Source organism: Enterococcus caccae ATCC BAA-1240, from assembly GCF_000407145.1.
Taxonomy (GTDB): Bacteria; Bacillota; Bacilli; order Lactobacillales; family Enterococcaceae; genus Enterococcus_L; species Enterococcus_L caccae.
Map to the genome: position 1 here is coordinate 894,431 of NZ_KE136473.1, position 115,343 is coordinate 1,009,773.

Sequence of the window (115,343 nt, forward strand, 5' to 3'; positions counted from 1 at the left end):
TAAAACGTCGCTTTACCGAAAAGAAAGTTTCTGACATGATCATCGTAGATGATTATGCACATCATCCAACTGAAATCATTGCAACGATTGATGGTGCTCGCCAAAAATACCCAGATAAAGAAATTATTGCTGTTTTCCAACCGCACACATTTACACGGACGATTGCATTGATGGATGAGTTTGCGGAAGCATTGGATCTTGCTGACGCTGTTTATCTTTGTGATATTTTCGGTTCAGCAAGAGAACAACAAGGCGATGTCAAAATTGAGGATTTAGGCAATAAAATCAAAAAAGGCGGACAAGTGATAAAAGAAGACAATGTATCGCCTTTATTAGATCATGAGAATGCTGTGATGGTCTTTATGGGGGCAGGCGATGTTCAAAAATTCGAACAGGCATATGAAACCCTATTAAGTAACACAACAAGGAATGTTTTATAAAAACTTTAACACTTACACTTTAAAAAAGTGACGACAACAATTCATTGCTTTGATTTGTTGTCGTCACTTCTTTTTAACTTGCCTTTTGTCGTCATTTTGGTACAATTATCTTATCATTAGTGGAGGTGTACTAATTTGAATATCGGAAAACCGAGAAAATTAGGCAAAACCATCGAAGATATTGAGGAAGGCGATTCGCTGTCTTTAACCGAATCCATCGAAGATAAAGAGTTGCTTCTTTATTTGGGCTTAACCAACGATGCCAATCCTTTATATATCCAACATGATTATGCCCAAAAAACAGAATATGGCAAACCAATTGTTCCATCCATCATGTTGATGGGAATCATTACCAGTGCAATTTCAAAACATTTACCAGGACCAGGTTCTCATGTGGTTAACTTTTCCGTGAACTTTGTGGAACCAGTATTTCATTATGAGACATTGACGTTTCAATTTGAAGTAATCAAGGTAGATAAGATGAAAGATGTTGTAACGATTTCGATTGAAGCTGTTAACGAAGAAGAAGATCGAGTACTTGATGCGGTCGTAATGGTACAACCCCCTCAAGTAACAATAGCTGATTTAGAGGAGAAAGAAGGAGATATAGATGAATAATGGAGCAGTAGTCAATGCTGGGATAAACAAGTTTTATTCAAAAATATATGCATTTTTAGCGATGGGAATCGGTGTTAGTGCATTGGTATCTTATCTGATTTTAAATGTTTTTCCAATAGTTTTAGTAACATTATTAAGTTCTACAGTGTTATTTTTCGGATTATGGTTGTTGCAGATTGGCTTAGTTATATTCCTAGGTGTTAGAGCACAAAAAAATCCGACTTTAGCAATCAGTGGATTTTTAGTTTACTCTATTTTAAATGGTGTGACAATCTCGGCAACATTGTTATTATACGCCCAAGCAACTGTAGTAAGTGCTTTTGTGAGTGCTGCAGCGACATTTGGTGCGATGGCATTAGTTGGAATGTTTACAAAGAAAGATTTATCTGCAGTGGGACATGCAGCATATAGTGCCTTGATCGGGATTATTATTGCGATGGTCATCAATTTCTTTTTCTTACGTAGTAGTGCTGTGTCATTTTTCATTTCTGTCTTGATGGTGTTGATTTTTGCAGGAATTACAGCTTATGATAATCAAAAAATCCGTCAAGTTTATAATGAAACAGGTGGACAGGCAGGCACTGGGATTGCAGTTTTCTTTGCTTTACAATTATATCTTGATTTCATCAATTTATTCTTAGCATTTTTACGCATCTTTGGTAAAAATAATTAATGAACGAATTGAACGTAGAACATCCAGTATTTGCTGGGTGTTTTTTTTGTGGGGAACATCTTTTTCGTTACATTAATATACGCAAACGGCTTTATTGTTTGTATAAAAATTCTTTTTAAAGGTGTTTTTTGATAAAAAATCCATTGACTATCCTCTGTCTTTGCTTTATACTTTTATAAAATTAGAGAAATTCGACTCTTTATAGAAGAATTAAAGATCATGTACAGGAAGGTGTTATTGATGAGAAAGTATGAAAAGGTGCCTAAGGGATTTAAATTTTACGGAACTCATGTTGGGATCAAGAAAAAAAGAAAAGATTTTGGTTTGATTGTAGCAGATGATATTTGTCATGCTGCTGCTGTATTTACAAAAAATACATTTTGCGGTGAATGTATTCCAATTGGGAGAGCACATGTCGAAAATGCAGAACTGCAAGCTGTTGTAGTAACAAGTGGTATCGCCAATGTTGCAACAGGCAAAATAGGCCGGGAAAATGAATATAAAATTTTAGAGTGTTTGTCTAATAAATTGACAATTGAAGAAGAAAATATTCTACCTTCTTCTACAGGAGTGATTGGACCGCAATTACCAATTGATAGTATCAAGGGCTTTTTAGAAACAGAATCAATTATTCTAAAAGAGGACTACCAAGATTTTGCTCATGCCATTTTAACCACAGATAAACGCATCAAAGTTCGTAGTTTAAAGATAGGAGAGGCAACGATTTTAGGTATCGTCAAGGGTTCTGGTATGATTGAGCCGAATATGGCAACAATGTTGGCTTACATTTTAACTGATGCAAAAATAGAAAAAGATCAGATTTATTCTGCGTTGAAAACAGCCGTTGATCAATCATTTAATACGATCAGCATCGATACAGATACAAGCACGAGCGACACTGTAGCACTTTTAGCTAGTGGGTACTATGATGTTGAACCGTCAGCATTACAAGTTGGTCTGAGTCAAATCTGTAAAGAATTAGCGCTGGATGTGGTAAAAGATGCAGAAGGTGCGACAAAAACAATGTTTGTAACCGTCAAAAACGCAGCAAGCCAAGAACAAGCTAAAAATGCAGGGAAATCAATCATCAATTCACCATTAGTTAAAACGGCGTTATTCGGAAATGATCCAAATTGGGGTAGAATTGCGATGGCACTTGGAAAAACAGAAGGACTGCTTTTTGACTTAAATAAGGTAGAAATTTATTATGGTACATTTCCGATTTTTTCAAATAGTAATGAAGAAAAACAAAACCTTAAGCAAATTGCAGATTACATTGAACAAAACGAAGATATCTATTTAACAGTAGATTTACATCAAGGATCAGAAAGTTTTGAAGTGATAGGCTGTGATTTAAGTTATGAGTATGTCAAAATAAATAGTGATTATTCGACATAATAGTTGATTTAAGGGAATAAGTATTTATGGATGGTAAAAGTGGAATGAGGGAAAAAAGGAACACATTCCACTTTTAATTTGCGAATGTATGTTCTATAATGGAGGAACGACAGGTGGGAAAAACATGCAGAACATACAAAGAATTGCAGTTCGTAGACTAGTGGAGTTTATTTTACGTAAGGGCAGTATTGATGCAAGGCATACAAGTGAACATACCGCTTTAGAAGGAGCTAAGATTCATCGGAAACTGCAAAAAAAAGCCGGTGATGATTATCAAAAAGAAGTCAAATTGGCGATCGACATAGAAATGAACCAACAAACATACATAATTGAGGGACGCGCAGACGGTATTTTTAGTGATGCTAAAAACAGGACTGTGATTGATGAAATCAAAACCTCAGAACCGGCTTTTTCAGAATTGCGAAAAGAACAAGTTGACATGTATTGGTACCAAGTAATGTGTTATGGACACATTTACTGCCAACAAGAAGACATAGAGACTATCGTTTTACAATTGACTTACTATCAAACAACGACAAAAGACATCACACGACAAGAAAGAGAGTTTACAAAAGCAGAATTAAAAGAATTTTTTGATAGTCTAACGCAAAAATATGAACAATGGCTGATTTTTAAAGCAAATTGGCGCAAGATTCGTAATCAATCATTAAAACAATTACCCTTCCCATATGGGGACTATCGATCTGGTCAAAGAGAGTTGGCTGTGGCAGTTTATAAAACAATTTTAAGTGATCAAAAGCTTTTTGTTGAGGCACCGACAGGAACAGGAAAAACGATTTCGACGTTGTTTCCATCATTAAAGGCAATTGGAGAAGAACAAGCGGAAAGAGCGTTTTATTTAACAGCTAAAACTATTACACGGCAAGTTGCAGAAGATGCAGTTGAAGCGATGAAGCAAAAAGACATGCAGCTTAAAAGTGTAACTTTAACCGCAAAGGATAAAATCTGTTTTTTAGCAGAAAGAAACTGTACGCCAGAAGCCTGTCCATTTGCTAACGGGTATTATGATCGTTTAAATGAAGGGTTATGGGATTTATTAAATAATGAAAATCAGTTTACTCGTGAGGTAATCGAAATTTACGCACGTAAGCACACTTTATGTCCTTTTGAGTTATCATTGGATGTGAGTTTGTGGTGTGATTTAGTGATATGTGACTATAATTATTTGTTTGATCCAGTTGTTTATTTAAGACGTTTTTTTGAAGAACAGGCAGAAGTGAAAGAAACCATTTTTTTAGTTGATGAAGTTCATAATTTAGTCAATCGTTCGCGGGAAATGTATTCAGCTGTTTTGTCCAAAAGTAAGGTATCTGCTTTAAAAGAAACGCTTGGTAAAAAACAAACAAAACTGATTCGAGCGCTTAACAAAATTGAAAATGAATTCGAGAAAATCAAACTAGTTTGTGATGAGGAAGACAAAGAGTTTATTCATCAAAAAGCACCAATTGATTCATTGGTCAAAGTAGCCTATTCGTTGGTTGAAAAAATCAAAGAGTGGCTTCCAGAAAATCAAGATCATACTGAAATAAATCAAATCTTGGCTGTTTACTTTGATGTGCTGAATTACACGAAAATCAGTGAAGGATACGATGATCATTACTGTACGTATGTGAATTGTCAGAATCATGATATTATAGTGAAACAATTTTGTATTGATCCAAACTATCTTTTACAGCAAAAATTAGATAAAGCAAAGGCGAGTATTTTATTTTCAGCAAGTTTGACACCACTGGATTATTATCAAGACATTTTAGGTGGTGGAGAAGATAGTTTACGCTATCGAATTCCGAGTCCCTTTCCTAAAGAAAATCAATTATTAATAAACGAAACGTACATTCAGACAACGTATAAAGAACGTGAAAATAGTTATGAAAAGATTAGTGAAAGTCTGGCCAATATGATTCAGCAAAAAGCGGGGAATTATTTCGTGTTTTTCCCATCTTATTCTTATATGGATATGATTTATGACCTGTTTCGTCAAAAGAATCCTCATGTCAAAACAAAGCTCCAGGCAAGTATGATGGATGAAACAGAGCGAGAGGCTTTTTTAGCTGATTTTGTTTTAAATCCTACAGAGACACTTGTTGGTTTTTGTGTCTTGGGAGGTATTTTTTCTGAAGGAATCGATCTGAAGGGGAGTCGCTTGATTGGTACTGCAATTGTAGGAGTTGGATTACCGCAAATCAACCATGAGCAAGAATTGATTAAAGGTTACTATGACCAGGAAAAAAATCAAGGATTTCAATTTGCTTACCAAATTCCTGGGATGAATAAAGTGTTACAAGCAGCAGGTAGAGTTATTAGAGATACGACTGATAAGGGGATTGTTTTACTTTTGGATCAGCGTTTTTCAACGAGAGCTGTACAACGCTTTTTTCCGCCTCACTGGAATCAGATTCAGACATCGTATTCGCCTGAACGAACAAAACAGTTATTACAGCAATTTTGGCAGGGAAATGGAACAGAATGATAGTAGGAAAAAAGGGCCTATACTGGTATACTAAAACAAGCAGTGTTGCATCTAATTTTAAGTGAATAACAAGATTGTAAAAAGCCGAAGTTTTAGATATCGGCTCTTTTTGAGCGAAAATAGTGACGGAACTACCTAAATATAAAAAGATAGGGAGAGTAAAAATGAAAACAATCCTAGTATTACATACAGGCGGTACCATTTCGATGTCAAAAGAAGTAGATGGAAATGTAACGACAAACAGTATGAACCCATTGCTTGATCAAGAAGAATTATTAGCAGGAAAAGTCAATTTAATCGTGGAACCGATTTTCAACATTCCTTCCCCTCATATGACATTAGAGCGGATGTTAGAATTAAAGCAGCGTATCCAAAAAGCGTATTCAGAAAATATTGATGGAGTAGTGATTACTCATGGCACAGACACCTTGGAAGAAACTGCCTACTTTTTAGATATTACACTAGAAAATAAGATTCCTGTTGTTTTGACTGGAGCAATGCGTTCAAGTAATGAGATTGGAACAGATGGGCTTTATAATTTTATCAGTGCGGTTTGGACAGCATGTTCTGACGAATCATACGGCAAAGGGGTTCTCGTTGTGATGAATGATGAGATCCATACTGCTCGTTATGTGACAAAAACACATACGACAAACGTTGCAACGTTCCGAACACCGACATTTGGTCCAATTGGTATGATCGCTAAAGAACGAACTTTTTTTGCAAGTGAAGTTGCTCCACAAGAAGTGTGCGATATTCAAAAAGTAACAGGTGAGGTTTATGTGATTAAAGCATACGCTGGTATGGACGGTAGTCTATTTGATTTAGTTGATAATGATCAGACAGATGGTATCGTAATTGAAGCGTTGGGAGCTGGAAATCTTCCGCCAGAAACCTTGCCTGCGTTAGAAAAGTTGTTAACTCGAAACATCCCGATCGTTTTAGTTTCACGTTGCTCTAATGGCATCGCTGAAGATATTTATGACTATGAAGGCGGTGGAGTTAATTTAAAGAAAATGGGGATTATATTTTCTAGAGGATTGAATGGACCAAAAGCTCGAATTCGTTTGATTGTAGGGCTAAATAGTGGCAAAAATTCCCAAGAGCTTTCTGATTTTTTGAGTGAATAGAGTATAGTAAGTTAGTTCAGTTTTTTCTCAATGAGGAAACTGAGCTATTTTTGCTGAAAACAGCTGTTTTGTTTAGAATAAACTTGATATAATTAGAGAAGAGTTCGACTTTCACTCTGAAATTTAATGTTTCTTGAGATAATAAGCGAGAAAGTTTTAACCTAAGTAATGAAAAAAAGGAAGGTTGTGTTGGTATGAGTTTTAAAGAAGAATTAATGCAAAGGCTAAATGAAAAAGAAGAACGAATGATCGAAATTAGAAGGTACTTGCATCAATATCCCGAGCTATCTTTTTGCGAAGAGAAAACGGCTAAGTATATTGCGGATTTTTACGAAGGTAAACATTGTACAGTTCGAACAGGAGTAGGAGGAAATGGGATTGTTGTGACGATCGATAGTGGAAAACCAGGTCGTACATTAGCGTTGCGTGCTGACTTTGATGCCTTGCCGATCCAAGAAGAGACTGGCTTAGCTTTTTCATCGAAAACTCCTGGAGTAATGCATGCTTGCGGTCATGACGCACACACTGCTTATATGTTGATATTAGCGGAAACCTTGAGCGAATTACAGGAATATTGGCAGGGAAAAATTGTGATTTTGCATCAGCATGCTGAAGAATTGCCGCCAGGCGGTGCTAAAGCAATGATTGCAGATGGTTGTTTGGATGGTGTGGATAATGTATTAGGTTTACATGTCATCAGTAGTTTGAAAAACAGTACGGTATACTATCATGCAGGACCGATCCATACAGGTCAATCAGGTTTTAAGGTTGTGATTCATGGACGTGCTGGTCATGGATCAATGCCTCATGAAACACACGATGCTATTTTAGCTGCGTCAGATTTGGTGGTTAGCTTACAATCAATCGTTAGTCGTCGGGTCAATCCATTTGAAATGACTACACTGACAGTTGGTCGTTTTGAAGCATCAGGTGCATCCAATGCAGTCAATGGTCAGGTCGTTTTAGAAGGAGATGTGCGAACGTTATCTAGTGAGGTACAAAGCCTTGTCGAAATTGAGTTTAAACGTATTTTGGATGGGATCGCATTGATGTATAATGTGACGTATGAATTAGATTATCGGCATAATTATCCAGTAACAGTCAATGATGAAAAATTAACTAATTTTGTTGCAGATAGTTTGAAAAAAAGTTCTATTCCTGAAGTGATGGAAGTCCTCGATTCGGGCTCACAAGGACCTTCAGAAGATTTTGCCTATTACGCAGAGGTAAAACCTAGCTGTTATTTTCATGTCGGTGCTGCACCTAAAGATGGTCAGTTCTATCCTCATCATAATGGGAAATTTACAATCGATGAAAATGCTTTGTTGATTTCCGCTAAAGCGATGGGAGCAGTAGTAGCTGATTATTTAGAAAAATATCAATAAAAAATAGTGGCTAGGATAGAACTCTTTAAGTTCTATTCTAGCCACACTTGGTTCTAAGAGCTAAGCGCTTTTCTCCCAACCACCTATTTTTTAGCGGAAGTTAGTGAACTGTAGTTCCACAGGTAAATCTAGATTTCTAAGCAAAGTAATCACTTTTTGCAAGTCATCTCGGCTTTTTCCAGTGACTCTGATTTGGTCTTCTTGAATTTGTGACTTAACTTTGAGACCAGAGTTTTTGATTGCAACATTGATTTTTTTTGCATTATCTTTATCGATTCCGCTAATTAAATCTCCGTATTGACGGGCAGAACCACCAAGTGCTTTTTCACTTGATGAGAAGTGAATGTTTTTAATCGGGACAGCCCGTTTGACTAATTTACTGAACAAGACGTCTTTTACTTGTTCAACCTTATAGTCATCTTCGGCAATTACCACTAATTTATTATTTTCCAGTTTTATATCTGCAATGGATCCTTTAAAGTCAAAGCGGTTTTTGATTTCTTTCAATGCAATCTGAATCGAATTTTTGACTTCTTCCATATTCATTTCAGATGTTACATCAAAACTTGCTTCTTTTGCTGCCATATGTCCAGCTCCTCTCATTATTTCTTACTTTTATAGTACCATTAAATGGGGAAGAAACAAGTACAAATACTATTTTTAAACAAAATATAGCTAAGTAACGAAGAATGATGGAAATAGAAATGTATAAGAATAAAAGAATCCTCATTTTCTGCTTTTTTTCTTTTCTTTTTTAGAGCGACCTGTTATTCTAATTCGAGGGATTTTATGTAGGAAATAAAAAAATAAAGCTTAGGGAAATGCGAATGGCTTTTTATATAATGGGGGAGAATTTAGATGAGTAATTGGGTTATCACATATAAACGAAGCGAGACGCTGAAAAAAATTGCTGTTATTTTTGTTACAGGTATTGTAGTAGCAATCAGTTTGAATTTCTTTTTAATTCCCGCAAAAGTCTTTTCGGCAGGGATGAACGGGGTTGCTCAAGTTATCGCAACATTATTGCATACACATTTGGGGATTACGATAGACACGGGTCTTTTTATTTTATTATTAAACCTTCCGATTTTTGTTTTAGGCTTTATGAAATTAGGAAAAGAATCAACAATTTATAGTTTTTTAAATGTGGCATGGATTTCCTTGACCACGATTTTGATTCCAGTCGAAGTGATCACAACGAATCCTTTGATGAATGCGATTGCTGGAGGTGTATTGATTGGAATTGGTGCTGGATTGTCGCTTAAGATGGGGTTCACTACTGGTGGAATGGATGTTATTTCATTGGTTCTATCGAAAACAACAGGCAAGACAGTTGGCAATTATATGTTTATGCTCAATGGAATCATTGTAGCAATTGCAGGTTTTGTGTTCGATTGGGAGAGTGCATTGTATACGATTATTTCGATTTATTGCATGACTCAAGTTGTGGACACGATTCATACAAGTCATCAAAAAATTACAGCAATGATCGTAACAGTTCAACCAGAAGTTGTAACACAAGCCATTTCAAAGCAGATGATTCGTGGTATGACATTGTTGCCATCAATGGGCGGATATTCTGGTGTTGAAGGGCGGATGATTATGATGGTGATCACACGGTATGAGTTGTATGATTTAGAGCAAATTGTTTATGAAGTCGATGAGAATGCGTTTATGAATATCATTCCTACACATTCCGTTTTAGGGCGATTTGCCAATGAAGATGAACAGCGGATATTTAAAAGCACAGGGAGCTTTCCAGAAGTGAAAAAGCATAAGAAAAAATAAAAGCATCTAAAAAACAAACGCCTTTTAAGTATAGGTTGTTTGTTTTTTTTTGATGCTTGGAGAAATAATTAGGTTAAATGATTGTTTTTGGTTGATTGTTCTAATTCTTTAAACGCCTCTTGTAACTTCTGAATCCTAAGTTCAACTTTTTCTGCAGATTTATCCAAAGTATATCCTTCATCTAAAAGCTCTTTAATCAAAATAATTTTTTTTATTTCATAGTAGTCAAATTTACGAGTTTTATTGAGTCCTTCATCTACACTATGAATAATATTTTTGCTTTCCCAATATCTTAACTTTCTTACAGAAATTCCTGTGATATTAGAGGCTTCACCAATCGTTACAGACATTTTTTTAAGTAAATCTATATCAATTATATCCATAATTTCCTCCTGTAAATTGTTTAATCAATTATACAATAAAAAGAACATATTGACAACTTGTGTAGATATTGTATAATGATTGTAGATTATCTACAAAGGAGGTTGGTTTTATAAATTATTTGAAGAATTGGAAAGCGACTGTCAGCATAGTTTTTTTAGTTGTTATTGTCATCTCTGTTTTTTATGGAACACAAAGTAAAGGAATCGATCAGTCGAAGAGTAAAAAAAAACAGTCGGACAGAATTGAAACAAAACAATCCGTTGAAGGAGAGAAAGAAATGTTAAATAAAGGCAAGGAACTTAGTGTTGAGCAAGAATTAAAAAGTAAGTACAAGGATTACCTAAAAGTAATAGAAGAAAAATTATCTGTCCCTATTGAATTTGTGTTAAAGGATGTGACAGAAAATCTTAAGCAAAATGAACAAGATGTTCTTTTAGTTCGATATGCATCAGAGGGTGTAAATAATGAATTATTTGGAGAACATTTTTCAGTCACTATTGAAAAAGAGTCAAAAGAAATACTTGGTTTTACGAATATGAGTCAAAAATATGTTTTAAGTGAAACAAATCAATTATTAAGCAAAGCAGAAACTGCAAAAATTGCTAAACGATTTTTAGATCAGTTTGCACCAGGATATTTTGAAACGTTGAATAATTTATGGATCGATCAACATGATGAAACTATTCAATTAGAAGGCTATGAAATGAAGGTTTCGGGAATGAAGTACAAATGTTATCGTCCGATTACAGATGACTACGCATGGTTGATTATTGGCGGAGACGGTGAAGTAATCACTTTTGAGAGAGGAATTATTTGGATAGAGGGTAGAGTAACCGAAAAATGGTTACATGATTCATACTTAAACGAGATGTTATAAGTAGGAACATGCCTGAAAGTGAGGATAGGACAGAGATTTACGCTTAAGCATAAAGAAGGATGATACATGGCCTCATAATAGGTGGCAGTACTTGTTAACGTACCACTAGATTCCAAGTGACAAAGGTATATAACTCTAGGAGTTATATACCTTTGTCACTTTTTTTCTTTCTTGGTAATTTTCCCAAGTGTTGACACTTTTTCTCTGCTTGAAAACTGACTTCCCAGAAGCGTACTAAAGGATTGATAGCGCATTCATTGGGTGGTATAACTAAATTGTAAAACAACTAAATAGAAGGAGGGTGTTTCACTAGTGATGGAGAAAGTACAACGGTTTGGAGGAGCGATGTTTACCCCGGTATTATTATTTTCTTTTTCGGGAATTATGGTAGCGCTTGCGATTATATTCAAAAACCCGATGATCGTTGGGAGTATTGCAAATGAAGGAACTGTTTGGTATGGCATTTGGTCTGTTTTAGAAAGTGGTGCTTGGACTGTTTTCAATCAAATGGAATTGTTATTTGTGATTGGACTACCAATCGGGTTAGCAAAAAAAGCCAATGCTCGTGCAGCAATGGAAGCATTTGTAATTTATCTAACCTGCAATTATTTTATTAGCAGTATGTTGGAGTATTTTGGTTCATTCTTCGGTGTTGATTTTACCCAAGAAGTTGGGGGCGATAGCGGAATGAAGTTGATTGCAGGGATCAAAACTTTGGATACAGGTATTATTGGAGCCATTTTTATTTCAGCAATCGTGGTTTGGCTACATAATCGTTATTTTGATACGAAGTTGCCAGACTTCTTAGGAATATTCCAAGGATCGTCACTGATTGCAATTTTAGGTTTTTTCACGATGTTGCCGATTGCTTTTCTGATTTGTCTAATTTGGCCGAAAATTCAAATGGGTATTGGCTCAATGCAAACGTTCTTGGCGAGTGCTGGAACGTTGGGTGTTTGGTTGTACACATTTTTAGAGAGAATTTTGATTCCAACAGGGTTACATCATTTTATTTATACGCCGTTTGTCTTTGGGCCAGCAGTCGTTGAAAATGGTATTACTAAATATTGGATGGCGCATCTAAATGAATATGCACAAACAACAACTTCAATCAAGCAGTTATTTCCGCAAGGTGGTTTTGCATTGCATGGAAATTCAAAAATCTTTGCATCGCCAGGAATCGCGGCTGCCTTTTATTTTACAGCGAAACCTGATAAACGAAAAAAAGTGTTGGCCATTTTGATTCCTGTTACATTAACGGCTGTTTTAGCTGGTATCACAGAACCATTAGAGTTTACGTTCTTGTTTGTAGCACCGCCATTATTTGTTCTACATGCTGTATTGGCTGCTTCAATGGCTGCTACGATGTATTTCTTTGGTGTTGTAGGAGATATGGGTGGAGGTTTTATTGATTTATTAGCGAAAAACTGGATTCCATTGTTTGCGAATCATAAAGGAATGATTTTCACTCAGTTGATTATTGGTTTATCGTTTACATTAATCTACTTCGTCGTATTTAGGTCGTTAATTTTGAAGTTTAACTTTGCTACGCCTGGAAGAGAAGAAGAGAATCAAGAAGTCAAGTTGTATAGTAAAAAAGAATATAAAGAGGCGAAAAAAGCTGGATCATTAGGCGATGTTGCGATTGCAGGAGCAAATCAATATACAGAACAAGCAGCAGTTTACCTAGAAGCTTTTGGTGGCAGTGATAATATTGAAAAAGTAACCAATTGTGCAACACGTTTAAGAATCACGGTTAAAGATGAAGGTGTCGTTTTACCAGATGGGGCTTTTAAAGACGGAGGGGCACATGGAGTTGTTAGAAATGGGACAGCATTTCAAGTAATTGTCGGTCTAGATGTTCCTCAAGTAAGAGAACAATTTGAAAATTTGATAGCAATAGGAAATGAAAATAAATTAAATGAATAAAAATGAAGGAGCTGGATCAGAAATGAAGAAATTTTCAATCGTAATTGCAGGTGGAGGAAGCACGTTTACACCAGGAATCGTTTTAATGTTATTGGACAATTTAGAAAAATTACCAATCAGACAAATTAAATTTTATGATAATAATCCTGAAAGACAAAAACAAATTGCGGATGCCTGTGAAATCATTATTAAAGAGCAAGCACCAGAGATTAAATTTTTAGCCACGACCGATCCTCAAACCGCTTTTACCGACGTTGATTTTGTAATGGCTCATATTCGTGTTGGATTGTATGCAATGCGCGAAAAAGATGAGAAAATTCCGTTGAAATATGGTGTAATCGGACAAGAAACTTGTGGACCAGGAGGTATTGCTTATGGGATGCGTTCAATCGGTGGAGTTTTAGAATTAATCGATTACATGGAAAAATATTCACCAGATGCGTGGATGTTGAATTATTCTAATCCAGCAGCGATCGTCGCTGAAGCAACTCGAACGTTACGTCCAGAAAGTAAAATCATCAATATTTGTGATATGCCAGTAGGTATTGAAGAACGAATGGCTAAAGCAGTTGGGTTAAGCTCTAGAAAAGACATGGTTGTTCGTTATTACGGCTTGAATCACTTTGGCTGGTGGACAGACATCAGGGATAAAGAGGGTCATGATTTAATGCCGAAAATCAAAGAGCATGTGAAAGGATACGGCTATTCACTGAAAGAAGAGATGGAAGAATCTCAACATACAGATGCCAGCTGGATGCACACATTCGCCAAAGCGAAAGAAGTGTACGCAGTCGATCCTGAAACCTTACCGAATACGTATTTAAAATATTATTTTTATCCTCAAGATGAAGTAGCTCATGCGAATCCGGAATATACAAGAGCCAATGAAGTGATGGCTGGACGCGAAAAACATGTATTTGGAGAATGCAATCGGATTACAAAGGCTGGCACAGCCAAAGGTATGACCTTAGAAGTAGATGAACATGCTTCTTACATCGTTGATCTAGCAAGAGCCATTGCCTATAACACACATGAAAGAATGTTATTGATCGTTGAAAATCAAGGAGCAGTTGTTAACTTTGATGAAACTGCTATGGTAGAAGTACCATGTATTGTGGGAAGTAATGGACCAGAACCAATCGTTCAAGGAAAGATCCCTCGTTTCCAAAAAGGACTGATGGAACAACAAGTAGCAGTTGAAAAATTGGTTGTTGAGGCATGGACAGAAGGGTCTTATCAAAAACTCTGGCAAGCGTTGATGCTATCAAGAATTGTTCCAAATGCTCGGATCGCACAAGAAATTCTAGATGATTTGGTGGAAGCTAATAAAACGTTTTGGCCAAAATTATCATAAGACAGTTCAGTTAAATTCCTTAGTTGATTCCCTTAGTATCGTTTTATTTTGTCATCCTTTATACTAAGGGAAGAAAACAAAGGAAAAGAGGGATCGAATATGAACTTAGAAACACTAATGCAAAAACACCAAAGAAATTTAAGTGAGATGGATTGGGCCATTTTAGGGTATATTTTAGAAAATGAACAAGACGTTATGAGACTTAGCATTGTTGAATTAGGCGAAAAGGTCCATAGCTCAAAATCATCTATTTTACGTTTGACTAAAAAGTTAGGATTTTCTGGTTATTCAGAATTTAAGTATTTCATGCGTCAGCTGAAGCAAAACAATATTGGTACAACTGAAATGGATTTAATTGATTTACAAACAAAGGATATTGAAAATACGGTTAAATTGGCACAGCAGACAGATTTCACTGCTTTAAGTAAAGCAATTCAAAAAGCGAATACTGTTTATTGCTATGCAACAGGCTATTCCCAACGGAAAGTAATCGAAGAATTCTCCAAGATGCTGATGATATGTGACAAACGTTCTATTATTATTCCTGTTAAAACAGAACTGGATATTAGCATGTCAATGATTACAAAAGAAGATATTGTTTTGTTTGTCTCTTTAAGTGGGGAAACGGATGATGTCAAAGAAAATATTCTTTCTTTAAATGCCCGAAAAATTCCAGTTGCAGCGATTACTGCTTTTTCGCATAATTTTTTTGCAGAGCATGCTCAATATGCTTATTTTTATTATTCCACTCCGTTTACCGTTTCTGGGAAAGAGCATATTGCACAATCTTTAGTTGGTCTGAGTGTATTGGTTGACTTGATTTACCGAAAATATGTGACATATTTAAATCAACAATTTGAGGAGGAAAGGTGATGGCAGTACTTTTACATCCCACGAAAATCAAACGAGTCCTTTTTGGCTATTGGTTAGGTGTTCCGCTATTATTTGGTTTGTATATTTTCATTTTAGCAGCAGTAAGAAATGTATCAGCAGTTACTATTTTTACTCGTATTCCTAGTTTGACTCTAGCAAGTATTATCGTTTTTTTATTATTTTTTCAGCTTTTTGGTTTAGCGGTGATAGGTCATTCTAGTGACTGCCGTCACTCTTTACTCGGTTTATATGTAAGATTCAATATGTTTCAGCAATTGTGTACCTTCAATATTCCAGGATTTTTTCTATGTGTATTATTCTATCGAAGTCTACTGGATGGGAAAGAAGAGGTTGCCTTAACCAAACAAGCCCAATTGGTGATGTATGTGTTGATGGGATTTGTTGGTTTGATGACTATTTTGACGGTTTGGCTCCGTTTATCATTATAATGTTACAAAGGGTGATGCTGCTGTGTTACTCTTTTTTGGACAAAAAGGAGTATGTGTCTACAGTTTTGTGAAAGTCTGGACAAAAGTTTTCTGAAAAAGTCAATTTTAGTAGAAAAGTACTAAAAAGTCTGCTAAAATATAACTGTTGGTTAAGGATAGCCTTAACAAATAAAGTTTTTTTAAAACTTAGGAGGAATTTTATTATGCCATTAGTATCAGGAACAGAATTTCTTAAAGCAGCTCGTAAAGGCGGCTACGGTGTCGGAGGATTCAACACAAACAACCTAGAATGGACAAAAGCGATTCTTGAAGCTGCAGAAGCTAAAAAAGCGCCAGTTTTGATCCAAACTTCTATGGGTGCGGCTAAATACATGGGCGGATACCAAGTATGTTACGATTTAGTAAAAGACTTGATCGATTCAATGGGCATCACTGTACCAGTAGCTCTTCACTTAGATCATGGTGAATACGAAGATGCATTAGAATGTATCGAAATCGGCTACACTTCAGTTATGTTTGACGGATCTCACTTACCATTTGAAGAAAACATCGAAAAAGCAAAAGATGTTGTTGCAAAAGCTCACGCTAAAGGCGTTTCTGTAGAATGTGAAGTTGGTTCAATCGGCGGAGAAGAAGATGGAATCATCGGTTCTGGCGAATTAGCTGACGTTCAAGAATGTGTACAAATGGTTGCTACAGGTATTGATTACCTAGCATGTGGAATTGGTAACATTCACGGTTCATATCCAGATAACTGGACTGGTTTAGCATTTGACCATTTACAAGAAATCGCTGACGCTGTTGGTGACATTCCATTAGTATTACACGGTGGATCAGGTATTCCTTTAGAACAAGTTCAAAAAGCAATCTCAATGGGCGTTTCTAAAATCAACGTGAACACTGAGTGTCAAGAAGTATTTGCAGCAGCAACTCGTAAATACATCGAAGAAGGCAAAGATCTTGAAGGTAAAGGATTTGACCCTCGTAAATTATTAGCACCAGGAACAAAAGCTGTTACTGAATTAGTAGAACAACGTATCGAATGGTTCGGTTCTGCTAATAAAGCATAATTAATTTCTAGACTATCAAAAAAGCTGAAACAACACATTGGCTGTTGTTTCGGTTTTTTTTTAATAAAATAGCGTACTTTAATATTTAAAATCTATGTTCAGTTCTAAGATTCATCTACTGAATTTCTTTCGATTTAATATGAAAAGGGGATAAAAAATAAATAAAGAATGAAAAACAATTAGAAGTGAATGACTGTTGGCTTTTTTATTGTTCCTGAATGTGTTAGAATAGTCTGGGTATATTACAAAAAAATAAAACTATTTGTTTTACATAGATAGGTGAGAATAATAAATGAAAAAAATCATAATCAATGGCAATCGTCCATTAACAGGAGAAGTATCGATCAGCGGAGCAAAAAATAGTGCAGTCGCATTGATTCCAGCCGCTATCTTAGCTGATTCACCAGTAACATTAGATGGTGTACCTGATATTCAAGATGTTCATTCATTAATAGAAATTTTAGAAATCATGGGTGCTAAAACAACCTTTACTGAAAATACGTTAGTTATCGATCCAACAGAAATTGTTTCTGTTCCGATGCCTAAAGGAAAGATCAACAGTTTGCGTGCATCCTATTACTTCATGGGTTCATTATTAGGAAAATTTGGCGAAGGTGTAGTTGGACTTCCTGGTGGTTGTTATTTAGGACCTCGTCCAATCGATCTTCACATCAAAGGGTTTGAGGCACTGGGAGCTAAAGTAACCAACGAACATGGCGCGATGTATTTAAGAACAGAAGATGGTCTGCATGGGACAAGAATTTTCATGGATATGGTTTCTATTGGTGCGACAATCAATGTGATGTTAGCGGCTGTAAAAGCAAAAGGTAAAACAATCATTGAGAATGCTGCCCGTGAACCAGAAATCATTGACGTAGCTACTTTATTGAATAATATGGGTGCAAACATCCGTGGAGCTGGGACAGATATTATCCGTATTGAAGGCGTTGAAAGCTTACATGGCTGCCGCCATTCCATCATTCCTGACCGTATCGAAGCTGGAACTTATTTAGCATTGGCAGCTGCAATGGGTGAAGGTGTAAAGGTTCGCAATGTGATTTATGAACATCTAGAAAGTTTCATTGCTAAACTCCAAGAAATGGGCGTTAAAATGACGATCGAAGAAGATATGATCGAAGTTCACCCGTCTCATGATTTGAAAATGACTACTATTAAAACCTATCCTTATCCAGGGTTTGCGACAGATTTACAGCAACCAATTACACCATTGATGCTAAAAGCTAAAGGAACAGGTGAAGTGATTGACAGTATCTACGCGCAACGAACGAAACATATTCCAGAACTCGTGCGAATGGGTGCGGATGCCTCAATAGAAGGCAATATGATCGTCATTAATGGTCCAACACAATTACACGGGGCAGAAGTTGTTGCTTCAGATCTGCGAGCAGGTGCTTGTTTAGTTATAGCTGGATTGATGGCAACTGGCACAACGACTATTTATAATGTCGAATACATTTTACGTGGCTATGATCATATCATTGAAAAGTTAACTGCACTAGGTGCTGATATCCAAATGATCGAAACAGAAGAAGAAATCGAGGTGGCTAAATGAGTGACTATTTAACGATGGCAGAACTTGAAAACAGTACGTTAAAAGACATTTATTCTTATGCTAAAGAGTTCAAGATCCCTTATTATAGTCAAATGAATAAAAAAGAATTATCTTTGGCTGTTATTCGAGCACAAGCTGAGAAACAAGGATTTTTCTTTATGGAGGGAATCCTTGATATTGTTTCTCAAGATGGCTATGGTTTTTTACGTCCAATCAATTACGGACCGAGCGCAGAGGATATCTATATCTCATCTTCTCAAATTCGTCGATTTGGTTTACGTAATGGCGACAAAGTTGCTGGAAAAGCTAGACCCCCAAAAGAATCAGAACGTTATTATGGCTTGATGCATGTTGAAAGTGTCAATGGGAAAGATCCAGAAGAGGCAAAAGAACGTCCTCATTTCCCAGCCTTAACACCGCTTTACCCCGAAAAACAAATCAAACTAGAAACAACTCCTGGTAGATTATCTACACGTATGATCGATATTTTTTCTCCTGTTGGTTTTGGGCAGCGTGGTTTAATTGTTGCACCACCTAAAGCAGGTAAGACAAGTGTGTTAAAAGAAATTGCCAACGGTATTTCAGAAAATTATCCTGATGTAGAATTGATTCTTCTTTTGATCGATGAACGACCAGAAGAAGTGACAGATTTAGAACGCAGCGTCAAAGGCGATGTGGTTTCTTCAACCTTTGATCAGCAACCACAAAATCATACACGAGTTTCCGAATTGGTTTTAGAACGTGCTATGCGTTTAGTTGAAGATAAACGCGATGTGGTTATCCTAATGGACAGCATTACTCGTTTAGCTCGTGCGTATAATTTAGTGATTCCAGCAAGTGGACGTACACTTAGCGGTGGGATCGATCCAGCTGCTTTTTATAAACCAAAACGTTTCTTTGGTGCTGCTAGAAATATCGAAGAAGGTGGAAGTTTAACGATTCTTGCTACTGCTTTGGTAGATACAGGAAGTCGAATGGATGATGTTATCTTTGAAGAATTCAAAGGAACAGGGAATATGGAACTTCATTTATCTCGCGATTTAGCAGATCGCCGTATTTTCCCAGCAATTGATATTAAGAAATCTGGAACACGTAAAGAAGATCTATTAATGTCAGCTGAACAATTAGAAGAAACATGGAAACTGCGAAACCATATGTCAGGTGATTCTTTAGAATATACAGAACAATTTGTCAAATTTTTACGTAAAACGAAAAATAACGAGAAATTTTTTGAAGAATTCCATGATGTTTCCTTTGGCAGACAAGCGAAAAAAAATACTAAAAGATAATTGCAACAATAAACGAATCATGCTATTATAGTACTGTTGTATATCGACAAATAAACTCTGATACAGCAAATGGATCAGGGCAAAGGAGCGAAAAGACTATGAAACAAGATATCCATCCAGAATATCACCCAGTAATTTTTATGGACTCAACTACAGGCTTTAAGTTTTTATCAGGTTCTACTAAGCACTCTGAGGAAACAGCTGAGTGGGAAGACGGAAACACGTATCCAGTAATCCGTGTCGAAGTTACATCTGACTCTCATCCATTCTATACTGGACGTCAAAAATTTACACAAGCAGACGGACGTGTGGACCGTTTCAACAAAAAGTATGGTATCAAAGATGCCAACGCCAACCCAGAAGCTTAATTCAACTAGCAATGGTTACAATAAGACCCAACTCATTTATGAGTTGGGTCTTATTTTTTATAGATGTCGAAAATGAAATAGGGTTGACGCTTAAAAAATCAATTTTTTAATTAGCATGCTTTTTGTTATGAATTATTCCTCTAGTTTTGTACACTTTAATAAACTATGAAGTAACTATTGAGGAGGAGTCGCTATGAAGTGGTACAAGATGACAACAGAACAAGTGCTAACAGCATTACAATCGGACCTGAACGGACTCGACAGAACTCTAAGAAAACGGAAACAAGACGACGGTAGTAATGTTCTTTCTAAAGAAAAAGAGGCAAGTAAGCTGCAAAAGTTTTTTCATCATTTTCATGATTTACTGATTTATGTATTGCTTGTATCAGCTGTATTAAAAGGTGTCAGTGGTCATTTTATTGATATGGCGATCATTTTATTGGTAGTTATTATCAATGCAATTATCGGCTATGTGCAAGAAGCAAAAGCAACAGACTCTTTGGAAAGTCTCGCATCTATGATGAGTACGGAAGCAGTAATTTTAGTAGAAGGTGAAAAAGAAACCGTCGGAGCAGAATCTTTAGTTACAGGTGATATCGTTTATTTAAGCCCTGGTGATATCATTCCAGCGGATCTTCGAGTGATTGAAGCATATAATTTAGTGATTGATGAGGCTATTTTAACCGGCGAATCAACTCCTGTTGAGAAAAGTAATCATACACTTGAAGGGGATGCAGACCTGGGGGACCATATAAATATGGCTTATTCTGGCACCTTGGTCAATAGTGGGACTGGAAAAGGAATCGTTGTTCAAATCGGTGATCAAACAGAAATTGGAAAGATCAATCAACACTTGAAAAACGTAGGCAGTAATGAAACACCATTGATCAAAAAGATGAAACAATTAAATAAACAGATTTTTCTGTTTTTAATGGGTTTGATCCTTTTCCTTGTCCTGTTTAGTGTGTTTTTCCGAGAATTGTCAGCAAGTGAATTACTTTCTTCCATGATTGCGTTAGCTGTTTCAGCGGTGCCGGAAGGATTGCCAGCAGTTTTATCTATTATTTTATCTGTTGGTGTCACACGAATGGCACGTCAACAGGCTATCATCAAGAAAATGCCAGCTGTTGAAACGTTAGGGAGTATGGGGGTGATTTGTTCTGATAAAACAGGAACACTGACCAAAAATGAAATGGAAGTTGTGGCAATCATTACATCGAAAGAAACAATCGACACGACAACAAAAGAAGCAGAATCAGAAACGATCCGCCAAGTTGAACAAGATGGCACGTTAAGAAAAATGGCAGAAATCGCTTCTTATTGTAATGATACCAAGATTACTTATAAAAATGGTGTAAGAGAAGTGATTGGGAATCCAACTGAAGGAGCGTTACTGGATTGGGCCAATCACACCGTCCTTGTGGAAGAAGAACATGATATTAGTAAAATACCTTTTGATTCAGCGTATAAATATATGGCTACACTAGTTGATATTCGAGATAAGCGTTATATTTATTTAAAAGGTGCGCCAGATGTGTTATTAAATATGGTTGACTATCAGTTCACTAACGAAAAAGCAGAATCCTTTGATGAAGCTTATTGGCAACAAAAAATCAGCCAACAAGCTACTAAAGGACAAAGGATTTTGGCCGCTGCTTTTAAAGAAGTAACGAAAGCTCAGACAACGCTGGCTCATGAAGATCTAGAAAGTGAGATGACCCTCGCTGGTTTATTCGGGATTATCGATCCACCAAAAAAAGAAGCAATAGAAGCAGTTCGAATCAGCCGCAAAGCAGGTATCTCAGTAAAAATGATTACAGGGGATCACAAAGATACTGCGGTGGCAATCGCAAAGGAAATTGGTCTTGAAAATTATAAAAATGCCTTGGTAGGAAAAGACATTGAACAACTTAGCGATGATGAATTGGCGAATGTTGTCTTAACGAATGATGTATACGCAAGAACAACACCTGAGCATAAACTACGTTTAGTGAATGCAATTCAAAAGAATGGACAAATCGTTGGTATGACAGGTGATGGTGTCAATGATGCTCCTGCGCTGAAACAAGCAGACATTGGAATTGCAATGGGGATAAAAGGGACTGAAGTGACTAAAGATGCAGCAGATATGGTCTTAGCAGACGATAATTTTGCCACTATCACGGTTGCAATTAAAGAAGGTAGAAGAGTTTATGAGAACTTGAAAAAAACGATTTACTTTTCTTTACCGACGGCTTTTGCACAAGGATTATTAGTAGTAGTTTCCTTATTGTTGGACAGACCATTACCGTTGACTTCTGTTCAAATTTTATGGCTGAATATGGTTACCACGATTACGTTGTCCTTTGCCTTAGGCTTTGAGCCGTTAGCGAAAAACGGAATGGATCAGTCTCCTCGAGATCCAAAAGAAACTATTTTAGATCGATATGCTGTTTTCCGGATCGTTTATGTTTCTCTCTTATTAGCTGCTTTAGGCTTTTTAGTTAATGGATTTTTAGCGGATCGTAATGCATCCGAAGCTGTGATGCAGACGACGTTGATTACGACCATCGTGTTTGGACAAGTTTTTTATATGATCAATTGTCGAGAAATTTATCAGTTTTCAATCAATAAAAGCATACTAGCAAACAAAGTTCTTTGGTTGTCTTTATTGATTCTATTGCTTTTACAAGCATTGTTGATTTTTACGCCAATCATGCATCTTGCTTTAGGAACAGCAGTTATCGGTTGGTCTTATCTAAAACTGGCGTTACTTTCAGGAATTGTTGTCTTTGTAGTTGTAGAGATTGAAAAACTAATCACACGAAAACTGAAAAAATTATAGTAATCGAAAAAAAATTAACGAGGTGTTCTGTTTAGTCAAAACGGAACACCCTTTTTTTATTTAACCAAAAAACGGTTACATTACCAATAGAGAATAGCTTTTTTAGGAAGTGCAACCTGACAAAAAAATTGTAAATATAAACAAAAGTAGTTTAAAATGAAGTTTGAAGAAAAAAATGCTGTGAAAGATGATAAAATAGTTTTAGTTCACTCAGTTGAAAAAATCGATTTCAAATGGAAGAGAGATGGAAGTATTGAAAATCAATAAACAAGAATTTGGAGAAACAGCTATTTTGTATTCGCTTACAAATGATAATGGTTTGACAATGAATGTTACAAATTTAGGAGCTAGAATCGTTGATTTGATCGTACCTGTTAATGGAGAAGAGCGAAATATTGTTTTAGGATTTGAATCTGCAGAAGAATATCTAACAAAAGATATCTATTTTGGTGCAACAATTGGACGTGTTGCGGGAAGAATTAAACATGGATCATTTTCACTAGATGGTAAGAGCTATCAATTACCAGTTAATCCTGAAAATGGACATACCTTGCATGGGGGAACGGAAAGTTTTGAGACAAAACTTTGGGATGCTGAAATAGAAGAAACAACCAACCAAGTTTCTGTGACCTTTTCTTATGTGAGTCCTAATGGCGAAAATGGTTTTCCAGGAGAATTAAAAGCTTATGTCAGATATTCGTTAACAAATGAAAACGAATGGATCATTGATTATCAAGCTGAAACAGATCAACCAACGTTGTACAATCCAACAAATCATGTTTATTTTAATTTGACAGGAGATATGACACAATCAGTTGGGGAGCATGAGTTATTTGTATATGCTGACCGATTTGCTGTGGTTGATGAAGATACGACAGTTACAGGTGAGTTGCGCTCAGTTGAGGAGACACCTTTCGATTTCAGGAAAACAAAGAGCGTGGAGCAGGTGTTTCAGACAACTTATGAGCAAAATAGTTTAGTCGATGGATTGGATCATCCCTTTATGCTGAATCAAACAGGTTTTGAAGCTCCTCAAGCAATTATTACAGCGCCAGAAAAGGATCTTACAGTTGAGATGTATACTGATCGACCAGCAGTTGTCATTTTTACAGCACAGTTTGGCAACGAAGGTCCAGAAGTTCGGGGACAAAAATTAGCCAATCATGGAGGGATTACGTTAGAAACTCAAGTTAGTCCTGGAGCGGTTGAATTTGAAGGTTTTGGCAATATTGAATTATATCCAGATGCGCCATACCAAAGTCGAACAATTTTTAAAATCAAGTAAATAAATTATAAACATATTTTTGGTAGTATTGATACAGGCAAAATAAATCTTGTATATGGTATTGTTAATGTGAGACTTGAAAGCGTTGAGCATATCAGTCTGTCTAGGACAATACTAGAGGGAACGAAGGCTTTGGCGACGAAGGATTTAAGCGCATGACGAATCCATTTTCATAAAAATTCAACTATCTCTGCAGTTTAATGGATACGATGAAACAAAAATATGCTAACAGAGCTCATTGTGAATTTGAGAAACTGATCAATGGTTATATCAAAATACCACCATTGGAACAATAGATTGTGACAACAACAAGAGCTGACGATTCAAAGAAAAAACTTGTTTAGTATTAGCCAAAAAAGAAGCAATTAGGAGATGAAAATAGTCCTGATCGCTTCTTTTTAATTAAGTTCTATTTAATTCATATAGCTATTTTTGCTTAGCGGATACGAATTATTATGAACTAATTTAAACGTGGATCATGCATCAACTGAATGTGCACCCCAAAAGGATCCTCTACAATCCCGTAAGCACCACTGAAACTATTTTGGTTTAACGGTACAATGATTTTGACACGATCATCTGATGTTAGATTAGAATAAAAAGTTTCAATCTCGACTAAATCGGCACTTTGAATACACAAAGAAAAGTTATTACCTACTTTAAATGATTGGGTTGGATCCATTGAATCTTCTGCAATCATTAGTTTCGTTTGACCAATTTGTAAAACTGAATGGGAAATAAACTGTTTATTTTCTTCTGTCACTTGGAAATGTTCATCTCTTTTAGCCATGTCTTCGTAGGTCACTACGAGTAATTCTTCAGCAGCTAAATGTTTCTTATAAAAAGCTAAAGCTTCCCCAGCTTGTCCATTCATGGATAAAAATAGGGCGATTTCTAAAGTCATATAAATTCCTCATTTCTTTTATTCTTTTAACAAGTTTAGTATACTGCTTAAAGGTGTCAAAACATGATACTTTTAGGAGGGGTTATGAAAAAAGCAGAACGCATTAATGATATGATTCTTTTTTTAGCCGATAAAAGTAGCTTTAATTTAAAAGAATTGATGGAACGATACAATATTTCAAAAAGCACAGCGTTGCGGGATATACAGTCCCTTGAAGAGATTGGTTTACCGCTTTATTCGGAACTTGGAAGATATGGAAAATATCAATTATTGGATACACGGATAGTGGCTCCTGGTTTATTTACTGAAGGTGAAATTTATGCTCTTTATTTTGCGTTGTTAACACTTAAAGGCTATCGGTCTACGCCTTTTAACATGGAAAGTAGTACCCTAGAATTAAAATACAGTCACGTATTGCCCGAGAAGTTGCGGCAACAGCTGTTATTAATGAGGAAAATCATTACACTTGAAGAAGTCAACCATAGCAATGTTAGTCTGCATTTAAAAGAAATCGTTCAAGGTATTCTTCTGGAAAAAGTCTTTACTATTGACTATATAAAAAATCAAGAACAAGTGTCAATCAAAGCTCAATTTGTGCAACTTTCGTCTAAATTTGGACAATGGTATGCTAGAATTTGGAACGTTGAAACTAAAAAGATTCGAGTGATTCGTTGTGATAAAATCAAAGCTTTAGAAGAAGAAAACGATGAAGAATCTCTGTCTCTGGAACTGTTACTGAAAAAAACAGAAACCTTTTATCAAAGGGAGGAGTTGATTTCATTTTCTATCAAAGTGACTGAAAAAGGCAAAGATCTATTTTTTAAGGAGAACTATCCATCAATGAAGATTGAAGCAAGTGGAAAAGATTATGTTATTACGGGGAGCTATCATTTTAATGAAGAAGAATTTATTGCCAATTACTTACTTCGTTTCGGGCAATCGATTTTGAAGATAGAACCGATTCAGCTAAAAGAATATGTGACAAAAAAAGTGTATAAACTTGCCGATTATTGGGATCGATTATAAAGTCTTGAGAAGGTGACAAATAAAAGGGGAAATGTTAGAATGAATAAAACTTACTAAAAGTAAGTTCTGATAGGTGGTTCATTATCCTAAAAAAAATGAAAGGTTGTGCTGGAATATGCATTACATATTTGAAAAAGGGAATCCACAGGGAAAAAAATTACTATTACTGCATGGTACTGGTGGGGATGAAACTTCATTACTTGAGATTGCTCAGTTCTTGGACGAAGATGCTACAATACTTTCTTTTCGGGGAACAGTTCAAGAATCTGGTATGAATCGCTTTTTTAAGCGAAATGGGTTGAATCAATTTGATCTAGTTAGTCTAGAAGAAGAAAGTGACCGCCTGCTCCAATCGATCACATCGGTTAGTGAAGAAAAAGGTATCCCCTTAGAAGAATGGGTCGTTGTTGGGTATTCGAATGGTGCGAATATTGCGGCGCACATGTTGTTGGAACGTAAGACCGTTATCAAGCATGCTATTTTGTTGCACCCAATGTCTTTAGGTGTCGATACCCAAGATTTCCCACTTTCTGATAAGGCACTCTGGCTATCAGTGAGTGAAAATGATCCCATCGTGTCTAAAGAAGCAGCTGATCAACTTGTTCAACAATTAAAAAATCGTCAAGCCGCAGTTACAATTGCAAAAACTTATTCAGGGCATCAAATCACCATGGATGAAATCAATCAGGCCAAACAATGGTTAAATGATGTAGAATAACCTTCTTATAAAAATCAATGCGAATCGTTTGTAGCAAGTTAAAAAGGGTGCTATGCTAGTTATGTATTATAAATTAACTAGGAGGGATTTTCACATGGCAGATTTAAATGGACGCATAAATGATGCAAAAGACAAAGTTGAAGGAACAGCTAAAGAAGTTCAAGGTAAAGTAACAGATGATAAAGGCAAAGAACTTGAAGGCAAAGCGCAATCAGCTTTTGGCGATGTAAAAGATAAAGCTCGTGATGCCGGTGATGATATCAAAGAAGGCGCTGAAAAATTAGGCGACAAAATCAAAGAAGGCTTTGAAGATATCAAAGAAAAATTCCATAAACATGATGATAAATAAATAAAATATGAAAACAGCAGCTGCGCAAAAAACGCAGCTGCTGTTTTTTTAATGTTTCAATAGCTCTTTCAAAACAGGCATATCATGAACTTCATATTTTTCTTTAAAGGCATTGATTTCATCTTCACTAAATTTTTCAGGATCTAAAACCAATTCCTCAACAGGCAGCGGCCGTGTATTTCTAATTTTTACATCGATCACTACAGGACGTTCACTATGCTTAGCTGCTTCAAAAGCAGGTTCTAACTGACTATATTCTGTAATTGTAAACCCTTTGGCACCAAGAGCTTCACCAACTTTTCCGAAATCAGCTCCTTCTAAAAAGACACCGAATTTCTTTTGTTCACTGTCTTCTTGTTCAGCTTCGATGAACCCAAAAGAGTCGTTTGAAAAGACAACATTGATGATTGGTAATTTGTATTTCACTTGGGTAATGATATCTTGCATGACCATAGCAAAAGCACCATCGCCACTCAAGGTAAATACTTGTCGATCAGGATAACTTAGCTGAGCTGCGATGCCACCAGGTACGCCATTACCCATGGTAGCAAACCAACCCGAAGTTGTGAATTTTTGTTTGCCGTTCATATCCAAAAGACGAATGGCATGAATAGTCGTATTTCCAACATCTGTGACAAAAACGGCTTCCTTATCAGCGATTCGGCGGATTTCTTTAAAAACAGGCTCGACACGAAGAGGTTTATCTGACTTATCATCGAAGCTTCTTAACCAAGCAACCCAGTTTTCTTTGTTTTTTTGATTGGCTTTTAGCCAGCGATCTTCTGGGCGTGCCTCACCTAATTCAACCATTCGTTTTAAGGCTTCTCTAGCATCTCCTAAAATCGCAACATCTGTTTTGTGTCGTCGTCCAAATTTTGTTGAATCAATGTCAATTTGAATAAATTTAGCATCAGGGTTAAAGAAATAAGCAGCAAAAGGGAAATCACTTCCGGCAAATACAATCAAATCCGTTTCAGCTAACGCTTCATTTGCAGGTTTAGTCGCTACCCGAGCAGCAAAACCGAGGAAGTTTTCATACGCATCTGGAACAATGCCTTTACCTAACACAGCCGAAATGATCGGCATAGAAAAGTGTTCAGAAAAAGCGCTGATTTCAGGCCAAGCACCACGAGTTCCTTGTCCAATATAGAGAACGGGCCTTTCCGCAGTTTCAATCAAAGAAACGGCCTTTTTTAAGTCATTATAGTGTGGCATAACTAAAGCTGTTCGATGATTTTTTGCGGTCGAAACCTCCTGAACAGGAATTTCTTTTGTGCCAAAATCAACAGGAATCGTTACGACGGCAACGCCCTTATGCTTATATGCGGCTTTAATGGCTTCATCCACAACATGAGGCAAACTTTCTGGGGTCATAACAGTTCGATTGTACACACTGACGTCCGCAAACATAGGATTTTCATTTAATTCTTGGAAGGAATTATAGTTCATAGAGCTTGAAGCAACTTGACCTAAGAGCGCTAAAACAGGAACGTGGTCCATCTGCGCATCGTATAACCCATTGATCAAATGAGTAGCACCAGGTCCAGCAGAACCAAAAGCCACTCCAATTTTTCCAGTCAATTTAGCATCTGTGGCTGCAGCTAATGCACCGACTTCTTCATGGCGAACTTGAATGTAATGGATTTTATCTTTTTCTTGGTATAAGGCATCCATTGTGGAGTTGAAGGAACCACCGGGGATTCCGTAGATATGATCGATGTCCCAACTTTCCAAGACCTTGACCATTGCAACAGCAGCATTGATTGTTTCAGTCATTTTGCTCACTCCATTTCTCAATTTTATTTCTATCTAAAGTATACTCGTTCTAGATTTTTGTACCAAATGAAAGCATTTTTTACTTTAGGCGTGGTCATAAAATCGTGGGTGTGATAAAGTGAAGGAAAGAATAGAACGTGAGAAAGATGGGGTGTTTCTGATCGTTGATTGGGTATTATCTTTGGAAGCTTGGCAGCAAGCGTTAGTGGGGACAAGTTTTACCTATTTTATGACAGCTTTAGGAGCAGGATTGGTTTTCTTTTTTAAAGATATCAAAAAAGAAGTTTTAAATATGATGCTAGGTTTTGCTTCTGGTGTAATGATTGCGGCAAGTTTTTGGTCTTTGTTAGATCCAGCAATCAAGCAAGCGGAAGAAAATGGCAGTATTGCTTGGCTTGTGGTAAGTTTTGGCTTTGGCTTGGGTGGGTTATTTTTATATGTCGCAGATAAAACGTTGCCTCATATGCATTTTGGTCCAAATCATGAAAAAGAAGGGTTTCCTAGTCATTTAAAGCGGACGATTTTATTGGTATTTTCGATTACATTGCATAATATTCCAGAAGGATTGGCTGTAGGTGTGGCATTTGGGGCAGCTAATTCGGCAGATGATCCTAAAAAAGCGGTGTTAGCAGCAATTTCAGTGGCATTGGGAATCGGTATTCAAAACTTTCCAGAAGGTGCAGCGGTTTCGATACCGTTGAGACAAGAAAATTTGAGTCGTAAGAAAGCGTTTATTTATGGTCAAGCTTCAGGAATTGTGGAACCAATTGCAGGAATCATTGGCGCGGTTTTAGTAACGAAAGTTACCTTATTATTGCCATACGCATTAGCATTTGCAGCTGGTGCAATGATCTATGTAGTTGTTGAAGAATTAATTCCAGAAGCGCAGCAAACGGTGACGAGTAAGCGTCATTTTGCAGTATTCGGTGTGATGCTAGGTTTTATTATTATGATGATTTTAGATGTAGCTTTAGGATAAAGAAAAAGGTCAAACCTGAATGATACGGCTTTGACCTTTTTAATATTTTATAAAACGCGCTCAAAAGGATCTAAACTGATTCCTTTTTCTAAAACAATCTTCGCATATTCTTGTGCAGAAAATAAAGAATGGTCTTTATAGTTTCCACACTCTTTAGCAGAAACAGCAGGAACGAAATCTGTCTCAGCGATAAAGTTCAATACTTTAACCAACGCATCGCGAATTTCTTTTGGTGAGTGTTCATTCCACATGATCATGTAAAAACCAGTTCGACAACCCATTGGAGAGATATCGATGATGCCTTCTAAATGATCGCGCAAATTCACTGCTAATAAATGTTCCAATGTATGAACTGCTGCTGTTGGTAATTCGTCTTCATTTGGTTGTAAAAAACGTAAATCGTATTTTTCGATTAGGGCCTCACCATTTTTTTCAGTACCCGCTAAACGAACATAAGGGGCTTTAACTGTATTGTGATCTAATTCAAAACTTTCAACACGTGCCATATTATTCACTCCTTCAAATTAAGTAAATGTCGCTTTTAACTATAACAAAATAGTATAGAAAGTCAATAGATTCCGTCTTATCAACGGTTGTTCTAAGAATTTTGTTTTGCAAAAATTTTCGCTAGTTTTTTCAATAACTCAGGTGCATCATCTTGAGCCATTACAACTTCGATCCATTGTAATCGTTTTGTATCTTTTCTAGCGGTCTTCATGACTTCATCTAACTCGATTGCTGTAGTGACTTTATAGGTTGCAACTGTTTGGTTATTTCCACCAAATACTAACGGTAAGTTTTGATAATCCCACATAGGAATATCATTGTATTGTTCTGTTGCACCATGGATTTCTCGTTCCACTGTATAACCATTATTGTTGATAACAAAAACAATTGGTGTCAGTTTTTCTCTCAAAGCAGTCCCTAATTCTTGCACAGTCAGTTGCAGTGAGCCATCTCCAATAAACAAAAGATGTCGACTCTCTTTATTGGCAATCTGACTCCCTAATGCAGAAGGAAATGTGTACCCAATCGAGCCCCATAAAGGCTGGCCGATAAAATGCATATTCCTTTTTAACGCAACATTTGTTAAGCCAAAGAAAGAGGTGCCTTGTTCGCCGATGACAGTATCGCCTGGAATAAGGAAGGTTTCAACCATCTCCCAAAATTGTTTCTGTGATAGTTTTTCATCTTTGATTGCTTGATTAGAGATTCGAGTTACTGGCTGTATTTCATCTTCATATCTTGAAAAAGAAAGAGTTGTCAAAGCCGAAACAAAACGATCTAACTGAACGGCTTTAAACGTTTCGCCATAAAACAAAACTTCAGTGCTGCCAATCGAAATAATTTGTTGATCTGTAAAGCCAAAACTAAAGCCAGACGTAGCAGAATCTGTCAACTTAGCACCTAATAGTAAAACTAAATCTGCTGTATCAACACGAGTTTTCAGTGGTTCTTCGGTTGTGGAACCTGAGTAAGTGCCTAAATAATGTGGGTCTTCTTCATTAAATGCCCTCTTTCCAAGTGGTAAAGTTGTGATTGGCAGATTAAATTTTTGGATAAATTCGTCCAATTGATGTTCGATATGGTAACTTAAAATCTCATGACCAGCAATCACAACTGGATTTTTTGCTTGAGATAATGCTTTTTCGACTTTATCTAAAATAGCTATTTCAACATCCGTCAGTTTTTCCGCTGATCGACTCAATGGGCTTAGCGGAGGAGTTGCTTTGAATTCTGCAATATCAATTGGTAAATTAATATAAACAGGGCGTTTTTCAATCATAGCAATAATGAGTACACGATCGATTTCAGTTAAAGCATTTTCTGCTGTTAGATGAGCAATAGCCGCCGTTACTTCTTCATGCATTTTTTCAAAGTGTAGAAAGTTGCCGTCACCTAATGTATGGTGGACAAGTTTTTTATCATTTTGAACGGTCGTTGTTGGTGAACCCACAATTTCAACAACAGGCACATTTTCTGCAAAGCTTCCTGCTAAACCATTGATAGCACTTAATTCGCCAACGCCAAATGTCGTGACAAACGCTGAGATTCCTTTTGTTCTAGCATAGCCATCTGCCATATAAGCAGCATTCAACTCATTCGCATTGCCAATCCATTCAAGGTCTTGTCTTGCGGTTATGTGGTCTAAAAATTGTAAGTTATAGTCTCCAGGAACGCCGAATAGTTCATCGATCCCTAATTCTTTTAAACGGTCGAGCAAATAATCCGCTACAGTGTACATCTGATCATCCTCTTCTTAAAATTGTATTGCTTAGTCAGTATAAATCTGCAAAAAAAATTAGTCGACTATGTTGCATGGATCATAAGAAAGGCATTAAAGAATGATTTGAAATGTATTATCCCTTTTTTTCTGAAAATAAAACAAAATCCTTTTACTTCCTATGTAGTATAAGTCAATAGTATGGTAAAATAGAAAAAGCAACTTTCTTCAGGAAATTGAGAGGAGACGAATGAGTATGAAAAAAATGTATAATGTTGCCGTGGTAGGTGCAACGGGTGCTGTTGGCACAAAAATGCTTGAGATGTTGGAAGAGACAACATTACCCTTAGGACAAGTAAAGCTTTTAGCTTCAAAACGTTCTGCAGGAAAACAAGTCACATTTAAGGGAGAGTCTCTTACAATTGAAGAATTAGTCCCTGAATCCTTTACAGATGTAGATATTGCGTTATTCAGTGCTGGTGGGAATATTTCAAAACAATTTGCACCGGAAGCTGTTAAACGTGGTGCGGTGGTTATCGACAATACTAGTCATTACAGAATGGATCCAGCTGTACCATTAGTTGTTCCAGAGGTCAATCCAGATGCATTAAAACAACATAAAGGAATTATAGCAAACCCTAACTGTTCAACGATTCAAATGATGGTGGCGCTTGAACCGATTCGTCGAGCATATGGATTGGATCGTTTAATTGTTTCAACCTATCAGGCAGTTAGTGGGGCAGGAATCAATGCGATGGAGGAGCTAAAATCACAAGCGTTAGCTTACATCAACGGCACGCCTGCTGAACGATTGCAAGCAAATATTTTACCTAGTGGTGGCGACAAGAAGCATTATCCAATTGCTTTCAATGCTTTACCTCAGATAGATGTTTTTGCAGATGCTGACTATACGTACGAAGAGTGGAAAATGATCAATGAAACGAAAAAAATCATGAATGATGACAGTATTAAAGTTGTGGCAACTTGTGTACGGATTCCTGTTTTATCTGGTCATTCTGAATCGATTTACATTGAAGTCAAAGAAGACGGTTCTGATGTAAGGAAAATCAAAGAATTGATTGCAAACGCTCCTGGTGCTGTTTTACAAGATGACCCAAGTCAGCAGCTTTATCCGCAAGCTTTAACAAGTATTGGTCGTAAAGAAACCTTTGTTGGAAGAATTCGTCAAGATATTGATATTGAGAAAGGCTACCATATGTGGGTTGTTTCGGATAATCTATTAAAAGGTGCTGCCTGGAATTCAGTTCAGATTGCAGAAACGCTGCATGAGATGGATTTGGTGAGAGTATAAAGGGATAAGTATAGAAAAAACTTTCAAGTCTGAATAAGGCGTTGTGCGATATGTTATCTAGTTATGCAGGCTAGCTCTTCGGGAAAAAGAGAAAGGATGAATGAGGCAAAAAGCACCTCAGGTATCATTTCCTATTTTTCATTCGAGCTTGAACGAGCCTGCTACGCTTTTAAATTAGGAGGTAGTTAAGTATGAATTTAAAAAATGCAACGATCATTACAGCAATGGTTACACCTTTTGACGAGAGTGGGGCAATTGATTTTGCTAAGCTGCCCCAATTAGTGAATCACTTGCTTGATCACCATACAGAAGGGATTATTTTAGCAGGAACAACAGGAGAATCACCAACGTTAACACATGATGAAGAAATCGATTTGTTTAATGAGGTGATTCGTTTGGTTGATGGTCGAGTTCCAATCATTTGTGGTGTGGGAACCAATGATACGCGAGACTCTGTTGAATTTGTGCAAGAAATTTCGGCTATTAGAGGAATTGATGCTGGATTGGCTGTAGTTCCTTATTATAATAAACCAAATCAAGAAGGATTATATCAACATTTTAAAGCGATTGCTGAAGCAAGTGATTTGCCGATTATTTTATATAATGTTCCTGGAAGAACAGTGGCAAGTCTTGATGTATCAACAACTTTACGCTTAGCAGAACTGGATAATATTATTGCAATCAAAGAGTGTTTTGGTCTAGATGCATTGACTGAGTTGGTAGAAAAGGCGCCAAAAGACTTTTTAGTGTATACTGGAGAAGACTCCTTAGCTTTTTCAATAAAAGCAATAGGCGGACAAGGGGTGATTTCGGTTGCCAGCCATGTGTTTGGTACTGAAATGTATGATATGTTCCAGGCATTAGATCATGGAGAAATCAAAACGGCTGCAACTATTCAGCGTCAGCTATTACCTAAGATGAATGCCTTATTCTCGGTTCCTTCACCAGCGCCTGTAAAGGCAGTGTTGAACCATATGGGCATTTCTGTTGGTGATTTACGTTTACCTCTTGTATCATGTACTTCTGAAGAAAAGGCGAAAATTTTAAGCATACTGGATCTTTGATTCCGTATGAGAATATAGAGAGGTGAAATAAGTGAGTACAATAAAAATCGTTCCATTAGGCGGCGTTCGTGAAAATGGTAAAAATATGTACATCGCAGAAGTGGAAGATGAAATTTTTGTACTGGATTGTGGATTAAAATATCCAGAAAATGAGCTATTAGGGATTGATGTAGTGATTCCCGATTTTACGTATTTGGTGGAAAATATCGACCGTGTGGCAGGGATCTTCTTAACGCATGGTCACGCCGATGCAATCGGAGCATTACCATATCTTTTATCGAAAGTTCATGTACCAGTATTTGGTACGGCATTAACAATCGAGTTAGCAAAATTAAATGTTGGAGATCATGCAGATTCAAAAGATTTCAATGACTTCCACGTGGTCGATGCCCATACAGAAATCGACTTTGAACATGCGACGATCAGTTTTTTCCGTACAACGCACACGATTCCGGATTCTATCGGAGTCAATTTGAAAACGAAAGAAGGCAATATTGTTTATACTGGAGATTTCAAGTTTGATCAAAGTGCGATCCCAATGTATGAAACAGATTTCGGTCGTTTGGCAGAAATTGGTAAGGAAGGCGTTTTAGCCTTATTAAGTGACTCTTCTAATGCTGAAAATCCTGCTCAAGTTGTTTCTGAACTGCAGATTGCAGACGAAGTCTTTGATACGATTCGCTATTGGGAAGGACGCATCATCGTAGCGTGTGTCGCGAGCAATCTCCAACGTGTGCAGCAAGTTTTAGATGCAGCACATCGTTCAAATCGTAAAATTGTTTTGACAGGACAGGACTTCCAACGAATTATCAATACAGCGATCAAACTAGATAAATTAAAATTGCCTAGTGAAGAGTTGATTATTAGTGTGAAGGATATGAAAAAATACCAGGCGGATCAGTTAGTGATTTTAGAAACGGGCACGATGGGTGAACCAATCAAGTCATTACAAAAAATGGCAAACGGGACACATCGAGTGGTTAAAATCAAAGAAGGCGATTTGGTCTACATTACGACAACACCGACAACTGCGATGGAAACAGCTGTTGCTAAAACAGAAGACATCGTTTATCGTGCTGGTGGTGTAGTAAAACAAATCTCTGATAATATGCGGGTTTCAGGACACGCTAATCCAAATGATTTGCAGTTGATGTTAAATTTGATGAAGCCAAAATACTTTGTTCCAATTCAAGGTGAGTATCGACAATTGGCAGCACACGCTGATTTAGCTCATGAGTTAGGTATTCCATACAAAAATATCTTTATTACCGGTCGAGGAGATATCCTTGAATACAGCAAACAGAAAATGAATGTTGCTGGTAGTACGACGGCAGAAAATATCATGATTGATGGTATCGGTGTTGGTGATATTGGAAATATCGTACTTCGCGATCGTAGAATTCTTTCTGAAGATGGAATTTTTGTGGCAGTCGTTACAATCAATCGCCGTGAAAAACGGATTGTTTCACCTGCTAAAATCACATCAAGAGGTTTTGTTTATGTTAAAACGAGCAAAGACTTGATGAAAGAAGCTAGCGTTATCGTAACTGAGATCGTTGAAAAACATCTTGAAAGTAACGATTTTGAATGGAGTAAATTGAAGCAAGATATCCGTGAGCAATTAAGCCGTTACTTGTTTGAACAAACCAAACGTCGTCCTGTGATCCTTCCAGTCATTATGGAAGCAACACAACGAAAAGGACGTAAAGCAGCAAATTAACAAATAAAATCGCTCAGCCAATTTTAAAAATGGTTGAGTGATTTTTTGCTTAAAGAATTAAGGAATGAAAGGATTCTTTTTTTACAGATATTGTTTTTTTCGTTACAATAAGATAGTAAAGTAATTTAATTTTACGGGTGGATGCTATGCCGCGATTCGACCTCCTTCATTAAGGTGGAAAGGAAAATGGAGAAGCTGACTTAATCAAATGTTCAGGCGATCCTGCGTAAGCCCGTTAGACTTTCGAAGTAAGGAGGATAAGGATGGAGAAGAAACAAGAAACACGTTGGATCAAATTTCTTGGTGGAAAAAATTTATTGTTCACTTTGGTTGCGCTGTTATTGCTTGGCGCAGTGATCTTTATTTTTCATCAAGTTGGTTTTATTTTTGGCCCAATAGGAGTTGTATTTAAAACAATCATTGGACCGACGATTTTGGCATTGATTTTGTATTATTTATTCAATCCAGTAGTTCATTGGCTGGAAAAACATAAAGTAAAACGTGTGTATGGCGTTTCAGCTATTTTTGTTGTATTGATCACATTGATTGTTGTGGGCATTATTCTAGTTGTTCCAATTTTACAAAAACAAGTGGATGGCTTGGTCAGAAGTTTTCCACAGTATATGAATGATTTAAATAAGATGGTCACTGATTTTTTCCATAATTCAGCATTAGAAAAACCTTTGGCGAATGCGTTGGCTGGCATTCAAAAATGGTTTGACAATGTATCAGATGGAATCGGTAGTTATTTTAGTAAGGCAGTGGAAGGAGCTTCTACGGTATTTTCTACTTTAACGGGGTTTGCTTTGGTGATGGTGACAGCACCTATTATTACTTTTTTCTTATTAAAAGACGATCAAAAATTTTTCGCGTTTGTACTGAAAATCATACCACCACGCTTTAGAAGTGATGCTAAAGAAATCGGCGCAACCATGAGTAGTCAAGTGGGGGCTTATTTAAAAGGACAAATTTTAGTTTCGATTTCGATTGGAATTTTAACATTTATAGGTTTTTGGTTAGTCAAGGTTCCTTACTCGGGTACGTTATCGATCATTGTTGGTGTGACAGCAGTGATTCCCTACATTGGACCAGTGATTGCTTTTATTCCAGCAGCAATCGTTGCTTTGATGGTTTCCTTTGGAATGTTTATTAAAATGTCGATCGTTTGGATGATCGTTCAAATGCTGAACGGCCATTTGATTTCCCCGCAAGTAATGGGGAAAAAACTTGTGGTTCATCCATTGACGATTGTGATCGTATTATTAGTGATGGGAGACTTATTAGGGATGTTTGGCCTAATTTTTGGAATTCCGATCTATGCGATTGTAAAAGTTTTAGTCACGTATATCTTCCGTAAATTTAAACAACGTTATAATCAATTTTATGGTGATAGTGGTGAATATGAGGATACTGAATTTTCAAAAGAAGAATATCTCGATGAGTAGTTAAAATAATACAAGTGGGTGCATACGATTCAGCAAATAGTTGTTGAGATGGTATGCACCCACTTGTGTTATTTCTGTCTGAAAAAAATCGTATCTTTTGTAATACTTTTTTTTAGGCGTTACAATTTAATCAACAGGAAAATAAAGAGTACATAAGGAGGGAAGTATATGAAACGATTACTTAAACTTATTTTGGCACTGATTATCGTTCTATTATTTAGTGGGACATTAGGTGTGCTCAGCCAATTGATTCCGATTCCTTGGTTGACGAACGAAGTGGATTGGCTTTTATACAGGTATCCTTTTGGGTTCTCACTTTTGGAATGGATTTTGCTCATTTTAGGTGGGGTATTGATTCTCAGTCTGATCATTGTTCTTTCTGTTTCAGGACGAAGAAAACACTTAGTAGTGAAATCTGGGGGAAATCGAATTGATATCCCAAAAAGTACAGTAGAACAAATTGTACAGGAATCATATAGTAAAATCGTTCACCCAGATAAAACAAAGATGACAGTTAAAATAAAAGGAAAAGAAAAAGTTGCTGTAAAAGTAAGGGTAGACGTTAGAAATAAAGAGCGCTTTCGTCCACTTGCAGATGAAATCAAAGAACAATTACAAGAATCCTTGTCTACAGCACTCGAATCGATAGACTGTCGTGTAGCTGTCCAATTAAGGGAAAAAGAACTTACAGAATCGTCAGCATTCGGTAAAAAACAATCACGAGTGATTTAGGAGGGGGAAGCTATGGATCAAGAGAAAAAAGACTATTGGATGAAAGAGCTAAAACCTTATCGTTTCCGTATTATTTGGACAACGTTGTTTTTTCTACTCGCATTATTGTTACTGTGGATCGGTTTTGGTAAAACACTTGTCTTGCTGATTTTTGCTACAGTAGGATATATGATCGGAAAAATGCGAGACGAAGATTTGGATATTTATTCCTTAATAGATTCAGTCAGGTCTATGATCGGAATTTAAACATTATTTTACAAGGAGTGAAGGCAAATGACAGAAGCAGTACAAAATAATTTAGGTGCTTTAAAAGCAAAGCTAACGTTTGATGATGTAGTCATCAAAAAGATTGTAGGTGTTGTGATATCTGATATTGATGGGATCTTAGGGTTAAGCGGTAATCTTTTTACCGATCTAGCTGATCGTTTTAGAGACAACGAAGATATTACAAAAGGAATTGCTGTTGAAGTTGGTACAAAACAAGTCGCAGTCGATGTATCCGTGATTTGTAAATATGATGTAGCTATCTCTGAAGTATTTGATCGAACTGTAGAAAAGGTGAAAGAAGCAATCCACTATATGACCGGACTAGAACTTGTGGAGTTTAACATGAATGTGGATGATGTAATGACAAAAGAACAATATTTAGAAAAATACCGTGGCAAAGATAGTGAGGACAACAAGGATAATAACTAATTATTTTTTAGAACGACAATTCATTCTATTTAAACAACATTAAAATCAACGGAAGACCAATGTTACTTCTCTGGTCTCCCGTTGATTTTTTTAAATTGAAACGTTTTCTACATGAAGTAGAAATTTTTTTATAGCAAGTCCTGCTTGTTCTGTGCTTCCAGAGTAACCTGTTAATTTACCATTTTTACCAATAACTCTATGGCATGGAACGATGATTGGAATTGGATTTTTACTATTTGCCTGTCCAATTGCTCGAACAGCTTTAGGAGAATCAATAGCTTGAGCGATCTCTAGATAGCTGCGAGTCTCACCATAAGGAATCTGGTCAAGGGCCTTCCAAACGTTTCGTTGAAATTCAGTACCGCTATGAACAGATAATGGGACTGTAAAACAAATGCGTTTACCGGCAAAATATTCAGTCAGTTCTTGAGCTGCTTGTTCTGTATATTGGTTTGTTTGGTGCTGTGCTAGCTCAGAAAAAGAGACGGTAGTAAGTCCTTTGTCATCAGCATCTAACCAGATCGAGCCAAAAGGGACATTAAGTTTCATTTTTTTCTCCTTTATGATGTAGTTACTTTATTATACTTCATCTGGATGGAAGTATGGTACTATAATTTTATATACAGAAATCGGGGGCGATAAAATGGAAGAAATCGTCATCTTTCACACGAATGATTTACATTCACATTTAGAGAATTGGCCAAAAATTAGAAGATACTTGATCAGTCAAAAAACAAAATATAAAATGGCAGGGAAAACAGTTTTGACATTGGATTTAGGCGATTTTGTCGATCGGTGGCACCCCTTGACAGAAGCAAATGATGGTCAAGCAAATGTGGAACTGATGAATCAAGTAGGGTACGATGCTGCTACGATTGGTAATAATGAAGGCGTGGGGAATTCTAAAGAGCAGTTGAATCATTTGTACGATCACCGGAATTTTGATCTGTTAATAGGGAACTTGTTTGATTTAAAAACAGGTCAAGCACCTGACTGGGCATGTCCTTATAAAATTATAGAAACCAATAGCCATACCAAAATTGGTTTGATTGCCTTAACCGCTCCATTTCCTTTGACCTATCGTCCTAATGGTTGGGATATTCGTTCTACCAAAGAAAGTTTGCCCACATTAATCAGAGAAGTTCAGTCAAAATGTGATGTGTTGGTTTTAATGAGTCATTTGGGGATTGATGAAGATATTAAAATTGCAAATGACTTTCCAGAAATCAATGTTTTATTAGGCTCTCATACCCATCATTTGTTTAAACAAGGAGAAAAAATTAATGGCACCCAGCTTTCAGCAGCGGGAAAATTTGGTTACTATGTTGGAGAGGTTCATTTAACAATCGATCAAGGCAAGATTATTCATAGCGAAGCGAAAGCGATTGCGACAGCTGAGCTACCTGATTTATTAGAAGATCAAAATGAAAGTGATCAATACTTGGCATTAGGGCATCAACTATTGAAAGCAAAGAAAATCGCTGAGATCCCAACGCCATTGTTGGTTGACTTAAATGCTGAACATCCATTGATCGTAACGACACTAGCTGCGTTAAAAGAAAAAGGAGAAACCGAAGTTGCGATAATAAATAATGGCTTATTTTTATCTGATATACCCAAAGGAATCGTTGATGCAGATCAACTGCATCAAACATTGCCACATCCGATGCATTTAATTCGTGTCACGCTAATGGGGGTGGATTTAATTCGCATGGTCAAAGAAATGGAAAAAAATCGTCACTATTTACGAAAGTTTCCAATTACAGGTATGGGCTTTCGGGGCAAAGTTTTTGGAGAGCTTTACTATGATGGGTTAACGTATGATAAGCAAAAGCAACAAGTATTGTGGAAAAATCGTCAGATTGAGCCAATGGGCAAGTACTCATTTACTACCGTTGATCATTTTATGTTTATACCATTTTTCCCAACGATCGAATTGGCTGGTGAAGTCAACTTTATTTTTCCCGAATTCCTCCGAACTGTTTTAGGTCGCTACTTGAATGTACACTACCCAATCCAATAAAAACAAGGTATAATAAACTTTAGGCGGTGAAGAAATGACAGAAAAAGTAAAAAAACCATATAAATCAGCGAAACCAGCTAAACATAAAGAAGAATCGACAGCGACGTTAACTGAAGAAATCACAGCTGTCCTTGAAGAAATAAAAGAAGAACCTGTTAAAGAAAAGAAAAAAGGGGAAATCGTCACTCTTGTAGACGAGGTCCATGTGACGATCGGTGAAAGGCAATATCTTTTGGTGAAGAATCATCGTGAAGCGTTTGATGGTGAACGATTAGGCGAACGTTTTAGTGATGTTCTTTCCAGATACGATTATATTGTCGGAGATTGGGGCTATGATCAGCTTCGTTTAAAAGGTTTTTTTAAGGAATCCAATCGAAAAGCAGCACCGGAGCAAAGAATCGACACACTGGAAGATTATTTATATGAGTATTGTAATTTCGGGTGTGCTTATTTCGTAATCGAACGAGTTGGCGGAAAACGTGAAAAACAACAAATGCGCCGCAAAAAACCAAATAAAAAACCAGTGCATCAAAACCAAGCTCATACAGATGAAAAACGTGTTCCAATGAACAACAAAACAAAACCGGTGATTAAAAACCGTAAAGAAAATGAACCCCAAAAAGCAGTTGTTGGAAAATCTAAGAATAATACTGCTAAAGGGCGCTCGTTTACTATTCGTCAACGTGAGGAGTAATCATTTGTGGAAAAACATTATCAAGGATATTTAATTGATTTAGATGGTACGATTTATTTAGGGAAAGAAGTGATCCCAGCAGGTAAACGATTTATTGAGCGTTTGCAGGAACTGGAACTGCCTTTTCTTTTCGTGACCAATAATACGACTAAAACACCCGAGGCAGTTGCTGACCGATTAGCAAAAGAATTTGATATTCATGTTGGAGCAAATACTGTTTATACTGCCAGTCTTGCAACCATCGATTATATGAAAGAGCAAGACAAAGGCAACCGCGTTTATGTGATTGGTGAATCTGGACTTGTAGACTTGATTTTATCTGCTGGTTTTGTTTGGGATGAAGAAGCACCGGATTATGTGGTAGTCGGGCTGGACACAGCTATCAATTATGAAAAATTCGCAACGGCAGCTTTATGTATCAGAAATGGAGCCACTTTTATTGGGACAAATCCTGATAAAAGTATTCCAACAGAACGTGGATTATTACCAGGAGCGGGCTCATTTATTTCTTTAGTTCAAACAGCTACACAAACTGATCCAATCATGATCGGAAAACCAAATGCGATTATTATGAACGAAGCATTGAAGGTGATGCAGCTAGAAAAACCACATGTACTGATGGTTGGTGATAACTATGAAACAGATATTCAGTCTGGACTTCAAAACGGTATTGATAGTTTATTAGTTTTATCTGGTTTTACCACAAAAGCTGCAGTTTCTACTTTACCTGAACAGCCGACGTATGTTGTAGACTCTTTAGATGAATGGATTTTTTGATATGAAGGGTAAAGAGAAAAGCTGGATTTGGCGTGAGCGAGCAGGAATCGTTTGCCTGATCTTAACGATCATCTCTTTGAGTATTACTCTGACCATTAATTTTCGACTATTATATACAATCGACATTGATGTGCTGAATATTTTGGATTATGTTTCAATGGATAAAACCACATTGTTAAAAAACTATGGGGAATTGATGTCGTATTTAAATAACCCATTGAATCATACATTACAATTGCCTGATTTTCCCGTATCCAAAAGTGGAGCCTTTCATTTTTATGAAGTCAAAAGACTCTTTTTACTATGCTATGGAGTATTGATTTTAACGATCATCCCAAGTGGTATTTTTATTTGGCGTTTGATGAGAAACAAAAGAGTCTGGCGTTTGATTCGCCCATTTCAGTGGGGGATGATCATTCCAGTAATTTTTGGAGCAGTGATGGCTATTGGGTTTGACCAGTTCTTTGTGGCTTTTCACGGTGTGTTTTTCAATAATGATGATTGGATGTTTGATCCGATGACAGATCCAATCATTAATGTATTACCGGAAGAATTTTTTATGCACTGTTTTATTTTGTTTTTTGTTTTACTAGAATTATTTTTCTTTATTGGAATCATTTTTGGAAAACGAGAACTTAAAAAAATGTAATGAAAGATCAAGTTACTGGAAGCAGACTATAGAAGCTGTTTCTAGTGACTTTTTTTGATATATGTATCTGTATAACTTTTTTATTTCTAATCTAGTTATAAAAACTAGATTGAATGTTTATCGAAAAAATGTTAAAATGTTTTAGTAAATAGAAGGAGGGGTCTTGTGAATGATATAAAATCCTCTTTACAAGCTTGGGGAGAAGAGCTTGTGGATGTCCACCTACCAAGATGGCATGAATTACCTGAATTAGAATTATATATGGACCAAGTAATTACACTTGTTGAACGATACTTATCCCCAGTTATTTTAAAAGAAAAACACACACTGTTGACTTCATCGATGGTGAATAATTATGTGAAATTAGGGCTAATCCCTGCGCCTAATAAAAAACGCTATAATCAAAAGCACTTGGCTTTTTTGATTGCAATTACCCTATTAAAGCAAGTACTAACAATTCCCGAAATCAAGCAGGGGATTCTTTACCAAGGGGCAGCAGTTGGGATTCGTGAAGCGTATAATTTATTTTGCGATGAGCAAGAGCAAGCTATAGCCGTTGTGGTGGCTCAAGCTTTGGGGAATGAACCAGTAGCGGCATTTGCTCAACCAATACCAGTAGACTATCTGATTGTAAAAGGAGCAACATTATCTTTTGCAACAAAACTATTTACTGAAAAAGTCATTGAATTAGCACAAAAAAACTTAGAAGAAGATGGGGAACAAACGAATGAATAAAGAAAAAATTGCTCTATTAGTAGATTCAGGAACCGATGTGCCGCAAGAATTAGTGGAACAATATGGAATGTACATGATTCCATTGCAAATTATTTATAAAGATCGTATCTATACAGATAAAGTAGATATCACGCCAGAAGAAGTGTATGAGCGTTTACCCATTGAAATTCCTAGCACGTCATTACCAGACGGCGAAACAATCACGAAAATTTTTGAAAAGATCAAAGCAGACGGGTATGAAAAGGTCTTAGCGGTTACGATTTCTAGTGGTTTAAGTGGAACATTTAATGTAGTTCGTTTGATTGCAGAAGAGTTTGAGGGGCTAGAGACATTTGTATTAGACACAAAAAATATCGGAATCGGTAGTGGTCTACAAGCAATTGAAGCAGCTAAGCTGATTGAAACAGATCATTCGTGGGATGAAATTAAAAAGAAACTAACAAATGATGTAAAAAATGCCAAAGTCTTCTTCAATGTTGCAACGTTGGAATACTTACAAAAAGGTGGCCGGATTGGATTGGTTGCTTCAATTTTAGGAAATGCTTTGAAACTGAACCCAATCATTTCATGTAATGGTGACGGTGTATACCATACTGTGGCAAAGGCACGTGGTAGAAAGAAAAGTTTAGAGAAGACCTTTGAATTAGTAAAGGCATTTATTGGGGAGCATCAAAAATTTGTATTAGCAGTAGCTCAGGGACAAGCTGTAGAAGAAGCAGAAGCCTTTTATAAAAAACTGAAAGAACACTTTCCACAAGCGGAAAAAATCTATTTTGGAACGATCAGCCCAGCCCTAGTCGTCCATACAGGACCTGGTCTTTTAGGAATCGGTATTCAGCTTTTGGACTAATGGATTCGTACCAACAAACAGGCATTTATTAGATGCTTTTTGTTGGTATTTTTTTTATTTTCCTCTTATCATTATGTTTATCAACCAAATTGAGATATTCTCATTGAATTTTCTCTCAATTTTAGTTGAAACTATCACGAAAATTTTCATGAATGTGATAATCTTTTAAAAATAAAAGGAAAGGAGGAAACGTGATGAAAAAAGCAATTGCAGAATGTCTTGGAACATTCATCTTAGTTTTCTTTGGTACAGCAACCGCAGTGTTAGGTGGCGGGATGGAAGGAATCGGTACAACAGGAATCGCTTTGGCTTTTGGTTTGACGATTATTGCAGCTGCATACAGCATTGGGACGATTTCTGGAGCGCATTTGAATCCAGCAGTATCATTGGGGATGTGGGTCAATAAACGAATTTCAACGATGGATTTGATTTATTATATCGTTGGACAAATCATTGGTGGTTTGATCGCTTCTGTTGCATTATTGTCAATCTTAAATGCTTCAGGCAAAGAGACAACCAACCTAGGCCAAAATGCTTTTGGTGATTTAAGTGCTTTCGGTGCTTTAACGGTAGAAATTATTTTAACCTTTATTTTTGTTCTCGTTATCATGACGGTTACAAGCGCTAAAAAGGGCAATGCGAAACTTGCAGGAGTTGTGATTGGTTTGACGTTAACAATGATTCACCTTGTTGGTATTCCACTAACTGGTACATCAGTTAACCCAGCCAGAAGTTTAGCACCAGCGATTTTTGTTGGTGGTGAAGCACTATCTCAAGTTTGGGTATTTATCGTTGCGCCACTGATCGGTGGGGTACTTGCTGCTTTAGTTGGCAAATACTTGCTTGATACTGAAGAATAAAAAAGTATTAAAAAATCGTCTGTTGGATTGAATCTAGCAGGCGATTTTTTTGTGATGTTATATATTTTTAATCCCATCGTGTCAATGATCAAAAATCGGTCCAGATAGAGTAAATTGAAACGTATTCCGGTCAACGTGGCCAACGACTTCTTGACTTTGATAAAGTTCAATGAGAAACTGTGCCATTTCTTTTGCAGTATGGAAAGTCGTAAAACCTTTCGTGTAATCATAGTCTTTAGAATCATTAGCAATTTGAGCAAATTCAGTTTCAGTAGCAGCTGGTGCTAAGACTTTTGCTTTCAACTGGGCACCTTTTGCTTTTAATTCCAACGCAAGACCTTCTGTAAAGGCACTAACATAAAATTTTGTAGCGCAATAGGTTACCGCATTAGGAACATTCTTATATCCGCCAGCAGAGGATAGATTGATCAATTGTGCATGTTCTACCTTTTCGTAATCTGTCACATAAAGTATAGAAAGCAGTGTCAATGCTTCGATATTCAAATGTAGCATTTGCGTTACTTTATTTAAGTCCTGATCAGTAACTGAATGGTAATAACCAAAGCCAGCATTGTTGATCCAAGTCTCGATATCATATTTTTTTAGCGTCTCATATAACGCCAGAACAGCTTTTTCTTGAGATAAATCGGCAATTGTAACGACAATGTCTAAAGTAGGAAACTCAGATAATATTTCTTGTTTAAGTTGTTCAAGCCGAAACTCTCTTCGAGCAATTAAAATCAAATTTTTTCCTAACTTACTAAATGCTTTTGCTGCTTCCAAGCCAATACCAGAACTTGCTCCTGTGATTACTGTATACTTCATCCTATTTCCTCCTAAGGGGTCATTTTGGTGGTACAATCAAAGTATAGAGATTAGAGTACGCTCTATAGCAAGCACAAATAAAAAAAGAGGTGAAAAAGGTGTATACAATCAGAGAATTTTCAAAAAAAATAGGTATTAGTGAATACACATTAAGGTTTTATGAAAAAGAAGGCTTGATCGAACCTTGTCGAGATGATCACAATTATCGGGTATATGGAGAGGAAGAGCTTGAGTGGGCAATTTTTGTAATTAAATTAAAGAATACAGGGATATCATTGAAAGAAATCAAACAATATGCCGATTTAAGAAAAATAGGGGATTCAACCATTACAGCGCGAAAAAATTTACTATTAAAGCATCGAATAAAAATTTTAAGTGAATACGAAAAGGTTAAAAACCACCTTGAATTGTTAGATGATAAACTTGCGCTATATGACAAACTGGAAAAAGAATATAAAAAATAAGCCTCAATGAGTCCTTCACAAATAAGTGGAAGGATCATTGAGGCTTTTCGTTTAAAAAAAGGTGATTTTTTTCTGAGTAGTATCAACTGTAGCTTGATCACCAATCGGAATCGTGAAAATAGGTTGGGTATGTCCAAAGTTCATATCATAGATCACAGGTATTTCTCGTAACAAAGGATATTTTGCTAAAATAGCCAAAAGTCGCTCTTCGGTCATTTCGGTCTTTTTAGGAAATCGACCAATCAGTAATGCTTGTGGATGTTTAACCACTTGAAGTAAAGCGGCTAAACCACGAGCAAAATCATGATAATCATCTTCTTCGGCATTTTCAACAAATAAAATCGATCCTTCAAGATCAGGTAAGAATCGTGTTCCAAAAAGCAACTGGAAAGTACCTAAATTTCCACCATAGCAAATACCAGTGACAGGGGTTGAATGACTATAAATTTTCCATTCATTCGTGTGCAATGTCCGTTTTGCTTCAGGTAAGTACCATTCATCTTGACTCCATGATTTAGAAGCTGTTACTTCAAAGGGATCTTCAGTTGCAGTGGCTTGCAAAAAGGCTAAGGTCTGATAAGGCTGCAATTCCTCCATTTGAAAACTGGAAAAATGAGGACCAACATAAGTCAATAACTTAGTCTTTGTAGTAATCGCATTGCATAAGGCGGTGATGTCGCTAAACCCGCAAAAAACTTTTGGGTGGCGTTTGATTAATTCAAAGTCCAAATAAGGCAATAATTCATTGCTGTTGAATCCGCCGATGGCTGTTAAAATTCCTTTGACACTGTCATCAGAAAAAGCTTCATGAAGGTCTTTTACTCGGCTCATGATCGAAGAAGAGCCAAGGGCATCGTGTTCATTTGTATGTTCTGAAAAAGTAACTTTGAAGCCTAGTTCTATTAATTTTTGCTCTGCCGCTTGAACACCCAATTCAGTGAGACGTGAAAAACTGCTAGATGGGGCAATGACTCGAATCTCATCGCCAGCTTGTAATCGCGGTGGTTTCATTTTTATCGCTTCCTTTAAAAAAACTTATTCTTAATTATAGTCAGAAACCTGACGTTTTTGCAAGATATAGATAAGAAAGCGTAAGGTCTCTTTATGTCAGAGATGAAACAGTGGACAAAATAAGGTATAATAGTGGAGAATATGATTAATGAATCAAAAGATGAAAGAAAAAAGAGGTGCCTCTTATATGAAAAAAATATTAGTTGTAGATGATGAAAAACCGATTTCAGATATTGTGAAATACAATCTTACTAAAGAAGGATACGAAGTGTTTACCGCGTATGATGGCGAAGAAGCAGTTGAGAAAGTTAAAGAAGTTGAACCTGATTTAATTATTCTTGATTTAATGTTACCAAAAATGGATGGCTTGGAAGTTGCTAGAGAAGTTCGCAAAACCTATGATATGCCGATTATTATGGTAACTGCTAAAGATTCAGAAATCGATAAAGTTCTAGGACTAGAATTAGGTGCAGATGACTACGTAACAAAACCATTTTCAAATCGTGAATTGGTAGCACGTGTCAAAGCGAATTTGCGTCGTGGTGCAACTAGTGCCAAGGAAGCAGAAACAACGACTCAATCAGAGTTGCCGATTGGAGACTTAACGATCCATCCGGATGCCTATATGGTTTCAAAACGAGGAAGTAAAATTGAGCTGACACACCGTGAGTTTGAGTTGCTTTATTATTTAGCAAAACATATTGGTCAAGTGATGACTCGAGAACATTTATTGCAAACGGTTTGGGGATATGATTATTTTGGAGATGTTCGTACCGTTGATGTGACAGTCCGCCGTTTGAGAGAGAAGATTGAAGACAGTCCAAGCCACCCAACCTATTTAGTAACACGTCGCGGGGTTGGTTACTATCTTCGAAATCCTGAACAGGAGTAGTGACGTATGAAGAAAAAAGTTCACTTTTTTCAATCGGTAAACTTTAAGATTGCGTTATCGTTTATTTTGTTATTGTTGATTGCAATTCAAATTATCGGAGGTTATTTTATTCGAGAATTAGAATCAACAACGATTCGAGATTACAAGAAGAATGTTGACTCTCAAGTAAACCAATTAGCAAGTACCTTAAGCACAAAACTAGGTGAAAAAGATCGAGATCGAACTGAGATCGATGCGAATTTAAAAAAAATATTGAGTGACTTTTCCGCCTCGGATACGATTGAAGCTCGTGTTGTGGATGACAAAGGAATAGTGAGAGCAACTAGTGATTTAAATCAACAAGGGATCATCGGCAAAAAAAATGATTATCGTGACTTAAATGATTTCAGTGCGAAGAAATATTCAGCAGTAGATAAAGATAAGCGAGTTTATATCAATGTTCAGCCTATCCAATCCCCGACTGGCGACACAGTCATCGGGGTTCTTTATGTTAAAAGTAATACCGAAGGAAAATACAAAGAAATCACTGATACAGCCCGCATCTTTTTTACAGCCTCAGTTATAGCTGGTGCGATTTCGATTATTGTCACATTATTGATTGCGCGATCGATTACCCAACCGATTGGCGAAATGCGGGAACAAGCTCTACGAATTGCCAAAGGCGATTATACTGGTAAAGTCAAAGTCTATGGAAAAGATGAACTAGGACAATTGGCTGAAACATTCAATCAACTTTCTGAGCGTATTGAAGAAGCCCAAGAAACGATGGAAGCAGAACGTAATCGTTTAGACAGTGTCCTTGCTCATATGACAGATGGAGTCATTGCGACCGATAGACGAGGAAAAGTCATTACAATCAATGAAATGGCACTTTCCTTATTGAATGTAAAAGATGAAGATGTAATTGGTTCCTCCTTATTAGAACTGTTAGACATCGAAACAGATTATACGTTGAGAAAATTATTGGAAGAACCAGAAGAAATTTTGATTGATCGCTCACTTTCTTCAATGGAAGAAGATCAAATGATCATTCGTGTTGATTTTGCGATGATTCGCAGAGAATCAGGTTTTATTACAGGGTTAGTTTGTGTCCTTCATGACGTAACAGAACAAGAGAAAAATGAACGTGAACGTCGAGAGTTTGTTTCCAACGTTTCTCATGAACTACGGACGCCGTTAACTAGTATGCGTAGTTATATTGAAGCGTTAAGTGAGGGCGCTTGGGAAAATCCAGAAATAGCACCTAACTTTTTAAAAGTGACACTGGAAGAAACGGATCGAATGATCAGAATGATCAATGATTTACTGAATTTATCACGGATGGATTCAGGTAATGGAGAATTACAATTGGAATACGTAAATTTCAATGAATTGATCAATTTTGTATTGGACCGTTTTGATATGATGGTTGAAGCAAACGACAAAAATTATACCATTCACCGTGAATTTACGAAGCGCGATTTATGGGTAGAATTAGATACAGACAAAGTGATCCAAGTTTTGGATAATATTTTAAACAACGCAATTAAATATTCTCCTGATGGTGGAGCAATTACTTGCCGTTTACTTGAAACCCATAACAATGTAATTTTTAGTGTCACCGATCAAGGTTTAGGTATACCTAAAAAAGACGTCAATAAAGTATTTGAACGCTTTTATCGAGTGGATAAAGCTCGTGCACGCGAACAAGGTGGAACAGGGCTAGGACTTGCTATTTCAAGAGAAGTCGTTAAAGCGCACAATGGAGCCATTTGGGTGGAAAGTCAGGAAGGTCAAGGATCTACCTTTTATATATCCTTACCTTATGAACCTTATGAGGAGGATTGGTGGGAATGAAAATAGTAGAAAAAATTGTGCGGATTGGCCTAATATTTTTGGTATTGCTCAGTTTATATTTTTCATTCACGATTTGGGTCAGCTCTTCCAAAAAAGGACTACCAGCCAAAATTGATCCACAACTTGCAACGACAGTGATCAATGAAAGGGTTGATACAGACGTATTTTTACCATTACGTTTGGTTCGTATGCAAGATGGAAAATCAGAAATGAACAATAGTGAAAATTTAATCACAAACGTTCAAAATGAAATCAAGCATAGCTCATTTGGAAGCCTAACTCAAATTGTTAGTGGAAATTCAGAGCAATTTGAAAGTTATTTATCAATGGATCAAGGGTTTGAGTTACTTTACGAAGGAACTTTCTCATTAAATGAATATGTTTCTGTTTATGATTTGAATTTAAAACTAATAGAAGTGAGCGCTGATGAAATTTTCTTCACATGTGTCCAAGTTGATTTGATTCAAAATAGAATTCGTTTTCTAGATTTTAATCGTAAGAATATTTATGAAGCACCAATTACGATCGATAGTGAAAAAGTTCAAAACCTTATGAACAAAGTTGGCGTAAGATATAACCAAATTTCTGAACAGCAAGCAGTTGCAGGTAAACATTATTATCTGTCAGAAGAGCTGAAAATGAAAAAATATAGTTATATTTTGGCATCCCAGCCTGTAACTAAGTTCAGAAATGCTTTCTTCTCTAACGCTGAAGATATCCAAACGAATGAAGATAGTCAAGACTTGTCTTATACAAGCGGTAATGAACGCTTGACAGTGGATGAAAAACTTGGAACGATCTATTTTAATGGCGATTTGGAAGCCCGGACTGCAAAGGATAATATTTATTCTGATAGCTTTAAGTATATAAAAAAATTAGGAACAAACATGGGGAATATTCGTTATTTTGACCGGACTAATTCAGAGATTAATTATCGAACTTTTGTAGAAGGTTTTCCAGTGTTTAGTGAAAATGACAAAGGACAAGTTCGCATTAGGATTGGGAATGATCAAGCAGAAAAATCAAACGTAGTGATTGAAACGAGCGTAGATACGATTCAAGTACCGATTCCTTCTGAAGAAGAAGTCGATTTAAAAGGAACCGAGAGCTTATTGGAAGAATTGACGATTAATGGTGCTGATCCCGCGAAAATCAATTCGATGGTGATAGGATATACTTGGCATAAAATCGAAGAAGTAACTCAAGTGGTCGATCTAACTCCGGAATGGTATATTCGCTATGAGGACAAATGGTATCCAGAACAAGAACTATTGGAATATCTAGCGAAGTTGGAGGTGGGATAGTGGACTTCAAACGAATCGAATGGATTTTTTTCCTCGTATTTTTAGGGTTGAACATGTTCCTTTTTGGCATTTATCAAGAGGGCTTGAAAGAAGAAAATAATGTCTCCTTCTCTGATCAGACAGACAGTATTGAAAAGCGACTTGCTAAAGATGGCATTACTTACAAAGGCACACTTTCAGGTGAAAAAAAAGAAGGCTATTATTTAAGTGGAGAACAAACTAATTTTTATGATGCTATTCAAAAAGAAAGAGAAACAAGAGATCGTAATTTTTTTAAAACGGGTATCGAACTGATCGATAACTCAATAACTGTTTATCCTCAGATGAATTATGCACAGACTAGTTATTTTATTGATGAAAAAAATGTAGAAAAATCCCTAGAAGCCTTCTTGAATGATAAAAATAGTGTGCTGTTTGGTGGGCAATACCGTTATTTATCAGATTTTTCTAGTTTGAATGGAGAATTTCCTGAAATCATTGTGTCTCAAAGGTATAAGAATATTCCATTCAAAGATGACACTGCTCAAATCTCATTAAAATTAGAAAACTCAGATGAATCAACAAGTATTCACAAGATTTATAAGTATACTCAAACTCATATTCAGGGAATTGAAGAGCTAAGAGATAAAACTGATTTATCATCTGAGCGTGACGCAATTGAAACATTGTATATCAATAATAAAATTCCGAGCAATGCAAAGATCACATTTATGAAATTAGCTTATACAAGAATTTATAAAATTCGTGAAAAAAATGTCTATGTGCCCGTTTGGTTTATCGGGATCAAGTCGAGTGGTAGTAATTTGCAGATCGAACAAGTAAATGCCATGAGTAATACGATCATCACAAATAATATTGTACCAAAGGTGGAAAACCAGTAGGGATGGTTGTATAATAGGTAGCTGTAGACTACTGAAGGGAAGCGAAGAGAAAATGAGTCAAGAAAAAGCGTTTAACATTAGCATTCTTGCCAGCGGCAGTACCGGTAATTCCCTTTTTATTGAAACAGAGAATAAGAAGCTACTTATAGATGCAGGGCTAAGCGGGAAGAAAATCACTTCATTATTGGCAGAAGTTGATCGCAAACCAGAAGATTTAGATGCTATTTTAGTGACACACGAGCATCGAGATCATATTCATGGAGTTGGTGTACTGGCTAGAAAATATAAATTAGATGTTTATGCAAATGAAAAAACATGGGCGGCAATGGACCCGTTGATTGGAAATGTCGCGCTTGAACAAAAACATATCTTTGATATGGGGAAGGTCTTGACCTTTGGTGACATGGATATTGAGAGTTTTGGTGTGTCTCATGATGCAGCTGCACCACAGTTTTATCGATTCTATAAAGACAATCGTTCATTTGTGATGTTGACGGACACAGGTTATTGTAGCGATCATATTCGTGGGACGATCAAAGATGCAGATGCTTATCTTATTGAAAGCAACCATGAGTTGGAAATCTTGCGGATGGGTCCTTATCCATGGAGTTTAAAACAACGAATTCTAGGGGATAAAGGCCATTTATCTAATGACGACGGAGCCTTAACAATGGCTGATGTGATTGGAGATCATACGAAACGTATTTACTTAGGTCATTTAAGTAAAGAAAATAATACCAAGGAACATGCTCGAATGGCGATGGAGTCGATTTTAACTGAAAAAGGTTTAGGTGTAAATTTTGATTTTAATGTCTATGATACAGATCCTGAATCGGCGTCAGAACTATTTGCGATTTGATAATGTAAGAGAGGATGGAACAGAAGTGTTTAATCTCGAGAACCAAGTAGGTACTGTGCAACAATGTTTACCTGCGACGAGCCTTTAGCGAGAAAGCATCAACTTGTTCCTCGTTGTATTTTAAAGCAATTTCAGCTTATTTCCGAAGGGATTGCTTCTGATCCCGCCGTTTATCCAGATTCCAAGTGAGTGGGATATGACTCGAAGAGTTATGTCCTACTCACTTTTTTTGTTATCCAATCAATATATTATAGATGTTTTAATATATTCTAACGGAACTTGTTTTTTTATAATAGGTGCAGTATAGTTAATTATATTTTGGAATGGTAAAAAAACATCCGGAAAATATAGGATTACCGGTGTTATTTTTAGTAGTAGGAGGAATTAGATGTTTCAGTTTTTACCTCATTCAGTTTTGCAAATGGGTACAATTTTTCTATCGATCGTGATTGAAGCTTTGCCGTTTGTTATGCTAGGTTGTGTGATATCAGGCGCTTTACATGTGTTCTTAACACCAGAAAGAGTCAAAAAATTATTGCCTAAAAATAAATTTTTATCGATCGTAGTAGGAAGCTTACTAGGATTCTTTTTCCCTTCTTGTGAATGCGGCATCGTACCGATTGTTCATCAGTTTGTAAAAAAAGATGTGCCTACTTACACGGCGTTTGCATTTATGATAACTGCACCAATCATTAATCCAATCGTTCTTTTTTCAACATATATTGCGTTTGGCAATGCTATGAAATTTGTTATCTGGCGTGTTGTTGGCAGTATGTTGGTTGCATTGGTTGTTGGGATTTGGTTGGCGTATATCAACAATGAGCCTATTTTGAAACAAGCAGGACTTGATACGGCGTGTACGATAACTGAAGAAGAGCATCATCATGAAAAAGAGGGATTCTGGCATAAGTGTTGGTCTGTTCTGACACATGGTATCGATGAATTTTTTGATACAGGGCGTTACTTGATAATTGGTTCTCTTTTAGCAGCGGCGATGCAAACCTATTTACCAACAGGAGCGATTTTACAGCTAGGACACACGAAGCTTTTAGCGATTCTGGTGATGCTTGTGTTGGCAGCGACTTTGTCGTTATGTTCCGAAGCGGATGCATTTATTGGTTCATCTTTATTGAGTTTATTCGGAAATGGACCAGTTGTTGGTTTCTTGGTTTTTGGACCGATGGTAGATATTAAAAATCTGCTCATGATGAAACGCTACTTTAAAACATCGTTCATGTTAAAATTTGTGGGTATCGTAACCGTGGTTGTCAGTCTTTATGCGCTAGCGATCTAAGGAGGATAGAGTAGATGATTCGATTTTTAATTTTAGTTGGCTACACGACTTTAATGATGTATTTACAGGTGTCAGGTAGATTAAACCAATATATAAATGTTCATTACCGTTATTTAGCCATTTTATCGATGGTGCTTTCTTTTGTTCTGGCAATCGTTCAGCTGATTTTGTGGAATAAGGAAGAGGATAAAAAAACGCATGTTCAGCATCACCATCATGAACATGATCATGGGTTAAACAAACCTTATCAACGCGGAATTGCCTATCTTTTATTAGTGTTGCCTTTAGTTGTAGGGTTCTTATTTCCAACGGTTAGTTTGGATACTTCGATTGTTGAGGCTAAAGGATTTAATTTTCCATTAAGTAAGGAATCTGTGGGGGATCCAGATGTTGAGACGCAATATCTAAAACCGGATACTAGTATTTACTTTGATAAGACAGAGTATGATAAACAAATGAAGCAGGCTTTAACAAGATATATCAAAGATGACCATGTAGCCGTAACAGAAGAAAACTACTTGGAAGTGATCGAACTGATTTATAATTATCCAAGTGAGTTTATTGGTAAAACGATTTCTTATAAAGGTTTTGCTTTTAACTCTGCAAAGGAAGAGCAAACCGAAGTGTTTGTATTCCGTTTTGGGATTATTCATTGTGTAGCGGATTCGGGTGTATTTGGATTATTGACTCGTATGCCTAAGGGTCAAACGTTTAAGAACAATGATTGGGTAGAATTGACGGGAACGATTCATTCTGGTTATTATGCCCCCTTTAAACGAGAAATTCCACTAGTGGATGTTACGAAAGTGAAGCATGTTGAGGAACCGAAAAATCAATATGTTTATCGTTCGTTTTAAAAGAGATAATAACAAATACCCATGAAGGCGATTGCCCTCATGGGTATTTGTTATTATCTCTGATTGTTTATTTTTTCCAATCAAGCTGATACTCTAGCTCGCCTGTACTTTCGTCCGTGTGTTCGTTTGTAAGTTGAAACCCATTATTTTGATAAAAATCATAGGCTTTTTGATTTTTAGCATAGACTGAAAGACGCAACGTATCTTGACTATATTTTGCTTCAGCCAACAATTGTCGGCCAATCCCTTTATTGCGGTAATCACTCAAGACAAATATACCCGCAATATAAGTATCCTTCATCCCCAAAAAGCCAACGATTTTATTCTTTTCATAATAAACATAAAGCTCAGCTTGAGGCAACTGTTCTTTTACAAGAGCAAGATTATCTTGCCAATACGCTTTAGCAATAAAAGAATGTGCGTCGTAATTAGCAGATAGCCAAATCAGTAATAGTTCTTCTAATTCCGTACTTGTTAAAGTATCTATTTTTTTGATCATTTCCTTTATCCTTTCTTATTTCGGATGTGAAAGAAGACCGATCGCACTCATTAACTCACCTCTCTATATGTTCTTTAAAAAATTACTTTAGTTTTCTTCTTTTTTTCTAATCAAACTCACTACATCTCGTTTTTCCCTAAAGTTGCGGATATTATGATTCAAAACTTCTGATAAAACCAAGCCTAAAGCAATTGCGCCTGCAATCATAATCGCTTGTACCATAGAAGCAATCGCTGTTTCGTAGTTACCAATTACTAAATTTCGAACAGCTTGATAAGCTAGCCCGCCAGGAACTAAAGGAACCATTCCAGGAATATTAAAAATAGTAACAGGTAATTTTAACTTACGTGAACAAACGAAGCTAACGGCTGCAACACTTAGAGCTCCTAATAAAGAACCTAAAGCTGCATTAGCACCTAATTGGATCGCAAACCAATAAAACATCCAGCCAGATGCACCAGATATACCACAAGCGATTAGTGAGCGTCTAGGTACATTTGTAATAATAGCATAGGCTGCTGCTGCTAAAAAACTAAAAGAAAATTGGGTCAGTATACTAGCCATTTGATCACCTCCAAATTTTTAAAATGAACTGCTCTACTTTACGAAGAGAATTTTAATAGAATAACTGAAAAACAAATGCAATAGCAAAACCAATCATAGAGGCTGTCATCATCGCTTCGGTTCCTCTAGAAACACCCGATAGATAGTGACCAGCTAATAAGTCCCGTAAAGCATTTGTCATTTGAACACCAGGAACCAAAGGCATAACACAGCCGATAATAATCATATCTTGATTAGCTCCTAATCCGATTTGACTACTGAGAATTGCGGCACAACCGATAAAAAATGCAGCTAGAAATTCTGAAAGGAACTTGATTCTTAGCACTTTTAAACTAGCGTAATAAAGAATATATCCTATTCCCCCGATCAAACAAGTCAAAAGTAAATCAGCCCAAACACCGCCAAATAAAATCATGATCGTTCCACTCACTACAGCTGCGCTGATAAACCTCAGCCATAAAGGAAAAAACTTCCGTTCTTGTTCTAACGCTTTTAAGTGTTCTAAAAGTTCCTCAAGGGTCAAAAAACCTGTTACGTATTCTCTAGAAAGTTGATTGATTCTGGAGACTTTTTCTAAATTGATCGAACGATTTAAAATTTGTACCATTCGGATAGTTGAAGTGCCGTCTAATCCTACGAAAAGCCCAGTTTGTGTAACATAGCTGACGAGTCGATAATCACCTGATGCCAAAGCAATTCGACTCATTGTATCTTCAACACGATACATTTCTGCGTCACTTTCCAGCATAATTTTACCTGCAAGTAAGCAAGTTTCTAAGACTTTTTCGATATCTATCTTTGTCATTTAGTTTCCTCGCTTTTTCGTTCTATTATATATCTATGATTAGTATAGTTGATTATGGTTAGAAAAAATAGCATGGAATAGTAAAAATACTTTTTTCGATAAATCATGTTGCACAAATAGTTGAGTGTTTATTAATTGTAAGAATATTTAGAAAATAAATTATCACTTTATCTTAACTTATCGTATAATAGAAAAAGTATCGAAATATTAGATGATGGGGATGAACAAATGATTTTAATTGGTTCTTTGATCAATGGGGTGGCAATTGTATGTGGTAGCTTGTTAGGAGCTGTTTTACGAAACATTTCAGAGCAAATGAAAGATACTGTGACAAAAGGAATTGGTCTGGGTGTGTTGGTATTAGGCATTCAAATGGCTTTCAAAACAGACTCATTTATCGTGATCTTGATCAGTTTATGTTTGGGTGCCATGGTAGGAGAAGCTTTTGGGATCGAAAATAGCATGAATGAATTTGGATTGAAACTAGAAAAACGTTATGCAAAACCAGGTAGTAATTTTGCTGAAGGTTTTGTGACAGCTTCATTGATCTTTTTAATTGGTTCGATGGGAATCATCGGTGCGATCGAAAGTGGTGTTGCAAACAATCATCAAACACTGTTTACAAAAGCCGTGATGGATGGATTTATGTCAATTATGCTGACGGCTACATTAGGGATAGGCGTTCTTTTTTCAGCAGTGCCCGTGTTTCTTTATCAAGGAATTATTGCATTGTTTGCTAGTGTGTTGATGCACTATATTCCTAAAGAATTGTTGGATTCATTAATGGAAGAGATCAGCGCGATCGGCGGATTGATGATTTTAGGGATTGGTTTAAATATTATGGGGATGACGAAAATCAGAGTTTCTAACTATCTGCCGGGAATTTTAATTTTAATTGGAATTATTACGGTACAGTTTTATGTATAGAGAAGAGAAAAAATTCTAAGAATCAAACAAAAATGATGACAGCTAGATGTCATCATTTTTGTGTTATGCTCATTTTAGAAAGCCCAAGGAGTGATAAAAATGACAATTCAATTAACCGAAAAAACAATCAAAGGCAAGAAAATCCGCACAAATAATCAGTGTTTAGATGACATTATTTTTTTGTGGAGCAAAGTTCCAGCAATGCAGTTGATAGGAGAGTTTTATGCTGTTTATTCAAACTATGACAGCAATTTTAAAGGTGATTATGACTTATTAGTTGGAAATGAACAGGCAGAATTCCCAGATACTTCAGTTCTTCAAACAGGAGAATATGTGGAAATTCCGGTAGAGGTTGCCAGTCCAGAAGGAGTGGGAGCTACTTGGCAGAAGATATGGGAAGATACAGCATTAGAACAAAGGCGGACTTATCAAAGTGATGCTGAACACTACAAAGAGGATGGAACGATAGTAATTTATCTTTCTGTATAAATTATAAAATCAGGATAGCGCATTGGGCGTTGTTCCTGATTTTTTAAGTTTTAAATATGCATAAATATTTATTATATTTGTATAAATTAATAAAAAACCGTTGACTTATAAGGGTGGAAATCATATAATATGAAAAACAACACTCGTTAAAAACAAAATAAATAGAAAAGAAGTGAAGTGTATGAAAGTCTCAATTGTTGGTGTGACAGGTTATAGTGGATTAGAGCTATTACGATATCTTAGACAACATCCATATGTTGAAATTGTTTCAATTCATAGTCATTCGATGAATAAAAAATCATTTGAGTCGAGTTATCCGCATTTGAAGCAACTCATTTCACTCCCTTTAGAAGAAATGGATCCAGAAAAAATTATGCAACAAAGTGATTTAGTCTTTTTAGCAACGCCGTCAGGAATTTCTAAAGAATTAGCGTTACCGTTTATTCAGGCAAATTTTCCAGTGATCGATTTATCGGGGGATTTTCGTTTAAAAGAAATAGGTGCATATGAAGCGTGGTACGGATCAGCTGCGGCACCAATTGAGATAATCCAAAAATTTGATTATGGCTTAGCAGAATATCGTGAAAAGCCTCAATCGAACTGGATCGCTAATCCAGGTTGCTATGCTACAGCGGCAGAATTATCATTAGCTCCATTGTTAGTAGAGCGTAAACTGGAGTTAGATTCTATTGTGATGGATGCAAAATCAGGGATATCAGGTGCTGGTAAAGGACTCTCACGAATGACTCATTATTCCGAAAGCCATGATAATATGGCGTTATACAAAATGAATAGTCATCAACATATTCCAGAAATTATCCAGCAGTTAAAGAAATGGGAACCAACGCTTAACGCAATTCAGTTTTCAACATCGTTGATTCCAGTGACAAGAGGTATTTTTTTAACAGCTTATGCCAAGCTAAAAGAAGCGATGACTGACGAGGAATTAGTTCAATTATATGACAATCATTTTAAACATAATCCTTTTATCCGAATCCAAGAAGTTGGACATTATCCAGTAATTAAACAAGTTATTGGCTCAAATTTTTGTGATATTGGTCTGGCATACAATCCACAAATGAATATGATTACGATCGTAACCGTTATTGATAATTTAGGAAAAGGGGCTGCTGGGCAAGCTATTCAAAATTTGAATATTTTTGCTAGTTTTGATGAACGATGTGGATTAGAACTTTTACCAATTTATCCATAATAACTATCTAGTAACTAAAAAATGAAGAATTGAAGAGCAGAGGGAGCGACAATCATGAAGAAGGTTATTGTTATAAAAATGGGTGGAGTAGCCAGTGATAATTTAACAAAATCATTTTTTGAACAAGTCCAACATTGGCAAAAAGAAGGAAAAAAAGTCGTGATCGTACATGGGGGTGGGCATTATATTTCTGAAATGATGCAACGGCTGAATGTCCCTGTAATGATTCATGACGGGTTACGGGTCACAACGGAAGAAACACTAAAAATCTCTCAAATGGTTCTCATTGGTCAAGTTCAGCCGATGATCACAACGTATTTTCAACAAGAAGGTTTCTCAGTTGTTGGATTAAATGCATCATGTGGTCAACTTATTACGGGAACGTTTCTTGATAAATCTACATTAGGAGCAGTAGGAGAGGTCAAAGAAGTAGACACTGAATTATTGGAGCATTTACTTGAGGCAAAACATATTCCGATCATTGCACCATTGGGATTAACAGAAACAGGAGAGTGGTTAAATATTAATGCAGACCACGTAGCGTGTAAAGTAGCAGAAGAATTACAAGCTGAAAAATTGTATTTATTGACAGATGTTCCTGGCGTGAAGAAAGAGAATCAGTGGTTGAAAGAAATTACGACGAATGATGTTTCTAAGTTAAAAACAGCAAAAATCATCAAAGGCGGTATGTTACCTAAACTAGAAAGTGCTGTAGCAGCCATCAAAGGTGGAGTAAAAGAAGTACATATCACAAACAAACTACAACATGCTGGCACACTGATCAAGTCCAAGGAGGTATATGCATGAGTTATTTATTTCCAAATTATCAAAGAAAAGAACTGGAATTGATCGAGGGTTCTCATTGTACACTGACTGATCATACCGGAAAACAATACCTAGATTTTACCAGTGGTATTGGCGTCATGAATTTAGGTTACAATGATCCTGAATTGAATCAAGTACTGTTGGATCAAGCTAGTCTTTTATGGCATACCCCTAATTTATATGAAAACGGTCTACAAGAGAAAACAGCTGAGAAATTAGCAAATAACAAAGAGTATGTCAGCTTTTTTTGTAATAGTGGAGCAGAGGCCAATGAAGCAGCAATCAAATTAGCACGTAAGGCAACAGGGAAGAGCAAAATTATTACCTTTACAAATTCGTTTCATGGTCGAACATATGGGGCGATGAGCGCTACGGGTCAAGAAAGTATTCACGTTGGATTTGAGCCGTTAGTACCAGAGTTTGTTTACGTACCTTTTAATGAAATCGACCCTTTAAAAGCGGCGATCGACCAACAGACAGCAGCTGTGATGCTGGAATTGGTTCAGGGGGAAGGGGGGATTTTGCCTGCAGAGGAATCATGGGTTCAAGCTGTACAAGCACTTTGTGATGCGTTTAATGTGTTGTTGATCGTGGACGAAATTCAAACTGGCATCGGTCGAACAGGCACTCTTTATGCGTATGAACAGTATCAGATTGAACCTGATATTTTTACCTTGGCAAAAGGGTTAGGAAATGGAATTCCCGTTGGTGCGATGCTTGGTAAGGCTAGCCTAGCAGAATTTTTTGGACCTGGCACTCACGGTTCTACTTTTGGAGGAAACAAACTGGCGATGAGTGTAGCATGTAAAGTTGTAGAGCGAATTAATAAGCCAGCTTTTTTACACGAAGTGCAAGCTAGAGCCCAGCAGTTATTTAGCGGCTTACTCAAAATGACAGAAAAAAATCAACTGGTCAAAACTGTTCGTGGTAAAGGTCTAATGATCGGTATTGAGTTAGCAGATCAACAAACATTAATCTATGTTTTAGATCAGTTAGAGGCAAATGGACTGCTCGCATTAAAAGCAGGTCAAACGGTTTTACGATTGTTACCGCCATTAACAATTACAGAAAAGGAAATGAGTCATGGTCTAAATATTATTGAAAAAGTGTTAAATGAGTTAGTTTCACAGGACAGCTTTTTTGAAAAAGGAGAAGGAGTAAAATGAATTCTATGTATGGTAGAAATATTTTAAACTTAACAGAGTTAAGCAAAGAAGAGATTTTATCGATCATCAAACTAGCGATAGAGATAAAAGCTAAACCTGAAGCTTACCGAGGTATTTTAGCTGGGAAAATAATAGCCATGATTTTTGAAAAAAATAGTACCCGGACACGTGTATCGTTTGAAGCAGGCATTATTCAACTTGGTGGGCAAGCAATCATTTTAGATTCTAAAAATACACAAATGGGACGTGGAGAACCAATTAAGGATACTGCTAACGTCATGTCTAGTTACGTAGATGCAATTATGATTCGTACTTTTTCAGATCAAATGGTTACAGAATTAGCTGAGGCGTCATCAATTCCAGTGATCAATGGATTAACTGATGATCATCATCCTTGTCAGATTCTCGCAGATTTCCAAACGATTTATGAGCAAAAAGGGCAGTTGGAAGGAATTAAATTAGCTTATATCGGTGATGGTAATAATATGGCTCATTCATTTTTGATAGGTGGAAGTTTGGTTGGAATGGACATAACGATCGCAACGCCTAAAGGGTATGAACCAAAAGCAGAAATTGTTACACTTGCAAAAGAAAATGCTAAAGTAAGTGGTAGTAAAATTGAAATCTTAACAGATCCAGAACAGGCAGCAAAAAATGCTGATGTTCTAGTAACGGATGTTTGGGCGAGTATGGGGGATGAATCAGAACAAAAAGAACGAGCAGAAATCTTCAAATCATTCCAAGTTAATAATCGATTAACTGCTCAAGCCAAAAAAGACTATCTATTTTTACATTGCCTTCCCGCTCACAGAGGGGAAGAGGTGACCACAGATATTATCGATGGGATCCATTCAGCAATTTACCAAGAAGCAGCTAATCGACTTCATGCGCAAAAAGCCTTAATGGTCAAAGTGATGGCTAAGCTTTAAAAAGTGAAGAAGATTGTGACAGAAGTGTCTAATCCCGAGAAATAGGAAGGGATTGCTTCTGCTCGCACCGTTTATCTGGATTCCACCTGAGTGGGATATGACTCGAAGAGTTATGTCCTACTTTTTTATTTTATACAGAGTCCATTGATTCGTCGTACGATGATCAGCTAGTGAAAAGCCGAGTGTTGATAAATATCTTTAGAAATTCGCAGTATCTTTAAATTGGGGTAAAAAATAGTTGCGTTTCGCTGTCTCACAGGCAAAAATAATAAGACCATTCGGCTTAAGTACGCAATAAATTTTATTTAAGGCTTGGTCTAGATCATCCCAGTAAAAATGTGTTTGAAAAGCTGTCACTAAATCAAACGTGTCCGAAGCGAAAAACAAATGATGAATATCCATTGTTTCAAAATAAATTTTATTATCTGGGTATTTTTTTGTTTGCTTGTGAAATCGCCGCTTTAGGAAAATCAATACCTGTGACAGATGAGGAAGTGATTTGTTGTAAAAGGTAAGCGCTTGAAGCCTCATTCCCAACGCCAATGTCCAAAATAACAGAATGCATATTTAATGAAACGTTGCTCATCGCCCACTTGACTAAAGGTAGATAAGTAACATTCCACAAAGACATCATCAAGATACCAATAAAACCCGTTGGCTTTTTGATTGTCTTAATAGTAGCCGAAATAAACAAATCAATAACATTACAATTAGTATAATTCCCAAAATCAACATAAAAAACTCCTTTATTTTATCTTTAACCTTTTAAAATGAGTATACAATAAAAAAACAGAGCTCAGGAAAAAATAGCGGTCCGCTTTTTTCATAATTACGTATAAAACTAAATTATTCCCTTAATAACCAGTCGATTCTGTTAAAATTAAAGGAAATCTTTAATATATGGAAGAAATTGTTAAGTTTTGTTTGTAGTTTTGGCTTGTTTTTAGTAGAATGAAACTGTATGAATAGAATATAAGTGAGGTGTAGATAAATGGGTTTTACAGATGAAACTGTACGTTTTGATTTTGATGACAGTCGTAAGAAGGAAGTAAGTGAGACTCTGGCTACTGTATACAAGGCTTTAGAGGAAAAAGGATATAATCCGATTAATCAGATTGTGGGCTATTTGCTTTCTGGAGACCCGGCCTACATTCCTCGTTATCAAGACGCTCGAAATTTGATTCGTCGTCACGAACGAGATGAAATCATGGAAGAGCTAGTTAAATATTACTTATCTGATCACGGAATCACTATTCGATGAGAGTAATGGGACTTGATGTCGGGTCGAAAACTGTGGGAATCGCTGTCAGTGATCCATTTGGTTGGACGGCACAAGGTGTTGAGATCATTAGGATCAATGAAGAACAAGAAGAATTCGGCTTTGAGCGCTTAGCAGAATTAGTTAAGGAATATGAAGTAACTCGCTTTGTTGTGGGATTACCAAAGAACATGAATAATTCGATTGGTCCAAGAGCAGAAGCATCAATGGCTTATGGCGAGAAAATTGAAGATATGTTTCAAATCCCTGTTACCTATCAAGATGAACGTTTGACTACAGTTCAGGCGGAACGGATGTTAGTGGAGCAGGCAAACACTTCCAGAGCAAAAAGAAAAAAAGTAATCGATAAAGTAGCTGCTGTCATGATTTTACAAAATTATCTAGATGGCGCTGGTAATAAAATTTAAATGACTTGTTTAGAAAACAAGTGCAGATAAAAGGAGAGCATAACAATGGCAGAAGAGCATAACCATGATCATGATCACGAAGGACATGAACACATCACTTTAGTTGATGAGCAAGGAAACGAAACATTATACGAAATTTTATTAACTGTTGACGGACAAGAAGAATTCGGCAAAAACTACGTGCTTCTGTATCCAGCTGGCGTTCCAGAAGAAGAAGATGTTGAATTACAAGCCTACGCTTACATCGAAAACAACGAAGGAACAGAAGGCGAATTACAACAAATTGAAACAGACGCTGAATGGGACATGATTGAAGAAGTGTTCAATACATTCATGGCAGAAGAAGAAGAATAGAGTTAAAAGAGTAGCTGAACCCTTGATACATAAGGATTCAGCTTTTTCTTTTGTTTTGGTGAATGGTGTTTTGAATAGGTTTGTTTTAATAGTTTAAGTGCTTTACTATTTTTTTAGATTCTTATGCTAGCTGGCTAATAGTTATACTTTCGGGGTTATGAATTCTTTAATTAAATAAAGAGAGTAGGACATAACTCTTTGAATCACGTCGGACTCTCTTGGAATCCTAATAAACGGTGGGAGCAGAAGCAATCTTATCGGAAATAAGCTGAAATTGCTGTAAAACACAACGAGGAACGAGTTGATGCTTTCTCGCTAAAGGCTCGTCGCAGATAAACATTGTTGCACAGCACCTACTTGATCACAAAAATTTGAAGAGCACCAAGTAGGTACCAATCAGCATCAGTTCGGTTCAATACCGAATTCATACTAGCCAATTAGCTGGGTAATTTACGTACAACTTTTAGGTCGCATCTCATTCTGTCCCAATCTATTATAAGATAGCTGTATGAATTTATTCTATTCCAGTGGCTTTTGAAAAACATACAATAGACACTATAAATGTCAGTAGCGCTGTTAAGATATCTATAATATTTTTTGATAGAGTGTTTTCCAATGAAAATATGGAATATATATCCCAAATAGCTAATATTAGTAGAATAACGGATAAAATTAGATAGAACGGTGATTTAATTTTCATACAAATAAACGTCCTTTCATGAATTAGATAAACAACATAATGGTTTTAGTGACAAAGTTAGCAACCCCAGTTGGCATTCCAACTTTTTTACATGCGTTAAAAATAGCGTTTTCCAAAGTTCCAGTGTAGTGTTCAATTAAATTTAAAAACCCATTTATGCCTACGTAACCACTAATAGTATTTCTAACTCCTGCAGGCAATTTATTCCAAACTTTTCTAATAGCTTTAACTGCCCATGTAAATTTCCCGCGTTGCATATCTAACTGTTCTACACCGTTAATAAAGGCTTTTCCATTTTCCAAATAGATTCCAGGTGATTCATAATTGTTAAAGGCTTCAATTTCTTTACTAGTAAAGCCATTTTCTTCTAAAATAGACCCATTAATTTGAAAATCAGGATCAAATTGTTCATCGTTTCGTTGTTCTGAATTAGTAATAGAATCGGCAAATACGATAGCAGTTGGAGAAACGGCAGAGGCAAGTAGCCCTAATGCACAAAATAAGATAATATTTTTTTTAAGAGTCATTATAACACCTGTCCTTCATTTTTTCTCATCGCGATTGAGATAAACATATAATACGATATAGTCATAAGGTTGTAAATATTTATTTAATCAAAATCACTTTTATCTTTCTTTTTAATTTAATATATATTTCATTTTAGGTTGTAAGTAAGATACGTTGTTATCCCGAAAAAGATAGATTTAGACTCTTACAATAAAAATGCAGTTATATTAAAATAATGTTTTTAAGAGGAGAAAATGAAAAAATTATTTATATTGAATTTGAACTCTAAAAAGCAATCTATCTATAAGTTAAGAGCTGAATCTCAAAACAGAGATTCAGCTCTTTCCCTATAACTTATCCACTAATCTCAGTTTTCTCATTCTGATAATACATAGAAAGTACTAAACCAACCCCAATAAAATTAGCCAAATAAGCTGTACCACCCTGACTAATAAAAGGCAGAGGAATTCCAGTTAAAGGAAGTAAACCAATATTAGACCCGATATTTTCGAGAATATGGAACAAGAAATACATAATTACGCCAGTCGTAATATACGCATAAAATTCACGCTTAGCGTGTAATGTACATATCAACATTTGATAAATCAAATAAAAGAATAACAGAATTAAAGCACACGATCCGACAAACCCGAAAGCCTCACCGATTACTGTAAAAACCATATCAGACTCTCGGACGGGGACATAGATTTGTAAATTTGTTAGTCCTTTTCCTATCATTTCGCCTGAACCGATAGCCGTTAAACCATGAGCCTGCTGAAACGAAATTGAATCAGCGTATTCAAAAGGATTGAGCCAAGCGTGGATTCTATTAAATTGATAGGGTTTAAAATGGAGAGAAGAAAGAATTTTTTGCCCACGCTCAGTCAATACCAATAAAATGCCGCTGACACCAAGCAGTCCTGTAATACTAAACCCAATAGTTAAAATTTTCCAAGAACAACCAGAAACAAGAATTATACCAAGCAAAATCGAGATAAAAACTAAACTCGTACCAAAATCTTTTTGATAGAACATCAAAAAGAAAACAGGCAAGCTAACGGTAAATAATTCCCCCAACAAACGAAGATCTTCTTTTAATGTAGAGGGACCTTCTGATCGTTGTTTTCTTGTAACAATATAGGCTAACATCAAAATATAGCCGAGTTTCATGAGTTCTGAGGGCTGAAACGTAATTGGACCTAATCGAAGCCAACGTTTTGTTCCTGTAGCAGCTGCCATGACAGGATCATGAAATTTGATAAGCAATGCCATTAAAAAAAGGGAGAGGCTATAAAGAATAGGAGTTGATTTCCATAAATATTTTATCGGAATGAACATCGTGACAAACATTGTTCCAAGCCCTAATAACGTCCATAAAAACTGTTTTTTTAATAACGGTCTCACCGAGTCAATAGCCGGATCGGCATGGAACGCTCCGTATTGTGCAACGAAACCAACCAGTATCAAAAGAAAGACAGGTAAGAGGAGGGCGTAATTCACCGAGTCACTTTTTTTTGCTAACGCATTTCTCATACAAGCCCTCCTTGTTTCTTAAAGGTTTCCCTCTGCTCGGTCCCCCGTGCGTTCAAGGCAATGCCAAGTGTAATGCTTAGAATTAGCAAACTAGAGCCGCCATAGCTGATAAAAGGAAATGTTAGCCCGGTCATCGGGATATAGCCTAACAAACTACCGACATTTACAGCAACCTGAAGGAATAACAACATCCCGCAACCGATATAAAGATAAGAGTAATAAAGGTGTTTTGATTTAATGGCTAATAAAAATAACCGGGCAACAATAAAGAAGACAGCAAATAAAATACCTAAAGCAACAATCAAGCCTAGTTCTTCGATGCAAATCGCGAAAATAAAATCCGTATCAGCGGCTGGAAGAAAGCCTTTTTTCTGAATACTGTTACCTAAACCCAATCCAAAAAATCCGCCATTATGCATTGCGTAGTATGCATTTGAAGTTTGAAATCCTTTGCCTGTCGGATCAATGAATGGATTTTGCATTACTTCAAAACGTGTGACTAAATAGCCAAATTTTTGAGGCATCCAGTCAGTTGGAATTGATAATAAAAGAACTGTCCCCAGTCGTTTTAGTACAACGAATCCAACTAAAGCTATTGATGTAAATAAAGGAGACAAACCACTGAACAAAAACATAACTGAAACCAAGATGAAAATCATTGAAGCGCCAGCGATATTTGGCTGTAAAGCAACAAAGAACATAAAGAACATCGAAACCAACAATGAGCGCTTATGATTCTTTAGGGTAAAAGGAACTAGTGTATCATTTTTTGCTAAGTTTAACGCCAAGTAAAGGACAAGAACTAAAGGAACTAACTCGGATGGTTGGAAAAGCAGCACACCCAAATTGATCCAGCGTTTTGCACCACCAACACTTGTTCCGATAAAAGGCAATGCAACAATAGATAGAAATGTAAATGTTAATAGGCAATACATCATCTTAGAATTACGAAGCACACTTAAATTAATTCGATAGGCAACACTCATACAAACTAAGCTGAAAAGAAAATACATGGTTTGCTTGATGGCTTTACTAGCAGTTCCCAAGTCACTATCTAACAATTGATAGGAACTTGAACTGTAGACCATTAGTATGCCAATGATACATAAAATCAAATAAGGGATTAAGATATAAAAGTCGATATAATGCAGCTTGGATAATCTTTTTGGCCAGCTCATTGTTTTGCTCCATTGTCCAAAAAGTCATGAATGATTTTTTCAGTTTGTTTTTGATCAATTTTAAAGGTGCTGTTAACGTTAGTGCAATCGTTAAAAGTCCAGATCCCTTTTACTGGTACTGATAACGATTTTCCTGTGAAAAATTTTTGTGTTAAAGTCACAAGAAAATCACTAAGAATAGTAGTATTTAAGTGCTCGTCGTTTGCATCGACTTCGTGCTTGTTGACACTGATCGGTGTTAGCGTAATTTTATTATAATTATTCTGTTGATTACCAAAATAATTATTGTTGACTGGAGATAGAGCTATTTTTTTTCCATTAAGAAAGCGGACTGTACTATAACTCCTGATACTGGCAAAAAGCAAGTTGGTACAGCGAATCACGCAGATTAAGAATTTCATTCCTGTTTTCATTTTTATTCCTCGCTAATCATTTTTAATTGATCATCAAATAAAGTTCGGCTATAGGAATTGTTTCAGATGGGAATAAAGAGTTCTTTTTGCTAAGAGTAATGAGTGACAGGCAGTTCTAGTCCGCTTTCTTCAAACTGTAAATATAAATAGTCACCTCCAAAAATCAATTGTTCTGCCAACATTATTTCTCAAAACAAAAAACCTTCGCATAAATAACTCAGCGAAGGGGGATTGATTTCAGCACAAATAGAGCTTCTTCATCATTCTCATCGTTGAGTTTTAGCACTATGAAACGTAAAAAGCTGGCGCTTTTAGCTACTTTGTGAAAAGCCTTAATTCGACAATTCCTGTCCTACCCATTCCTGTCTTTCGACATTTTTGAGCAGTAGCCTGTGTTTCCATAGGAGCCTCACCTAACAAGTTATTCAGATCGCCCTAAATATAATGAATATCTCCTTTAAAGTCAACTAGCTAAGTATTAATTTTTTTATAATTAAACGTTGTGCAATAAAAGAACGATTGTTGTTATATTATTTGCAAAATGGAAGCCTGTCACAGATTCGTTTGTTTCTAATTATCTGAAAAACGCATACTTTTTCTAAGTTTTAAGTTAAAGAAGCAACGGTCATGTTCTTTACTCTTTCTTAAACTTATATGGCAAAGTCTGTGCTGACATAAATGATAATCAACTGGAATCTAAGATGATTCAAAGTAATATATCAACTAACGCTGAAAGTCTTGAAACGAGTAAGACAATAAAAAAATTGCAGATACATTGATTGTTGTTTCTCCTAAGAAGAAACATCTCGCGATTATCCAAGTAACTGCTTAGAGGTGGGGAAATGCTTGGATGATCTAGAGTAGATTATTGAACAGTTGTGAGACGCAAAACATTGTATGCTGCTTTGTTTTTGGACAAACAAATTATTAAACAAAAAAAAGATTGCGTGCTATAATCATAAGAGTGATACAGGTTTTTAAACTGTATTATAAAAATGTGTTTTAATATATTAGGACATGATTTTTTTTTTTTATATTAAGGTTTGATTTGTAATGAAACATGATTTTAAAAGGAGTGTAACACATGGCGGAAAAAAGCAGAAATGGCGCTGAAGTGATTGTAGAAAGTTTGAAAAATCATGAAGTTGAATATGTTTTTGGAATACCAGGAGCGAAGATCGATGGTCTGTTTAATGCATTAGTTGATGATGGTCCAGAATTGATCGTAACACGTCATGAACAAAATGCAGCGTTTATGGCAGCAGCTGTTGGACGTTTGACTGGAAAGCCTGGTGTAGTCGTTGCGACGAGTGGTCCAGGCGCTAGTAACCTTGCGACAGGATTGGTCACAGCAACAGCAGAAGGTGATCCTGTACTGGCTATTGGCGGCCAGGTGAAACGTCGTGATTTATTAAAATTAACACATCAAAGCATGAACAATGCCGCTTTGTTTGAGCCAATTACCAAATACAGTGCAGAAATTCAAGACCCAGAGACTATTTCTGAAGTTTTAGCAAATGCTTATAGACTAGCGAAATCTTCTAAAAAAGGAGCTAGTTTCATCAGTATTCCTCAAGATGTGGTAGACGGACTGGTTGAATCAGCTAGTATTAAACCATTAAGTGATCCTAAAATTGGTTCTGCTTCGACTGAAGATATCGCGTACCTTTCACAAATGATTCAAGCAGCCGAGTTACCAGTTTTATTAGTCGGCATGAGAGCATCTACTGAAAAAGAAGCAAAAGCAATTCGTAAAATTGTTGAGAAAACTAAAATTCCAGTGGTTGAAACGTTTCAAGCAGCTGGAGTGATTTCAAGAGAATTGGAAGCTCATTTTTTTGGACGGATCGGGTTGTTTCGTAATCAGCCGGGAGATATGTTATTAAAGCGCAGTGATTTAGTCATTGCTGTCGGTTATGATCCGATTGAGTATGAGGCAAGAAATTGGAATGCCGAAGGGGATGCTCAAATCATTGTGATTGATGATACGCCAGCAGAAATCGATCAGTATTTTCAACCTCAACGAGAATTGATTGGCGATATTGCGGAGACATTGAACGTTCTTTTGCCAAGTATTGAGGCCAAAACCTTATCAAAAAAAGCGATAGAGTATTTGAATGTATTACAGGAAAAATTAGTCAAACGGGATGATGTAAAAGAGCAAGTAGAAAATGGGTTGATTCATCCTTTAGAAGTTATTGATACTTTGCAAACTATTGTAACAGATGAAATGACTGTTACAGTTGATGTAGGGAGTCACTATATCTGGATGGCGCGCCATTTTAGAAGTTATGAACCTAGACATTTGCTTTTTAGTAATGGGATGCAAACGCTGGGTGTGGCGCTTCCTTGGGCAATTTCTGCAGCGTTGGTTCGGCCAAATACACAAATTATCTCTGTATCAGGGGATGGTGGATTCTTGTTTTCTGCCCAAGATCTTGAAACAGCGGTCCGTAAAAAACTGAATATCATTCATTTGATTTGGAATGATGGACGCTATAATATGGTTGAATTTCAAGAACAACTAAAATACCATCGGATTTCTGGCGTTGATTTTGGACCAGTTGATTTTGTGAAATATGCTGAAGCCTTTGGAGCAAAAGGATTGCGAGCAAATAACGTTGATGAATTAAGAACAGCCATTTTAACTGGAATCGAAACCGAAGGACCTGTTGTGATCGATATTCCAATTGATTATCAAGACAACGAAAAACTGGGTGAAACAATTTTACCAGATCAGTTTTATTAGAAGGGTGATAAGAATGACAAAAGAAGCAGTTTTATACCAACATGGAACGCTAGGTGCGCTGATGGCTGGTTTAATGGATGGGACTGAAACAATCGCTACTATTTTGGAAAAAGGTGATTTTGGAATTGGTACTTTAGCTGGTTTGGATGGAGAATTGATTATTTTAGATGGGAAGGCTTACCAAGGAAGAGAAGATGGTGCACTGATTGCAATCAGTGCAAAACAAAAAACGCCTTATGCTGCGGTAACAACTTTTAAACCAGTAATCAAGTTTCAAGTGGAGCATACTGTAAATAATTTGCAAATCAACACGTTGATTCGTGAACAATTGAAGAGTGAGAATCTTTTTCACGCAATTAAAATTCACGGGAAGTTCAAAGAAGTGCATATTCGAGCGATGCCAAAGCAAGAAAAACCGTATAAGCGATTAGTTGAAGTATCCAAAGAACAACCTGAGTTTGTCAAAGAAAATGTTATGGGGACAATAGTTGGTTTTTTTACCCCAGAATTGTTTCAAGGGGTTGCAGCGGCAGATTTTCATTTACATTTTATTGACGATGAGCAGACGTTTGGCGGGCATTTGATGGATTTTGAATTGGAAACAGGAAAGGTTGAAATTGAACCGATGGATTCTTTATTACAACATTTTCCTAAAAACGATGAAACGTTTATTCATACAGCGATTGATTATGCTGATTTGGATAAAGAAATTCAAGAGGCAGAATAGAAAGAGGGCTGGACAAAACGGATAGACAGTTTTGTCCAGCTTTTTAAATACGAATAAACGGCAAGGGAAAATCAGCTACTACGTTACACTTTGATTCTATTGTTGTACATCACGAAAAACGACGTAATTCATTGATGTACAATACAAGGGTCTTTCAAACACCTTACGCCCTTTATTTTCAAGTGCTAAAGCACTAAGCGTTGAAGGATTCAGAGATAAGCGTTTTTGTCTCGACTTCGTTCTATTTAGTAGCGATTTTTTTCGCTTTTTCAGTATTTGCAAAATGGAGTTTGACATATTTACTAAGTAAGGACATACCACCTTTGGCTAAGACTGCTGCTGCTACTTTATCAGAAGTGGCTCCAGCACCGGAAGGAACTTTCATACCCAATTCTTTAGACTCTTTCTCTAATTCTTCCAAAAATGCTGCTCGGCTAATAATTGAAGCGGCAGCAACTGCCACATGATACTGCTCACCTTTCGTAATAAAGGTGAGTTTTTCGCGGACTTGATTTTGTTCACTCCGCACATATTTTTTATAATTTGTTTCTGGTGTAAATTGATCGATCAAGATTGCTTCAGGTTTGGTTGGTGCTATTTCGTTTAAAAGTAGATAGATTGCTTGGTTATGCAAGGCGACTTTCATGTGAACGGCATTGTATTTAGGTTGAATTCGGTTGTATTTTTCTGGTTCCACAATCAATAATTTATATGGGATCAACTCTTTGATGACAGATGAAAGTTGAACGATTTGAGGATCAGTTAATTCTTTCGAATCTCTTACGCCGAGTGCTTTTAATTTTGCCACCATCGTTTTGTCAACATAAGCAGCACATACTGTGACAGGTCCAAAGTAACTTCCGTTACCAACTTCATCACTTCCTAAAACGGAAAGTTGACTGAAATTTGCTGGAAGTACACTGGAGTTTTTTGAAGACGAAATTGCATTGCTATTTTGAATAGGTCCCCATTTAGCAGCAATCTTTTCAGCGTCTGGCCCTTGAAAGACGATTTTTCCAGAGGTATACGCTGTAATCGTTGTGTTACCGACCTTTGCAACAAAGTCAGAATATGGAACGTTTCTATTTAAACGATTCTTTTCGTAGTATGATTTCATTTTTTTCATTGTATCTTTTGTTACTTTGATTACCTGAGTTTGAGACATAGTGGTGCTCCTTTCAAATCTTCTTATCTATAGTAAAACAAAAAAATAAAAAAGTGAAGTATGATTCTTTAGTACTAACTTAAAAATCAATTGAGAACAATCGCATTCTAATAACGTAGATTTGAGTTTTCAGACAATCTATGGTAGAATATATTATAAGTAATGATACTAGTTTGAGTGAGCGGATTTCTGCTCACTCTTTTTAATGGAGTAACCCAGGAAGAAAACATAAGGAAATGTTGATTTGTCTTGTGTTTTTAAGACCTAGCTGCATGAATCAGGTTTAAAAAAATCTAGTACGTTACATAAATCTCGAAGGAGGCGAAAATTTTGAGTAGTGTTGTGGAAACTGTTACCGAGTTAGTCACGCCGATCTTAGAAAAACAAAATTTTGAACTTGTAGAAGTAGAGTTTGTCAAGGAAGGAAGAGACTGGTTTCTCCGTGTCTTTATCGATAAAGAAGGCGGTATTGATATTCTAGACTGCGCACTTGTCAGTGAGCAGCTAGATGAAAAGCTTGATGCTATAGATCCTGACCCAATTCCCCAAGCATACTTTCTGGAAGTGTCCTCTCCGGGAGCTGAACGTCCGTTGAAAAAAGAAAGCGACTATGAAAAAGCAGTTGGAGAATACATTCATGTTTCACTTTATCAAACGATCGATGGTGAAAAGCAATTTGAAGGTATCTTAAAAACAGTTGATAAAGATCAGTTGACCCTGACAGTCAAAATCAAAACAAGAGTCAAAGAGTATACATTTGAACGAAAAAACATTGCAAAAGCTCGTTTAGCAATTCAGTTTTAAGTAAGTATGAAAACATAAAGCGAAACGTTATCGTTTTTGCTTATCACGAGATGCAAGTATCAGCCAGTAAAAGGTTGATCAGCTCCGTTCACCTTTCATTTAGATAGTAGGAGGAAATGATAAAAAAATGAGCAAAGAAATGTTAAATGCACTAGATGCATTAGAAGCTGAAAAAGGTATTTCTAAAGAGATCGTGATTGATGCGTTGGAAGCAGCGTTAGTTTCCGCATATAAAAGACATTATGGGCAAGCCCAAAACGTTGAAGTAGAATTTGACAGTAAAAAAGGCAACATCCATGTGTATGCTGTTAAAGAAGTAACAGAAGAAGTCTTTGATTCGCAACTTGAAGTATCATTAAAAGAAGCGATGGAAGTAAATAAAGCTTACGAGATGGGCGACAAGATCCGTTTTGAAGTGACGCCAAAAGATTTTGGCCGCATTGCAGCGCAAACAGCGAAACAAGTTATTTTACAACGTGTGCGTGAAGCTGAAAGAAATATTATCTACAATGAATTTAGTGAGTATGAAAATGATATCATGCAAGGGATTGTTGAAAGACAAGACCGTCGTTATATTTATGTAAACTTGGGTAAGATAGAAGCTGTTTTGTCTAAGCAAGACCAAATGCCAAATGAATTCTATCAACCACATGATCGTATCAAAGTGTACGTTTCAAGAGTTGAAAATACATCAAAAGGACCACAAGTTTTTGTTAGTCGTAGTCATCCAGATTTGTTGAAGCGATTATTTGAACAAGAAATCCCAGAAGTGTATGATGGAATTGTAGAAATCGTTAGTATCGCTCGCGAAGCAGGCGATCGTTCGAAAGTTTCAGTTCGCTCGACTGATCCAAATATTGATCCTGTTGGAACATGTGTAGGTCCAAAAGGACAACGTGTTCAAGCAATCGTTAACGAATTAAAAGGTGAAAATATGGACATCGTTGAATGGAGCGAAGACCCAGCGGTATTCATCAGCAATGCATTGAATCCAGCACAGGTTGTAGACGTTATTTTTGATCCAAATAACAATAAAGCTTGTACTGTAGTTGTTCCAGATTATCAGTTATCACTTGCCATCGGTAAAAGAGGTCAAAATGCTCGTTTAGCAGCTAAATTGACTGGCTTTAAAATCGATATCAAACCTGAATCTGAAATGGAAGACTATTATGCACAACTTGCAGAAACTCCTGATGAAGAAACACATGATGAGGCAATCGTAGCATCCGATATGACTGCTGATGATTATGAGAACGTTGAGTTTGAAAAAACAGCAGAAGACGAAGAACAAGTTTAACCATTTGGAGGGAATCAAATGAAAAAAAGAAAAATCCCAATGCGTAAATCTGTTGTTTCAGGTGAAATGAAACCCAAAAAAGAATTAGTTCGAATTACACGCTCTAAAGAAGGCGAAGTTGCGATCGATCCTACAGGTAAAATGCCAGGTCGAGGAGCTTATGTTTCACTTGAACCTAAAGAAGTTCAAGAAGCGTGGGATAAACACATTTTAGACCGTGTGTTGGAAACAACATTGACAGATACGTTTTACCAAGAATTATTAGACTATGTTGAACATCAAAAAGCACGTAATGAGTTGTTTGGCAATGGATAAAGAAAAAATATTAAGTCTATTAGGTTTGGCTATGAGAGCTGGAAAACTAGTAACCGGTGAAGAATTGACAATCGGAGATATTCGTAGTAACAAAGCGAAATTCGTTTTTGTTGCCTCGGATGCTAGTGAGAATACAAGAAAAAAAATTAAGGACAAATGTTCTTATTACAATGTTCCTTGTAATGAAACTTTTTTTCAAGCAGAGTTAAGCCATGCGATTGGCAAAACCCGTATGGTGATCGGCATTAACGATCAAGGCTTTGCGAAGAAATTCAAGGAACTAATCAAAGGTTAGGAAGGTGATTGCATGGGGAAAAAAAGAATTTATGAACTAGCAAAAGAAATGAATCAATCAAGTAAAGATGTTGTCGAAAAAGCACATGCTTTAGGTATGGATGTGAAAAATCACATGGGCGCGATTTCTGCTGAGGACGAATCGAAACTTCGTAACTCATTTGGAGGGAACAAGCCTGCAAATACACAACAAAAACCCGCTGCGAAACCACAAACACAAAGTGGTCAAGGGCAACCAAAACCAGCAAATCCAAAACCAGCTAACCAAAATGGAAATAGACCAAACCAAAATCAAAATAGCGGACAGCAAAATCGTCCGCAACAAAATAATCAAAACCGTCCTACACAACAAGGACAACAAAATAATCAAAATCGTAACAACCAAAATCGTAACATGCAAGGAAGCAGCCAAAATATGACTCAAAACCGTTCAAACCAAGGACAACAAAATCGTCCGCAGCAAAACAACCAAAATCAAAACCGTCCAGCACAACAAGGACAACAAAATAATCAAAATCGTAACAATAATCAAAATCGTCCGGCACAAAGCAATACGCAAAACGCAAACCAAAACCGTCCAGCGACACAAACAGGACAGCAAAATCGTCCGCAACAAGGACAAAATAGCAACAACACTCAAGGAAATCAAAATCGTAATAATACAAACTCTGGAAACAGAAACAACAGTTTCGGAGGCGGCGGTCAAAATCGTAACCGTAATGGTTATAACAATCAAAACCGCAACAGATTCAACAAAAAAGGTAAAAAAGGCAAGTACCAAGAATCAACAAAACCAGCAGTGCCAGCTCGTAAGTTCCGTGAATTACCAGATGTATTAGAATATACAGAGGGAATGAACGTGGCAGATATTGCGAAGAAGATTCACCGCGAACCAGCTGAAATCATCAAAAAACTATTTATGATGGGCGTTATGGTCAATCAAAACCAATCACTAGATAAAGAGACGATTGAATTACTAGCTGTAGATTATGGTATGGAGCCACAAGAAAAAGTTCAAGTAGATGTCGCTGATATCGATAAATTCTTCGAACCAGAAGCATTAGTTGAAGAAAATCTTGTAACTCGCCCACCCGTTGTGACAATTATGGGACACGTTGACCATGGTAAAACAACGCTTCTAGATACATTACGTAATTCACGCGTAACTTCAGGTGAAGCAGGTGGTATTACGCAACATATCGGTGCCTACCAAATTGATATCGATGGCAAGCCAATTACTTTCTTGGATACACCAGGACATGCTGCGTTTACAAGTATGCGTGCTCGTGGAGCAGGTATCACAGATATTACGATCTTAGTTGTCGCAGCTGATGACGGTGTAATGCCACAAACAGTAGAAGCGATTAACCATGCTAAAGCAGCAGAAGTGCCAATTATCGTTGCAGTTAACAAAGTAGATAAACCAGGTGCTAACCCTGATCACGTAAAACAAGAATTAAGTGAACATGGCTTAATTCCTGAAGAATGGGGTGGAGATACAATCTTCGTAAATATTTCAGCGAAATTCAACCAAAACATTGAAGAATTATTAGAAAACATTCTTTTAATTGCTGAAGTAGAAGACTTGAAAGCAGATCCAACACAACGTGCGATCGGTACAGTGATCGAAGCCCGTTTAGATAAAGGAAAAGGTCCTGTTGCTACATTACTTGTTCAACAAGGTTCATTACGAGTTGGAGATCCGATCGTTGTCGGAAATACATTTGGACGTGTCCGTGTTATGACCAATGACCTTGGCCGTCGTGACAAAGCAGTAGGTCCAGCAACACCAGTTGAAATCACTGGTTTGAATGATGTGCCCCAAGCAGGCGATCGTTTTGTAGTCTTTGAAGATGAAAAAACAGCTCGTCAAGCAGGTGAAGAACGTGGCAAACGTGCCGTTCTAGAACAACGTTCATCAAACAATCGTGTAACATTAGACAACTTATTTGAAAGTCTAAAAGAAGGCGAATTGAAAGATGTTAACGTGATTATCAAAGCTGATGTACAAGGCACAGCAGAAGCGTTAGCGGCAAGCTTACAAAAAATCGAAGTTGCTGGCGTTCGTGTGAAAATCGTTCACTCGGCAGTTGGAGCTATCAATGAAAGTGATGTAACACTTGCTGCAGCAAGTAATGCGATCATTATTGGTTTTAACGTTCGTCCGACACCTCAAGCGAAACAACAAGCCGAGCAAGAAGAAGTGGATATTCGTTTACACCGTATCATCTATAAAGCAATTGAAGAAATCGAAACAGCGATGAAAGGGATGCTAGATCCTGAATTTGAAGAGAAAATTACAGGTCAAATGACGGTTCGTGAACTTTATAAAGTATCTAAAGTTGGAACAATCGCTGGTTGTTACGTAACCGAAGGCTCTATCCGCCGTGATAGTGGTGTACGTGTGATTCGTGATGGTATCGTGATCTTTGAAGGCAAACTAGCTAGCTTGAAACGTTTCAAAGACGATGCTAAAGAAGTAAAACTTGGCTTTGAATGTGGTGCTATGGTTGAAAACTTCAACGATCTTAAAGTAGATGATGTTATCGAAGGCTTTGTTATGGAAGAAATCAAACAATAATAACAAATAAAAATAGAGAGAAGGAGAAACAGTATGGCAAATTATCGTGACCGCCGAGTAGGCCAAGAGATTATGCGTGAAATCAATGATATATTGAGAAAACGTGTTAGAGACCCACGTGTGCAAGATATTACGATTACGGATGTTCGCGTAACAGGTGATCTACAGCAAGCAACGATTTATTACAGTTTGTTATCTGATCTAGCTTCTGATCACCAAAAAGCGCAACAAGGATTGGATAAAGCCAAAGGATTGATCCGTAAAGAATTAGGTCAACGTTTAACATTGTATAAAACACCTGAACTGATTTTTGTAAAAGATGAATCCGTGCAATATGGTAATCATATTGATGAATTGATTCGTAAATTGAATCAAGAATAGAAAAAAGAAAGTATCTTCTTATTAAAAAGAAGATACTTTCTTTTTTATTTAGATCATATTGTTGTTTTATATACTTTATGTATACTATATTTAATAATGAAAGGAGGAATTAGATGATGAAAAAGAGTCGCAAATGGTTGATAGGTGTTGGGATGTTATCTTTGTTTGGCTTGGGTATTTTAGTTGGTAAATATGGAGAAGCGGATGAGAAAAAAGTTTATATACCATCTGCAGGAATTCGTGAACAAGTAATTAAAGAGATCAGTCATAGCGAAGAAAATAATAATGTAGAGAATGAATTGCCGACATCAACGCACTTGGCGCAAATAAAAGAAGATCATATCATTTTTTCAAATCAATATGAAGAATCCACTTCCCTAGAGGGACTTCAAGAAATTAAAGATGTTAAAGGGATATCGTTATTGATGTTTAATAACATTATAGATTATCGACCTCTTGGTGGGATGGAAAATTTACAATATATTCAGTTATATTATTTTCCTGATACTGAAGACCCAGTTAGTAAAAAAGCTGTAGATGTTTCATTTGTGAAAAATCTTAAGAAATTAAGAATTTTTGATGGGGGCGTATTACCTGTTTTAGATTTAACCCCCTTTCAATGAATTGAACAATGTTGAACAACTAAATATGAGTGGAGAAGTTGATGGAATGACTCCAATTGCTGTTTCGAAAAAAATAGAAGTGCAATTGTTGGAAATCCCGTAACGTATTCAAAACAATTCAATAATGCTGTTTTAAATGTTAAAGCTTATAATGTCGAAGGTGCAGAAATGCCCGTTACTGTTTCAGGTAATAACTTTTTTGTAAGTGATATTGAATCGGAAACCAACAAGTTTACTTTTGAAATTAATAAGGTGGATTCTAAAAACGAGTATATTAATCATTTTATTCGCTATACTGCTCCATTAAACTGGTACTAAGTTGATACAATATACCATCATGTAGATCGCTTTAAAGAACTGCCACGTAAAAGCTTATTAACTGGACTTTTATAAAAAGTCGATTTTGGATAATGATTCTGTTGTTAGACCCAAAAGTTAGACTTTTTTTATTATGCTAAAATAATTCAGTTATTTTGTAATGTACTTATTCTTTTGTAACCATATTGAAAGAAACTGTAATACTTTTATCAATCAAATCAATGAGATATATGCTATTATATTGTAGTATAGGACTGAATCGAGAAACTGTTGATAAAAATGGAGGGTTAATAGTGAAGAAAAAGAATTTATCATTACTAATCGTTGGCTTAGTCACAATTGGAGCGACTGTGGCACCAATTAGTTCTTTCGCCGAAACAACTGATAAAAAAATAGAACAACAAGATAAAGAAATTTCGGCATTGAAAGAGAAACAAAAGGGAGTAACGGCACAAATTAGCTCATTAGAAGAAGAAATTTCTTCGATTTTTGATGAAGGAGTTTCGCTTAATAAACAAAAAACAGAATTAACCAAAGAATCTGAACAACTAAAAAAAGACATTGCTGCACTAGATGTGCGAATCAATAAACGAACAGAAGCAATTCAAAAACAAGGAAGAAATGTTCAAGTAAATGGACAAGGGACTCAAATTCTGGATATGCTTTTAAATTCAGAATCGATTTCAGATGCAGTCGGACGAGTTCAAGCTATTTCTTCAATTTTAACGGCGAATAATGATTTAGTGAAACAACAAAAAGAAGACAAAAAACTTGTTGAAACGAAAAAAACGAACATCCAAACTAATTTAGCATCTATAGAAGAAGCGACTGCTCAACTTGAACAAGAAAAAGAAAATCTAGTTGCCAAACAAGCAGAGTTGAATGTGTTAAAAGCGGAAGTTGATTCTAAAACATCAGGTGCTGAAAGTTCAAAAAATGCATTGTTGAAACAACAACAAGAAGCATTAAAAGCACAACTTGAAACGGAAGCGAAAAAGAAAGAAGCCAAAAAAGTTGAAACTGTTAAATCTGATGCTTCAAAAGTAGCAGAAAAAACAACAGCTGAGAGTGAAACGGCTAATAGTGCAACTACAGCACCATCTAATAGTGGTGAGACCAACGAATCAATTGATACTCCTAGCGGTGGGAACAATGCTGGTAATCAAGAAACTACTGGTCCATCAGAAAAACCTGTTGATCCAGTCACACCACCTGTTACGTCTGGTGATGCAACATTCCAAGCTCTAAATTCTTTACGGGCGGCTCATGGATTGAATCCTGTGAGTTGGGATGCAGGACTTGCTGCTGCAGCTAGCAGCCGCGCGTCAATCATGCAGGATTTGCAAGTACCATCAGATCATTGGAACAGAGGAGACGAAGTGATTGCGTTTATGTTTGCACCAGGTAACTCTGTCATCATGGCATGGTATAATGAAACAAACATGACATCGCCATCTGGAACTGGTCATCGCGATTGGGAATTAAATCCTGGTATGACACGTGTTGGATTTGGATACGCAGGTGACGTAATTGTGGGTCACTCTGCCTAAAAAAGCTCTATTAAAAGAAATTCATTTTGAATTAATAAAAGGAACATGAAGCAAAACGTCATAATTTGTTTTGCTTCATGTTTTTTTGCCTTTGCTCAAGACAATTCATTTTAAATGTCAGTTTTGTCGATTCTGTCAGTCGCTGTTAAATCCCGTTTTTTAAAAATGAATTTTAGCTAGCTTCTATGCTATAATATATAAGTTAATAATCTAATGGAGGAAAACAATGGACGGTATTTTACCTTTATGGAAAGAAGCAGGCATGACGAGTCATGACTGTGTTTTTAAACTAAGGAAAATTTTACATACGAAAAAAGTTGGTCATGGTGGGACACTTGATCCAGATGTATCTGGTGTATTACCCATTTGCATCGGTAAAGGAACTAAAGTAATTGAATATATGGTGGATTCTGGCAAGACTTATGAGGGGGAGATCACCCTTGGTTTTTCTACAACAACAGAAGATGCCAGTGGGGAAATGGTTGAACAAGTTACTCTTGCTACCCCGTATTCAAAAGACGAAATCGACGCTGCGATGCAAACGATGCAGGGCGAAATCACTCAAATTCCGCCAATGTTTTCAGCAGTCAAAGTCAATGGCAAACGTCTTTATGAATATGCTAGAAATGGCGAGGCAGTCGAACGCCCGGTCAGAAAAGCAATGATTTATTCTTTTGAACGAACAAGTGAACCAGAATTTGACAAAGCAAAAGGAACGCAAAGCTGGCGCTTTAAAGTGGTGTGTGGTAAAGGGACGTATGTCCGGACGTTATCTGTAGATACAGGGCTTGTTTTAGGTGTTCCAGCACACATGTCTGATTTAACTCGCACTGCAAGTGGTGGTTTGACAGCAGAACAATGTCTGACGTTAGCACAAGTTGCGGAGATAATGGAACAAGATAGGATCGCTGAAACGTTATTACCGATTGAAACAGCGATTGAACATTTCCCGCGAATCAATATATCTACTGAATTATATCAAAAAGTTAAAAATGGTGTTCGTTTGACTCCAACGGAATTATCTCTAAAAGAAATGCCGAAAGATTTAGTCGCGCTATTTTATCAAGACCAAGTTGTGAGTTTATATATGGCACATCCAACAAAGCAGAATGTATTAAAACCTAGCAAGGTATTAAGAAATAATTAATAGAAAGAAGTTTTATCATGCAAATCATTCCAATCCGACATCCATATACCACAGATCAAATCCCACCAGATGAAGTTGTTATGGTATTAGGCTTTTTTGATGGTGTTCATCGTGGACACCAAAAAGTAATCGAAACAGGTAAAAAAATTGCACAAAAAAAGGGCTTAAAATTAGCCGTAATGACGTTCAATCAACATCCATCTATCGTTTTTCAAAAAGTTTTACCTGAAAACATGAAGTACTTGAATAGTTTAGAACAAAAGGAACGATTGATGGAAGGCCAAGGGGTAGATATTTTATATGTGATTGAATTTACGTCTGCTTTTGCCCATTTAGCGCCACAAGAATTTGTGGATCAATATATTGTTGGTCTTCATGCAAAAGTTGCCGTTTCGGGCTTTGATTATACCTATGGACCTAAAGACATCGCAGATGTTGCTCATTTACCGGTGTATGCCAAAGATCGTTTTGAGGTTGCTACTGTAAGCAAAGAAGAATTAGGTGGTACAAAAATCAGTTCAACACGGATTCGTGAGTTGATGGAACATGGTAGAATGGAAGATGTTACTGAATTATTAGGCTATGTCTATGAAACAGATGGTACAGTCGTTCATGGGGATGCCAGAGGTCGTTTGTTAGGATTTCCAACTGCCAATATCAAAGTGAAAAGCACTGTGCGTTTACCTAGAATCGGTGTCTATGCGGTGAAAATTAAAGTCGGTGACACTTGGCATATTGGTATGGGGTCAATCGGTCATAATGATACGTTTGGTGACGGTCGTGATCTTACAGTAGAAGTATATATTTTAGATTTTCATCAAGATATTTATGGTGAGCAAGTTACTGTTCGCTGGAATCATTATTTACGTGATCAAGTTAAATTTGATGGAGCTGAGAGTTTGATTGTACAACTTAAACAAGATGAACGAGATACAGTTGACTACTTTTTGTAAAAAATTTTCAGACGTTTCTTTTCGGGCTAAGTGTTAAAAATAAGCTAAATAAACAGCGAAACGTTTGAAAGCTGCTTATTTAGCTTTTTTAGTTAAAAGAGTAATAACACTATATCCTTTTAAGGATGGTTCACCTTGACTACTCTGACAGAATTGTTCCCAAGTAATAAAAATTAGTGAAATGAGGGATTAGTAAATAAGGATATTGTTTGTTTTAATTGCGTGCTCATATACTTATTTTTAAGGTAATAAATGGACATCGTCCTCATCGGAAGGCTTTTGTGATTGATTGCAGTAATATTTAAAGCATCTAAGTGGCCTTCTAAGTATTGTGGAACAATGGAGAAGGAATTCGAATTGCTGACCATATAAAGGATTAATTCAGTTGTATCAACTTGAATGTCATGTTGTTGAGACCGTGTAGGAAAGTTCTCCTGCATCCAATCGTAAATTATTTTTGTTTCAAGAAATCGTTGATTAAAAAAAACAAAAGGATAATCGTCAAATAAATCTAACGTAATAGTTGCATGTTCTAAAAGTGGATGGTCACGTCGAACGATCAATTGATACTCATTTGAATAAATGTCGAGTTTATGAATGGTTGATGGACTATTGCTTATAGATGGACCAATCCCGATATCAGATTCTAATGTAGTGAGTGAATTGAAAATATTATCTGAAATAATTGTGTTTACTTTTAGTTGTTTGTACTCGTGAAATAGGGTAGACAGGGTATCATTTAATTTAAATTCTAGATCATTTAAAAAAAGTGAGACATTGATTGTAGTTGAAATAGAGCCCTCTGTGGATGAAAGGTCGTTTATCTCCTCCTGAATATAAAACATTTCTTGTTTGATCCGCCAACAATGGGTTTCTAAAATTTTACCAGCAGGAGTGAGCTGGCAGGTGGAACCATTTCTTAAAAAGAGAGCCGTTCCAAATTCATCTTCAAGGTTCTTTATTTGTTTACTCAGTGCAGCTTGTGAAATTCCAAGTGAATTACTTGCTCTGGTAAATTGTTTTTGTTCGCAGAGTGCTAAAAAATAATTTAAATGTAATAGTTCCATTGTTTTTCCTCCTTTCAATAGAACGCTTAAAAGATAAATTGAAGTTGCGAAATTAAATATTCATGTGTTTTCGAAAGCTGACTATTTGAAGAATAGCCAATGGAAATATTTCTAAAAGGTCCATCTATTATTTCAACAGAAGTAATATCTAAATAAGTAGGAAGTGAATCTGCTAATGAATAAGGGAGAAATGCTACACCAAAATCTTGATCAACTAAATTTAAGATAGAAATGGTTGATGGCAGTTCATAAATAAGATTGTTTTTAAGTTCTGGCTGATTCGACTCGATCCATGAATCAATTATTTTTTTTTCATAGATTTGGTTTGAATAATTGATTAGAGGCAGAGTTTGCAAATGACTCGCTGATAATTCGCTCAAATCTGCCAGCTTATTTTTGATACTAGTGAAAACGACATAAGATTCAGAAAAAATCAATTCACTCGTAATAGTGGCATTTTCATCTGATAAAATACCAATTGCAATATCGATTTCTTTGTTTTCAAGCATTCCTTCTAAATCATTGTAATACCCATAATCAAGTGAGACAGATGGATAAGATCGATGAAAACTCGTTAAGGATCGAGCAATCAAATAATCTGTATCGGCCAAATTAGTGCCAATTCTGATTGTTGCTGTTTCTCCAGTATGGACAAGTAAGTCGATTGCAGTGACTGCCTTATCCAATTCCTGAAAAATTGTCTCTCCTCGTTTTTTTAAAACCAAACCTTCAGGTGTTAAGGTGTTGTTTCCATAATCTCTTGTTATTAATTGAGCGTTTAGTTCCTGTTCTAATTCTCGAATATGAGTGCTTAAATAAGGCTGTGAAATATCCAACTCCTCAGAAGTTTTTGTAAAACTCTTGTTTTTACATAATGCTAAAAAATAGTCTAAGTGTTTTAGTTTCATTTTCTCATCTCCTTCACACTGTTAAAACCTAACCTTATATCAAGATAAAATAAGTTTTACTGAAATAGTACTTTTTTTGAAAAATTATATAAAAAATTAATAGTAGATCAAATGAAAAGGAAAAGGCTCCTTCAACTGGTGATAGCAAACCAATTGAAGGAGCCTTTATCAGCCTATTATACACTGATAAGAAACGATGAACTTTTTTGCTTCTACACTGTAAACAAACAATTTACTTCTTTAGTATAAATGTGAAGGGAACGTTAAACCATACCATTTTACTTATAGTGTCATTCTTTTTTTGATTCAAGGAGAAAATAAATACCACTTCGTGGGAATACGAAGTGGTATTTATCAGAGTTTACATTGTAAAAAAGGAGTATGGATATCTATATAAACGAAGTTGGGAAGTTCGTTTATATAACTATCATATAGATAAAAGGCAAAATAGACTATTCTATTTAAGTCATATCACTATTCGTTTAACGACGGTTATCAAATAAAGAGTGCAGGAACATTCAAAAAAAGTTATAGCACTATCATTTTTTGGGACTATAAAATAATAATTTAAATCATTAGAATGATAGTGTAATTCTTCTTGTTAGGTGAGGCTCCTATACAAACACAGGCTACTGCCCAAAAATGTCGAGAGACGCCAATGGGTAGAACAGGAATTGTCGAACGAAGGCTTTTCTTAAGGTAGCTAAAAGCACATGCTTTTTACGTTGTATAGTGCCAAAACTCAACGATTACGAAGACTCACGGCAAAGCGGGCTGAGTTTTCAGTGCGCTCTTTTTCGTGGAAAGGATGTGGTTAACATGCCAGAAGATAGTTCGATAAAGCAGAAATCAACAAACAGAAAAGAGGACAATTCAGATGCAAAAAGAAATAAAGAACATGATCCATGAAAAAGCCTATCAAAAATTAGCAAATCTATCGATTGATAATGTCTTAGAAAGCTTTTCCTCTTCCTGGGATGGATTGAAAGCCAGAGAAGTTCAACGTTCAAAGGAAAAATTTGGTGTCAATAAAATCACTGATGACAAAAAGAAATCGTTTATTTATACAGTGATAAAATCCTACGTTACACCATTTACAGTTGTATTAATGATCTTGGCAACGATTACGTTTTTTACTGAGTATCTTTACGCAGAGCCAAGTGAAAAGGATCTAGCTGGTGTTTTGATCATGCTTGTTATGGTTTTATTAAGTGGGACAATGACGTTAGTCCAATCAGTGAAGTCCAGTAATGCTGTCAGCAAACTGCAAAATATGATCCAAATTACTGCAACAGTCACTAGAGAAAATAAAGAAATGGAAATTCCCGTAGATGAAGTTGTTTGTGGAGATTTAGTGAAACTTTCAGCTGGAGATATGATTCCAGCGGATTTGCGCTTGATTCAGGCCAAAGATTTATTTGTATCGCAATCAGCGATGACTGGTGAGAGCTTTCCTGTTGAGAAGAAAGTGAAGAATGTTGTTTCTACAAATAACAATCAAACTGATTTTGAAAATCTATTATTCCTAGGGAGTAATGTGGTCAGTGGTAGCGGTGTTGGGGTAGCAGTTCGTGTTGGAGACAATACATTATTTGGGAAGATTGCCCAAGATATAGCAGATGATGAGAAAAAAACCAGTTTTGAATTAGGTGTAAATAAAACGACTTGGTTATTGATTCGTTTTATGCTGGTGATTACACCAGCAGTCTTTTTAATTAACGGAATCACGAAAGGCAATTGGAGCGAAGCATTGATGTTTGCGATTGCGACAGCAGTGGGTCTTACACCAGAAATGTTACCCATGATCGTTACGACTAATTTAGTTAAAGGCTCTAGAGATATGGCAAAAGAGGGCACGATCATGAAAAACGTCAACGCCATTCAAAACTTTGGTGCTATGGATATTCTATGTACGGATAAGACAGGCACGTTAACACAAGATAAAGTGATTTTAGAATATCATTACAATACCTCGTGTCAAGAAGATCGTGAAGTCTTACAATCGGCATTTTTAAATAGTTACTTTCAAACAGGTCTTCGTAATTTAATCGATAAAGCAATCATTGAAGCCACTTCAAAAGAACTGTCTATTGATGAAGAAGACTATTTTAAAATCGATGAAATTCCGTTTGACTTTAATCGCAGAAGAATGAGCGTGGTCGTTAAAAATAGAAGGTCTAATCAAAGCTTCTTGATCACTAAAGGAGCTGTTGACGAAATGCTACAAGCGTGTTCTCATATCAATCAGCATGGAGAAGTTATTCCAATTACCTCTAAAATAAAAAAACAAGTATTAAAAACAGTAAACGAATTAAATGAAGATGGTTTGCGCGTTTTGGCGATTGCGGATAGAGAAGTCAACAATCAATTAGGTGACTATTCAGTTAAAGATGAAAAAGGACTGATCCTGCAAGGGTACCTAGCATTCTTAGACCCACCTAAAGAAACTGCATCAACAGCAATTAAAGCGTTGAAAAATAATGGCGTTTCTGTAAAAATATTAACAGGGGATAATGAGTTGGTCACCTGCTCAGTCTGTAAAGAAGTCGGTCTAGGATCTGAAAAAATAATCAATGGTTCAGCTATTGCAAAACTTTCTGAGATCGAATTAAAACAAACGGTCAATGAGTACAATATCTTCGCAAAGGTAACGCCAGATCAAAAAACTAAAATTGTTAAGGCGCTGAAAAAAAGTGACCAGACAGTCGGCTTTATGGGAGACGGAATTAATGATGCTGGTGCGATGAAAGTGTCAGATGTTGGAATTTCTGTTGATACAGCAGTAGACATTGCCAAAGAATCAGCCGATGTCATTTTATTGCAAAAAGACTTGATGGTTTTAGAAAAAGGAATTATATCTGGTCGCAGAGTATTTAGCAATACGATGAAATATATCAAAATGACAGCAAGCTCAAATTTTGGCAATGTATTTTCGGTTATCCCAGCTAGTATCTTTTTACCTTTTCTACCAGTAGCACCGATACAATCACTTTTTTTGAATCTGATTTATGATACATCGTGTATGTCTGTACCTTGGGATAATGTAGATGCCGAATATGTAGAAAAGCCTAGAAAATGGGAAGCAAAATCGATTGGTTCATTCATGAAATGGTTTGGACCAACAAGTTCTGTTTTCGATATCGTAACATATTTATTTATGTACTTTATTATTTGCCCAGCGATTTTAGGTGGTAGTTTCTTCTCGTTGACCGCTGACAAGCAACTACTATTTATTGCTGTTTTCCATGCAGGTTGGTTTATCGAGTCATTATGGTCTCAAATGTTGGTACTTCATGTATTGAGAACCCCTAAAATACCATTTCTTCAAAGCAGAGCATCTGGGATCTTAACCTTGGTAACGTCAATTGGAATTTTAGTTGGAACGATTTTGCCCTTCACATCGCTTGGAGCAAGTATTGGTTTTGCGCCATTACCAGGAAACTATTTCTTTTATCTAATGCCAACGATTATTGCTTATTTAGTTTTAGTAACAATGATTAAAAAAATCTATATCAGAAAATACCAAGAGTTATTATAGTTAAACTTTTGTTCAAAGCTGCATCATAAATGAGTGATAGCACCTTGGTTTCCTAAAAGACCTAAGGTGCTATTTTGTATAGGTATTCATGAAGAGGGTAGAGTAAGGAAGAAAAACTTTATTGAACCAAATTAGAACATTTTATGACGGTATATGGTAAGATAAGAGACGTCTTCTATATAAAGGTATGTCTATTTAGGAGTCTTTAAAATTGGAGGAATAAAAATTGAAAAACGATAATACTAAGATTTCAGCTTACATACATATCCCCTTTTGTGAACATATTTGTTTCTACTGCGACTTTAATAAAGTTTTTTTGGAAGGACAACCAGTCGATGAATATATCCAAAGGCTTTTGCAAGAAATTCGTTTGACAAAGGAGCAATATCCTAGCAAGACAACTGAAACGATATACATAGGAGGCGGGACACCGACTTCATTATCAGCGAAACAATTAGATGTATTGCTAAAGGGCGTGCGGGAGTTATTACCAATCGATGTCGCAAATGAGTTTACAATAGAAGCAAATCCAGGTGATTTAACGCAAGAAAAGTTGCGCGTGATGAAAGAGTATGGTGTGAATCGTTTGTCTATGGGTGTTCAGACATTCGACAATCAACTGTTGAAAAAAATTGGACGCAAGCATACGGCAGAAGATGTGTATGAAACAATGAAATTTTTAGAAAAGGAAGATTTTTTAAATGTCAGTATTGATTTAATCTATGCATTACCAGGTCAGACCTTGGAAGGCTTTAGAGATACATTGCGACGTGCAATTGAACTTGATTTACCTCATTATTCACTGTATTCTTTGATTTTGGAAAATAAAACCATGTTTATGAATTGGGTTCGCCAAGGACGTTTGCAGTTGCCAGATCAAGATATTGAGGCGCAAATGTTTGAAGAAACGATTATTGCGATGGAAAATGCTGGCCGTCATCAATATGAGGTAAGTAATTTTGCTTTAAAAGGCCAAGAAAGTCAGCACAATTTAGTGTATTGGAACAATGATCACTATTATGGATTCGGTGCGGGAGCTAGTGGCTATTTAGGGCATACTCGGTATAAAAATCATGGTCCGATCCAGCATTATTTGAAGCCGCTTAAGGACAATCAACTACCAACAGTTGAAACTGAGATTCTGACATTGAATAATCAAATGGAAGAAGAATTATTCTTAGGGTTACGGAAAAAAATGGGCGTTTCAAAAACGCGATTCAAAGAAAAATTTGGTTTGTCTTTAAATCAAGTGTATCAAGAAACCATACCGGGCTTGATTCAAAAAGGTTTAGTTCTTGAAAATGAAGAGTATATCCAATTAACAGAACAAGGGCTTTTTGTAGGAAACGATGTTTTTGAAGCATTTTTAATTGATAAAGAAAAATGATTTAGTTTTGAAGCGAAACTAGCGATTTGATTGCGCTAGCTTCGTTTTTTTTGCTTTTTAGCACTCTTAGATAAAGAGTGCTAAAAAAGTGTGTTTTTCTCTTGACAATTCAGGAAAATCTTGCTATATTAATAATTGTATTAGCACTTGGATAACAAGAGTGCTAATGAAGGGTGGTAACTATGATAACTGAAAGACAAAAGAATATTTTGCGACTTATCATCCAAGAATATACAAATACAGGGAATCCTGTAGGCTCAAAGAAATTGATGGAAGACGGAATTAAGTCAAGTTCAGCAACAATTCGTAACGATATGAAAGCTTTAGAAGAACATGGATTATTGCTAAAGACACATTCATCTTCCGGAAGAATCCCGTCAATGGATGGTTATCGCTACTACGTGGATCATTTATTGAGTCCTGCTGAAATCGAACGTGATGAGTTAGAAACGATTCGCCATTCGTTTGGGAGAGAATTTCATGAAATCAATGATATCATCGAACAGTCAGCAGAAATTCTTTCTGATTTAACAAGCTACACAGCTTTTTCATTAGGACCTGAAGTAAAGGAACGCCGATTGACTGGCTTTCGGATTGTCCCATTGAATGAACGACAAATCATTGCGATTATCGTAACCGACAAAGGAAATGTGGAAAGTCAAGTATTCGCGATTCCAGCATCCGTTTCAAGTCAAGATTTAGAAAAGATGACCCAGATCATCAATGATAAATTGGTGGGGCAACCCCTGTTGACCGTTTATCATCGTTTGAGAACGGAAATTCCGATGATTTTACATCGTTATTTTCAAACACCAGATGGTATGATGAAATTGTTTGATGCTATGTTAGGGCATGCTTTTGAGGAAAAAGTTTTTGTGAGTGGTCGAATGAATCTATTCAATTTCGGTGTTGAAAAAGACCTTGATCAATTAAAGTCAGTTTATTCCTTTATGCAAAATACCGATGCGATTACACACTTACTGACGACAGATGAGAATCGAGACACACAAATTGCGATTCGAATCGGTTCAGAGATCGGTAATGATTTATTAGAGAATATGAGCATGATCACTGCTACTTACGAAGTGACAGGGCATGGCAAGGGCACAATTGCATTGCTAGGACCAACAAGTATGCCGTATTCGAAAATGTTTGGTTTAGTAGATGTTTTTCGCGATGAACTAGCTTCAAAACTTGGTGCTTATTATCGTTTTCTTGACGAATAAGTAGCAAAATGAAAAATATAGAATTCTAATAATTCTACGGAAATGAGAAGGGAAGTTGCTAGAGTGAGTAATAAAGAAGAAACAACCGAAGAAATTCAAGAAGAACATATGGAAGCAATCGATGATTCAGGTGTTTCTGAAGTCGAAGCTGAAATGACAGAACTAGAAAATACCCAAGCTGAATTATCTGAAATGGAAGATAAATTCTTAAGAGCTCGCGCTGAAATTGCTAATATGAGCAATCGTTTCAAAAATGAACGTGAACTGCTCGTTCGTTATCGTTCGCAAGATTTAGGTAAAAAATTATTGCCTTCGATTGATAACTTAGAACGTGCGATGGCAATAGAAGTCGATGATGAACAAGGCGCAAGCTTGAAAAAAGGCATCTCGATGGTTCTTGAAAGTGTACAAGCTGCACTGAAAGAAGAAGGTATTGAAGAAATTCCAACAATGGGCGAAGTATTCGATCCTAATTTACATCAAGCAGTCCAAACGATTCCAGCAAGTGATGATACACCTGCAGATACAATCGTAGAAGTCTTGCAAAAAGGCTATAAGTTACATGATCGTGTTTTACGAGCAAGCATGGTTGTTGTTGCACAGTAACAACAAGGAATGTTTGCATAATATAAATTGAAAAAATTAAAATAGAAGATAGGAGATCATTCATTATGAGTAAAATTATTGGTATTGACTTAGGAACAACAAACTCAGCAGTTGCAGTATTAGAAGGCGGAGAAGCAAAAATCATTGCAAATCCAGAAGGTAACCGTACAACACCTTCAGTAGTATCATTTAAAAATGGCGAAATCCAAGTTGGTGAAGTGGCAAAACGTCAAGCAGTGACAAACCCACATACAATTGCATCAATCAAACGTCATATGGGCGAAGCTGGCTACAAAGTAGAAGCTGACGGCAAATCTTATACACCTCAAGAAATTTCTGCGATGATTTTACAATACTTAAAAGGCTTTGCAGAAGAATATCTAGGTGAAAAAGTGGATAAAGCTGTTATTACAGTTCCAGCTTACTTCAACGATGCGCAACGTCAAGCAACAAAAGACGCTGGTAAAATCGCTGGTTTAGAAGTAGAACGTATTGTTAACGAACCAACAGCTGCAGCATTAGCTTACGGTTTAGATAAAACAGATAAAGACGAAAAAGTCTTAGTATTTGACCTTGGTGGTGGTACATTTGACGTATCGATCCTTGAATTAGGGGATGGCGTATTCGACGTATTATCAACTGCCGGTGATAACGAATTAGGTGGGGATGACTTTGATAACAAAATCATCGACTACATGGTAGCAGAATTCAAAAAAGAAAATGGTGTTGATTTATCTAAAGATAAAATGGCTGTTCAACGTTTGAAAGACGCTGCAGAAAAAGCGAAAAAAGATTTATCAGGTGTTACTTCAACTCAAATCAGCTTACCGTTTATCACAGCAGGAGACGCTGGTCCATTACACTTAGAAATGAACTTAACTCGTGCGAAATTTGATGAATTAACAAGTGACTTAGTAGAACGTACAAAAACACCTGTACGTCAAGCATTGAAAGATGCTGGCTTGAACCCTTCTGAAATCGACGAAGTAATCTTAGTTGGTGGATCTACACGTATTCCTGCTGTAGTAGAAGCTGTTCGTAAAGAAACAAACAAAGAACCTAATAAATCAGTGAACCCAGATGAAGTAGTCGCAATGGGTGCTGCAATTCAAGGTGGGGTTATCACTGGTGATGTTAAAGATGTTGTATTATTAGACGTAACACCATTATCATTAGGTATTGAAACAATGGGTGGCGTGTTTACTAAATTGATCGATCGTAATACAACGATCCCAACAAGTAAATCACAAGTCTTCTCAACAGCAGCAGACAATCAACCAGCCGTTGATATTCACGTATTACAAGGTGAACGTCCAATGTCAGCTGATAACAAAACATTAGGTCGTTTCCAATTAACAGATATTCCAGCCGCTCCTCGTGGTGTGCCTCAAATCGAAGTAAGTTTTGATATCGATAAAAATGGTATTGTAAACGTACGTGCAAAAGATTTAGGAACACAAAAAGAGCAAACAATCACAATCAAATCTTCTTCAGGTTTATCAGATGATGAAATCGAACGTATGGTGAAAGACGCTGAATCAAATGCTGAAGCAGATAAAGCACGTAAAGAAGAAGTTGACTTACGTAACGATGTTGATGCTTTGTTATTCACTGTTGATAAAACATTGAAAGAATTAGAAGGCAAAGTAGACGCTGATGAAGTGAAAAAAGCAGAAGATGCTCGTGATGAGTTAAAAGCAGCTGTTGAGGCGAATGATATCGAACAAATGAAAGAAAAACGTGATTCATTAAACGAAATCGTTCAAAACTTAACAGTAAAACTTTATGAACAAGCAGCGCAACAACAAGCGCAAGAAAATCCTGAAGCTGCACAAGGTGGAGCAGATGATGTTGTAGATGCTGACTTTGAAGAAGTAGAAGGCGACGACAAATAATTATTGATCGTTAACAAGCTGGCAAAGACCAAAGTCATCGCTTTGGTCTTTGCCTATCTTTATTTGTAGAGAATATTAACAAGCAAATTAAGTGAAGCTATTTTGCTTTTGCGTGATTTGTGGTATGATTACAACGATGTTTTTATACAAATAAGTTGGCGTCGATCCTTTTTTGGAATAGATGGAATAATAGTTGGAGGGGAACTAATGGCTACGAAAAGAGATTATTATGAAGTACTAGGCCTTGCCAAAGGTGCTTCAGATGATGAAATAAAAAAAGCTTACCGTAAGCTTTCTAAGCAATATCACCCAGATATCAATAAAGAAGCAGATGCAGAAGATAAATTTAAAGAAGTTTCAGAAGCCTATGAAGTGTTAAGCGATCCTCAGAAAAAAGCGGCCTATGATCAATATGGTCATGCAGGTACTGATCCGAATTACGGCGGTGGTGCTGGTGGTTTCGGTGGCTTTGGCGGTGGCGGCTTCTCAAGCAGTGGTTTTGGTGGATTTGAAGATATTTTCGATTCATTCTTTGGTGGCGGTTCTCGCAGTGTAGACCCGTCAGCACCAAGACAAGGAGCGGACTTACAATATACAGTCAACCTTAAGTTTGAAGAAGCTATTTTTGGTGTAGAAAAAGAAATCAAATATAACCGTGAAGATAATTGTAGTACATGTGGTGGGAATGGTGCTAAACCAGGTACACATCCAGAAACTTGTCATAAGTGCCATGGATCAGGTTCGATCAATGTTGAACGTCAAACACCACTTGGTCGTGTAATGAGCCGCCAAACATGTGATGTGTGTCATGGTACTGGTAAAGAAATCAAAGAACTTTGTCCAACATGTCACGGAACTGGACATGAGAAAAAAGCGCATAAAGTGAAAGTCAACGTTCCAGCTGGAGTAGAAGATGGCCAACAAATGCGTTTGGCAAATCAAGGGGAAGCTGGTAGTAATGGTGGACCTTATGGTGATCTTTACGTTGTATTCAGTGTAGAAGAAAGTAATATTTTTGATCGTGAAGGATCTGAAATTTACTATGAATTACCACTAAGCTTTGTTCAAGCAGCACTTGGTGATGAAGTCAAAGTACCAACAGTTCATGGAGATGTAAAATTAAAAATCCCAGCTGGTACACAGACTGAAACGAACTTCCGTTTACGCGGCAAAGGTGCCCCGCGCTTGCGAGGTGGTGCTAATGGTGACCAACATGTGAAGGTCAAAATCATTACGCCTAAAAACTTGAATGAAGAACAAAAAGAAGCATTACGCACATTTGCTAAAGCTGGCGGTCAAACCGTAAGTGAACAGCAAGAAGAAGGTTTCTTTGATAAAATGAAAGATGCTTTTGGCGGTAAGAAAAAGAAATAACTAGAAAGCATCTCAGCATGTGCCATTTGAGGCATGTTGAGATGCTTTTTTTATGGTGTTTGATAGAGTGCTAATACATTTTCGATACGTCGTTTTAACTCAGCTCTGACATGAGGTGGGGCAAGACATTCACATTGATTCCCGAAGCCTAAAAATAAATTATAGCCAAACTCGTCTTCCATAAATGGAAACGCAACGATGAATTTCTCAGGATCGTCAGAAGGGAAAAGGGTTAATTGTCCAAATTTATCGACCAATTGTTCTTTGATTTTAGGAGTTACTTTTAGCATAGTGGTTGTAAAGTCTTTCCCATAAAAAGGTTGTTTGCCTAAAGGAGCAGGATGAAATTCTCTAGGAGTAAAAGTTGCCGATAAGAGTTCTAAATTGGTCATTCTGGAAATTTTGAATATACGAAAATCAGTTTTTTCTGTACAGAAAGCTTGTAGATACCAACTTATTTCTTTTAACACAAGTCGATATGGCTCAACGATTCTGACTGTTTTTCTTCCGTGATTATCTTCATAGTTGAAACGGAGTAAACGATCTTGATCCATGCCAGACTTCGCAATTTCTAAAGATGGTTGCAAGGTATGATTACTTGTCCAAGGGGTTAAATCGATGGCTATTTGGTTCGTTTTAAACTTGATTTCATCCAGAGAAGCAATAGGAATTAGTGTTTTTACTTTCTCAAATGTTTGGTTTAGCTGAATTGGAGAAACATTGTTGGAAAAACCTTCTAAAGCAATTAACAGTGAAGTGAGATCTGTTGATGTAAAAAAATGTTTGTCAATTTTATAATTGTCCATGATTTGGATACCCCCATTTACACCAGGAGAAGAGGTGACTGGAATGCCTGCTTCACTAAGGGAATGAATATCTCTATAGATGGTTCGAACTGAAACTTCTAACCGTTCAGCTAGTTGAGAAGCACTAATTTGTTTCTTTTCTAATAATATCATCGTGATAGCTAGGAGTCGTTCTGTTTTCATGAGGCACCTTCTTTGCTTAAAATAGTGAGTCGGTTCCCCTATTATAACGAAAAATTAGGTTATTTTGTGTAGTTAAAGATAAATTTTTTTGAGTTGTGTTGCTTTATAAAGAAAGATACTCGACTATCCGAAAGATTGACTTTCGTAATCTTGATTTATATAATGTTACTGTTGTTTAAGCTGATAAAATTGGTATTCAAGTGTTTTTGGAGATCGTTCCAAAAAGATTGTAGTATGCGTTGCGCAGAATGATCCAATGATAGTAGAAGCTATTTTTGTTGCGTCAAAAAACTAGTTAAGGAAGGACGTCTACTATGAATATGTCTTTTTTTAGGCAAAACCACCCGCTGGTCATTTCCTGTTATTATATAGTGGTTCTTTTGATGGTGATGAGTTCTACAAATCCAGTAATTATCGGTTCTTGTTTTTTGGGAAGTTTGTTGTTGCAGTTGTTTAATTTGAACGGAAAGTCGAAAAAATCAGTAGTTTATCCTTTACTATTTTGGGTGATTATTACGATAACGAATCCCTTATTTGTTCATCGAGGAGCAACAGTTTTATTTTTTTTATTGAATAAACCGATTACCAAGGAAGCATTTATTTATGGTTTTTTTATGGGAATGATGATTGCTACAGTGATCTACTTGTTTCAAAATTTTCAAACATCGGTTAACTCGGAGCAGCTTTTTTATCTTTTTGGGAAACATTTACCTAAGTCTACCTTGATTTTAACCCTTGTTTTTCGATTTATGCCATTATTTCAGCGTTATTTTCAAGAGTTAAATCAAGTGCAAAAAACGGTTCAACGGACACAAAAACGTCGTTTTAAAGAACGCGCAGTCTATGGGCTTGATTTGTTTGGGAATTTGTTTTCTTGGTCACTAGAAAATGCCATGGATACTGCAGATTCAATGAAAGCGAGAGGCTATGGTGTTAAGACTAGGAGCAGTTGTCTAAGTTATAGCTGGAGAAAAATGGATACATTGTGTTTGCTACTACTCATCTTTTCCGGTATTTTGTTCATTGTGGGAATGATACATAATCACTATCAATTCAATTATTATCCATATTATGATAATAGCTATGTTTTAGTTAAACAAAATTGGCCCTATTATCTGCTGATATTCATTATAGTATGTATACCTTTAATAAAGCGATCCAGGGAGATGATTGTATGGAGTATCTTGAAATCGAGAATTTAACTTTTCAATATGCTGGAAATAACAGAACTGTTTTAAAAGAAGTCTCTCTATCTATCAAACAAGGTGAGTTTATTTTGATTTGTGGGGCATCTGGAAGTGGGAAGTCAACGTTATTAAAGTTGCTAAAACCTCAATTGACGCCAGCAGGAAAACAAACGGGCACTGTTTTTTTAGATAATAAAAAGATAACAGACCTTCCAGAAATTTGTTCGGCTAGTAAAATTGGCTATGTCATGCAAAATCCTGATAATCAAATCGTGACAGATAGTGTTTGGCATGAATTAGCTTTTGGTTTAGAAAATATGGGAATCTCTTCCTCTGACATTAAGAGCCGAATAGCTGAAATGACTAATTTTCTTGGCATTCAAGAACTACTTGGGTGTAAAACGAGTGAATTATCTGGAGGACAAAAACAGTTGTTGAATTTGGCTTCTGTTTTAGTGATGAGGCCAGATATCTTGATTTTAGACGAACCGACAACGCAACTTGATCCAATTGCCTCGCAAAACTTTGTAGATATATTAGTACGCTTAAATAGAGAAATGGGTTTAACAATTTTATTAGTAGAACACAGTTTGGAATCAATTTTTACATTAGCTGATAGGGTGATTATTTTAGATCGCGGACAGCTTATTTTTGAAGATGAGCCAAGAGCTATTTCGGCTGAATGTAAGAAAAATAGAAGCAATCTAAGTCGTTTTATGTTTAGTTTACCTAGTGCGGTACAAATCTTTCTTGAGAGTGGGATAAATGATGAGTGTCCAGTCACAGTAATCGAAGGTAAACGCTTTTTGGCTCGCCATTTTGCAGCTGATACAATTATACAGGCGCAAAAGAGATCATTTACCAAAAAGCAAACAGCAAAAAGTATACAGTTGAAAAATTGTTGGTTTCGCTATGAAAAGAACAGCCGAGATATTTTAGCAGGTGTTGATTTTGAAGTCTACGAAGGAGAAATCTTTACTTTAGTTGGAGGCAATGGTACAGGTAAAACAACATTATTGAAAATAATTGCTGGTATCTATGACTGTTACCGTGGAAAAATTTCGATTTTAAATCAATCGATTAAAAAAAATAAAGAAACTATAAGCTTTTTGCCGCAAGAGCCGCAAATGTTGTTTATCAAAGATTCAGTTTTAGAAGATTATAAGCACTATTTAGACAGCAAAAAAATAAATGAAACAAAGCAAATGGAGCAGATACAAAAAGTAATTGCATTACTTGATTTAAATGAGAGTATGACTCAACATCCTCTTGATTTAAGCGGTGGTGAGTGTCAACGAGCAGCACTAGGAAAATTACTGTTGACTGATTCGAAAATTTTATTACTAGATGAACCAACGAAAGGTATCGATAATTATGGGAAAAAGCAGTTGATCAAAATAATAAAAGAATTATCCCGACAAGGCAAAACAATTTTGGTAGTAACGCATGATTTGGATTTTGCTGCAGAATTATCTGACCGTTGCGGGTTATTTTTCCAAAATAAATTATTGACTACAGCTGAACCAAAAACTTTTTTTAGCCATCATACATTTTATACAACGGCAGCCAGTCGCATATCACGGGATATTTTTGATAACTTGGTTACGACTGAACAAGTTATTGAAGCCTGTCAACTTGCCAAAGGGGCTTATGATGAGTAGGAGGGGTGCAGATTGGGGCAATCGATTATGGATTAAATCGGTGATCATAATTCTTTTGTTTGTTGCAGGAGTCAGACTGTTTCAAGCTAGCCAATATCAGATAATCTCTATGCTATTAGTCATCGGAGCTTGTTTTCCGATTTATTATCGCTATGAAAGAAAACAAATCAATATAAAAGAATTAGTTTTGATTGCTGTATTGATCGCAATTGCTGTGTTAAGTAGATTCTTATTTTATATGATTCCAGCAATTACTCCGATGACAGCGATTATCATAATTTCAGGCATCTGCTTAGGAGCTGAGGTAGGTTTTTTAGTAGGCTCTTTGTCAGCCATTACATCAAATATATTATTTGGGCAAGGACCATGGACTCCGTTTCAAATGTTTTCTTGGGGAATGATTGGTCTTGTAGCAGGAGTACCTTGGCTGCAGAAAAGGTTGAAAAAAAGGTATTGGTTTTTAGCGCTTTATGGAATTTTAGCCGGTTTTTTCTTTTCCTTTTTCATGGACTTATGGACGGTGTTTTCGATAGACCGGTATTTTTCTTGGCAAAGATACTTAGCATTATTATTAAGTGCTATACCTTATACTATTTCTTATTGTTTTTCAAATGCTTTTTTCTCTTGCTTCCTTTTTCGAACCATACAGAAAAAGCTTCAACGTATTTTAATCAAATATGATATAAAATAATTAAAACAAAGGTGGAACTAAAAATGAAAAAAATTATAAAAACAGTGATGATAATGACACTGATCTTCATACTCGGTGCCTGTGGTAAAACAACAGAGAAAAAAGACACAACCAAAGATTCACTTAGTATTACGATCATCCTGAAAGAAGATAATAAAGAGTTTGATAAAAAAGAATTAAAAATCAAAAAAGACGAATCACTTCAAACTGTTATGGAAAAAAATTATAAAGTAGAAATGTCAAAAGATTTTATCAGTGGAATTGATGGTCATTTACAGGATGAAAAGTCTAGCAAATATTGGATGTATGATGTTAATGGCAAGCAACCAAATGTAGGAGCCGTTGAATATTTTCTAAAAAATGGTGATATGGTTACTTGGACATTGAATAAATTATAGCATAAATACATTCCTGAAAAATAGTTGAGAAACCCTGACAATCAGTTGTCAGGGTTTGTTTGTTAAAATGAATTTGTCAGTCAGACAATTGAAAAATAAAGGAGCAAAAAGGTTATGAAAACAATAGAAGCATTTAAAAAAATAATGAACGAGCAAACAGAAATCGCTTTAGCAACAAGTGTTGAAGAAATACCGAATGTCCGAATCGTTAACTTTTTTTATGATGAAACGAAAAAATGTTTATTTTTCTCTACGTTTAAGGAAAATAAAAAAATTACTGAGTTCCAGAAGAATCCCAATGTAGCCTTTACAACGATTCCAAATGAGCAGGTCAATCATGTTCGGGTACATGATGCCCAAGTAAAAAAAAGTGAATTAAGCGTGTATGATGTTGCGGAACAATGGATTCAAAAAATTCCTAGCTATGAAGAAAATATCAAACTGGCAGGAGCAATGTTAGATTTATATGAAATTCATTTTGGAGAAGCAATCGTGATTTTAGGAATAGATAGTAGAGAAACCATTATATTATAGAGCTGAAGAGGAGGAGACACAATGAATTATTGGATTGGTGTAGCATCTAAAGATCACGTGAAGCTTGGTGTTGCAGGTGGTTTCTGTCAACTATGTCACGGAAAGTCAGCACCACTGAATAAAATGAAAGAAGGAGATTGGTTGATTTATTATGCACCCAAACAGAATTTAAAAACCAAAGAACCTTGTCAGGAATTCGTTGCACTGGGGCAAGTGTTATCAGGGGATGCATACTCTTTTGAAATGGCTCCAGGTTTTATTCCTAATAGGAAAAATATCCGTTTTTTGAAAAATATTCAGTCAGTTCCTTTGCAAGCTGTTTCTGATTTTTCGTTATGGCAGAAATATCGATCACGCTTGAGATTTGGACATTTTCAAATTCCAAAAGAATTATTTGACTTTATCGTTTCACGAATGAAAAAGATGTAAGTAATAAAAAAACAGGACAGAGAAACATTCTTCTCGGCCTGTTTTTTTCTTCTGTTTTAAAATTTTGCAGAATTACTCGTATCGTAAAGCTTCAATCGGATCAAGCTTAGCAGCTTTTCTTGCTGGATAAACACCAAAGGAAATCCCGATAGCACTTGAAAAAATTAACACGGCTACAATTGACGTTAATGTGAACTGAGCAGTGATATCTAGCGCGCTCGCAACCGTAACGGCTAAGATTGCGCCTAACGTCAAACCGATCAAACCTCCAATTAAACACAGAATCACTGACTCTGTTAAAAATTGGAATAAGATATTTCTATCGGTTGCACCTAAAGCTTTTCTTGTTCCGATTTCTCTGGTTCGTTCAGTTACTGATACCAACATGATATTCATCACGCCAATACCGCCTACAAGTAAAGCGATTGCCGCAACAGCTGCGATAAAGTTAATAAATAATCCCAAGACATTGTTGACTTGATCAAGTGCTTGTAAGAAATTAGTTGCGGTATAGACTTTGTCGCCAACTGTATTATGACGCACAGACAAGATGTTTACGATTTGTTTTGATACAGCATTAATATCATCTTTAGATTTAGCAATGACCGTTAAACTAGTGATTTTTGTTGCGTCAGGATTTAAGTTATTGGCTGTAGTTAGCGGAATTGAAAGATACCCCATCATTTCTTCTTCATCAAACGAGCCGACCATTTTTTCTAGGGTACTTTTTGTAACGCCAATAATTCGGGTACTGATTTGTCCTTTTTGTCCACGTAAGTTGATTTTCTCACCAACAACATTTTCTCGTCCATTAAAAAAATAGCGAGCAGTATCAGCACTGATTACAGCTACTTTACTACTTTCTGAATATTCGGTCGTGTTGAAGTAACGACCGTAGACAATAGCTTTATCCATTGTTTGATTGGTATATTGTAAATCAGGTGTTCCAGCCATGATCAATGTTGCTTTTGATTTGTCATTCGCTACTCCGACGGCTTGGATCGACACGGAAGGAGAGAGATGATCGATTTGAGGAATTCCATCTTTTAAGGCCTTAACATCTTTGCTCGTGATTTTTTGGCTATCAGTTGCATCACGACTCGTAGAAACAGAAATCGTAGAAGCGCCCAGATCGCTGAATGTACCAGTGATTTGACTCGTTGCACCATTACCAACAGCCAAAATCGCAATCACTGCTGCGATTCCGATGATAATTCCCAACATAGTCAAAAATGAGCGCATTTTATTTGCTAAAATACTATCGATCGCCATTTTAAAACTTTCAATAATTCCCATAGCAAGGGCTCCTTTCTACAGTGTTTTTCGCTCAATAACAGGCTGATCATCCAAGATCTCACCATCTTTAAAAGATACGATTCGTTTCGTGTATTGTGCCACATCGGGTTCATGAGTAACCATAACTACAGTTGTACCAGTATTGTTTAAATCTTGAAAAATTTTCATGATTTCTAATGTTGTTTTTGAGTCTAAATTTCCTGTGGGCTCATCAGCCATTAAAACAGCTGGATCATTGACGATCGCTCGGGCAATTGCCACACGTTGTTTTTGTCCACCAGAGATCGCATTTGGTCTATGAAATACGCGATCAGCTAAACCAACTTTGCTTAAAGCTTCTAGTGCGCGTTCTTTCCGTTCTTTCGCCGATATGCCAGAGTAAACCATAGGCAAAGCGACATTGTCTAAAAGAGACATACGCGGCATTAAATTAAAGGATTGAAAGACAAAGCCGATTTCTTTGTTACGAACATGTGCACTTTCATTGCTCGTTAAATTGGAAACATCTTGTTCATTCAAGTGATAGGACCCTTCATCAAAACGATCCAACAAACCAAGAATGTTCATCATCGTTGATTTACCTGATCCGCTTGGTCCCATAATCGAAGTGAATTCTCCTTCTGAGATATGGAGGGAAATATGCTTTAAAGCTTCTAATTCTTCGCCACCAGTCCGATAGATTTTTACGACATTTTTTAACTCGATCAATCATTTCACCTTCTATTCTTTGGTTACGTTCATGTTGTCTTTTATATCAGAGTTTGGAGAAAGGATTACTGTTTCGCCATTTGTTACACCTTTTTTTACTTCGATTAATTTATCTGACTGAATGCCAATATCAATTTTTGTTTCTTTCGCTTTCCCGTCTTTAACAACATAAACGATTGCTTCATTTTTGTCGTTATAAGTTAAAGCTTCAATTGGTAAAGCTAGTACATTTTCAACAGTATTTGTCGTGATATCAACATCAGCATCAAAGCCAGCAAACAGATTTTCTGGTGCCTGATCAAATGTTACGATTGCACCTAAACTGGCTGTAGTGCCAGTTGCTGATTGAGTACTTTGTGCGACTGGATCTTTTTCGGCTACTTTACCGGAAAACGTTTGATTGCCGCTAGTGATTTTCGCTTTTTGATTGATTGTAACGGCAGATGCTTCAGAATTAGATAATTCTAGTTTGACTTTTAAGGTGGAAAGATCATCTAATTGAATCGATGGTTTTCCTTGTTGGGCGTTGGTGTCCGCTTGCTTGGCCTTGATATTGACTTGAGTGATTGTGCCATCGATACCAGCAATTAATTGTAGACCATTATCATATGTTGCTAAAACATTGTCTTTTGCTACTTTATCTCCTACCTTAACGGTTACTTCTAGCACATTTCCAGTCCCCATAAGTGATTGGGTTTGATTTGGAATCAAAGTGCCGGTTGTTGAAAGATTTTCGATGATCGTATCTTTCTTGACTACCCCTGTTCGAACAATAACAGCATCAGATTTTTCTGAATTCCCTCGAACAAATAAGAAAATAACAACAGCAACCACTAAAACGGCAAGAAGCCCGAGAATGGTTTTCTTTTTCATAGATTTCAGCTCTTTTCTACTATTTTTTTTGTGACATAGTGTCATTTGTGTCATTTTACTCTCTTTTTTATGATAAGTCTAAGATTAATTTCAATTATTAAATGATTGCTAAATAAACAGAAATTTCAGGTCCTTTTGATTAATAATTTTAATCCTATCTTGATTCTTGCGTTATAATAAATGAAAAGAAGCGGAGGAGGGGTCTGAGTGATGAAAGATTTCATCTATGTAATCAGTGATATTCATGGAGAGTATGAACTATTTGAAGAATTGATCCAATATTACGATCCAACGATGCATCAGTTGGTATTGATTGGGGATTTAAATGACCGTGGTCCTAGAACCAAAGAGAGTTTTTTGCTTGGAAAAGAATTAGTAGAAAAATATGATGCGATTTACCTAAAAGGAAATCATGAAGAGTATTTTTTGCAGTTTTTAAAAAGTCCAGAAGATTGGTTTACTAGCTATGTGCGTAACGGTGGCAAAGAGACCATGGAAAGTTTACTGCATAAAGGGGCGACAGAAGAATATTCTCCTACAGAAATCGCAATGATGATCCGTAGTCGATACAAAGAGTTGATTGAATTTTTAATGGAGCGACCTTTGTATTTTGAATGGAAAAACTATATATTTGTCCATGCTGGTGTTGATTTGACCAAAAAGGATTGGCATGAAACCAGTCCTCATGATTTTATTTGGATCAGAGAAGCTTTTCATACAGGAAAAAATAATACAGGGAAAACGATCGTTTTTGGTCATACAATCACCCCCATGCTGCATGGTGACATGGAAACGACTGATTTGTGGTATTCAGATCATAAAATTGGAATTGATGGTGGTGCTGTTTTTGGTGGTTCCGTTCATGGGGTGATTTTTGATACCAATGGCATTGTACAGGATATTGAATATCAAAATGTAAAAGGCTCATGGCAACCTGATTTTTAGAAACAAGTATCTTTTATTTTTGAAAAGACCAGTAAAGTCTTTTTTAAGCTTTGTCCTCTTTCTATATTTCAAGCGGAAAATATGCTAGAATGAAATAGTATGTTAATGAAAAGAGGTATGTAAATATGGCAGAAGCTTATAACCAAGAAGTAGTTGATTTACTTCAGAAAGAATTGACAGAATATCGTCCAAAACAAATAACAACAGTGCTGACTTTACTGAGTGAAGGCAACACTGTTCCTTTTATTGCCCGTTATCGTAAAGAAATGACTGGTACTTTAGATGAGGTTCAAATCCGTGAAATCGAAGAACGGTATACTTATTTAGGTAATTTAGAAAAACGCAAAGAAGAAGTCTTACGCTTGATCGAAGAACAAGGCAAACTAACGGATGAGTTAGCCAAATCCATTCAAAAAGCGACAAAAATGCAGCAAGTTGAAGATTTGTATCGTCCTTATAAACAAAAACGACGTACGAAAGCGACAATTGCCAAAGAAAAAGGGCTGGAACCATTAGCGGATTGGTTATTGAGTTTCCCTAATCAAGCGGACGTGATAGCAGAGGCTGAAAAATTCGTAAATACAGAAAAAGAAGTTGATTCTGCTGAAGCAGCTGTACTCGGAGCACATGAAATCATCGCTGAACGCGTGAGTGATGAACCTAAATTCCGTTCTTGGATTCGTGATTTTACGTTTAATCATGGTCAATATGTCAGCACAGTGAAAGATAAAGAAAAAGATGAAAAGTCAGTGTATGAAATGTATTATGATTTTTCAGAACCCGTTAGCAAAATGGTTTCCCATAGAGTGCTAGCAACAAATCGTGGGGAAAAAGAAGATATCTTAAAAGTGGTTCTTTTGGTAGAAGAAGATAAAATTGCTTCATACTTAGAACGTCAATTGATCGGAAACAACAAGCAATCACCAACCGCAGCGTATGTTGAAACAGCTTATTTGGACAGCTACAAACGATTTATTGGTCCAGCGATCGAACGTGAAATTCGCAATGAACTCACTGAAAAAGCTGATGAACAAGCAATCAATATTTTTGGTGAAAACTTGCGTAATTTATTACTACAACCTCCATTGAAAGGAAAAGTTGTTTTAGGTTTTGATCCAGCTTACCGAACTGGTTGTAAAATGGCAATTGTTGATGCGACTGGGAAAGTATTAGCGATCCAAGTAATTTATCCTCATAAGCCCGCTTCAGGAGAAAAAAGAGCAGCTGCAGGCCCTGCTTTTAATAAATTAATTGAAGAATATCAAGTTGAAATGGTCGCAATAGGTAATGGAACAGCTAGTCGTGAATCTGAATTATTTGTAGCTGAACAATTAAAACAAATCAAACGCGATGTGTTTTATGTGATCGTCAATGAAGCAGGCGCGTCAGTCTATTCTGCAAGTGATGTAGCACGAACAGAATTTCCAGACCTACAAGTAGAAGAAAGAAGCGCAGTTAGTATTGCTCGTCGTTTACAAGATCCTTTAGCAGAACTTGTAAAAATCGATCCTAAAGCAGTCGGTGTCGGACAATATCAACATGATGTTTCACAAAAGCGCTTAGCAGAGCAACTGGATTTTGTGGTGGAAACAGCTGTTAACCAAGTCGGCGTTAATGTGAATACCGCTAGTCCACAACTTTTACAACATATTTCAGGTTTAAATAAAACAACGGCTCAAAATTTAATGGCTTATCGTGATGAAAATGGTGCATTCACCGCTCGCAATCAAGTCAAAAAAGTTCCACGTTTAGGACCGAAAGCATACGAGCAAGCAATTGGTTTCTTACGGATACCAAATGGAAAGAATATTTTAGATAATACGGGAATTCACCCAGAAAGTTATGATGTAGCCAAAGCTATTTTAGAAAAAGCGAACGTGACTTTAGCAGAACTTGGCTCACCTGATGCAGCTCAACAGATTAAAGGATTATTGCTAGAACAATTAGAATCAGAATTAGCAGTTGGTAGTGAGACCTTAAAAGATATTATTGCCGCTTTAGTTCAGCCAGGAAGAGATATGCGTGATGAAATGCCTGCACCTCTTTTAAGAAAAGATGTTTTATCTATGGAAGATCTAAAACCTGGAATGGAATTACAAGGAACTGTCCGCAATGTAATCGATTTTGGTGCATTCGTTGATATTGGTGTGAAACAAGATGGTTTAGTGCATATTTCTAAGCTGAGCTCAAAATTTGTTAAACATCCTACTGACATTGTGGCAGTTGGAGATGTTGTGACAGTTTGGGTGGAAGATGTCGATACGAAGAAAGGGCGCATCAGCTTAACGATGTTGCCACAAGCTGAAAGGAAAGAATAGTCTTGAGTCGTCTTTCTAAAGAAGGAAAACCAACAAAGCGAGCATTAACAGATGCTCAATTGCAAGCAATGGTTGAGGATATTTCATTGTCTTTTTTCGGAACAAAATTTCAACATCAAGCTTTTTTTAACCGACGTTTAAGAACGACTGGTGGACGCTATCACTTAAGCTCACATAATATTGACTTCAATCCCAAAGTTTTTGAACGCTATGGTGAATTAGAGTTGATCAATGTGATCAAGCATGAGTTGTGTCATTATCACCTTCATCTAGCTGGGAAAGGTTATCAACATAAAGATCCTGAATTTAAAACGTTATTAAAAGAAACTGGGGGAAGCCGCTATGTTCGTCCTTTAGTGGAACAAAAGCCGCAGTCCTATCATCAGTATCAATGTGAAAAATGTCAAACGTTGATTTTACGAAAAAGAAGAATTAACACCCAACGCTATGTTTGCGGAAAATGTCGCGGAAAGTTAGTAGAATTGAAGAAAAATTAGACTCTATTCACCGTGAACCCGGAACAAAACTAAAAATCAGTTTTGTTCCGGGTTTTAAATCCAAATAAACGGCGAAAAAAGCAATTCCTTCTGAAATAAGTCGAAATTCACAAAAATTTGAAGAACATCGATTAGGAATCATACAACATCGGAATTAAAAAATCCGTGTTTCTTGTCATTTTCGTGAAATCTTTCTTATTTCTTGGAGCTAAAGGCTTTTGTCTCGGCTTTATGATGATACGATCAATCAAAAGGAAAAGGGGAATACCATGATTCAACATTGGAATACAGTTATCGAGTATTTAGCTGAAAAAGAACAAACAACTGGCAATTATGATCTTGCGATCCTAGCGGGAAATAGTCTACCTTATCTTGCTGACGAGCTGATTCATTTGTACGAAGATGGTACAGTAGAGACCATGATGTTAGTTGGCGGTATTGGTCATGCTACTCCTTTTTTACAGAAAAATTTTAAAGATCTTGGTGTCCAAGTTTCAGGATCAAGTGAAACAGAATTTTATTTGGATTATTTTAAGCAACGATATCATTTAGATAAAGAGTCGTTCTTAATTGAAACAAGATCGACAAACTCTGGTGAAAATGCACGTTTTTCATTAAATAGTATAAGTGAAGCAAAGTTGAATCCTACAAGAGTACTCTTATTGCAAGACCCTATTTTACAAAAACGGATCAAAGCCACCTTTGAAAAAGAATGGCGTGCAATCAATCCTGTTTTTACAAACCATGTACCGATTATCCCGTATGTAAAAGCTGTTGAAAATTCGATCATCTTTGAAAACGAAGAGCTAAATGGTTTGTGGAGCAAGGAGTATTTTCTCTCTTTAGTTTTAGGCGAAATTCCGAGACTCAAAAATGACGAAAAGGGTTATGGACCTAATGGACTTAATTACATCGAAGCAATTGACATTCCCAAAACAGTCTATCAGTCATATGAAAAATTGTGCCAGGCTTATGATTACGATACAAACAGGTAAATGAGTAGAATTTTGAACGATTGACAAAAACCTGAGCCTATTTTATTATTGAGTAAGTAACGACGATAAAATTTGCGGTCATGGCGGAATGGCAGACGCGCCAGCTTGAGGGGCTGGTGGGGGCAACCCCGTGGAAGTTCGAGTCTTCTTGGCCGCATAGATTTCTGAGGGCAGAGATGCTTTTTTTACGCTAAATAGTGTACAAGTTTATTTTTTTCTTGTAAAGGTAATTTTTTTATATCTTATTGATAAGTCTAACTTTAAAAATGAAAGTGAGGGCTAAAGATGAAAAAGACCATTATTGTGAGTGTGTTTGGTATTATCATGTTGATTAGTGGCTTGTTTATTGGGAAAAATGTATTAGGGAGTTCTTGGGGCGGAACAAGAATTGGAATGTATTCGGAACATATTACACTGGATCGAATAGAGGATTCTTATCAACTTCCAGGGGAAAATTGGGAGCTTTTAGATAATAAAACCAATTTTGCAATTGATCATGAGGGCGTGGTTACAGCAAGCGGTGAAGGTTCGGCAAGAATTGTATACGAAATTGAGGGAAAGAAAGTTTATTCTGAAATCAAGGTAGATGAGTTTCCAGATTGGGGCGAGTATAAACAAATCGAAAGTAATGTTTCTGTTTTAGGTCAATTTGACCATGCTTATGATGTTGAACAAATGAAATTTACCGCTGCAAGCAATGACTACTTACTGCAATTGACATTACCTTCTAATTCAGGGGAAAGCGGAAGTTTTAGACTGTTTGGCGATGATGGATACCAGCTGGATTTCAGCTTTCGTGATATTCAGAAGAATGGAGATGTAGTAACTTTTGAAAGAACGCTACATTTGAAGAAGGGGGAAACGTACTACATATCTTTAGCCAATGATTTATATTTTGATTTGTTGACATCATACGCAATTGATATCACCCCACTTGATTAGAAAAGTATCTTATAAATGGTAAAAAACGTATGGGCATTTTCCATACGTTTTTTCTGAATATCTTATATAATGTAAGCAAACATAAAAAGTGAAGGTGAGTTGAATGACAATCAAGCGTACTTGGTGGAAAGAAGCAGTTGGTTATCAGATCTACCCAAGAAGTTTTATGGATACTGATGGTGATGGTATCGGTGATTTGAATGGTATTCGCTCAAAGTTAGATTATCTTAAGGATTTAGGAATTGGTTTCATTTGGATCACCCCAATCTATGAATCGCCTAATATAGATAATGGGTATGATATCAGTGATTATCAAAAAATTCTTAGAACTTTTGGAACGATGGAAGAATTTGATTTGTTATTGGACGAAGCACATGCATTAGGAATGAAAATTATCATGGATCTAGTTATCAATCATACCTCCAATCAACATCCGTGGTTTCTGGAGTCGAGATCTTCAGTAAAGGATGATTATAGAGATTATTATATTTGGGCGGATGGAAAGGTTGATGGTCCACCCAATGATTGGGTTTCAATTTTTGGTGGATCGGCATGGGAGTATGATGAGGGAACCAAGCAATATTATCTTCATGTCTTTGCTAAAGAACAGCCCGATTTGAATTGGGAAAATCCCCGAGTAAAAAGAGAATTGTTTTCAATGATCGATTGGTGGCTAGATAAAGGCATAGATGGGTTCCGCGTGGATGCAATCTCTCATATCAAAAAAGCGCCTTTAGAAACGCCCTCAACTAGTGATCCTTTTGAGTCATTTAAAAATGTACCTGGAATTGAAACTCACTTGGAAGAGCTAAGAGATGTGTTCAAAAAACGTGATATTTTAACAGTTGGTGAAGCTAATGGAGTTAGTGCTGATGAAGCGTATCAATGGTTAGGGGAACATGAAGGATATTTTAATATGTTGTTTGAATTTGACCATATTTCTCTTTGGAACAAAGACGAGCAAGAAACATTAGATGTTATCCACTTCAAACAAGCAATCACAAGGTGGCAAGAAGCATTAGCAGATGGAAAAGGCTGGAATGCCTTGTACATGGAAAATCATGATATTCCTCGATCCGTATCTAGCTTTGGTAGTGAAGAGTCAGTATTTTGGCAGGCCTCAGCGAAGGCCTTGGCGTTAACTTTTCTTTTATTGCAAGGAACGCCTTTTATTTATCAAGGACAAGAAATTGGTATGACGAATATGCCGTTTGCATCAATCGATGATATTGATGCAGTCGATACTAAAAATTTTTATCATGAGATGATCCATGCTGGAGTCAGTCCTTCAAAAGCAATGAATGTCATTCGCAGAACAGCAAGAGATAACTCAAGAACACCGATGCAATGGACTGCAGAAGAATATGCTGGTTTTTCAAAAAGAAAGCCTTGGATAGTCCTCAATCCTAACAAGCAGGTCATTAATGTATTGGATGAATCAATGGATTCACATTCCGTTCTAAATTTTTACAAGGAAGTAATCAAGTTGAGAAATCAAAGTGAAGCATTGATTTATGGGACATATAAATTGTATTTGCCTGACCATCCTCAACTATTTGTTTATGGTCGTCGTTTAGGAGAAGAGCGATTTGTAGTGATCATCAATTTGTCTAACGAATTTGCTTCTGCTGATTTACCAGAGAACGTTCAAATTGAAGAGTGGAATTTAGTATTGTGTAATCTCAATGACCATAGTATTCATCAACATACAGTGTTTGCTCCGTATGAAGCGAGAGTTTATAAACATAAATAAAGAGCCTGGCAATTTCTTTTACTGAAAAAGAAATTGCCAGATTTTTTATCTAACTATTTTAAGAAAAAGATGATGTGCTTACCTAGTTGTTTAAGAGGAAGATTCATTTTATAGAATTGTGTGATCCTTATTATTGTGGATGAATAGATCAGTTATAGAGTTGTAATAGGAAATTTTTTTAGGAAATGTTCAATTTTTCATTGCTTTTTTTTTCCAGGTGGCGTAACTTTAAAGATATAAATTTTGAAAATGAGGGATACAGTATGAGAAATTTTGAGAAATCTAACAAACTTGATGGTGTAAGTTATGATGTACGTGGTCCGGTTTTAGAAGAAGCCGACAGAATGCATGAAGAAGGTATTCGCATTTTGAAACTTAATACTGGTAATCCCGCCCCCTTTGGTTTTGATGCGCCGAATGAAGTTGTTCGCGACATGATCATGAACGTTCGTAATTCAGAAGGTTACTCAGACTCAAAAGGGATTTTTTCAGCGCGTAAAGCAATCGAACAATATTGCCAAATCAAAGGGTTCCCTAATGTTACGATCAATGATATCTACACAGGTAATGGTGTCAGTGAACTCATTTCGATGTGTATGCAAGGTCTACTGAATAATGGAGATGAAGTGCTAGTTCCGATGCCGGATTATCCATTATGGACTGCTTCTATCTCATTAGCTGGAGGTAATCCTGTTCATTATATTTGTGATGAACAAGCGGAATGGTATCCTGACATTGAGGATATCAAATCTAAAGTGACAACAAATACAAAAGCAATCGTACTAATCAATCCTAATAATCCTACAGGGGCACTGTATCCTAAAGAAATTCTTGAGCAAATCGTTGAAATAGCGAGACAAAATGACTTGATCATTTTTTCAGATGAAATTTATGATCGTCTAGTGATGGATGGATTGACCCATATCCCAATTGCAACACTGGCTCCGGACTTATTTGTGGTGACACTAAATGGTTTATCTAAATCACATAGAGTTGCTGGTTTTCGTTGTGGATGGATGGTGCTTAGTGGGAATAAAAAGCATGTTAAAGGGTATATCGAAGGGTTGAATATGTTGGCTTCAATGCGGCTGTGTTCTAATGTATTATCGCAGCAAATTATTCAAACGGCTTTAGGTGGTTATCAAAGTGTAGATGACTTGTTGCTTCCAGGAGGAAGGATTTATGAACAACGGGAATATATCTATAATGCGATCAATGATATTCCAGGGCTTTCTGCAGTGAAACCAAAAGCAGCTTTTTATATCTTCCCTAAAATTGATACAGCTCGCTTTAATATCTATGATGATGAAAAGTTTGTTCTGGATTTTCTTCATGAGCATCATATTCTTTTAGTGCATGGCGGTGGGTTTAACTGGACACAGCCAGATCATTTTAGAATTGTCTATCTACCAAAAATGGAAGACCTGAAATTTACAACAGAAAAGATGCGAGAATTTTTAAGTACGTACAAACAGAAATAAACGATTGGAAACGCAAAAAGAGTGACTCAAAACGGATAAAGTTTTGAGTCACTCTCATTTTTAAGAATGTAGACCACAGTATTATTCTGCAGTTTGACAATCTTTCTTACTAATTACCATACGATTTGTATATTTTTCTTCCATATCCGGACTTGGATCCGAAACAACAACCAAATAAGCATTTTCATATTCTTTTTCGATATAGCCTTTATAACTATTTTTATCCCAACTAAAGCTAATTCGTTTCTCCTGTGTCATGAGTAACACCCCTTATTTGTAAAGTAAAATGATTTAAAAATCGTCTCGGTTTAATAGTAGGTAATGTTCTTGCAGTATATTATGCAATAAAGTACAATAAATGCATAATGCGAATTCGCATATTTTGAGATTATAGATAGACAAGACTTTTTAAGCGTGATACAGAATTGAAATCGTTGTAGGAGTGAAGGCATGGATTCTTTTGGAGCTGTTATTAAGGAAATTCGTAAGAATAGAAAATTAACACAAAAAATGTTATCAGAAGACATTTGTTCACAAAGTGTATTGAGTAGGATTGAAAACAATGAGGAATTACCTAATGTCGTGGTGATGCAGCAAATTTGTCAACGTTTAGGTGTGACAATGGATCAAATTATGCAATTCAAATCAGACGAAGTTCGCTTGATTACTCAAATATTTGAAAAAATAGCAGATTATTTTCGTCATAAAGAATATGAAAAAATAATGACCTATATGAACGCAACTCAAATAGAAGAACGTTTACACTTAGATACAGACTGGCAACGCTATTATTACTATTTAGGGAGTTGTAAGTTTTATCTATGTAGCGATTTTGAACAAGCCATACTGGATCTAAAAAAAGGGCTCTCATACACCTATCAAGCGAATAAAGATAATTTATCTGATTTTGAAATACAAGTAATTAGTTGTATTGGCAGTACATACAATAGTATCGGGAAAGCTGTTGAAGCTGAGAAATATTTGAAGTTAAGTATTCAT

111 protein-coding genes, 1 tRNA gene, 1 pseudogene and 2 riboswitches (2 of these 115 running past the window's edge) are annotated in these 115,343 nt (G+C 36.4%); of the genes and pseudogenes, 87 read left to right on the plus strand and 26 right to left on the minus strand.

Annotation, left to right across the window (positions count from 1 at the left end; translation table 11 throughout):
- The 7 genes from murC to I580_RS09785 form a co-directional block, all read left to right on the plus strand.
- On the plus strand, positions 1 to 440 hold the final stretch of the coding sequence (gene murC, locus I580_RS09755; RefSeq protein WP_010771806.1) for a UDP-N-acetylmuramate--L-alanine ligase. 898 nt of this gene lie to the left of the window's left edge; only the last 440 of its 1,338 coding nucleotides appear in the window; its start codon lies off the left edge, out of view; its stop codon occupies positions 438 to 440.
- Positions 441 to 575: 135 nt separating this feature from the next.
- Positions 576 to 1,058 carry a MaoC family dehydratase gene (locus tag I580_RS09760; protein WP_010771807.1) on the plus strand — a complete coding sequence of 161 codons (483 nt, stop codon included), beginning with the start codon at positions 576 to 578 and terminating at the stop codon, positions 1,056 to 1,058.
- On the plus strand, positions 1,051 to 1,731 hold the full coding sequence (locus I580_RS09765; RefSeq protein ID WP_010771808.1) for a Bax inhibitor-1/YccA family protein: 681 nt from the start codon (positions 1,051 to 1,053) through the stop codon (positions 1,729 to 1,731). Before I580_RS09760 ends, I580_RS09765 begins: the two co-directional genes overlap by 8 nt.
- 240 nt (positions 1,732 to 1,971) lie before the next feature.
- A complete protein-coding gene (gene argJ / locus I580_RS09770; RefSeq protein WP_010771809.1) occupies positions 1,972 to 3,129 on the plus strand; it encodes a bifunctional glutamate N-acetyltransferase/amino-acid acetyltransferase ArgJ in 1,158 nt (385 codons plus the stop codon).
- 124 nt (positions 3,130 to 3,253) lie between these two features.
- Positions 3,254 to 5,620 (plus strand): ATP-dependent DNA helicase, encoded by a 2,367-nt coding sequence (locus I580_RS09775; RefSeq protein ID WP_010771810.1) that lies wholly within the window; start codon positions 3,254 to 3,256, stop codon positions 5,618 to 5,620.
- A 164-nt stretch (positions 5,621 to 5,784) separates the two neighbouring features.
- Positions 5,785 to 6,750, plus strand: a complete 966-nt coding sequence (locus tag I580_RS09780; RefSeq protein WP_010771811.1) for an asparaginase — start codon at positions 5,785 to 5,787, stop codon at positions 6,748 to 6,750.
- Positions 6,751 to 6,944: 194 nt separating this feature from the next.
- Complete coding sequence (locus I580_RS09785; RefSeq protein WP_010771812.1) at positions 6,945 to 8,135, plus strand: amidohydrolase; 1,191 nt, start codon at positions 6,945 to 6,947, stop codon at positions 8,133 to 8,135.
- A 90-nt stretch (positions 8,136 to 8,225) separates the two neighbouring features.
- Here I580_RS09785 and I580_RS09790 read toward each other — a convergent pair whose 3' ends face one another.
- A complete protein-coding gene (locus tag I580_RS09790; RefSeq protein WP_010771813.1) occupies positions 8,226 to 8,720 on the minus strand; it encodes a YajQ family cyclic di-GMP-binding protein in 495 nt (164 codons plus the stop codon).
- Positions 8,721 to 8,993: 273 nt separating this feature from the next.
- On the opposite strand from I580_RS09790, the gene I580_RS09795 reads away from it, so the two are divergent.
- Positions 8,994 to 9,923 carry a YitT family protein gene (locus I580_RS09795; RefSeq protein WP_010771814.1) on the plus strand — a complete coding sequence of 310 codons (930 nt, stop codon included), beginning with the start codon at positions 8,994 to 8,996 and terminating at the stop codon, positions 9,921 to 9,923.
- 68 nt (positions 9,924 to 9,991) lie between these two features.
- Here the strand turns inward: I580_RS09795 and I580_RS09800 are convergent, their stop codons facing one another.
- Positions 9,992 to 10,306 carry a MerR family transcriptional regulator gene (locus I580_RS09800; protein WP_010771815.1) on the minus strand — a complete coding sequence of 105 codons (315 nt, stop codon included), beginning with the start codon at positions 10,304 to 10,306 and terminating at the stop codon, positions 9,992 to 9,994.
- A gap of 278 nt (positions 10,307 to 10,584) precedes the next feature.
- Here I580_RS09800 and I580_RS16490 point away from each other — a divergent pair, with 278 nt between their 5' ends.
- From I580_RS16490 to I580_RS09855, 11 genes are all read left to right on the plus strand, one after another.
- Positions 10,585 to 11,184: a hypothetical protein gene (locus I580_RS16490; protein ID WP_010771816.1), complete on the plus strand. Its 600-nt coding sequence runs from the start codon at positions 10,585 to 10,587 to the stop codon at positions 11,182 to 11,184.
- Between the two features lie 312 nt (positions 11,185 to 11,496).
- Complete coding sequence (locus I580_RS09810) at positions 11,497 to 13,113, plus strand: alpha-glucoside-specific PTS transporter subunit IIBC (RefSeq protein WP_010771817.1); 1,617 nt, start codon at positions 11,497 to 11,499, stop codon at positions 13,111 to 13,113.
- Positions 13,114 to 13,135: 22 nt separating this feature from the next.
- The gene (locus I580_RS09815) at positions 13,136 to 14,467 is read left to right on the plus strand and encodes a 6-phospho-alpha-glucosidase (protein ID WP_010771818.1); all 1,332 of its coding nucleotides are present in this window, start codon (positions 13,136 to 13,138) and stop codon (positions 14,465 to 14,467) included.
- A gap of 99 nt (positions 14,468 to 14,566) precedes the next feature.
- Positions 14,567 to 15,340, plus strand: a complete 774-nt coding sequence (locus I580_RS09820; protein ID WP_010771819.1) for a MurR/RpiR family transcriptional regulator — start codon at positions 14,567 to 14,569, stop codon at positions 15,338 to 15,340.
- Positions 15,340 to 15,789 carry a hypothetical protein gene (locus I580_RS09825; protein ID WP_010771820.1) on the plus strand — a complete coding sequence of 150 codons (450 nt, stop codon included), beginning with the start codon at positions 15,340 to 15,342 and terminating at the stop codon, positions 15,787 to 15,789. The genes I580_RS09820 and I580_RS09825 overlap by 1 nt, the downstream gene beginning before the upstream one ends.
- A 203-nt stretch (positions 15,790 to 15,992) precedes the next feature.
- Positions 15,993 to 16,859, plus strand: a complete 867-nt coding sequence (locus I580_RS09830) for a class II fructose-bisphosphate aldolase (RefSeq protein WP_010760933.1) — start codon at positions 15,993 to 15,995, stop codon at positions 16,857 to 16,859.
- Positions 16,860 to 17,151: 292 nt separating this feature from the next.
- Positions 17,152 to 18,432 (plus strand): UDP-N-acetylglucosamine 1-carboxyvinyltransferase, encoded by a 1,281-nt coding sequence (gene murA, locus I580_RS09835; RefSeq protein ID WP_010771821.1) that lies wholly within the window; start codon positions 17,152 to 17,154, stop codon positions 18,430 to 18,432.
- The gene (gene rho / locus I580_RS09840) at positions 18,429 to 19,721 is read left to right on the plus strand and encodes a transcription termination factor Rho (RefSeq protein WP_010771822.1); all 1,293 of its coding nucleotides are present in this window, start codon (positions 18,429 to 18,431) and stop codon (positions 19,719 to 19,721) included. Before murA ends, rho begins: the two co-directional genes overlap by 4 nt.
- A 98-nt stretch (positions 19,722 to 19,819) precedes the next feature.
- Entirely contained in the window at positions 19,820 to 20,089 is a 270-nt protein-coding gene (locus I580_RS09845; RefSeq protein WP_010771823.1) for a type B 50S ribosomal protein L31, read from the plus strand.
- Between the two features lie 193 nt (positions 20,090 to 20,282).
- Complete coding sequence (locus I580_RS09850) at positions 20,283 to 22,913, plus strand: HAD-IC family P-type ATPase (protein ID WP_010771824.1); 2,631 nt, start codon at positions 20,283 to 20,285, stop codon at positions 22,911 to 22,913.
- 244 nt (positions 22,914 to 23,157) lie between these two features.
- Positions 23,158 to 24,198 (plus strand): aldose epimerase family protein, encoded by a 1,041-nt coding sequence (locus I580_RS09855; protein WP_010771825.1) that lies wholly within the window; start codon positions 23,158 to 23,160, stop codon positions 24,196 to 24,198.
- A gap of 460 nt (positions 24,199 to 24,658) precedes the next feature.
- On the opposite strand, the gene I580_RS09860 is transcribed toward I580_RS09855, so the two are convergent.
- Positions 24,659 to 25,102 (minus strand): VOC family protein, encoded by a 444-nt coding sequence (locus I580_RS09860; RefSeq protein WP_010771826.1) that lies wholly within the window; start codon positions 25,100 to 25,102, stop codon positions 24,659 to 24,661.
- Between the two features lie 84 nt (positions 25,103 to 25,186).
- Between I580_RS09860 and I580_RS09865 the strand changes: the two genes are divergently transcribed.
- From I580_RS09865 to I580_RS09875, 3 genes are all read left to right on the plus strand, one after another.
- Entirely contained in the window at positions 25,187 to 26,128 is a 942-nt protein-coding gene (locus I580_RS09865; protein ID WP_010771827.1) for a helix-turn-helix transcriptional regulator, read from the plus strand.
- Between the two features lie 115 nt (positions 26,129 to 26,243).
- Positions 26,244 to 26,846 (plus strand): alpha/beta hydrolase, encoded by a 603-nt coding sequence (locus I580_RS09870; RefSeq protein WP_010771828.1) that lies wholly within the window; start codon positions 26,244 to 26,246, stop codon positions 26,844 to 26,846.
- A gap of 94 nt (positions 26,847 to 26,940) precedes the next feature.
- Positions 26,941 to 27,195 carry a CsbD family protein gene (locus I580_RS09875; RefSeq protein WP_010771829.1) on the plus strand — a complete coding sequence of 85 codons (255 nt, stop codon included), beginning with the start codon at positions 26,941 to 26,943 and terminating at the stop codon, positions 27,193 to 27,195.
- Between the two features lie 48 nt (positions 27,196 to 27,243).
- On the opposite strand, the gene spxB is transcribed toward I580_RS09875, so the two are convergent.
- Positions 27,244 to 28,971 (minus strand): pyruvate oxidase, encoded by a 1,728-nt coding sequence (spxB, locus tag I580_RS09880; RefSeq protein ID WP_010771830.1) that lies wholly within the window; start codon positions 28,969 to 28,971, stop codon positions 27,244 to 27,246.
- Positions 28,972 to 29,131: 160 nt separating this feature from the next.
- Between spxB and I580_RS09885 the strand changes: the two genes are divergently transcribed.
- The gene (locus I580_RS09885) at positions 29,132 to 29,950 is read left to right on the plus strand and encodes a ZIP family metal transporter (RefSeq protein ID WP_034860282.1); all 819 of its coding nucleotides are present in this window, start codon (positions 29,132 to 29,134) and stop codon (positions 29,948 to 29,950) included.
- A 47-nt stretch (positions 29,951 to 29,997) separates the two neighbouring features.
- On the opposite strand, the gene I580_RS09890 is transcribed toward I580_RS09885, so the two are convergent.
- Both I580_RS09890 and I580_RS09895 read right to left on the minus strand, forming a co-directional pair.
- The gene (locus I580_RS09890) at positions 29,998 to 30,456 is read right to left on the minus strand and encodes an S-ribosylhomocysteine lyase (RefSeq protein WP_010771832.1); all 459 of its coding nucleotides are present in this window, start codon (positions 30,454 to 30,456) and stop codon (positions 29,998 to 30,000) included.
- 92 nt (positions 30,457 to 30,548) lie between these two features.
- Entirely contained in the window at positions 30,549 to 32,195 is a 1,647-nt protein-coding gene (locus tag I580_RS09895; RefSeq protein WP_010771833.1) for an alpha-keto acid decarboxylase family protein, read from the minus strand.
- A gap of 235 nt (positions 32,196 to 32,430) precedes the next feature.
- On the opposite strand from I580_RS09895, the gene I580_RS09900 reads away from it, so the two are divergent.
- The 7 genes from I580_RS09900 to I580_RS09930 all read left to right on the plus strand — a co-directional run bounded on the left by I580_RS09900 (position 32,431) and on the right by I580_RS09930 (position 39,143).
- Entirely contained in the window at positions 32,431 to 33,486 is a 1,056-nt protein-coding gene (locus I580_RS09900) for an aspartate-semialdehyde dehydrogenase (RefSeq protein WP_010771834.1), read from the plus strand.
- Between the two features lie 191 nt (positions 33,487 to 33,677).
- Complete coding sequence (gene dapA / locus I580_RS09905) at positions 33,678 to 34,550, plus strand: 4-hydroxy-tetrahydrodipicolinate synthase (RefSeq protein ID WP_010771835.1); 873 nt, start codon at positions 33,678 to 33,680, stop codon at positions 34,548 to 34,550.
- Between the two features lie 31 nt (positions 34,551 to 34,581).
- Entirely contained in the window at positions 34,582 to 36,270 is a 1,689-nt protein-coding gene (locus I580_RS09910; RefSeq protein WP_010771836.1) for a ribonuclease J, read from the plus strand.
- Between the two features lie 263 nt (positions 36,271 to 36,533).
- On the plus strand, positions 36,534 to 37,715 hold the full coding sequence (locus I580_RS09915) for an AI-2E family transporter (RefSeq protein WP_010771837.1): 1,182 nt from the start codon (positions 36,534 to 36,536) through the stop codon (positions 37,713 to 37,715).
- Between the two features lie 168 nt (positions 37,716 to 37,883).
- Positions 37,884 to 38,447: an alkaline shock response membrane anchor protein AmaP gene (gene amaP / locus I580_RS09920; RefSeq protein ID WP_010771838.1), complete on the plus strand. Its 564-nt coding sequence runs from the start codon at positions 37,884 to 37,886 to the stop codon at positions 38,445 to 38,447.
- A 12-nt stretch (positions 38,448 to 38,459) separates the two neighbouring features.
- Positions 38,460 to 38,693 (plus strand): DUF2273 domain-containing protein, encoded by a 234-nt coding sequence (locus tag I580_RS09925; RefSeq protein ID WP_010771839.1) that lies wholly within the window; start codon positions 38,460 to 38,462, stop codon positions 38,691 to 38,693.
- A 27-nt stretch (positions 38,694 to 38,720) separates the two neighbouring features.
- Complete coding sequence (locus I580_RS09930) at positions 38,721 to 39,143, plus strand: Asp23/Gls24 family envelope stress response protein (protein ID WP_010771840.1); 423 nt, start codon at positions 38,721 to 38,723, stop codon at positions 39,141 to 39,143.
- Positions 39,144 to 39,233: 90 nt separating this feature from the next.
- Here the strand turns inward: I580_RS09930 and I580_RS09935 are convergent, their stop codons facing one another.
- On the minus strand, positions 39,234 to 39,692 hold the full coding sequence (locus I580_RS09935) for a methylated-DNA--[protein]-cysteine S-methyltransferase (protein WP_010771841.1): 459 nt from the start codon (positions 39,690 to 39,692) through the stop codon (positions 39,234 to 39,236).
- A 94-nt stretch (positions 39,693 to 39,786) separates the two neighbouring features.
- Between I580_RS09935 and I580_RS09940 the strand changes: the two genes are divergently transcribed.
- The 7 genes from I580_RS09940 (at position 39,787) to I580_RS09970 (ending at position 45,731) form a co-directional block, all read left to right on the plus strand.
- Positions 39,787 to 41,166: a bifunctional metallophosphatase/5'-nucleotidase gene (locus I580_RS09940; RefSeq protein ID WP_010771842.1), complete on the plus strand. Its 1,380-nt coding sequence runs from the start codon at positions 39,787 to 39,789 to the stop codon at positions 41,164 to 41,166.
- Positions 41,167 to 41,200: 34 nt separating this feature from the next.
- Complete coding sequence (locus I580_RS09945) at positions 41,201 to 41,860, plus strand: YutD family protein (protein ID WP_010771843.1); 660 nt, start codon at positions 41,201 to 41,203, stop codon at positions 41,858 to 41,860.
- Positions 41,861 to 41,866: 6 nt separating this feature from the next.
- Positions 41,867 to 42,637, plus strand: coding sequence for a TIGR01457 family HAD-type hydrolase (locus I580_RS09950; protein ID WP_010771844.1), 771 nt, complete (start codon positions 41,867 to 41,869; stop codon positions 42,635 to 42,637).
- Between the two features lies 1 nt (position 42,638).
- A complete protein-coding gene (locus I580_RS09955; protein ID WP_010771845.1) occupies positions 42,639 to 43,286 on the plus strand; it encodes a TIGR01906 family membrane protein in 648 nt (215 codons plus the stop codon).
- A gap of 165 nt (positions 43,287 to 43,451) precedes the next feature.
- Positions 43,452 to 44,021, plus strand: a complete 570-nt coding sequence (locus I580_RS09960) for a DUF1836 domain-containing protein (protein ID WP_010771846.1) — start codon at positions 43,452 to 43,454, stop codon at positions 44,019 to 44,021.
- On the plus strand, positions 44,014 to 44,871 hold the full coding sequence (locus I580_RS09965; protein WP_010771847.1) for a DegV family protein: 858 nt from the start codon (positions 44,014 to 44,016) through the stop codon (positions 44,869 to 44,871). Before I580_RS09960 ends, I580_RS09965 begins: the two co-directional genes overlap by 8 nt.
- Before the next feature lie 194 nt (positions 44,872 to 45,065).
- Positions 45,066 to 45,731, plus strand: coding sequence for an MIP family channel protein (locus I580_RS09970; protein WP_010771848.1), 666 nt, complete (start codon positions 45,066 to 45,068; stop codon positions 45,729 to 45,731).
- An 81-nt stretch (positions 45,732 to 45,812) separates the two neighbouring features.
- Here the strand turns inward: I580_RS09970 and I580_RS09975 are convergent, their stop codons facing one another.
- Positions 45,813 to 46,556, minus strand: coding sequence for an SDR family NAD(P)-dependent oxidoreductase (locus tag I580_RS09975; protein WP_010771849.1), 744 nt, complete (start codon positions 46,554 to 46,556; stop codon positions 45,813 to 45,815).
- 98 nt (positions 46,557 to 46,654) lie between these two features.
- Here I580_RS09975 and I580_RS09980 point away from each other — a divergent pair, with 98 nt between their 5' ends.
- On the plus strand, positions 46,655 to 47,020 hold the full coding sequence (locus I580_RS09980) for a MerR family transcriptional regulator (protein WP_010771850.1): 366 nt from the start codon (positions 46,655 to 46,657) through the stop codon (positions 47,018 to 47,020).
- Positions 47,021 to 47,071: 51 nt separating this feature from the next.
- Here I580_RS09980 and I580_RS09985 read toward each other — a convergent pair whose 3' ends face one another.
- Positions 47,072 to 48,031, minus strand: coding sequence for a S66 family peptidase (locus I580_RS09985; RefSeq protein ID WP_010771851.1), 960 nt, complete (start codon positions 48,029 to 48,031; stop codon positions 47,072 to 47,074).
- A gap of 187 nt (positions 48,032 to 48,218) precedes the next feature.
- Between I580_RS09985 and yycF the strand changes: the two genes are divergently transcribed.
- The 7 genes from yycF to I580_RS10020 all read left to right on the plus strand — a co-directional run bounded on the left by yycF (position 48,219) and on the right by I580_RS10020 (position 55,954).
- Complete coding sequence (gene yycF / locus I580_RS09990; protein ID WP_034860283.1) at positions 48,219 to 48,923, plus strand: response regulator YycF; 705 nt, start codon at positions 48,219 to 48,221, stop codon at positions 48,921 to 48,923.
- Positions 48,924 to 48,929: 6 nt separating this feature from the next.
- Positions 48,930 to 50,759 (plus strand): cell wall metabolism sensor histidine kinase WalK, encoded by a 1,830-nt coding sequence (gene walK, locus I580_RS09995; RefSeq protein WP_010771853.1) that lies wholly within the window; start codon positions 48,930 to 48,932, stop codon positions 50,757 to 50,759.
- Positions 50,756 to 52,063: a YycH family regulatory protein gene (locus tag I580_RS10000; protein ID WP_010771854.1), complete on the plus strand. Its 1,308-nt coding sequence runs from the start codon at positions 50,756 to 50,758 to the stop codon at positions 52,061 to 52,063. The genes walK and I580_RS10000 overlap by 4 nt, the downstream gene beginning before the upstream one ends.
- Positions 52,063 to 52,944 (plus strand): two-component system regulatory protein YycI, encoded by an 882-nt coding sequence (locus I580_RS10005; protein WP_010771855.1) that lies wholly within the window; start codon positions 52,063 to 52,065, stop codon positions 52,942 to 52,944. The genes I580_RS10000 and I580_RS10005 overlap by 1 nt, the downstream gene beginning before the upstream one ends.
- Before the next feature lie 52 nt (positions 52,945 to 52,996).
- The gene (locus I580_RS10010; RefSeq protein WP_010771856.1) at positions 52,997 to 53,803 is read left to right on the plus strand and encodes an MBL fold metallo-hydrolase; all 807 of its coding nucleotides are present in this window, start codon (positions 52,997 to 52,999) and stop codon (positions 53,801 to 53,803) included.
- 388 nt (positions 53,804 to 54,191) lie between these two features.
- Positions 54,192 to 55,097, plus strand: a complete 906-nt coding sequence (locus I580_RS10015) for a permease (RefSeq protein WP_010771857.1) — start codon at positions 54,192 to 54,194, stop codon at positions 55,095 to 55,097.
- Positions 55,098 to 55,111: 14 nt separating this feature from the next.
- Positions 55,112 to 55,954: a TIGR03943 family putative permease subunit gene (locus I580_RS10020; protein WP_010771858.1), complete on the plus strand. Its 843-nt coding sequence runs from the start codon at positions 55,112 to 55,114 to the stop codon at positions 55,952 to 55,954.
- A 67-nt stretch (positions 55,955 to 56,021) separates the two neighbouring features.
- On the opposite strand, the gene I580_RS10025 is transcribed toward I580_RS10020, so the two are convergent.
- The 3 genes from I580_RS10025 to I580_RS10035 form a co-directional block, all read right to left on the minus strand.
- Positions 56,022 to 56,453, minus strand: a complete 432-nt coding sequence (locus tag I580_RS10025) for a GNAT family N-acetyltransferase (protein ID WP_010771859.1) — start codon at positions 56,451 to 56,453, stop codon at positions 56,022 to 56,024.
- An 87-nt stretch (positions 56,454 to 56,540) separates the two neighbouring features.
- Entirely contained in the window at positions 56,541 to 57,017 is a 477-nt protein-coding gene (locus I580_RS10030; protein ID WP_010771860.1) for a threonine/serine exporter family protein, read from the minus strand.
- 52 nt (positions 57,018 to 57,069) lie between these two features.
- Positions 57,070 to 57,822 carry a threonine/serine exporter family protein gene (locus tag I580_RS10035; protein WP_010771861.1) on the minus strand — a complete coding sequence of 251 codons (753 nt, stop codon included), beginning with the start codon at positions 57,820 to 57,822 and terminating at the stop codon, positions 57,070 to 57,072.
- 228 nt (positions 57,823 to 58,050) lie between these two features.
- Here I580_RS10035 and I580_RS10040 point away from each other — a divergent pair, with 228 nt between their 5' ends.
- From I580_RS10040 to argF, 6 genes are all read left to right on the plus strand, one after another.
- Positions 58,051 to 58,749 (plus strand): DUF554 domain-containing protein, encoded by a 699-nt coding sequence (locus I580_RS10040; RefSeq protein WP_010771862.1) that lies wholly within the window; start codon positions 58,051 to 58,053, stop codon positions 58,747 to 58,749.
- Positions 58,750 to 58,848: 99 nt separating this feature from the next.
- Positions 58,849 to 59,238 carry a GyrI-like domain-containing protein gene (locus I580_RS10045; protein ID WP_010771863.1) on the plus strand — a complete coding sequence of 130 codons (390 nt, stop codon included), beginning with the start codon at positions 58,849 to 58,851 and terminating at the stop codon, positions 59,236 to 59,238.
- 181 nt (positions 59,239 to 59,419) lie between these two features.
- Positions 59,420 to 60,451, plus strand: coding sequence for an N-acetyl-gamma-glutamyl-phosphate reductase (argC, locus tag I580_RS10050; protein ID WP_010771864.1), 1,032 nt, complete (start codon positions 59,420 to 59,422; stop codon positions 60,449 to 60,451).
- A 54-nt stretch (positions 60,452 to 60,505) separates the two neighbouring features.
- Positions 60,506 to 61,258: an acetylglutamate kinase gene (gene argB, locus I580_RS10055; protein ID WP_010771865.1), complete on the plus strand. Its 753-nt coding sequence runs from the start codon at positions 60,506 to 60,508 to the stop codon at positions 61,256 to 61,258.
- Positions 61,255 to 62,442, plus strand: a complete 1,188-nt coding sequence (gene argD / locus I580_RS10060; protein WP_010771866.1) for an acetylornithine transaminase — start codon at positions 61,255 to 61,257, stop codon at positions 62,440 to 62,442. The genes argB and argD overlap by 4 nt, the downstream gene beginning before the upstream one ends.
- Complete coding sequence (argF, locus tag I580_RS10065; RefSeq protein WP_010771867.1) at positions 62,439 to 63,371, plus strand: ornithine carbamoyltransferase; 933 nt, start codon at positions 62,439 to 62,441, stop codon at positions 63,369 to 63,371. The genes argD and argF overlap by 4 nt, the downstream gene beginning before the upstream one ends.
- 198 nt (positions 63,372 to 63,569) lie before the next feature.
- Here the strand turns inward: argF and I580_RS17250 are convergent, their stop codons facing one another.
- Together I580_RS17250 and I580_RS17255 are read right to left on the minus strand one after the other, a co-directional pair.
- On the minus strand, positions 63,570 to 63,773 hold the full coding sequence (locus tag I580_RS17250) for a methyltransferase domain-containing protein (RefSeq protein ID WP_245558652.1): 204 nt from the start codon (positions 63,771 to 63,773) through the stop codon (positions 63,570 to 63,572).
- A 19-nt stretch (positions 63,774 to 63,792) separates the two neighbouring features.
- Positions 63,793 to 64,005, minus strand: a complete 213-nt coding sequence (locus tag I580_RS17255) for a class I SAM-dependent methyltransferase (protein ID WP_010771868.1) — start codon at positions 64,003 to 64,005, stop codon at positions 63,793 to 63,795.
- 357 nt (positions 64,006 to 64,362) lie between these two features.
- On the opposite strand from I580_RS17255, the gene I580_RS10075 reads away from it, so the two are divergent.
- The 3 genes from I580_RS10075 to I580_RS10085 are packed head-to-tail and all read left to right on the plus strand — an operon-like array spanning position 64,363 to position 65,411.
- Positions 64,363 to 64,632: an IreB family regulatory phosphoprotein gene (locus I580_RS10075; protein WP_010760982.1), complete on the plus strand. Its 270-nt coding sequence runs from the start codon at positions 64,363 to 64,365 to the stop codon at positions 64,630 to 64,632.
- Positions 64,629 to 65,057, plus strand: a complete 429-nt coding sequence (gene ruvX, locus I580_RS10080; RefSeq protein ID WP_010771869.1) for a Holliday junction resolvase RuvX — start codon at positions 64,629 to 64,631, stop codon at positions 65,055 to 65,057. Before I580_RS10075 ends, ruvX begins: the two co-directional genes overlap by 4 nt.
- 45 nt (positions 65,058 to 65,102) lie before the next feature.
- The gene (locus tag I580_RS10085) at positions 65,103 to 65,411 is read left to right on the plus strand and encodes a DUF1292 domain-containing protein (protein ID WP_010760984.1); all 309 of its coding nucleotides are present in this window, start codon (positions 65,103 to 65,105) and stop codon (positions 65,409 to 65,411) included.
- A 723-nt stretch (positions 65,412 to 66,134) separates the two neighbouring features.
- Here I580_RS10085 and I580_RS16495 read toward each other — a convergent pair.
- From I580_RS16495 to I580_RS10105, 4 genes are all read right to left on the minus strand, one after another.
- Entirely contained in the window at positions 66,135 to 66,638 is a 504-nt protein-coding gene (locus tag I580_RS16495) for a hypothetical protein (protein ID WP_010771871.1), read from the minus strand.
- Positions 66,639 to 66,972: 334 nt separating this feature from the next.
- Positions 66,973 to 68,151 carry an FtsW/RodA/SpoVE family cell cycle protein gene (locus tag I580_RS10095; RefSeq protein ID WP_010771872.1) on the minus strand — a complete coding sequence of 393 codons (1,179 nt, stop codon included), beginning with the start codon at positions 68,149 to 68,151 and terminating at the stop codon, positions 66,973 to 66,975.
- A complete protein-coding gene (locus tag I580_RS10100; protein WP_010771873.1) occupies positions 68,148 to 69,329 on the minus strand; it encodes an FtsW/RodA/SpoVE family cell cycle protein in 1,182 nt (393 codons plus the stop codon). Before I580_RS10100 ends, I580_RS10095 begins: the two co-directional genes overlap by 4 nt.
- The gene (locus I580_RS10105; protein WP_010771874.1) at positions 69,326 to 69,742 is read right to left on the minus strand and encodes a hypothetical protein; all 417 of its coding nucleotides are present in this window, start codon (positions 69,740 to 69,742) and stop codon (positions 69,326 to 69,328) included. Before I580_RS10105 ends, I580_RS10100 begins: the two co-directional genes overlap by 4 nt.
- 257 nt (positions 69,743 to 69,999) lie before the next feature.
- A riboswitch (M-box (ykoK) riboswitch) is annotated at positions 70,000 to 70,170 on the minus strand.
- Positions 70,171 to 70,826: 656 nt separating this feature from the next.
- Between I580_RS10105 and alsS the strand changes: the two genes are divergently transcribed.
- Entirely contained in the window at positions 70,827 to 72,491 is a 1,665-nt protein-coding gene (gene alsS, locus I580_RS10115) for an acetolactate synthase AlsS (RefSeq protein ID WP_010771875.1), read from the plus strand.
- A gap of 13 nt (positions 72,492 to 72,504) precedes the next feature.
- Entirely contained in the window at positions 72,505 to 73,218 is a 714-nt protein-coding gene (gene budA, locus I580_RS10120) for an acetolactate decarboxylase (RefSeq protein WP_010771876.1), read from the plus strand.
- 241 nt (positions 73,219 to 73,459) lie between these two features.
- On the opposite strand, the gene rnhC is transcribed toward budA, so the two are convergent.
- Complete coding sequence (gene rnhC, locus I580_RS10125; RefSeq protein ID WP_010771877.1) at positions 73,460 to 74,383, minus strand: ribonuclease HIII; 924 nt, start codon at positions 74,381 to 74,383, stop codon at positions 73,460 to 73,462.
- 330 nt (positions 74,384 to 74,713) lie between these two features.
- Here rnhC and rimP point away from each other — a divergent pair, with 330 nt between their 5' ends.
- From rimP to ribF, 10 genes are all read left to right on the plus strand, one after another.
- On the plus strand, positions 74,714 to 75,187 hold the full coding sequence (rimP, locus tag I580_RS10130) for a ribosome maturation factor RimP (protein WP_010771878.1): 474 nt from the start codon (positions 74,714 to 74,716) through the stop codon (positions 75,185 to 75,187).
- Between the two features lie 127 nt (positions 75,188 to 75,314).
- Entirely contained in the window at positions 75,315 to 76,484 is a 1,170-nt protein-coding gene (gene nusA, locus I580_RS10135; RefSeq protein ID WP_010771879.1) for a transcription termination factor NusA, read from the plus strand.
- An 18-nt stretch (positions 76,485 to 76,502) separates the two neighbouring features.
- Positions 76,503 to 76,799 carry an RNase P modulator RnpM gene (gene rnpM, locus I580_RS10140; protein ID WP_010771880.1) on the plus strand — a complete coding sequence of 99 codons (297 nt, stop codon included), beginning with the start codon at positions 76,503 to 76,505 and terminating at the stop codon, positions 76,797 to 76,799.
- Positions 76,792 to 77,094, plus strand: coding sequence for a YlxQ-related RNA-binding protein (locus tag I580_RS10145; RefSeq protein WP_010771881.1), 303 nt, complete (start codon positions 76,792 to 76,794; stop codon positions 77,092 to 77,094). Before rnpM ends, I580_RS10145 begins: the two co-directional genes overlap by 8 nt.
- A 12-nt stretch (positions 77,095 to 77,106) precedes the next feature.
- Entirely contained in the window at positions 77,107 to 79,674 is a 2,568-nt protein-coding gene (gene infB / locus I580_RS10150; RefSeq protein WP_010771882.1) for a translation initiation factor IF-2, read from the plus strand.
- 33 nt (positions 79,675 to 79,707) lie between these two features.
- Positions 79,708 to 80,055 (plus strand): 30S ribosome-binding factor RbfA, encoded by a 348-nt coding sequence (gene rbfA, locus I580_RS10155; RefSeq protein WP_010771883.1) that lies wholly within the window; start codon positions 79,708 to 79,710, stop codon positions 80,053 to 80,055.
- A 113-nt stretch (positions 80,056 to 80,168) separates the two neighbouring features.
- Entirely contained in the window at positions 80,169 to 80,678 is a 510-nt protein-coding gene (locus tag I580_RS10160; RefSeq protein WP_010771884.1) for a hypothetical protein, read from the plus strand.
- A 611-nt stretch (positions 80,679 to 81,289) separates the two neighbouring features.
- Entirely contained in the window at positions 81,290 to 82,546 is a 1,257-nt protein-coding gene (locus I580_RS10165; protein WP_010771886.1) for a coiled-coil domain-containing protein, read from the plus strand.
- A gap of 226 nt (positions 82,547 to 82,772) precedes the next feature.
- Positions 82,773 to 83,693 carry a tRNA pseudouridine(55) synthase TruB gene (gene truB, locus I580_RS10170; protein ID WP_010771887.1) on the plus strand — a complete coding sequence of 307 codons (921 nt, stop codon included), beginning with the start codon at positions 82,773 to 82,775 and terminating at the stop codon, positions 83,691 to 83,693.
- A gap of 17 nt (positions 83,694 to 83,710) precedes the next feature.
- On the plus strand, positions 83,711 to 84,646 hold the full coding sequence (ribF, locus tag I580_RS10175; protein ID WP_010771888.1) for a riboflavin biosynthesis protein RibF: 936 nt from the start codon (positions 83,711 to 83,713) through the stop codon (positions 84,644 to 84,646).
- Between the two features lie 173 nt (positions 84,647 to 84,819).
- On the opposite strand, the gene I580_RS10180 is transcribed toward ribF, so the two are convergent.
- Positions 84,820 to 85,713: a LysR family transcriptional regulator gene (locus I580_RS10180; protein ID WP_010771889.1), complete on the minus strand. Its 894-nt coding sequence runs from the start codon at positions 85,711 to 85,713 to the stop codon at positions 84,820 to 84,822.
- 26 nt (positions 85,714 to 85,739) lie between these two features.
- The gene (locus tag I580_RS10185) at positions 85,740 to 86,621 is read right to left on the minus strand and encodes a LysR family transcriptional regulator (protein WP_010771890.1); all 882 of its coding nucleotides are present in this window, start codon (positions 86,619 to 86,621) and stop codon (positions 85,740 to 85,742) included.
- A gap of 590 nt (positions 86,622 to 87,211) precedes the next feature.
- A riboswitch (M-box (ykoK) riboswitch) is annotated at positions 87,212 to 87,382 on the plus strand.
- Between the two features lie 86 nt (positions 87,383 to 87,468).
- Between I580_RS10185 and mgtA the strand changes: the two are divergent.
- The 6 genes and pseudogenes from mgtA to dnaJ form a co-directional block, all read left to right on the plus strand.
- Positions 87,469 to 90,159, plus strand: a pseudogene (gene mgtA / locus I580_RS10190) (magnesium-translocating P-type ATPase); the annotation flags it as partial.
- Positions 90,160 to 90,385: 226 nt separating this feature from the next.
- Positions 90,386 to 91,546 (plus strand): radical SAM family heme chaperone HemW, encoded by a 1,161-nt coding sequence (hemW, locus tag I580_RS10195; RefSeq protein WP_010771892.1) that lies wholly within the window; start codon positions 90,386 to 90,388, stop codon positions 91,544 to 91,546.
- 182 nt (positions 91,547 to 91,728) lie between these two features.
- The gene (gene hrcA, locus I580_RS10200; protein WP_010771893.1) at positions 91,729 to 92,772 is read left to right on the plus strand and encodes a heat-inducible transcriptional repressor HrcA; all 1,044 of its coding nucleotides are present in this window, start codon (positions 91,729 to 91,731) and stop codon (positions 92,770 to 92,772) included.
- Between the two features lie 42 nt (positions 92,773 to 92,814).
- On the plus strand, positions 92,815 to 93,378 hold the full coding sequence (gene grpE / locus I580_RS10205) for a nucleotide exchange factor GrpE (RefSeq protein WP_034860226.1): 564 nt from the start codon (positions 92,815 to 92,817) through the stop codon (positions 93,376 to 93,378).
- 65 nt (positions 93,379 to 93,443) lie between these two features.
- The gene (dnaK, locus tag I580_RS10210; protein WP_010771895.1) at positions 93,444 to 95,273 is read left to right on the plus strand and encodes a molecular chaperone DnaK; all 1,830 of its coding nucleotides are present in this window, start codon (positions 93,444 to 93,446) and stop codon (positions 95,271 to 95,273) included.
- Between the two features lie 207 nt (positions 95,274 to 95,480).
- Positions 95,481 to 96,647, plus strand: a complete 1,167-nt coding sequence (dnaJ, locus tag I580_RS10215) for a molecular chaperone DnaJ (protein WP_010771896.1) — start codon at positions 95,481 to 95,483, stop codon at positions 96,645 to 96,647.
- A gap of 50 nt (positions 96,648 to 96,697) precedes the next feature.
- On the opposite strand, the gene I580_RS10220 is transcribed toward dnaJ, so the two are convergent.
- Positions 96,698 to 97,636, minus strand: a complete 939-nt coding sequence (locus tag I580_RS10220; protein WP_010771897.1) for a helix-turn-helix transcriptional regulator — start codon at positions 97,634 to 97,636, stop codon at positions 96,698 to 96,700.
- Positions 97,637 to 97,956: 320 nt separating this feature from the next.
- On the opposite strand from I580_RS10220, the gene I580_RS10225 reads away from it, so the two are divergent.
- From I580_RS10225 to I580_RS10250, 6 genes are all read left to right on the plus strand, one after another.
- Positions 97,957 to 98,838, plus strand: coding sequence for an energy-coupling factor transporter transmembrane component T (locus I580_RS10225; protein WP_281169462.1), 882 nt, complete (start codon positions 97,957 to 97,959; stop codon positions 98,836 to 98,838).
- The gene (locus I580_RS10230) at positions 98,811 to 100,484 is read left to right on the plus strand and encodes an ABC transporter ATP-binding protein (RefSeq protein ID WP_010771899.1); all 1,674 of its coding nucleotides are present in this window, start codon (positions 98,811 to 98,813) and stop codon (positions 100,482 to 100,484) included. Before I580_RS10225 ends, I580_RS10230 begins: the two co-directional genes overlap by 28 nt.
- A complete protein-coding gene (locus tag I580_RS10235) occupies positions 100,477 to 101,175 on the plus strand; it encodes an ECF transporter S component (RefSeq protein ID WP_143141659.1) in 699 nt (232 codons plus the stop codon). The genes I580_RS10230 and I580_RS10235 overlap by 8 nt, the downstream gene beginning before the upstream one ends.
- Before the next feature lie 23 nt (positions 101,176 to 101,198).
- Complete coding sequence (locus I580_RS10240) at positions 101,199 to 101,573, plus strand: DUF4430 domain-containing protein (protein WP_010771901.1); 375 nt, start codon at positions 101,199 to 101,201, stop codon at positions 101,571 to 101,573.
- A gap of 114 nt (positions 101,574 to 101,687) precedes the next feature.
- Entirely contained in the window at positions 101,688 to 102,107 is a 420-nt protein-coding gene (locus I580_RS10245) for a pyridoxamine 5'-phosphate oxidase family protein (protein ID WP_010771902.1), read from the plus strand.
- A 21-nt stretch (positions 102,108 to 102,128) separates the two neighbouring features.
- Complete coding sequence (locus I580_RS10250; RefSeq protein ID WP_010771903.1) at positions 102,129 to 102,536, plus strand: EVE domain-containing protein; 408 nt, start codon at positions 102,129 to 102,131, stop codon at positions 102,534 to 102,536.
- Between the two features lie 72 nt (positions 102,537 to 102,608).
- Here the strand turns inward: I580_RS10250 and I580_RS10255 are convergent, their stop codons facing one another.
- The 3 genes from I580_RS10255 to I580_RS10265 are packed head-to-tail and all read right to left on the minus strand — an operon-like array spanning position 102,609 to position 105,413.
- Entirely contained in the window at positions 102,609 to 103,832 is a 1,224-nt protein-coding gene (locus I580_RS10255) for an ABC transporter permease (RefSeq protein WP_010771904.1), read from the minus strand.
- A gap of 15 nt (positions 103,833 to 103,847) precedes the next feature.
- Complete coding sequence (locus tag I580_RS10260) at positions 103,848 to 104,540, minus strand: ABC transporter ATP-binding protein (protein ID WP_010771905.1); 693 nt, start codon at positions 104,538 to 104,540, stop codon at positions 103,848 to 103,850.
- Positions 104,541 to 104,552: 12 nt separating this feature from the next.
- Positions 104,553 to 105,413 carry an efflux RND transporter periplasmic adaptor subunit gene (locus tag I580_RS10265; RefSeq protein ID WP_034860286.1) on the minus strand — a complete coding sequence of 287 codons (861 nt, stop codon included), beginning with the start codon at positions 105,411 to 105,413 and terminating at the stop codon, positions 104,553 to 104,555.
- Between the two features lie 210 nt (positions 105,414 to 105,623).
- On the opposite strand from I580_RS10265, the gene I580_RS10270 reads away from it, so the two are divergent.
- The 8 genes from I580_RS10270 to I580_RS10305 all read left to right on the plus strand — a co-directional run bounded on the left by I580_RS10270 (position 105,624) and on the right by I580_RS10305 (position 114,344).
- A complete protein-coding gene (locus tag I580_RS10270) occupies positions 105,624 to 106,358 on the plus strand; it encodes a metallophosphoesterase (protein ID WP_010771907.1) in 735 nt (244 codons plus the stop codon).
- A 125-nt stretch (positions 106,359 to 106,483) separates the two neighbouring features.
- Entirely contained in the window at positions 106,484 to 108,676 is a 2,193-nt protein-coding gene (locus I580_RS10275; protein ID WP_010771908.1) for a Tex family protein, read from the plus strand.
- Between the two features lie 2 nt (positions 108,677 to 108,678).
- Positions 108,679 to 109,173 carry a SprT family protein gene (locus I580_RS10280; protein WP_010771909.1) on the plus strand — a complete coding sequence of 165 codons (495 nt, stop codon included), beginning with the start codon at positions 108,679 to 108,681 and terminating at the stop codon, positions 109,171 to 109,173.
- Between the two features lie 218 nt (positions 109,174 to 109,391).
- The gene (locus tag I580_RS10285; RefSeq protein WP_245558645.1) at positions 109,392 to 110,168 is read left to right on the plus strand and encodes an ElyC/SanA/YdcF family protein; all 777 of its coding nucleotides are present in this window, start codon (positions 109,392 to 109,394) and stop codon (positions 110,166 to 110,168) included.
- A gap of 74 nt (positions 110,169 to 110,242) precedes the next feature.
- Positions 110,243 to 110,325: transfer RNA gene (locus I580_RS10290), tRNA-Leu, on the plus strand.
- A gap of 128 nt (positions 110,326 to 110,453) precedes the next feature.
- Positions 110,454 to 111,110 (plus strand): hypothetical protein, encoded by a 657-nt coding sequence (locus I580_RS10295; protein ID WP_010771911.1) that lies wholly within the window; start codon positions 110,454 to 110,456, stop codon positions 111,108 to 111,110.
- Between the two features lie 103 nt (positions 111,111 to 111,213).
- The gene (locus I580_RS10300; RefSeq protein WP_010771912.1) at positions 111,214 to 112,863 is read left to right on the plus strand and encodes a glycoside hydrolase family 13 protein; all 1,650 of its coding nucleotides are present in this window, start codon (positions 111,214 to 111,216) and stop codon (positions 112,861 to 112,863) included.
- Between the two features lie 263 nt (positions 112,864 to 113,126).
- Positions 113,127 to 114,344, plus strand: coding sequence for a pyridoxal phosphate-dependent aminotransferase (locus I580_RS10305; protein WP_010771913.1), 1,218 nt, complete (start codon positions 113,127 to 113,129; stop codon positions 114,342 to 114,344).
- Positions 114,345 to 114,425: 81 nt separating this feature from the next.
- Here I580_RS10305 and I580_RS17105 read toward each other — a convergent pair whose 3' ends face one another.
- The gene (locus I580_RS17105; RefSeq protein ID WP_010771914.1) at positions 114,426 to 114,602 is read right to left on the minus strand and encodes a hypothetical protein; all 177 of its coding nucleotides are present in this window, start codon (positions 114,600 to 114,602) and stop codon (positions 114,426 to 114,428) included.
- 192 nt (positions 114,603 to 114,794) lie between these two features.
- On the opposite strand from I580_RS17105, the gene I580_RS10310 reads away from it, so the two are divergent.
- On the plus strand, positions 114,795 to 115,343 hold the 5' portion of the coding sequence (locus I580_RS10310; protein ID WP_010771915.1) for a helix-turn-helix domain-containing protein. Its footprint extends 279 nt past the window's final position; only the first 549 of its 828 coding nucleotides appear in the window; its start codon is at positions 114,795 to 114,797; the stop codon falls past the right edge of the window.

What these genes read in the sequence shown, in the direction of transcription:
- I580_RS09765 (WP_010771808.1), top strand. Translation starts at nt 1,051, where the DNA reads ATGAATAATGGAGCAGTAGTCAATGCTGGGATAAACAAGTTTTATTCA.
- argJ (WP_010771809.1), top strand. Translation starts at nt 1,972, where the DNA reads ATGAGAAAGTATGAAAAGGTGCCTAAGGGATTTAAATTTTACGGAACT.
- I580_RS09775 (WP_010771810.1), top strand. Translation starts at nt 3,254, where the DNA reads ATGCAGAACATACAAAGAATTGCAGTTCGTAGACTAGTGGAGTTTATT.
- I580_RS09780 (WP_010771811.1), top strand. Translation starts at nt 5,785, where the DNA reads ATGAAAACAATCCTAGTATTACATACAGGCGGTACCATTTCGATGTCA.
- I580_RS09785 (WP_010771812.1), top strand. Translation starts at nt 6,945, where the DNA reads ATGAGTTTTAAAGAAGAATTAATGCAAAGGCTAAATGAAAAAGAAGAA.
- I580_RS09790 (WP_010771813.1), bottom strand. Translation starts at nt 8,720, where the DNA reads ATGGCAGCAAAAGAAGCAAGTTTTGATGTAACATCTGAAATGAATATG.
- I580_RS09795 (WP_010771814.1), top strand. Translation starts at nt 8,994, where the DNA reads ATGAGTAATTGGGTTATCACATATAAACGAAGCGAGACGCTGAAAAAA.
- I580_RS09800 (WP_010771815.1), bottom strand. Translation starts at nt 10,306, where the DNA reads ATGGATATAATTGATATAGATTTACTTAAAAAAATGTCTGTAACGATT.
- I580_RS16490 (WP_010771816.1), top strand. Translation starts at nt 10,585, where the DNA reads ATGTTAAATAAAGGCAAGGAACTTAGTGTTGAGCAAGAATTAAAAAGT.
- I580_RS09815 (WP_010771818.1), top strand. Translation starts at nt 13,136, where the DNA reads ATGAAGAAATTTTCAATCGTAATTGCAGGTGGAGGAAGCACGTTTACA.
- I580_RS09820 (WP_010771819.1), top strand. Translation starts at nt 14,567, where the DNA reads ATGAACTTAGAAACACTAATGCAAAAACACCAAAGAAATTTAAGTGAG.
- I580_RS09825 (WP_010771820.1), top strand. Translation starts at nt 15,340, where the DNA reads ATGGCAGTACTTTTACATCCCACGAAAATCAAACGAGTCCTTTTTGGC.
- I580_RS09830 (WP_010760933.1), top strand. Translation starts at nt 15,993, where the DNA reads ATGCCATTAGTATCAGGAACAGAATTTCTTAAAGCAGCTCGTAAAGGC.
- murA (WP_010771821.1), top strand. Translation starts at nt 17,152, where the DNA reads ATGAAAAAAATCATAATCAATGGCAATCGTCCATTAACAGGAGAAGTA.
- rho (WP_010771822.1), top strand. Translation starts at nt 18,429, where the DNA reads ATGAGTGACTATTTAACGATGGCAGAACTTGAAAACAGTACGTTAAAA.
- I580_RS09845 (WP_010771823.1), top strand. Translation starts at nt 19,820, where the DNA reads ATGAAACAAGATATCCATCCAGAATATCACCCAGTAATTTTTATGGAC.
- I580_RS09850 (WP_010771824.1), top strand. Translation starts at nt 20,283, where the DNA reads ATGAAGTGGTACAAGATGACAACAGAACAAGTGCTAACAGCATTACAA.
- I580_RS09855 (WP_010771825.1), top strand. Translation starts at nt 23,158, where the DNA reads ATGGAAGTATTGAAAATCAATAAACAAGAATTTGGAGAAACAGCTATT.
- I580_RS09860 (WP_010771826.1), bottom strand. Translation starts at nt 25,102, where the DNA reads ATGACTTTAGAAATCGCCCTATTTTTATCCATGAATGGACAAGCTGGG.
- I580_RS09865 (WP_010771827.1), top strand. Translation starts at nt 25,187, where the DNA reads ATGAAAAAAGCAGAACGCATTAATGATATGATTCTTTTTTTAGCCGAT.
- I580_RS09870 (WP_010771828.1), top strand. Translation starts at nt 26,244, where the DNA reads ATGCATTACATATTTGAAAAAGGGAATCCACAGGGAAAAAAATTACTA.
- I580_RS09875 (WP_010771829.1), top strand. Translation starts at nt 26,941, where the DNA reads ATGGCAGATTTAAATGGACGCATAAATGATGCAAAAGACAAAGTTGAA.
- spxB (WP_010771830.1), bottom strand. Translation starts at nt 28,971, where the DNA reads ATGACTGAAACAATCAATGCTGCTGTTGCAATGGTCAAGGTCTTGGAA.
- I580_RS09890 (WP_010771832.1), bottom strand. Translation starts at nt 30,456, where the DNA reads ATGGCACGTGTTGAAAGTTTTGAATTAGATCACAATACAGTTAAAGCC.
- I580_RS09895 (WP_010771833.1), bottom strand. Translation starts at nt 32,195, where the DNA reads ATGTACACTGTAGCGGATTATTTGCTCGACCGTTTAAAAGAATTAGGG.
- I580_RS09900 (WP_010771834.1), top strand. Translation starts at nt 32,431, where the DNA reads ATGAAAAAAATGTATAATGTTGCCGTGGTAGGTGCAACGGGTGCTGTT.
- dapA (WP_010771835.1), top strand. Translation starts at nt 33,678, where the DNA reads ATGAATTTAAAAAATGCAACGATCATTACAGCAATGGTTACACCTTTT.
- I580_RS09915 (WP_010771837.1), top strand. Translation starts at nt 36,534, where the DNA reads ATGGAGAAGAAACAAGAAACACGTTGGATCAAATTTCTTGGTGGAAAA.
- amaP (WP_010771838.1), top strand. Translation starts at nt 37,884, where the DNA reads ATGAAACGATTACTTAAACTTATTTTGGCACTGATTATCGTTCTATTA.
- I580_RS09925 (WP_010771839.1), top strand. Translation starts at nt 38,460, where the DNA reads ATGGATCAAGAGAAAAAAGACTATTGGATGAAAGAGCTAAAACCTTAT.
- I580_RS09930 (WP_010771840.1), top strand. Translation starts at nt 38,721, where the DNA reads ATGACAGAAGCAGTACAAAATAATTTAGGTGCTTTAAAAGCAAAGCTA.
- I580_RS09935 (WP_010771841.1), bottom strand. Translation starts at nt 39,692, where the DNA reads ATGAAACTTAATGTCCCTTTTGGCTCGATCTGGTTAGATGCTGATGAC.
- I580_RS09940 (WP_010771842.1), top strand. Translation starts at nt 39,787, where the DNA reads ATGGAAGAAATCGTCATCTTTCACACGAATGATTTACATTCACATTTA.
- I580_RS09945 (WP_010771843.1), top strand. Translation starts at nt 41,201, where the DNA reads ATGACAGAAAAAGTAAAAAAACCATATAAATCAGCGAAACCAGCTAAA.
- I580_RS09955 (WP_010771845.1), top strand. Translation starts at nt 42,639, where the DNA reads ATGAAGGGTAAAGAGAAAAGCTGGATTTGGCGTGAGCGAGCAGGAATC.
- I580_RS09965 (WP_010771847.1), top strand. Translation starts at nt 44,014, where the DNA reads ATGAATAAAGAAAAAATTGCTCTATTAGTAGATTCAGGAACCGATGTG.
- I580_RS09970 (WP_010771848.1), top strand. Translation starts at nt 45,066, where the DNA reads ATGAAAAAAGCAATTGCAGAATGTCTTGGAACATTCATCTTAGTTTTC.
- I580_RS09975 (WP_010771849.1), bottom strand. Translation starts at nt 46,556, where the DNA reads ATGAAGTATACAGTAATCACAGGAGCAAGTTCTGGTATTGGCTTGGAA.
- I580_RS09985 (WP_010771851.1), bottom strand. Translation starts at nt 48,031, where the DNA reads ATGAAACCACCGCGATTACAAGCTGGCGATGAGATTCGAGTCATTGCC.
- yycF (WP_034860283.1), top strand. Translation starts at nt 48,219, where the DNA reads ATGAAAAAAATATTAGTTGTAGATGATGAAAAACCGATTTCAGATATT.
- walK (WP_010771853.1), top strand. Translation starts at nt 48,930, where the DNA reads ATGAAGAAAAAAGTTCACTTTTTTCAATCGGTAAACTTTAAGATTGCG.
- I580_RS10000 (WP_010771854.1), top strand. Translation starts at nt 50,756, where the DNA reads ATGAAAATAGTAGAAAAAATTGTGCGGATTGGCCTAATATTTTTGGTA.
- I580_RS10010 (WP_010771856.1), top strand. Translation starts at nt 52,997, where the DNA reads ATGAGTCAAGAAAAAGCGTTTAACATTAGCATTCTTGCCAGCGGCAGT.
- I580_RS10015 (WP_010771857.1), top strand. Translation starts at nt 54,192, where the DNA reads ATGTTTCAGTTTTTACCTCATTCAGTTTTGCAAATGGGTACAATTTTT.
- I580_RS10020 (WP_010771858.1), top strand. Translation starts at nt 55,112, where the DNA reads ATGATTCGATTTTTAATTTTAGTTGGCTACACGACTTTAATGATGTAT.
- I580_RS10025 (WP_010771859.1), bottom strand. Translation starts at nt 56,453, where the DNA reads ATGATCAAAAAAATAGATACTTTAACAAGTACGGAATTAGAAGAACTA.
- I580_RS10030 (WP_010771860.1), bottom strand. Translation starts at nt 57,017, where the DNA reads ATGGCTAGTATACTGACCCAATTTTCTTTTAGTTTTTTAGCAGCAGCA.
- I580_RS10035 (WP_010771861.1), bottom strand. Translation starts at nt 57,822, where the DNA reads ATGACAAAGATAGATATCGAAAAAGTCTTAGAAACTTGCTTACTTGCA.
- I580_RS10040 (WP_010771862.1), top strand. Translation starts at nt 58,051, where the DNA reads ATGATTTTAATTGGTTCTTTGATCAATGGGGTGGCAATTGTATGTGGT.
- I580_RS10045 (WP_010771863.1), top strand. Translation starts at nt 58,849, where the DNA reads ATGACAATTCAATTAACCGAAAAAACAATCAAAGGCAAGAAAATCCGC.
- argC (WP_010771864.1), top strand. Translation starts at nt 59,420, where the DNA reads ATGAAAGTCTCAATTGTTGGTGTGACAGGTTATAGTGGATTAGAGCTA.
- argB (WP_010771865.1), top strand. Translation starts at nt 60,506, where the DNA reads ATGAAGAAGGTTATTGTTATAAAAATGGGTGGAGTAGCCAGTGATAAT.
- argD (WP_010771866.1), top strand. Translation starts at nt 61,255, where the DNA reads ATGAGTTATTTATTTCCAAATTATCAAAGAAAAGAACTGGAATTGATC.
- argF (WP_010771867.1), top strand. Translation starts at nt 62,439, where the DNA reads ATGAATTCTATGTATGGTAGAAATATTTTAAACTTAACAGAGTTAAGC.
- I580_RS17250 (WP_245558652.1), bottom strand. Translation starts at nt 63,773, where the DNA reads ATGGATATTCATCATTTGTTTTTCGCTTCGGACACGTTTGATTTAGTG.
- I580_RS17255 (WP_010771868.1), bottom strand. Translation starts at nt 64,005, where the DNA reads ATGATGTCTTTGTGGAATGTTACTTATCTACCTTTAGTCAAGTGGGCG.
- I580_RS10075 (WP_010760982.1), top strand. Translation starts at nt 64,363, where the DNA reads ATGGGTTTTACAGATGAAACTGTACGTTTTGATTTTGATGACAGTCGT.
- ruvX (WP_010771869.1), top strand. Translation starts at nt 64,629, where the DNA reads ATGAGAGTAATGGGACTTGATGTCGGGTCGAAAACTGTGGGAATCGCT.
- I580_RS10085 (WP_010760984.1), top strand. Translation starts at nt 65,103, where the DNA reads ATGGCAGAAGAGCATAACCATGATCATGATCACGAAGGACATGAACAC.
- I580_RS16495 (WP_010771871.1), bottom strand. Translation starts at nt 66,638, where the DNA reads ATGACTCTTAAAAAAAATATTATCTTATTTTGTGCATTAGGGCTACTT.
- I580_RS10095 (WP_010771872.1), bottom strand. Translation starts at nt 68,151, where the DNA reads ATGAGAAATGCGTTAGCAAAAAAAAGTGACTCGGTGAATTACGCCCTC.
- I580_RS10100 (WP_010771873.1), bottom strand. Translation starts at nt 69,329, where the DNA reads ATGAGCTGGCCAAAAAGATTATCCAAGCTGCATTATATCGACTTTTAT.
- I580_RS10105 (WP_010771874.1), bottom strand. Translation starts at nt 69,742, where the DNA reads ATGAAAACAGGAATGAAATTCTTAATCTGCGTGATTCGCTGTACCAAC.
- alsS (WP_010771875.1), top strand. Translation starts at nt 70,827, where the DNA reads ATGGCGGAAAAAAGCAGAAATGGCGCTGAAGTGATTGTAGAAAGTTTG.
- budA (WP_010771876.1), top strand. Translation starts at nt 72,505, where the DNA reads ATGACAAAAGAAGCAGTTTTATACCAACATGGAACGCTAGGTGCGCTG.
- rnhC (WP_010771877.1), bottom strand. Translation starts at nt 74,383, where the DNA reads ATGTCTCAAACTCAGGTAATCAAAGTAACAAAAGATACAATGAAAAAA.
- nusA (WP_010771879.1), top strand. Translation starts at nt 75,315, where the DNA reads ATGAGCAAAGAAATGTTAAATGCACTAGATGCATTAGAAGCTGAAAAA.
- rnpM (WP_010771880.1), top strand. Translation starts at nt 76,503, where the DNA reads ATGAAAAAAAGAAAAATCCCAATGCGTAAATCTGTTGTTTCAGGTGAA.
- I580_RS10145 (WP_010771881.1), top strand. Translation starts at nt 76,792, where the DNA reads ATGGATAAAGAAAAAATATTAAGTCTATTAGGTTTGGCTATGAGAGCT.
- infB (WP_010771882.1), top strand. Translation starts at nt 77,107, where the DNA reads ATGGGGAAAAAAAGAATTTATGAACTAGCAAAAGAAATGAATCAATCA.
- rbfA (WP_010771883.1), top strand. Translation starts at nt 79,708, where the DNA reads ATGGCAAATTATCGTGACCGCCGAGTAGGCCAAGAGATTATGCGTGAA.
- I580_RS10160 (WP_010771884.1), top strand. Translation starts at nt 80,169, where the DNA reads ATGATGAAAAAGAGTCGCAAATGGTTGATAGGTGTTGGGATGTTATCT.
- truB (WP_010771887.1), top strand. Translation starts at nt 82,773, where the DNA reads ATGGACGGTATTTTACCTTTATGGAAAGAAGCAGGCATGACGAGTCAT.
- ribF (WP_010771888.1), top strand. Translation starts at nt 83,711, where the DNA reads ATGCAAATCATTCCAATCCGACATCCATATACCACAGATCAAATCCCA.
- I580_RS10180 (WP_010771889.1), bottom strand. Translation starts at nt 85,713, where the DNA reads ATGGAACTATTACATTTAAATTATTTTTTAGCACTCTGCGAACAAAAA.
- I580_RS10185 (WP_010771890.1), bottom strand. Translation starts at nt 86,621, where the DNA reads ATGAAACTAAAACACTTAGACTATTTTTTAGCATTATGTAAAAACAAG.
- hrcA (WP_010771893.1), top strand. Translation starts at nt 91,729, where the DNA reads ATGATAACTGAAAGACAAAAGAATATTTTGCGACTTATCATCCAAGAA.
- grpE (WP_034860226.1), top strand. Translation starts at nt 92,815, where the DNA reads ATGAGAAGGGAAGTTGCTAGAGTGAGTAATAAAGAAGAAACAACCGAA.
- dnaK (WP_010771895.1), top strand. Translation starts at nt 93,444, where the DNA reads ATGAGTAAAATTATTGGTATTGACTTAGGAACAACAAACTCAGCAGTT.
- dnaJ (WP_010771896.1), top strand. Translation starts at nt 95,481, where the DNA reads ATGGCTACGAAAAGAGATTATTATGAAGTACTAGGCCTTGCCAAAGGT.
- I580_RS10220 (WP_010771897.1), bottom strand. Translation starts at nt 97,636, where the DNA reads ATGAAAACAGAACGACTCCTAGCTATCACGATGATATTATTAGAAAAG.
- I580_RS10225 (WP_281169462.1), top strand. Translation starts at nt 97,957, where the DNA reads ATGTCTTTTTTTAGGCAAAACCACCCGCTGGTCATTTCCTGTTATTAT.
- I580_RS10230 (WP_010771899.1), top strand. Translation starts at nt 98,811, where the DNA reads ATGGAGTATCTTGAAATCGAGAATTTAACTTTTCAATATGCTGGAAAT.
- I580_RS10235 (WP_143141659.1), top strand. Translation starts at nt 100,477, where the DNA reads ATGAGTAGGAGGGGTGCAGATTGGGGCAATCGATTATGGATTAAATCG.
- I580_RS10240 (WP_010771901.1), top strand. Translation starts at nt 101,199, where the DNA reads ATGAAAAAAATTATAAAAACAGTGATGATAATGACACTGATCTTCATA.
- I580_RS10245 (WP_010771902.1), top strand. Translation starts at nt 101,688, where the DNA reads ATGAAAACAATAGAAGCATTTAAAAAAATAATGAACGAGCAAACAGAA.
- I580_RS10250 (WP_010771903.1), top strand. Translation starts at nt 102,129, where the DNA reads ATGAATTATTGGATTGGTGTAGCATCTAAAGATCACGTGAAGCTTGGT.
- I580_RS10255 (WP_010771904.1), bottom strand. Translation starts at nt 103,832, where the DNA reads ATGGGAATTATTGAAAGTTTTAAAATGGCGATCGATAGTATTTTAGCA.
- I580_RS10265 (WP_034860286.1), bottom strand. Translation starts at nt 105,413, where the DNA reads ATGAAAAAGAAAACCATTCTCGGGCTTCTTGCCGTTTTAGTGGTTGCT.
- I580_RS10270 (WP_010771907.1), top strand. Translation starts at nt 105,624, where the DNA reads ATGAAAGATTTCATCTATGTAATCAGTGATATTCATGGAGAGTATGAA.
- I580_RS10275 (WP_010771908.1), top strand. Translation starts at nt 106,484, where the DNA reads ATGGCAGAAGCTTATAACCAAGAAGTAGTTGATTTACTTCAGAAAGAA.
- I580_RS10295 (WP_010771911.1), top strand. Translation starts at nt 110,454, where the DNA reads ATGAAAAAGACCATTATTGTGAGTGTGTTTGGTATTATCATGTTGATT.
- I580_RS10300 (WP_010771912.1), top strand. Translation starts at nt 111,214, where the DNA reads ATGACAATCAAGCGTACTTGGTGGAAAGAAGCAGTTGGTTATCAGATC.
- I580_RS10305 (WP_010771913.1), top strand. Translation starts at nt 113,127, where the DNA reads ATGAGAAATTTTGAGAAATCTAACAAACTTGATGGTGTAAGTTATGAT.
- I580_RS17105 (WP_010771914.1), bottom strand. Translation starts at nt 114,602, where the DNA reads ATGACACAGGAGAAACGAATTAGCTTTAGTTGGGATAAAAATAGTTAT.